95 protein-coding genes, 4 tRNA genes and 3 rRNA genes are annotated in these 110,025 nt (G+C 32.3%); 48 read left to right on the forward strand and 54 right to left on the reverse strand.

What is annotated here, in order from left to right; all coding sequences use genetic code 11:
* Positions 1–295 precede the first annotated feature (295 nt).
* The 3 genes from tsaD to HUW60_RS04445 form a co-directional block, all read right to left on the reverse strand.
* The gene (gene tsaD, locus HUW60_RS04435) at positions 296–1,321 is read right to left on the reverse strand and encodes a tRNA (adenosine(37)-N6)-threonylcarbamoyltransferase complex transferase subunit TsaD (RefSeq protein WP_190600328.1); all 1,026 of its coding nucleotides are present in this window, start codon (positions 1,319–1,321) and stop codon (positions 296–298) included.
* Positions 1,322–1,358: 37 nt separating this feature from the next.
* Positions 1,359–2,081, reverse strand: coding sequence for an LPS export ABC transporter ATP-binding protein (gene lptB / locus HUW60_RS04440; protein WP_190600329.1), 723 nt, complete (start codon positions 2,079–2,081; stop codon positions 1,359–1,361).
* Between the two features lie 438 nt (positions 2,082–2,519).
* Positions 2,520–3,278: a biotin--[acetyl-CoA-carboxylase] ligase gene (locus tag HUW60_RS04445; RefSeq protein WP_190600330.1), complete on the reverse strand. Its 759-nt coding sequence runs from the start codon at positions 3,276–3,278 to the stop codon at positions 2,520–2,522.
* Positions 3,279–3,799: 521 nt separating this feature from the next.
* Here HUW60_RS04445 and truA point away from each other — a divergent pair.
* From truA to HUW60_RS04460, 3 genes are all read left to right on the forward strand, one after another.
* Positions 3,800–4,543, forward strand: a complete 744-nt coding sequence (gene truA, locus HUW60_RS04450; protein ID WP_190600331.1) for a tRNA pseudouridine(38-40) synthase TruA — start codon at positions 3,800–3,802, stop codon at positions 4,541–4,543.
* Positions 4,544–4,802: 259 nt separating this feature from the next.
* Entirely contained in the window at positions 4,803–6,746 is a 1,944-nt protein-coding gene (locus tag HUW60_RS04455; RefSeq protein WP_190600332.1) for an SLC13 family permease, read from the forward strand.
* Positions 6,747–6,813: 67 nt separating this feature from the next.
* The gene (locus tag HUW60_RS04460; RefSeq protein WP_190600884.1) at positions 6,814–7,404 is read left to right on the forward strand and encodes a carbonic anhydrase; all 591 of its coding nucleotides are present in this window, start codon (positions 6,814–6,816) and stop codon (positions 7,402–7,404) included.
* 34 nt (positions 7,405–7,438) lie between these two features.
* Here the strand turns inward: HUW60_RS04460 and rimM are convergent, their stop codons facing one another.
* The 3 genes from rimM to purB form a co-directional block, all read right to left on the reverse strand.
* On the reverse strand, positions 7,439–7,963 hold the full coding sequence (gene rimM / locus HUW60_RS04465; RefSeq protein ID WP_190600885.1) for a ribosome maturation factor RimM: 525 nt from the start codon (positions 7,961–7,963) through the stop codon (positions 7,439–7,441).
* Positions 7,964–7,999: 36 nt separating this feature from the next.
* Positions 8,000–8,275 (reverse strand): 30S ribosomal protein S16, encoded by a 276-nt coding sequence (gene rpsP, locus HUW60_RS04470; protein ID WP_190600333.1) that lies wholly within the window; start codon positions 8,273–8,275, stop codon positions 8,000–8,002.
* Positions 8,276–8,338: 63 nt separating this feature from the next.
* Positions 8,339–9,715 (reverse strand): adenylosuccinate lyase, encoded by a 1,377-nt coding sequence (gene purB / locus HUW60_RS04475; RefSeq protein ID WP_190600334.1) that lies wholly within the window; start codon positions 9,713–9,715, stop codon positions 8,339–8,341.
* 121 nt (positions 9,716–9,836) lie between these two features.
* On the opposite strand from purB, the gene HUW60_RS04480 reads away from it, so the two are divergent.
* Entirely contained in the window at positions 9,837–12,422 is a 2,586-nt protein-coding gene (locus HUW60_RS04480) for a bifunctional aconitate hydratase 2/2-methylisocitrate dehydratase (protein ID WP_190600335.1), read from the forward strand.
* A 53-nt stretch (positions 12,423–12,475) separates the two neighbouring features.
* Here HUW60_RS04480 and rpmG read toward each other — a convergent pair whose 3' ends face one another.
* Together rpmG and rpmB are read right to left on the reverse strand one after the other, a co-directional pair.
* Positions 12,476–12,631 carry a 50S ribosomal protein L33 gene (rpmG, locus tag HUW60_RS04485; RefSeq protein ID WP_190600336.1) on the reverse strand — a complete coding sequence of 52 codons (156 nt, stop codon included), beginning with the start codon at positions 12,629–12,631 and terminating at the stop codon, positions 12,476–12,478.
* Complete coding sequence (gene rpmB / locus HUW60_RS04490) at positions 12,628–12,879, reverse strand: 50S ribosomal protein L28 (RefSeq protein WP_190600337.1); 252 nt, start codon at positions 12,877–12,879, stop codon at positions 12,628–12,630. The genes rpmG and rpmB overlap by 4 nt, the downstream gene beginning before the upstream one ends.
* A 121-nt stretch (positions 12,880–13,000) precedes the next feature.
* Here rpmB and HUW60_RS04495 point away from each other — a divergent pair.
* Positions 13,001–13,090 (forward strand) — tRNA-Ser (locus HUW60_RS04495).
* Between the two features lie 509 nt (positions 13,091–13,599).
* On the opposite strand, the gene pyrE is transcribed toward HUW60_RS04495, so the two are convergent.
* On the reverse strand, positions 13,600–14,223 hold the full coding sequence (gene pyrE / locus HUW60_RS04500) for an orotate phosphoribosyltransferase (protein WP_190600338.1): 624 nt from the start codon (positions 14,221–14,223) through the stop codon (positions 13,600–13,602).
* A gap of 28 nt (positions 14,224–14,251) precedes the next feature.
* On the opposite strand from pyrE, the gene HUW60_RS04505 reads away from it, so the two are divergent.
* From HUW60_RS04505 to fabB, 9 genes are all read left to right on the forward strand, one after another.
* Entirely contained in the window at positions 14,252–15,019 is a 768-nt protein-coding gene (locus HUW60_RS04505; protein WP_190600886.1) for an exodeoxyribonuclease III, read from the forward strand.
* Positions 15,020–15,843: 824 nt separating this feature from the next.
* The gene (trmB, locus tag HUW60_RS04510) at positions 15,844–16,527 is read left to right on the forward strand and encodes a tRNA (guanosine(46)-N7)-methyltransferase TrmB (protein WP_238924469.1); all 684 of its coding nucleotides are present in this window, start codon (positions 15,844–15,846) and stop codon (positions 16,525–16,527) included.
* 1 nt (position 16,528) lies between these two features.
* Complete coding sequence (locus HUW60_RS04515) at positions 16,529–16,981, forward strand: FxsA family protein (RefSeq protein ID WP_190600339.1); 453 nt, start codon at positions 16,529–16,531, stop codon at positions 16,979–16,981.
* Positions 16,969–18,180, forward strand: a complete 1,212-nt coding sequence (locus HUW60_RS04520) for a bifunctional folylpolyglutamate synthase/dihydrofolate synthase (protein ID WP_190600340.1) — start codon at positions 16,969–16,971, stop codon at positions 18,178–18,180. The genes HUW60_RS04515 and HUW60_RS04520 overlap by 13 nt, the downstream gene beginning before the upstream one ends.
* 51 nt (positions 18,181–18,231) lie before the next feature.
* A complete protein-coding gene (locus tag HUW60_RS04525; protein WP_190600341.1) occupies positions 18,232–19,080 on the forward strand; it encodes a CvpA family protein in 849 nt (282 codons plus the stop codon).
* 12 nt (positions 19,081–19,092) lie between these two features.
* A complete protein-coding gene (gene purF / locus HUW60_RS04530) occupies positions 19,093–20,610 on the forward strand; it encodes an amidophosphoribosyltransferase (protein WP_190600342.1) in 1,518 nt (505 codons plus the stop codon).
* 25 nt (positions 20,611–20,635) lie between these two features.
* Positions 20,636–21,802, forward strand: a complete 1,167-nt coding sequence (locus HUW60_RS04535; RefSeq protein WP_190600343.1) for an O-succinylhomoserine sulfhydrylase — start codon at positions 20,636–20,638, stop codon at positions 21,800–21,802.
* A 28-nt stretch (positions 21,803–21,830) separates the two neighbouring features.
* The gene (gene fabA / locus HUW60_RS04540) at positions 21,831–22,340 is read left to right on the forward strand and encodes a bifunctional 3-hydroxydecanoyl-ACP dehydratase/trans-2-decenoyl-ACP isomerase (protein WP_190600344.1); all 510 of its coding nucleotides are present in this window, start codon (positions 21,831–21,833) and stop codon (positions 22,338–22,340) included.
* Positions 22,340–23,554, forward strand: a complete 1,215-nt coding sequence (gene fabB / locus HUW60_RS04545) for a beta-ketoacyl-ACP synthase I (protein ID WP_190600345.1) — start codon at positions 22,340–22,342, stop codon at positions 23,552–23,554. Before fabA ends, fabB begins: the two co-directional genes overlap by 1 nt.
* A 499-nt stretch (positions 23,555–24,053) precedes the next feature.
* Here fabB and secF read toward each other — a convergent pair whose 3' ends face one another.
* The 4 genes from secF to serS are packed head-to-tail and all read right to left on the reverse strand — an operon-like array spanning position 24,054 to position 28,481.
* A complete protein-coding gene (gene secF, locus HUW60_RS04550) occupies positions 24,054–24,968 on the reverse strand; it encodes a protein translocase subunit SecF (protein ID WP_190600346.1) in 915 nt (304 codons plus the stop codon).
* Positions 24,965–26,812, reverse strand: coding sequence for a protein translocase subunit SecD (secD, locus tag HUW60_RS04555; RefSeq protein ID WP_190600347.1), 1,848 nt, complete (start codon positions 26,810–26,812; stop codon positions 24,965–24,967). The genes secF and secD overlap by 4 nt, the downstream gene beginning before the upstream one ends.
* Positions 26,813–26,827: 15 nt before the next feature.
* Complete coding sequence (gene yajC, locus HUW60_RS04560) at positions 26,828–27,169, reverse strand: preprotein translocase subunit YajC (RefSeq protein WP_190600348.1); 342 nt, start codon at positions 27,167–27,169, stop codon at positions 26,828–26,830.
* A gap of 22 nt (positions 27,170–27,191) precedes the next feature.
* Complete coding sequence (gene serS / locus HUW60_RS04565) at positions 27,192–28,481, reverse strand: serine--tRNA ligase (protein WP_190600349.1); 1,290 nt, start codon at positions 28,479–28,481, stop codon at positions 27,192–27,194.
* 83 nt (positions 28,482–28,564) lie between these two features.
* Between serS and HUW60_RS04570 the strand changes: the two genes are divergently transcribed.
* The 3 genes from HUW60_RS04570 to trxC are packed head-to-tail and all read left to right on the forward strand — an operon-like array spanning position 28,565 to position 29,982.
* The gene (locus HUW60_RS04570; RefSeq protein ID WP_238924471.1) at positions 28,565–28,852 is read left to right on the forward strand and encodes a rhodanese-like domain-containing protein; all 288 of its coding nucleotides are present in this window, start codon (positions 28,565–28,567) and stop codon (positions 28,850–28,852) included.
* A 33-nt stretch (positions 28,853–28,885) separates the two neighbouring features.
* Complete coding sequence (locus HUW60_RS04575; protein ID WP_190600351.1) at positions 28,886–29,515, forward strand: hypothetical protein; 630 nt, start codon at positions 28,886–28,888, stop codon at positions 29,513–29,515.
* Between the two features lie 44 nt (positions 29,516–29,559).
* Positions 29,560–29,982 carry a thioredoxin TrxC gene (trxC, locus tag HUW60_RS04580; RefSeq protein WP_190600352.1) on the forward strand — a complete coding sequence of 141 codons (423 nt, stop codon included), beginning with the start codon at positions 29,560–29,562 and terminating at the stop codon, positions 29,980–29,982.
* A 61-nt stretch (positions 29,983–30,043) separates the two neighbouring features.
* On the opposite strand, the gene rrf is transcribed toward trxC, so the two are convergent.
* From rrf to gshA, 10 genes are all read right to left on the reverse strand, one after another.
* Positions 30,044–30,159 (reverse strand): 5S ribosomal RNA (rrf, locus tag HUW60_RS04585).
* Between the two features lie 183 nt (positions 30,160–30,342).
* Positions 30,343–33,238: ribosomal RNA gene (locus HUW60_RS04590) — 23S ribosomal RNA — on the reverse strand.
* Positions 33,239–33,696: 458 nt separating this feature from the next.
* Positions 33,697–33,772 (reverse strand) — tRNA-Ala (locus HUW60_RS04595).
* A 107-nt stretch (positions 33,773–33,879) separates the two neighbouring features.
* Positions 33,880–33,956: transfer RNA gene (locus HUW60_RS04600), tRNA-Ile, on the reverse strand.
* 126 nt (positions 33,957–34,082) lie between these two features.
* Positions 34,083–35,629 (reverse strand): 16S ribosomal RNA (locus tag HUW60_RS04605).
* The 16S, 23S and 5S rRNA genes sit together here with 2 tRNA genes alongside, the layout of an rRNA operon.
* Positions 35,630–36,010: 381 nt before the next feature.
* Positions 36,011–36,460, reverse strand: a complete 450-nt coding sequence (locus HUW60_RS04610) for a rhodanese-like domain-containing protein (protein ID WP_190600353.1) — start codon at positions 36,458–36,460, stop codon at positions 36,011–36,013.
* Positions 36,461–36,465: 5 nt separating this feature from the next.
* Positions 36,466–37,095, reverse strand: a complete 630-nt coding sequence (locus tag HUW60_RS04615) for a response regulator (protein ID WP_190600354.1) — start codon at positions 37,093–37,095, stop codon at positions 36,466–36,468.
* On the reverse strand, positions 37,092–38,576 hold the full coding sequence (locus tag HUW60_RS04620) for a histidine kinase (RefSeq protein WP_190600355.1): 1,485 nt from the start codon (positions 38,574–38,576) through the stop codon (positions 37,092–37,094). Before HUW60_RS04620 ends, HUW60_RS04615 begins: the two co-directional genes overlap by 4 nt.
* Before the next feature lie 40 nt (positions 38,577–38,616).
* Positions 38,617–39,960: a tRNA uridine-5-carboxymethylaminomethyl(34) synthesis GTPase MnmE gene (gene mnmE / locus HUW60_RS04625; RefSeq protein WP_190600356.1), complete on the reverse strand. Its 1,344-nt coding sequence runs from the start codon at positions 39,958–39,960 to the stop codon at positions 38,617–38,619.
* On the reverse strand, positions 39,960–41,522 hold the full coding sequence (gene gshA, locus HUW60_RS04630) for a glutamate--cysteine ligase (protein ID WP_190600357.1): 1,563 nt from the start codon (positions 41,520–41,522) through the stop codon (positions 39,960–39,962). The genes mnmE and gshA overlap by 1 nt, the downstream gene beginning before the upstream one ends.
* Before the next feature lie 403 nt (positions 41,523–41,925).
* Between gshA and HUW60_RS04635 the strand changes: the two genes are divergently transcribed.
* A complete protein-coding gene (locus tag HUW60_RS04635; protein ID WP_190600358.1) occupies positions 41,926–42,495 on the forward strand; it encodes a thiamine phosphate synthase in 570 nt (189 codons plus the stop codon).
* Between the two features lie 1,150 nt (positions 42,496–43,645).
* Positions 43,646–48,160 carry a glutamate synthase large subunit gene (gene gltB, locus HUW60_RS04640; protein WP_190600359.1) on the forward strand — a complete coding sequence of 1,505 codons (4,515 nt, stop codon included), beginning with the start codon at positions 43,646–43,648 and terminating at the stop codon, positions 48,158–48,160.
* A 132-nt stretch (positions 48,161–48,292) separates the two neighbouring features.
* Here the strand turns inward: gltB and HUW60_RS04645 are convergent, their stop codons facing one another.
* Complete coding sequence (locus tag HUW60_RS04645; RefSeq protein ID WP_190600360.1) at positions 48,293–48,784, reverse strand: dihydrofolate reductase; 492 nt, start codon at positions 48,782–48,784, stop codon at positions 48,293–48,295.
* Between the two features lie 55 nt (positions 48,785–48,839).
* Between HUW60_RS04645 and HUW60_RS04650 the strand changes: the two genes are divergently transcribed.
* A complete protein-coding gene (locus HUW60_RS04650) occupies positions 48,840–49,445 on the forward strand; it encodes a Maf family protein (protein WP_190600361.1) in 606 nt (201 codons plus the stop codon).
* Between the two features lie 5 nt (positions 49,446–49,450).
* Positions 49,451–52,885, forward strand: coding sequence for a transcription-repair coupling factor (gene mfd / locus HUW60_RS04655; protein ID WP_190600362.1), 3,435 nt, complete (start codon positions 49,451–49,453; stop codon positions 52,883–52,885).
* Positions 52,886–52,890: 5 nt separating this feature from the next.
* Here mfd and HUW60_RS04660 read toward each other — a convergent pair whose 3' ends face one another.
* The 8 genes from HUW60_RS04660 to HUW60_RS04695 form a co-directional block, all read right to left on the reverse strand.
* Positions 52,891–53,829, reverse strand: coding sequence for a carbohydrate kinase family protein (locus HUW60_RS04660; RefSeq protein WP_190600363.1), 939 nt, complete (start codon positions 53,827–53,829; stop codon positions 52,891–52,893).
* A gap of 67 nt (positions 53,830–53,896) precedes the next feature.
* Positions 53,897–54,823, reverse strand: coding sequence for a 4-hydroxy-3-methylbut-2-enyl diphosphate reductase (ispH, locus tag HUW60_RS04665; protein ID WP_190600364.1), 927 nt, complete (start codon positions 54,821–54,823; stop codon positions 53,897–53,899).
* Positions 54,820–55,227: an FKBP-type peptidyl-prolyl cis-trans isomerase gene (locus tag HUW60_RS04670; RefSeq protein ID WP_190600365.1), complete on the reverse strand. Its 408-nt coding sequence runs from the start codon at positions 55,225–55,227 to the stop codon at positions 54,820–54,822. Before HUW60_RS04670 ends, ispH begins: the two co-directional genes overlap by 4 nt.
* Positions 55,220–56,068 carry an acetyl-CoA carboxylase, carboxyltransferase subunit beta gene (gene accD, locus HUW60_RS04675; protein ID WP_190600366.1) on the reverse strand — a complete coding sequence of 283 codons (849 nt, stop codon included), beginning with the start codon at positions 56,066–56,068 and terminating at the stop codon, positions 55,220–55,222. The genes HUW60_RS04670 and accD overlap by 8 nt, the downstream gene beginning before the upstream one ends.
* A gap of 19 nt (positions 56,069–56,087) precedes the next feature.
* On the reverse strand, positions 56,088–56,885 hold the full coding sequence (gene trpA, locus HUW60_RS04680; RefSeq protein ID WP_190600367.1) for a tryptophan synthase subunit alpha: 798 nt from the start codon (positions 56,883–56,885) through the stop codon (positions 56,088–56,090).
* 1 nt (position 56,886) lies between these two features.
* Entirely contained in the window at positions 56,887–57,924 is a 1,038-nt protein-coding gene (gene hemE / locus HUW60_RS04685) for a uroporphyrinogen decarboxylase (RefSeq protein WP_190600368.1), read from the reverse strand.
* 74 nt (positions 57,925–57,998) lie between these two features.
* Positions 57,999–58,211, reverse strand: coding sequence for a 50S ribosomal protein L31 (gene rpmE / locus HUW60_RS04690; RefSeq protein ID WP_190600369.1), 213 nt, complete (start codon positions 58,209–58,211; stop codon positions 57,999–58,001).
* 81 nt (positions 58,212–58,292) lie between these two features.
* The gene (locus tag HUW60_RS04695; RefSeq protein ID WP_190600370.1) at positions 58,293–60,698 is read right to left on the reverse strand and encodes a heavy metal translocating P-type ATPase; all 2,406 of its coding nucleotides are present in this window, start codon (positions 60,696–60,698) and stop codon (positions 58,293–58,295) included.
* Between the two features lie 210 nt (positions 60,699–60,908).
* Between HUW60_RS04695 and HUW60_RS04700 the strand changes: the two genes are divergently transcribed.
* Both HUW60_RS04700 and glmU read left to right on the forward strand, forming a co-directional pair.
* A complete protein-coding gene (locus HUW60_RS04700) occupies positions 60,909–61,577 on the forward strand; it encodes a hypothetical protein (RefSeq protein ID WP_190600371.1) in 669 nt (222 codons plus the stop codon).
* Positions 61,578–61,586: 9 nt separating this feature from the next.
* A complete protein-coding gene (gene glmU / locus HUW60_RS04705) occupies positions 61,587–62,936 on the forward strand; it encodes a bifunctional UDP-N-acetylglucosamine diphosphorylase/glucosamine-1-phosphate N-acetyltransferase GlmU (RefSeq protein WP_190600372.1) in 1,350 nt (449 codons plus the stop codon).
* A 781-nt stretch (positions 62,937–63,717) separates the two neighbouring features.
* Here glmU and trpB read toward each other — a convergent pair.
* From trpB to HUW60_RS04735, 6 genes are all read right to left on the reverse strand, one after another.
* Entirely contained in the window at positions 63,718–64,923 is a 1,206-nt protein-coding gene (gene trpB, locus HUW60_RS04710; RefSeq protein ID WP_190600373.1) for a tryptophan synthase subunit beta, read from the reverse strand.
* Complete coding sequence (locus tag HUW60_RS04715) at positions 64,920–65,528, reverse strand: phosphoribosylanthranilate isomerase (protein ID WP_190600374.1); 609 nt, start codon at positions 65,526–65,528, stop codon at positions 64,920–64,922. Before HUW60_RS04715 ends, trpB begins: the two co-directional genes overlap by 4 nt.
* Positions 65,529–66,236 carry a hypothetical protein gene (locus tag HUW60_RS04720; protein WP_190600375.1) on the reverse strand — a complete coding sequence of 236 codons (708 nt, stop codon included), beginning with the start codon at positions 66,234–66,236 and terminating at the stop codon, positions 65,529–65,531.
* 11 nt (positions 66,237–66,247) lie between these two features.
* The gene (locus HUW60_RS04725; RefSeq protein ID WP_190600376.1) at positions 66,248–66,430 is read right to left on the reverse strand and encodes a sulfur relay protein DsrC; all 183 of its coding nucleotides are present in this window, start codon (positions 66,428–66,430) and stop codon (positions 66,248–66,250) included.
* A gap of 631 nt (positions 66,431–67,061) precedes the next feature.
* A complete protein-coding gene (topA, locus tag HUW60_RS04730) occupies positions 67,062–69,395 on the reverse strand; it encodes a type I DNA topoisomerase (RefSeq protein WP_190600377.1) in 2,334 nt (777 codons plus the stop codon).
* On the reverse strand, positions 69,395–69,886 hold the full coding sequence (locus HUW60_RS04735) for a Smg family protein (protein WP_190600378.1): 492 nt from the start codon (positions 69,884–69,886) through the stop codon (positions 69,395–69,397). Before HUW60_RS04735 ends, topA begins: the two co-directional genes overlap by 1 nt.
* Positions 69,887–70,920: 1,034 nt before the next feature.
* On the opposite strand from HUW60_RS04735, the gene rpmH reads away from it, so the two are divergent.
* From rpmH to kdsC, 6 genes are all read left to right on the forward strand, one after another.
* On the forward strand, positions 70,921–71,061 hold the full coding sequence (rpmH, locus tag HUW60_RS04740) for a 50S ribosomal protein L34 (RefSeq protein ID WP_011930306.1): 141 nt from the start codon (positions 70,921–70,923) through the stop codon (positions 71,059–71,061).
* Between the two features lie 9 nt (positions 71,062–71,070).
* Complete coding sequence (gene rnpA, locus HUW60_RS04745) at positions 71,071–71,412, forward strand: ribonuclease P protein component (RefSeq protein WP_190600379.1); 342 nt, start codon at positions 71,071–71,073, stop codon at positions 71,410–71,412.
* Positions 71,412–71,627 carry a membrane protein insertion efficiency factor YidD gene (gene yidD, locus HUW60_RS04750; RefSeq protein WP_238924474.1) on the forward strand — a complete coding sequence of 72 codons (216 nt, stop codon included), beginning with the start codon at positions 71,412–71,414 and terminating at the stop codon, positions 71,625–71,627. The genes rnpA and yidD overlap by 1 nt, the downstream gene beginning before the upstream one ends.
* A 28-nt stretch (positions 71,628–71,655) precedes the next feature.
* A complete protein-coding gene (yidC, locus tag HUW60_RS04755; protein WP_190600380.1) occupies positions 71,656–73,281 on the forward strand; it encodes a membrane protein insertase YidC in 1,626 nt (541 codons plus the stop codon).
* An 8-nt stretch (positions 73,282–73,289) separates the two neighbouring features.
* Positions 73,290–74,150, forward strand: a complete 861-nt coding sequence (locus HUW60_RS04760) for a TauD/TfdA family dioxygenase (RefSeq protein WP_190600381.1) — start codon at positions 73,290–73,292, stop codon at positions 74,148–74,150.
* A 445-nt stretch (positions 74,151–74,595) separates the two neighbouring features.
* Positions 74,596–75,129 carry a 3-deoxy-manno-octulosonate-8-phosphatase KdsC gene (gene kdsC, locus HUW60_RS04765; protein ID WP_190600382.1) on the forward strand — a complete coding sequence of 178 codons (534 nt, stop codon included), beginning with the start codon at positions 74,596–74,598 and terminating at the stop codon, positions 75,127–75,129.
* A gap of 588 nt (positions 75,130–75,717) precedes the next feature.
* Here the strand turns inward: kdsC and HUW60_RS04770 are convergent.
* Genes HUW60_RS04770 through HUW60_RS04810 form a run of 9 tightly spaced genes read right to left on the reverse strand, consistent with a single transcriptional unit; the run spans position 75,718 to position 82,510 of the window.
* A complete protein-coding gene (locus tag HUW60_RS04770; protein WP_190600383.1) occupies positions 75,718–76,134 on the reverse strand; it encodes a F0F1 ATP synthase subunit epsilon in 417 nt (138 codons plus the stop codon).
* Positions 76,135–77,514, reverse strand: coding sequence for a F0F1 ATP synthase subunit beta (gene atpD / locus HUW60_RS04775; protein WP_190600384.1), 1,380 nt, complete (start codon positions 77,512–77,514; stop codon positions 76,135–76,137). It lies immediately after the preceding gene.
* Between the two features lie 22 nt (positions 77,515–77,536).
* Positions 77,537–78,400 carry a F0F1 ATP synthase subunit gamma gene (gene atpG, locus HUW60_RS04780; RefSeq protein ID WP_190600385.1) on the reverse strand — a complete coding sequence of 288 codons (864 nt, stop codon included), beginning with the start codon at positions 78,398–78,400 and terminating at the stop codon, positions 77,537–77,539.
* A 13-nt stretch (positions 78,401–78,413) separates the two neighbouring features.
* On the reverse strand, positions 78,414–79,961 hold the full coding sequence (gene atpA / locus HUW60_RS04785; RefSeq protein WP_190600386.1) for a F0F1 ATP synthase subunit alpha: 1,548 nt from the start codon (positions 79,959–79,961) through the stop codon (positions 78,414–78,416).
* A gap of 20 nt (positions 79,962–79,981) precedes the next feature.
* Positions 79,982–80,533, reverse strand: coding sequence for a F0F1 ATP synthase subunit delta (locus tag HUW60_RS04790; RefSeq protein ID WP_190600387.1), 552 nt, complete (start codon positions 80,531–80,533; stop codon positions 79,982–79,984).
* A 6-nt stretch (positions 80,534–80,539) separates the two neighbouring features.
* Complete coding sequence (locus tag HUW60_RS04795) at positions 80,540–81,013, reverse strand: F0F1 ATP synthase subunit B (protein WP_190600388.1); 474 nt, start codon at positions 81,011–81,013, stop codon at positions 80,540–80,542.
* A gap of 35 nt (positions 81,014–81,048) precedes the next feature.
* Positions 81,049–81,282 carry a F0F1 ATP synthase subunit C gene (atpE, locus tag HUW60_RS04800; protein WP_011930318.1) on the reverse strand — a complete coding sequence of 78 codons (234 nt, stop codon included), beginning with the start codon at positions 81,280–81,282 and terminating at the stop codon, positions 81,049–81,051.
* A 26-nt stretch (positions 81,283–81,308) separates the two neighbouring features.
* Positions 81,309–82,163 (reverse strand): F0F1 ATP synthase subunit A, encoded by an 855-nt coding sequence (gene atpB, locus HUW60_RS04805; protein ID WP_190600389.1) that lies wholly within the window; start codon positions 82,161–82,163, stop codon positions 81,309–81,311.
* Entirely contained in the window at positions 82,163–82,510 is a 348-nt protein-coding gene (locus HUW60_RS04810; protein ID WP_190600390.1) for an ATP synthase subunit I, read from the reverse strand. Before HUW60_RS04810 ends, atpB begins: the two co-directional genes overlap by 1 nt.
* 196 nt (positions 82,511–82,706) lie before the next feature.
* Between HUW60_RS04810 and HUW60_RS04815 the strand changes: the two genes are divergently transcribed.
* Together HUW60_RS04815 and HUW60_RS04820 are read left to right on the forward strand one after the other, a co-directional pair.
* Positions 82,707–83,996, forward strand: a complete 1,290-nt coding sequence (locus HUW60_RS04815; RefSeq protein ID WP_190600391.1) for an NAD(P)/FAD-dependent oxidoreductase — start codon at positions 82,707–82,709, stop codon at positions 83,994–83,996.
* Between the two features lie 329 nt (positions 83,997–84,325).
* The gene (locus HUW60_RS04820; RefSeq protein ID WP_190600392.1) at positions 84,326–85,627 is read left to right on the forward strand and encodes an NAD(P)/FAD-dependent oxidoreductase; all 1,302 of its coding nucleotides are present in this window, start codon (positions 84,326–84,328) and stop codon (positions 85,625–85,627) included.
* Between the two features lie 778 nt (positions 85,628–86,405).
* Here HUW60_RS04820 and HUW60_RS04825 read toward each other — a convergent pair.
* Positions 86,406–87,224 (reverse strand): NAD(+) kinase, encoded by an 819-nt coding sequence (locus HUW60_RS04825; RefSeq protein WP_190600393.1) that lies wholly within the window; start codon positions 87,222–87,224, stop codon positions 86,406–86,408.
* Between the two features lie 154 nt (positions 87,225–87,378).
* Here HUW60_RS04825 and grpE point away from each other — a divergent pair, with 154 nt between their 5' ends.
* The 17 genes from grpE (at position 87,379) to tsf (ending at position 105,561) form a co-directional block, all read left to right on the forward strand.
* Positions 87,379–87,942 carry a nucleotide exchange factor GrpE gene (gene grpE / locus HUW60_RS04830; RefSeq protein WP_190600394.1) on the forward strand — a complete coding sequence of 188 codons (564 nt, stop codon included), beginning with the start codon at positions 87,379–87,381 and terminating at the stop codon, positions 87,940–87,942.
* 723 nt (positions 87,943–88,665) lie between these two features.
* A complete protein-coding gene (gene dsbD, locus HUW60_RS04835; protein WP_190600395.1) occupies positions 88,666–90,897 on the forward strand; it encodes a protein-disulfide reductase DsbD in 2,232 nt (743 codons plus the stop codon).
* Between the two features lie 87 nt (positions 90,898–90,984).
* Complete coding sequence (aroQ, locus tag HUW60_RS04840) at positions 90,985–91,434, forward strand: type II 3-dehydroquinate dehydratase (RefSeq protein ID WP_190600396.1); 450 nt, start codon at positions 90,985–90,987, stop codon at positions 91,432–91,434.
* Complete coding sequence (accB, locus tag HUW60_RS04845) at positions 91,435–91,881, forward strand: acetyl-CoA carboxylase biotin carboxyl carrier protein (RefSeq protein WP_190600397.1); 447 nt, start codon at positions 91,435–91,437, stop codon at positions 91,879–91,881. It abuts the gene before it with no gap.
* Between the two features lie 5 nt (positions 91,882–91,886).
* The gene (accC, locus tag HUW60_RS04850; protein ID WP_190600889.1) at positions 91,887–93,242 is read left to right on the forward strand and encodes an acetyl-CoA carboxylase biotin carboxylase subunit; all 1,356 of its coding nucleotides are present in this window, start codon (positions 91,887–91,889) and stop codon (positions 93,240–93,242) included.
* A complete protein-coding gene (gene argC, locus HUW60_RS04855) occupies positions 93,239–94,261 on the forward strand; it encodes an N-acetyl-gamma-glutamyl-phosphate reductase (protein WP_190600398.1) in 1,023 nt (340 codons plus the stop codon). Before accC ends, argC begins: the two co-directional genes overlap by 4 nt.
* Before the next feature lie 9 nt (positions 94,262–94,270).
* A complete protein-coding gene (gene erpA / locus HUW60_RS04860) occupies positions 94,271–94,624 on the forward strand; it encodes an iron-sulfur cluster insertion protein ErpA (protein WP_190600399.1) in 354 nt (117 codons plus the stop codon).
* Positions 94,625–94,627: 3 nt separating this feature from the next.
* Positions 94,628–95,764: a citrate synthase gene (locus HUW60_RS04865; RefSeq protein ID WP_190600400.1), complete on the forward strand. Its 1,137-nt coding sequence runs from the start codon at positions 94,628–94,630 to the stop codon at positions 95,762–95,764.
* A gap of 2 nt (positions 95,765–95,766) precedes the next feature.
* Positions 95,767–96,507, forward strand: coding sequence for a bifunctional demethylmenaquinone methyltransferase/2-methoxy-6-polyprenyl-1,4-benzoquinol methylase UbiE (gene ubiE, locus HUW60_RS04870; protein WP_190600401.1), 741 nt, complete (start codon positions 95,767–95,769; stop codon positions 96,505–96,507).
* A gap of 545 nt (positions 96,508–97,052) precedes the next feature.
* Positions 97,053–98,657 carry a 2-polyprenylphenol 6-hydroxylase gene (gene ubiB / locus HUW60_RS04875; protein WP_190600402.1) on the forward strand — a complete coding sequence of 535 codons (1,605 nt, stop codon included), beginning with the start codon at positions 97,053–97,055 and terminating at the stop codon, positions 98,655–98,657.
* Positions 98,658–98,813: 156 nt separating this feature from the next.
* The gene (locus HUW60_RS04880; protein WP_190600403.1) at positions 98,814–99,491 is read left to right on the forward strand and encodes a 50S ribosomal protein L25/general stress protein Ctc; all 678 of its coding nucleotides are present in this window, start codon (positions 98,814–98,816) and stop codon (positions 99,489–99,491) included.
* 11 nt (positions 99,492–99,502) lie between these two features.
* The gene (gene pth / locus HUW60_RS04885; RefSeq protein ID WP_190600404.1) at positions 99,503–100,084 is read left to right on the forward strand and encodes an aminoacyl-tRNA hydrolase; all 582 of its coding nucleotides are present in this window, start codon (positions 99,503–99,505) and stop codon (positions 100,082–100,084) included.
* 12 nt (positions 100,085–100,096) lie between these two features.
* Positions 100,097–101,188, forward strand: a complete 1,092-nt coding sequence (ychF, locus tag HUW60_RS04890; protein ID WP_190600405.1) for a redox-regulated ATPase YchF — start codon at positions 100,097–100,099, stop codon at positions 101,186–101,188.
* Positions 101,189–101,208: 20 nt separating this feature from the next.
* Positions 101,209–102,747, forward strand: a complete 1,539-nt coding sequence (gpmI, locus tag HUW60_RS04895) for a 2,3-bisphosphoglycerate-independent phosphoglycerate mutase (RefSeq protein ID WP_190600406.1) — start codon at positions 101,209–101,211, stop codon at positions 102,745–102,747.
* A 30-nt stretch (positions 102,748–102,777) separates the two neighbouring features.
* Positions 102,778–103,449: a ribulose-phosphate 3-epimerase gene (gene rpe, locus HUW60_RS04900; protein WP_190600407.1), complete on the forward strand. Its 672-nt coding sequence runs from the start codon at positions 102,778–102,780 to the stop codon at positions 103,447–103,449.
* A gap of 257 nt (positions 103,450–103,706) precedes the next feature.
* Positions 103,707–104,525 carry a 30S ribosomal protein S2 gene (rpsB, locus tag HUW60_RS04905; RefSeq protein WP_190600408.1) on the forward strand — a complete coding sequence of 273 codons (819 nt, stop codon included), beginning with the start codon at positions 103,707–103,709 and terminating at the stop codon, positions 104,523–104,525.
* Between the two features lie 163 nt (positions 104,526–104,688).
* Positions 104,689–105,561 (forward strand): translation elongation factor Ts, encoded by an 873-nt coding sequence (gene tsf / locus HUW60_RS04910; protein WP_190600409.1) that lies wholly within the window; start codon positions 104,689–104,691, stop codon positions 105,559–105,561.
* Positions 105,562–106,001: 440 nt separating this feature from the next.
* Here tsf and HUW60_RS04915 read toward each other — a convergent pair whose 3' ends face one another.
* The 6 genes from HUW60_RS04915 to HUW60_RS04935 form a co-directional block, all read right to left on the reverse strand.
* Positions 106,002–106,481 carry a hypothetical protein gene (locus HUW60_RS04915; protein ID WP_190600410.1) on the reverse strand — a complete coding sequence of 160 codons (480 nt, stop codon included), beginning with the start codon at positions 106,479–106,481 and terminating at the stop codon, positions 106,002–106,004.
* Between the two features lie 513 nt (positions 106,482–106,994).
* Positions 106,995–107,117, reverse strand: coding sequence for a hypothetical protein (locus tag HUW60_RS05040; protein ID WP_255501576.1), 123 nt, complete (start codon positions 107,115–107,117; stop codon positions 106,995–106,997).
* A gap of 1,040 nt (positions 107,118–108,157) precedes the next feature.
* Positions 108,158–108,243, reverse strand: a tRNA-Leu gene (locus tag HUW60_RS04920).
* 19 nt (positions 108,244–108,262) lie between these two features.
* A complete protein-coding gene (secG, locus tag HUW60_RS04925) occupies positions 108,263–108,625 on the reverse strand; it encodes a preprotein translocase subunit SecG (protein ID WP_190600411.1) in 363 nt (120 codons plus the stop codon).
* Positions 108,626–108,627: 2 nt separating this feature from the next.
* Positions 108,628–109,374, reverse strand: a complete 747-nt coding sequence (gene tpiA, locus HUW60_RS04930) for a triose-phosphate isomerase (protein WP_190600412.1) — start codon at positions 109,372–109,374, stop codon at positions 108,628–108,630.
* Between the two features lie 67 nt (positions 109,375–109,441).
* Positions 109,442–109,960 (reverse strand): YqhA family protein, encoded by a 519-nt coding sequence (locus tag HUW60_RS04935; RefSeq protein WP_190600413.1) that lies wholly within the window; start codon positions 109,958–109,960, stop codon positions 109,442–109,444.
* Positions 109,961–110,025: the final 65 nt, after the last annotated feature.

Here is a 110,025-nt window from a genome sequence, read left to right on the forward strand (position 1 = left end):
ATTCATAAAATTTAAATAAGCTAAAGTCAACATCTTATTTAATTTATTCAAAATCCAGTAGCAATCCAGTAGTAATGTGAAAATTATATTATAGTAAACTTACAACAATCATCCATTTTGTAACAGATTTAAACTTTAAAGTCATAAATCTACTACACACATAATTTTTACTTCTACGTATCGCTCTTTCAGACAAACCAATTCTCGGAAACTCTAGCAAGTAAACCTCTTAGATATACACTTCAATGGTTACCAATGTGATATATCACGACTTAATCAACACACAGAAAACAATTTATTTAATTTGACTCAATTCTTCTACACTCCATCTAGGCTTAATATTAATTTCATAATTGATATCGCACTGTCCATGGCTTAAGCGAAAATGCCCAGCTAAAGCTATCATAGCACCATTGTCAGTACAAAACTCTTGCCTTGGATAAAAGATATTTACACCCACTTTTCTACCCATTTGGTTAAGTTCCTTACGCAAAGATAAATTTGCACTAACGCCACCTGCAACCACAAGTGTTATTCTTCCAGTCTTCTCTAATGCCCTTCTACACTTAATCATAAGTATTTGCGTAGTAGCAACTTCAAAAGATTTAGCAATATCTGATTTTTTATTAGGATGTTTAGTAAAGGTATTACGTGCAAACGTTTTTAAACCACTAAAACTAAAGTCAAGCCCAGGACGGTCAACCATTGGAAGTGGAAACTTAAAAGTATTAGTATTGCCTTGTTTAGCAAGCTTTTCTAAAGCAGGACCACCAGGATAACCTAAACCTAAAATTTTTGCTGTTTTATCAAAAGCCTCGCCTACTGCATCATCTAAGGACTTACCTAAAATCTTGTATTGGCCAATGGCCTTAACATCAATTAACATAGTGTGGCCACCTGAAACTAACAAAGCTACAAAAGGGAATTTAGGCTGAGACTCTTCTAATAAAGGTGCTAGTAAATGTCCTTCCATGTGATGTACAGCTAAAGACGGAACACCCAAACTCCAAGCTAAAGATTTAGCCAACGCACTTCCTACCAAAAGCGCACCTGCCAAACCTGGTCCAGCTGTATAAGCAATGCCATTTAAATCTTGTAAGGTAAACTTTGCATTTGTTAAAACTGTTTTAATTAAAGGTAATATTCTTTGAATATGATCACGCGATGCCAACTCAGGAACCACGCCACCATATTCGCTATGGATTTCAACAGATGAAAATAATTGATGACCAATAAGGCCAAACTCAGAATGGTATAATCCAACACCTGTTTCATCACAAGAACTTTCTATCCCTAACGTAATAAAGTTAAGTTTAGCCATTTATTAATCCTAATGAATGTACATTGTAAAGATAGGATCATACCCCTCCTAAATAAACTTCACGAACCCTTTCATTGTAAAGAATTTGTTCTTTACTACCCTCTGCAATAATAACCCCATTATGTAATACATAGGAGTTATTACAAGTATCTAGCATTTCACGATAATTATGATCCGTAATTAAGATGCCAATATCTTGATCTTTCAAATAGAAAATAATTTTTTGAATATCTACTACAGAAATTGGATCAACTCCTGAAAATGGCTCATCAAGCAATATAAATTTTGGATTCATTGCTAGCGCCCTAGCACTTTCTACTCTTCTCCTTTCACCGCCAGATAAACTAACGCCGTTAATATGGCGAATATGTTCAATACTAAACTCTCTTAATAATTTCTCCAATCTGTGTACTCTCTGTATTTTATCAAAATTAGAGTTTAGTTGTAACACCGCCATAATATTGTTTTCCACAGAAAGATTACGAAAAATAGAAGGCTCTTGAGGTAAATAACTAAGCCCTAAATCAGCACGCTTGTGCATTGGTAAATGATCAATTCTCTTATTGTTTAAGTATACCTTTCCTGAATTTGCCTTAATTAAGCCACAAGTAATATAAAAACAAGTAGTTTTTCCTGCGCCATTTGGACCTAACAATCCAACTACTTCACCACTTTTCACAAAAAATGACACATTATTAACTACAGTCCTACCTGAATAAGATTTACTAATATTTTGTATTATTAGAGCGTTACTAGTCATAATAACAAATATTAATTTTTTTAACAGTTCTAGTCATTAACCTCACCAAATAATAAACAAGAATACGTAAATATTAGAATACAAAACACTACTATTAATATTGAGTAAAACTTAATTTAAAACAAAATCTAAAGAGTAACACATTAAAAATAATATTTCTGGTTACAATAATATGAATATATTTAAAAACATCAAAAACATCAAAATCCTAAAAAGATAACTCGGTTACAAATGAAAAATTAACTAAAATTAAAATAGATTTTTTACTAAAATGATTAATAATTTTATCTAAAGTGAGTAAGAAAATTATCACACTCTATAGAAGTAACATTACTATAAGATATTAGTTAATCATAAATTATTCTAAAAGATTTTTTAATTAAAAAAATATTTCAATAATAGACACAATAATAAACTAAAAACCGCATTCAATCAACACTAACAAAGATGTAAAAATTCAGATGAATAAACCAGTTTAATGCCATATTGAGTTTCAACTAACAAAACTCCTTCGTGATTGATACCAAGACAAGTACCGCTAAACAACTGCATTTTATTTGTATGCTTAACCTGCTTACCTAATAAATAATCTATTTTAGACCATTGGTTATAAAACTCATCAAAACCACTTGATTCAAAAATATCCAGATATTCTAATATCTTGTTAATTAAATTTTTACTTAAATGGAACTTATTAATCGGTATTAAAATTATTTTTTTTAAATCTATCCAAGGTGTTTCACACTGAAAATCTTCATTAAAATCAACATTTAGTCCTAAACCAATAATGACTGAATGATAATCACCTTGAAGTGAATTCTCAATTAAAATACCTGCTAGTTTCTTACCCTTAAAATAAAGATCATTTGGCCATTTGAGTTTCAAATCAAAAACACCATATTTTTCTAACACATTGACTAATGCAAGACCAACCACTAAGCTCAATCCGCTTAATAAAATTCTACTAAGAAAAACACGACGTATTGATAAAATAATACTTGAATCTTTCTGACTCAACCATTTCCTATTATATTGGCCTTTTCCACGAGTTTGCTCAGAAGTAACGCAAACTTGCGTTTTCATACAAAAAGCTAACTGGGCTAGATAATCGTTAGTGCTAGATATTGAATCAAAAACAAAACATTGAATATCATCACTCAAACAACTTGATAGATTTGTATAATTATAGGTATTCAAGCAGAATAATAAATCTTAACTAAGTTATAATTTTTATAAATTTACGTTTAGCAACTCCAAAGGTTATTTTTAATAAATTTCTAAGTTATCAACTATTGTTATATGTCCATTTTCAAAAAAAAGTGGGTAGAAATGATATTTTGATGATTATATCCAATTTGCTTAATACAAAAACTAGTCATACCTATAATTAATAATAAATAGCATTAGTAATAAAAACACTCTATTACAGAGTCCATATTCTGTATCCATTTCATATCAACCAGCTTATAATCATGGGATTAATAGCAAACTCTATCCACTCCTGATTCAAATAATTAAACCAAAAAAAGTAACTTACTAAACAAAATTCTAAACTTAACCTACTAGTCTACTTCATATGGAATCTGTTTCAGGTTAAGCTAGAAGACTTTAGGTACTATCATACAAAAAACCAAAAACATTGATGAATGTTCATTCATGTTTCATACTAACCAATTTAATTGGTTTAAAATAAATATATTTATTTGACACATTATATCATGAAAATAGCATTAGGAGTTGAATACTTAGGCACACATTTCCACGGTTGGCAGTGTCAAAAATCTAACATTAGGACTGTACAACAAGTAATAGAACAAGCTTTATCAAGTGTTGCCAATCAACCTGTGAGAGTGTTTTGTTCTGGTAGAACCGATACTGGTGTACACGCCACCTGCCAAGTTATTCATTTTGAAACTAACATCAAGCGTAAAAATAAGGCTTGGCTATTTGGTGGCAATGTTAACCTGCCAAGTGATGTTAACTTCACTTGGATAAAGCCCGTTGATGATAATTTTCACGCACGATTTAGTGTTATCAGCAGACAATATAATTATAAAATACATAACACAAAAATCCGTTCTTCTATTATAGCAACTCATTCATTATGGGAACCAAGAAAATTGGATATAATAGCAATGAATAAAGCCGGGCAATATTTAACTGGAAAACATAACTTTTCAGCCTTTCGAGGAAGTTTATGCCAAGCAAAATCCCCCATTAAAACCATTGAATTTATAAAACTAACCAAGAATGATGATAATATTTTACTAAACATAAAAGCCAACGCCTTTTTACACCATATGGTACGCAATATCGTTGGTACACTGCTAAAAGTAGGTAAAGGAGAAAAACCCATTGAATGGGTGAGAGAGGTTTTGAATAGCAAACAACGAAAACAGGCCGGACCTACCGCACCACCACAAGGACTTTACTTTATTAAAGCTTTTTATAAAAATCTTTAATGCTAAGAAGGATAACGTTTAAACATCACATTTAATATATTAATAAAGCAATCAACAAATGAATTTATTAAAAATATATGTTAAATAAATTTGCACAAACAACAGGCTTACTCAAAAAATTACTTGTAAGAAGAAAATAACTATCACTAGGTTTAAAAACAGATATTTTTAATCAGTAACACTTATTAGCAGTGATTAGTAATGTTATGATTATGGTATAATTTTCTTATTATTTTGTACACTCTTTAAAATTAAAATCATGTTCAATAAAAAAAATATTTCAGCTATTATTTTTGCTATTTTTGCCGTATGGCTCTCAACAATTGCACCAACTACTTCTATTTCTTGGATGTTGGGTGTTCTCGTATTAACAATTTACTTATTTGCTTTTGAAGTGGTAGAGGTTGATGAAGCTGCTATTACCATTATGATTATTTTAGGGCTAAGTTCTTTACCATGGATTTATACTTTAATGGGACTAAAAGAAGGATTAGTTGACAATCAAAGACTATTTGATGGATTCTCTTCTAATGCAGTTATGTCAATTATTGCAGTTATGATTATTGGTGCAGGTTTAGATAAAACAGGATTAATGGGAAAGGTTGCTACTTTTATTCTTAAAATAGGTGGCACCTCTGAACCAAGAGTGATTCCAATTATATCTTCTACTGTTGGATTTATATCATCTTTTATGCAGAACGTTGGTGCGGCTGCATTATTTATCCCTGTTGTAAGTCGTATTTCATCACGTTCAGGCATTCCGATGTCACGATTATTAATGCCAATGGGATTTACAGCAATTTTAGGCGGCACAATAACCATGGTAGGTTCTAGCCCTTTAATCTTACTTAATGACCTAATTTTAACCACTAACCAAGGACTAGAAGTTGGACAGGAAATGAACACATGGGGTTTATTCTCTGTCACACCAATAGGTATTGCACTAGTCATAACAGGTATTATATATTTCGTTATTGCTGGAAAGTTTGTCTTACCTGTAACTAAAAAAGAACAGTCAGAATCTGTATCCGCCATTGAACACTTTCATAAAGTTTACAATATAGACTATGATTTATTTGAGGTTAATGTTCCTACAGATTCAAAATTAATCGGCATGATGCTTGATGATATTGAAACAACTGCTAAAATTAGAATCATCGCAATTCAGACCATTGAAGGAGAAACATTTATTGGGCATCATTCAGTTGAAAGGAGTACTGCAATTAAACCCCAAATGACCTTAGGTGTTTTAACAAAAAAAGAGCATTTAGATACTTTTGTCCAAGAATTTCATCTTAAACTATCAGACACAATTGAAAAATTCTCCAATTTACTATCCACACAAGAATGTGGCACAGCAGAAATTGTTATCCCACCTAATTCTTCTCTCATTAATCAAAGCGCTAGAGACGTATGGTTACGAAAAACTTATGGAATCGCCATGGTAGCCCTACATCGTGGCGGCAAAACCATGCAAGAAGGTGAAGGTATTCGTAATATACCATTTCAATCTGGTGATACGTTAATTGTCCATACACGTTGGATTGACCTTGATAGACTACAATCAAATCCTGATTTTATTGTTATTACTTCTGAGTATCCAAGACAGGAAGAATACCGACCTGAGAAAATCAAATGGGCAAGTATTTTCTTTGTCATTGCGCTTTTCTTAGTCTTATTTACAGATATTAAACTTTCTATCGCTCTTATGACTGGTGCTTTAGGTATGATTTTATCTGGTGTTATTAAAATAGAAGAAGCTTATCGCGTAGTTTCTTGGAAAACAGTATTCTTATTAGCCAGTCTTATTCCACTAGGCATGGCTGTGTCAAAAACTGGCACTGCCCTATGGATTGCACAAGAAACAGTTAAAGTAGTTGGAGATATGGCACCTTGGGTCATATTAACCTCAATTGTAATATTGGCAACTTTCTTTACATTAGTCATGTCTAATGTAGGTGCAACTATTCTCTTAGTACCTATTGCCGTTAATATTGCTATTCAAGTAGGCGAAAATCCTGCAGTTTATGCACTAGCAGTTGCTATTGCAACTTCAAACTCATTTTTAATTCCTACTCACCAAGTGAACGCCTTAATTATGGGTCCTGGTGGTTATAAAGTAGCAGATTTTATCAAAGCAGGCGGCCTTATGACAGTACTATTTATCATTGTGATGATGTCAATGATGAGCATCATCTTTTAATTAATTACTCTAACCCTTAACTTAAGTAGAGAGAAACGTTCTTAACGAGACAAAAAATTTAAATTCAATACAAGCAAAAAAAAGACTGATTGATGGTAATCAACGTTTTATTGATGGCACTACTGTATTGCATCATCAATTACCTCCACATAAACATATAAAGAATATACAAGATCAAGAACCTTTCGCAATTATATTAGGCTGTTCTGATTCACGAGTACCTATTGAGACTATCTTTGACCAAAATTTTGGAGATTTATTCATTATTCGTATTGCAGGCAACATAGTAGCACCATCACAAATGGGTAGCGTTGAGTTTGCAATATCAAAATTTAAAACAGTCTTAATCGTTATACTAGGACATTCTAACTGTGGTGCTATTAACGCAACCATTGATGAATGTATAAATAAAACACATTTATCAAGTAGTCTTCACTCTATTACTGATAGAATAAAACCATCAATCTTACCTTTAATTAACTTAGATTTACCCAATCATGAATTAATAAACAGAGCTGTTAAAGTTAATATTATTAATTCTGTCAAACAATTACAAAGCCAATCAACAGTGATTAAAGAATCTATTAAGAGTAATAAACTAAGGATTATAGGTGCCAACTATTCTTTAACATCAGGTATGGTTCAGTTCCTGACTTAATTTTCTTAAGATTTTGTGATTGAAACCAAGTTGTTTAAAAATTCTCATCCCAATCAACTAAAATAGTTTGATTATTTATATCCACTTGTATTAAAAATGGAGAAATATAAGGCACCCAGTGCTCTTTTACACCTCTAACTATAAGTACACTATTCGAACCAGTATCAACTAAATTAAGAACCTTACCAAGAACAATTTGTGTTTTATTAACTACTTCTAAACCAATTAAATCATTCCAGTAGTATTCACCTGCTTTTAGTCTTAATAATTGTGATTTTTCAATATACAAGTTAGTATCTATATAGACTCTAGCTTGTTCTTTATCAAAAATATCTTTGATTTGTGCTACAATAGTTTTAGCTTGCACACGACCTTGGGAAATATTTAAAGTTTGCCAATGACTATCGACATTTATATACCACGGTTGATAGGATAAAATATTCACCCTTGGATGAGTATGGGAGAAAACTTTAACCCAGCCATTAACACCAAAAAACCCATTAATCTTTCCGATTAATAGCTTTTGATTATTAGATATTAAAGACTCTGAATTACTCAGCGAGTTCTACTGATTATGCTATTAGTTTAGATAAAATCAAAGATTTTTTGCTAACTTGACAGCAATACCTTGGTCTTTAAACTCTTTGACAAGCCGCTTAACACGATCTGAAATTTGAGCACCTTTTGATGTCCAATATGCTAACCTAGCTTCTTCGATAATAAGCCTAACTTCTTGTCCATGGGTAACTGGATTAAAATATCCAAGTCGCTCAATATAAGAACTATCTCTACGTCTCCTAGAGTCTGTTGCTACAATTGAATAAAAAGGTTTTTTCTTGGCTCCACCACGAGCTAGTCTAATTTTAACCATGGTTTTATTCCTAATTTATATCATATAATAATATACTTATACATTACGGCATAAGATTAATTATTATATCAGTTTTTTTATTGCATTTGCTAATTTTTGTGCATCGCCTGTATAAGTCATAGGTGTTAACTCAAACAAGGTTATCTTAGCTTCATCTGGTATATCAAGATCTTTGACAAATTTTACCAACACTTGTGCATTAATTGTTTTGCCACGAGTTAGATCTTTAAGTTTCTCATATGGATTTTCAATGCCATAACGACGCATAACCGTTTGTATTGGCTCAGCCAATACCTCCCACGAATTATCTAAATCCTGAGTTAATTTAGCCTTATTACTCTGCAACTTGCCAATACCCTTAATAATAGCTGCATACGCTACCAAGCAATGTGCACAACTAACACCTAAATTCCTAAGTACAGTTGAATCTGATAAGTCTCTCTGCCAACGTGAAATCGCCAACTTATCTGCTAAATGCATATTAATCGCATTTGCAATACCTAAATTACCTTCACCATTTTCAAAATCAATCGGATTGACTTTATGTGGCATGGTAGATGAACCTATTTCTCCAGTAATAATTTTTTGTTTGAAATAACCAAGAGAAACATAACCCCAAATATCACGACAAAAGTCAATCAAAACTGTATTAAAACGATTAATAGAATGAAAATACTCTGCGATATAATCATGTGGTTCAATTTGCGTAGTATACATAGCATAATTAACACCAAAACTTTCAATAAAATTCTGAGAAATATACTGCCAATCTAAATCTGGATAAGCACAAATATGTGCATTAAAATTACCAACAGATCCATTAAATTTACCCATAATTTTCACACTTTCTAACTGCTCTATTTGTCTTTTTAAACGATAAGCAAAATTAGCCATCTCCTTACCTAAAGTGCTAGGAGCAGCTGTCTGTCCATGTGTGCGAGACAACATAGAAATTGAGACATTATTTTCTGCCAATTTAGCAATGAGTGATAATAATTCACGCATCTTAATTAGCATTACATTACGTCCTTCTAACAACATAAGCGCATATGACAGGTTGTTAATATCCTCAGATGTGCAAGCAAAATGAAGAAACTCACTAACCGCTTCAAGCTCGCTATTTTCTTTAATCTTATCTTTTAAAAAATATTCAACCGCTTTAACATCATGGTTAGTTGTATGTTCAATCATCTTAACCTTTTGAGCATCAATCAATGAAAAATTAGTAATAATATCATCTAAAAACTTAGTTGCTTCTTGACTAAAAGAAGATACTTCTTTTATATCAATATTATCTGCCATATCTTGTAGCCACTTCACCTCAATTAAAACACGATATTTAATTAAGGCGAACTCACTAAAAATAGAACTTAGTATTTCAGTTTTTTCAAAATAACGACCATCAATAGGGGATATTGCTGTTAATTCAGTGAGTTTCATAAGACTATTTGGTATAAAAATTAATTATTCATCATATAAAAAAATAAGATTATGATATGAAAAAAGATACAGAAATAAAATGATAAAATTATATACTTTATTATTTTATATGAGAACTCAGATGAAATCTGTATATCTTGAACATGTTAATAAACGCCAACAAAATAATTTACCGCCAATTGCCTTAAATACACAACAAACTGAATCAGTAATTAAGCATTTAATCAAAGGTGATCATTCACCTTTTTATCTTGATTTACTCACCCATCAGATACCACCTGGTGTTGATGAAGCTTCTTATATAAAGGCCAATTTTTTAAGTAGTGTTTCCAATGGAGATCAAACTTGTAATAGCATTTCTCAGGCGCATGCTACTTTTCTGTTAGGTACTATGATGGGTGGTTATAACATTAAGCCTTTAATTAAACTATTGGATATTGATACTACAAGAGAAAATGCACAAATAGCACTAGCAAGTACCTTATTGATTTATGAGGCATATCAGACTATTATGGATAAATCTAAAACTAATTTCTACGCTAAAAACGTTGTACAGAGTTGGGCAGATGCACAATGGTTTAACAAAAAAATACCCTTATCTGACAAAATTAAATTAACAGTTTTTCGTGTTGAAGGTGAAGTTAATACAGATGATTTATCACCTGCAACTCAAGCTTGGTCACGCCCAGATATTCCTTTACATGCGCAATCTATGTTAATTAAAAAAATGAATAACCCGCTTAAGACAATTAAAAAACTCAAACAAAAAGGCCTACCATTAGTCTTTGTTGGTGATATTGTTGGCACAGGATCTTCACGAAAATCTGCTATTAACTCAGTACTTTGGCACATTGGTCATGATATTAATTACATACCTAATAAACGAAGTGGTGGTATTATACTGGGTGGTAAGATTGCACCAATATTTTTTAATACCGCACAAGATTCTGGAGCCTTACCAATTGAGTGCGACGTTAGTAAAATGCGAATGGGTGATAAAATAACAATTTATCCATTTGAAGGAAAAATTACTAATAGCAAAGATGAGATTATTTCAACTTTTGTCATTTCACCAACTACACTGACTGATGAAGTACGTGCAGGTGGTCGAATCCCACTTATTATTGGCAGGGGTTTAACTGATAAAACTCGTAAAGACCTTGACTTACCTATCTCAACTACTTTTTTACGACCACAAACATTACGTAAAAGGACAGAAGAACAAAGTAGTAGTCAAAGTCATATTGGTTACACACTAGCACAAAAAATTGTTGGTAAAGCTTGTGGGGTAAATGGCATTTATCCAGGCACTTATTGTGAACCACGCATGTCTAGCGTAGGTTCACAAGACACTACAGGAGCAATGACACGTGATGAGCTAAAAGAATTGGCTTGTCTTGAATTTTCAGCAGATTTAGTCATGCAAAGTTTTTGTCATACAGCCGCTTATCCTAAACCTATTGATTTAGAATTGCAACACTCACTACCTGATTTTATGAACTCACGTGGTGGTGTATCACTAAAGCCAGGTGATGGAATTATCCACTCATGGCTTAATCGCATGCTATTGCCTGATACAGTAGGAACAGGTGGAGACTCTCATACACGCTTTCCTATTGGTATTAGTTTTCCAGCTGGATCTGGACTAGTTGCTTTTAGTGCTTCACTTGGCGTGTTACCGCTCAATATGCCTGAATCTATCTTGGTACGTTTTACCGGTAAAATACAATCAGGAATTACCTTAAGGGACCTAGTCAATGCAATCCCATACACAGCTATACAAAAAAACCTACTAAACATTGATAAATCTAACAAAAAAAATATTTTCTCAGGGCGTATTCTAGAAATTGAAGGGCTGAACAATTTAAAAGTAGAACAGGCATTCGAACTAGCCAATGCCTCAGCTGAGCGTTCTGCTAATGGTTGCACTATTAAACTAAATAAAGAACCTGTTATAGAATACTTAAGATCTAATATTGCTTTATTATCATCAATGATTAATAAAGGCTATGAAAATAAAAAAACTCTCGCTAGACGCATTCAAGCAATACAAAAATGGCTGGAAAAACCAGAACTACTAATAGCAGATTCAGATTGTGAATATACTTCCATTATTGAAATCAATCTTGATGAAATAAAAGAACCAATCTTGGCATGTCCAAATGACCCAGATGATGTCAAACCTCTATCAGAACTAGCTAACACCAAAATTGATGAAGTTTTTATTGGTTCTTGTATGACTAATATTGGTCATTTTAGAATGGCTGCACAATTATTAAAAAATGAATTAAATCTAGCAACTAAATTATGGATCGCACCACCCACCAGAATGGATAAAGCGCAACTCAAAGAAGAAGGTGTATATGATATATTTAATAAACTAACTAAACACGTCGAAATTCCCGGCTGTTCTTTATGTATGGGCAACCAAGCACAAGTTAAAAACAATGCCACAGTTGTATCTACCTCAACACGTAACTTCCCTAATCGCTTAGGAAATAATACAAACGTTTACTTATCTTCTGCTGAAGTGGCAACAATTACTGCAAAACTAGGATATATCCCAACAAACACAGAATATCAACTAGCAATAAAGAACATTAAACCAATAGAGGAACAAATTTATCAAAATCTAAATTTTGATAAATTAGAAGAATATAAAGAAGAGATAAATAATCTATCACTAAAAAATATCTTAAATGAATAATCAATAAAAAATTCCAAAGAAAAAATTATTCACTAATATTTGATTAAGAAAAGCTACTTAATCTTAACTTCCTTATACATCACATGTTTTCTAACAACTGGATCAAATTTTTTAACTTCTACCTTCTCCGGATGGAGGCGTTTATTTTTAGTGGCTGTATAAAAATGACCTGTTTTAGCTGATGACACTAATTTAATTTTCTCTCTCATAAACTTAACTCCTTAAACTTTCCGCGATGTGTACGAATCTCGGTTAATACAATATTGATACCTTTTTTATCAATAATACGAAATCCTTTAGCTGATAACTTCAACTTAACAAAACGATTCTCACTTTCTACCCAGAAACGATGTTTGTGAAGATTTGGATAAAAACGACGACGCGTTTTATTATTCGCATGAGATACATTATTACCACTAATTGGTCGCTTACCCGTAACCATACATACCTTTGCCATAACTCACCATCAAAAATCTAAAAGACATGAATTATATCTTAAAATTATTCAACTTTCAAAGGTAAATTATACAAAAATCTATTTACTATTAACCAAACAGACGGTATCATACACCAATGTCGGAGGGATGGCAGAGTGGCTGAATGCACCGGTCTTGAAAACCGGCAAGGGCTAATACCCTTCTAGGGTTCAAATCCCTATCCCTCTACCATGAATAACGCGAAATATACTACACTCACTAAATATTAAAACAACATTTATTTAGTCTTAATAAAATAACCTTTTATTAACTATTCTTACAAAAAGTTTACCACGTCCCGTATATTACCTGCTAAATACCAAAAAATTTACTTTTATGAAACAACTATTATTGTTTTGCACTAACATTAAAGATATGATTAAAGTAATAATTATTTTTATACTTTTAGATGATATTTATCATAAACTATTGGATTATCTTGTCTAGTAAGACAAATTTGCATACACTAAAAATAAAGACAAAAAACAAATATTTATCATCAAAGCAATATTTCTCTTATTACACCACAAATCATTTAAAATAAAAAAACTAAACAAAACTTAGTATTACAAAACAAATTAAACATTAATATACTTAATATCATAGCTTATATTAAGTTTAAATCAAAAAAAGAAACGATAGTCCTTAATCTAATAATAGAATTATAGCTGAAAAATAATAGTTAACATTTTAAACCATAATTATCTCTGCACTTCAATACGATCAATTAACGCATAATTATTGCTTTGTTTTAAATAATCCACCACATTCGATAAATTAATAATACTGAATACTGAAATACCAAAATTATGCTCAACTTCCTGAATAGCAGATTGTCCACTCTTACCTTTTTCTTGGCGATCAACTGCCACAATCACGCCTTTAACAGTAGCGCCATTTGCTTTAATAATATCCACCGCCTCATGAATAGCGGTACCTGCTGTGATTACGTCATCAATAATCAAAATATTACCTTCAAGTGGATGACCAATAATATCTCCGCCTTCTCCGTAAGTCTTTACTTCTTTACGATTAAAACTATAAGACACGTCTTTATTAAAAATATAATTAAATGCCACAGCTGTTGCCGTTACTAGTGGAATACCTTTGTAAGATGGACCAAATAAAACATCAAAATCTAAGCCACTATTCTCAATCGCTATAGCATAGAATTTTCCCAATTGAGAAAGATACTGCCCAGTATTAAACACTCCAACATTAAAAAAATAAGGGCTAATTCGACCAGATTTTAAGGTGAAATTACCAAACTTAAGCGCACCACTATTCAACATAAACTTTACAAAGTCTTCTTGATACTGTTCCATTTAATTTTCCTATAAAATAGTTCCAATGATAAGAATTATAACTACTAATGTCAATGGAATTCGTGCCGCCGAAAGAAAAGGTTTTTTAAATTGGATAAAAACTCAAAATGCAGACGTAGTTTGTCTGCAAGAAATCAAGGCAAAAGAAGATCAATTAGATGAGCGATTTTATCCAAAAGAATACCATTGCTATTATCAACCTGCCGAAAAGAAAGGCTATTCTGGCACGACAATTTTTACCAAACAAACACCCATTCAAGTCATTAAAGAAAGTCCATGGAAAGATATTAATTTTGAAGGACGATTTATTCAAGTTAACTTCAAAAAATTTTCAGTTATTTCAATTTATATACATTCAGGTAGTGCCAAACAAACACGCCAAGATTTAAAAATGGAATTTTTAAATGAACGATTTATGCCTTACTTACAAGATCTTAAGATAAGCGAACGTAAGGTAATTATTTGTGGTGATATGAATATTATACACCAAGAAAGAGATATCAAGAATTGGAAAGCCAATCAAAAAAATTCAGGCTGCTTACCAGAAGAACGCGCTTGGCTGGATAAGTTGTTTTTTAAAGTTGGCTTTATTGATGGATTTCGTGAAGTCAATCAAAAAGATAATCAATACACTTGGTGGAGCAATCGAGGACAAGCATGGGCGAATAATATCGGCTGGCGTATTGATTATCAAATTCTAACTCCAAATCTTAAAGGTAAAGTTAAAAATGCTAATATTTATAAAAATAAGCGTTTTTCAGACCATGCACCAATTATTATAGATTATCAACTATGACAAACGTCAATAATAACAAATCTGCATCAAATACATTATTTCTAATAGTTTAAATAAGATAAATAAACAAACAACGATAAAAGATAAGACACTCTAATTCAACACTATCTATATCTTGCTACATCTGAACTTTAAACATTTCTAAATACTAGATTACTTGGAAAAGTAACAGTATTAAATACTAGTTAATTACATTAATTTAATCAAAATTATCAACTCTTTTGATTAATTCAACATCGTTAAATTATTGCTTAAACGATCATTTATGACGTACTATTTCCATCTATTACAAATTTAAATAGCTTGTTCAAATTTAAATAGCTTGTTCAAATTTAAATATAACATAGGTCAATGATAGTTAAAGTCTACATAATTAAGTTATATACAAATAATCTAATTGGGACTACTTAACACTAATATTAATATAGAATAACTCTATATCTGTATTAATTGTATGTAACATTGAGATGTTTTGATTAATTAGACATAAAAAATTTATAAAGTAAGTATAACTTACCAAAGAAAAATGAACCTTATTAACCTAAGCCTAAATATTCTATTCATCCTACTATCATAAGAAATTTTATCCTATTTATTCTAGATACAAATAAAGTCATTATAATAACAGGTAAATAGAAAACCATTTTTTGGTTTAATACTTATAAATATACCATACATCACTTAACTTTCAAACGGTAAAATACAGATTATTATAACGAATAACTCTTATAAAATACTCGTTCCTTTAGATTTTTTAATACGTTTTTTGTTTTAATTTTATTGGCAACAATCCATTAAATACTATTTATATTTATGCTAATATTTTGATAAATCAAATAAGAAAAATTAAAAGTTTTGTACGTCGTCCTGGCAGATTAACTCTAGGTCAGGAAATGGGTCTGACTAAGTTTTGGGTAGATCATGGAGTAGATTTACCAAAAGGTAAAATTGATTTAAATGCTTTATTTGTTAAACAACAAAAAATTGTTTTAGAAATTGGTTTTGGCAATGGCGATAGTTTACTGAAAATGGCAATTAATACACCTGATAGAAATTTTTTGGGTATTGAAGTGTATGAAGCAGGTGTTGGTCAATTAATTAATAAGGCGCACAAGTACCAATTAAATAATCTTAAAATAATTAAAGAAGATGCTGTTAAAGTATTAACAAATCATATAGAAGATAATAGTTTTAATCTTTTTCAACTGTTTTTCCCTGATCCATGGCATAAAAAAAAGCATTTTAAACGTCGATTAGTACAAACTGATTTTTTAAATTTATTATCACATAAAATGATTAAAAGTGGAAAAATTCATATAATAACTGACTGGAAACATTATGCTATTCATATGATGACAATCTTAGAAAACCACCCTAACTTTAAAAACACACAGAATGCTCCTATCTATTCACCGAGACCTGAACATCAACCTATTACCAAGTTTGAACAACGAAGTCATAAACTTGGACATGATGTTTGGAATTTGATCTTTACAAACGAGAAATAATATGATTTTTCCAATATTTGTAGTCATGACTCTGCTTGAAATTTATGTACTCGCCTCAGTAGGTGCTGCTATTGGTGGTTTTTCAACAGTTTTATTAGTCATCATCACAGCATTTATTGGCTTCTTTTTATTAAAACAACAAGGTTATTCAACAATAGCTAAAGCACAAAATACAATCTCAAATAGTCAAACATCTACCTTTACAAGGCTTGAAGGTGTAATAATTGTATTATCTGGTGTGTTGTTATTAACCCCTGGGTTTATTACTGATATGATTGGTCTCTTAGGTCTATTACCCTTTTCTAGATCTTATTTTATTAACCGAATTTTAGAAAAAAATGCAAAAAAAATATTTAACAACAATCACTCTGGTTTTATTCATAAAACCCAAAACACTCAACCTCAACAACGTAATGAAAAGAACACCATTGAAGGTGAATTTTGGGAGGATTAAACACTCTTAATGACTGGTTAAATTACCAAAAAAACTTACATTTTAAGAAAATTGATTTAGGACTAGAACGTGTTACAGAAGTTTATAAAAAACTTTTTCCAAAAGGCGTACTTTTTCAAGTAATTACAGTTGCTGGTACGAATGGTAAGGGTTCCACCGTTGCTTTTATTGATAGTATTTACCAACAATCAAACTTTAAAGTGGGAAAATTTAGCTCGCCACACATTCTTAAATACAATGAACGCTTTGTGATTAACGGTATACAAGCTACTGATAGGAAGATTTGTTCAGCGTTTAATAAAATAGAGCAAGTTCGAGAAAAAACATCACTCACTTATTTTGAATTTTCAACACTAGCTGCTCTGATTATTTTTGATCTAGAAAAAGTTGATGTGGCTGTATTAGAAGTAGGAATGGGTGGTCGGCTTGATTCAGTTAATATTGTTGATAATAACGTTAGTGTTATCACCAATATTGACATTGATCATGTAGATTATTTAGGGAATACTCGTGAATTAATTGGGTTTGAGAAAGCAGGCATTATGCGAAAAAATACACCTTGTATTTGTGCTGATACTCATCCGCCCACTTCAATTAATCAACATGCACATCAAATCAATGCGCAACTAGAATTTGTAAAACAAAGATACACAGGTGATATTGGCCTAATTAGCAAGCATCAACAACAAAATGCAGCAACAGCAATACTTACTGTACAAAAATTGAATAAAACGTTACCAATAAATACTACTGAAATTAAAACAGGTATTAAATATGTAAAACTTAATGCCAGATTCCAAATAGAAACTATTCATAATAAAACCTTTATTTTTGATGTTGCACACAATGCAGCTGCAGTTAAAGTATTATCAGCAGAACTAGCAAAGCAAAAAAGTCCTACCATTGCAATATTTTCAGCTTTAAAAGATAAAAATATTGGTTTGATGATTAATAAAATTAGTATGATTATAAATCAATGGCTATTAGTACCACTTAATGTTAGCCGGGCAATAAGTATGCAAACACTTAGCAACCAGTTTAGTTTAGATCATAATATCCAAATTTGCAATGATATGCAAGACGCTATTAATCACAGCATTAATGACAAACAATATCAGCGCATTGTTATTTTTGGGTCATTTTATGTTGTGGCTAATGCATTGAAAATACTTACCCCATTTATGAAAAATAATAAATAATAAATCTTGTACAATTACAACTAATCACATAGTATCTCTAGGAGGGAATTAATGAACGAGTTCTTTATAACTATTTGGAGCATTATTGAACGCTTAGTTTGGTCAGATTGGATAATCATTGCTATTTTAGCTATATTCATAATACTAGGATTTAAGCGTGGACTAGCAAAAGAGCTAATTAACTTAAGTTTTTTATTACTAGCAATGTTAATTGCATTGTTGTTTTACCAAATATTAGCTACAAGTTCACTTATAATTTGGCTAACACCATCACATCAATCTCATTTAACTATCTCATTTGGAATAATTTTTATTTGTATTGTAATTATCAAAAAATTAAGTTACAAACTAACACAACTTTCTTTAACCATTGATAATCCTTGTGTACTAAACAAACTATTTGCACTAACGATTCTTTTCACGGCAATTACAATATTTAGCTGTCATCACCTAGATATTATAGGTGGATTAGATATTATAGAAATGCTTATTGGTAATAAATATATTCGTATAAGTTTATCATTTATTATTTTATTTAGTTCTATTTTTGGTATTTTTACTTTTATATCAAAAATATTAAACATTTCTATTGATAAAACAAAACCTTGTTTCTTATTATCTTTTTTCGAGAAAATACTTAAAATTTTACAAGCAATAGACATTAAACTTAATGCAAGAAATATTAACAGCATCCAAAACAGTGTATTAGGTTCAATGATGGGATTAATTAAAGCCAACTTAGTAATTTTAATCATAGTGTTAATGTTACAAAATATTAGTTGGGTTTCACAACAATATTATTGGATTGAAACAAATGGTGCTTTAAAAATATTTCAAGATATAGCCTCAAATATCAAACCTGAATTGTCGCAATACTTGCTGTTTATTAACAATAATTAAGGATTAAGTATTATGTGTGGTATTGTTGGTATTTTATCTACTACTAAAAAAGATATAGCTATTTATATTTATGATGCGTTAACTATTCTACAGCACCGTGGTCAAGATGCAGCAGGTATTGTAACTGCCTATAAAGGACGTTTTTATATGCGTAAATCAAACGGCCTAGTTAAAAACGTCTTTAGAACTAAACACATGACACAATTATTAGGTGATATGGGTATTGGACATGTGCGTTATCCTACTTCAGGAAGTTCCTCCAATGCAGAAGTGCAACCTTTCTATGTTAACTCTCCATATGGTATTACATTTGCACATAACGGTAACCTAACTAATACTAAACAATTATCTCAAGAATTATTTGAACAAGACCTTCGTCATATTAACACCAATTCTGATTCAGAAATTTTACTGAATGTATTTGCCAGTGAATTAGCTAAACTACAAAAACAACGTATTAACGAGTCTGATATTTTTAACTCTGTCTCACAAGTACACAAGCGTGTACGAGGTGCTTATGCAGCCATTGGTATGATTCCAGGATATGGTATTTTTGGCTTTAGAGACCCAAATGGCATTCGTCCACTTATTCTTGGTAAACGCATCACCAAAAGTGGCACTAAATATATGTTGGCTTCTGAAAGTGTAGCACTTAGAGCTCTAGGTTATAAAATTACTCAAGATATAAAACCGGGTGAAGCAGTAGTTATTGATAGAAAGGGTAATATATTTATTAAACAATGCACAAAAAAAGCCAAATACTCACTCTGTATATTTGAATTTGTATATTTTGCTCGTCCAGATTCAGTAATTGATAATATTTCAGTATATAAATCTCGTTTAAGAATGGGGGAAAAATTAGCCGAAAAAATTCATAAAGAATGGGACATTAATAACATTGACGTTGTTATCCCTATCCCTGACACTTCTAGAGTAGCTGCTTTACAACTAGCACATAAATTAGACGTTAAATACAGTGAAGGATTAATTAGAAATAGATATATTGCTCGTACATTTATCATGCCAGGACAAAAACTTCGCAAAAAATCAGTACGCCAAAAACTCAGTACAATTGAACTTGAGTTTAAAAACAAAAATGTATTATTGGTCGATGATTCCATTGTACGTGGCACAACCAGTGAGCAAATTGTACAAATGGCTCGTGACGCTGGCGCTAATAAGGTATTTTTTGCCTCAGCCGCACCTGCTGTACGTTATCCAAATGTATATGGTATTGATATGGCAAGTAATAAAGAACTTATTGCCCACAATAAAAATATCGATCAAATCTGCAAAGCTATCGGTGCAGACAAGCTAATCTATCAAGATTTAGACGATTTAATCTGGTGCGTACAACAAGGTAATAAGGAAATTAACACATTTGATTGCTCTTGTTTTAATGGTCAATATGTGACCAACGATATTGACCAAGACTATCTTGAACATATTGAATTTTTACGAGGAAACTCCACTAAAAAAAATAACAATACCTGTGAAGCTTCTGAATTAATTGGTAATGATGTAGAATAGAGTTATTTAACAATTTTAAAAATACATGAAAGACTTAAGCTTTAATACTAAAGCCATACGCACAGGTTATAGAACTACTACTGAAAAAGAACATTCTGAGGCTATATTTTTAACCTCCAGTTTTGTTTTTAGCTCAGCTGAACAAGCTGCCAATTGCTTTTCTAAAAAAGATCCAGGAAATATTTATGCACGTTTTACCAATCCTACAGTGGATGCCTTTGAAAAAAAATTAGCTATACTTGAAGGTGCACAAGCATGTGTTGCAACTTCATCTGGTATGGCAGCGATCTTTGCAACCATTATGGCATTATTTAAATCAGGTGATCATATTGTTGCTTCGCGCAATATGTTTGGCACCTCAATTATAATGCTAAATACAATTATTACTAAATTTAACATTGACATTAGTTTTGTCAATTTATCTGACTTATCAGCTTGGGAAAATGCACTCAAAAATAACACCAAGCTCTTTTTACTTGAAACCCCATCTAACCCGTTAGGTGAGGTTGTGAATATTGACGCACTTAGCAAAATATCAAAAGCCAATAGTATTCTGCTAGCAGTTGATAATACAATTCTAAGCCCTGCACTACAAACCCCTATTACTTTAGGTGCTGATATTGTCATACACTCAGCTACTAAATATATTGATGGTCAAGGTAGATGTTTAGCAGGTGTTATAGCTGGAAGTACTGATATTATTGAACAAATTCATAAATTTTTACGCACCACAGGTCCTAGTTTAAGTGCCTTTAATGCTTGGATTGTACTTAAAGGGTTAGACACCTTAAGTCTTAGAATGAAGGCACATTCGGACAATGCTCTCAAACTTGCTATTTGGCTTGAAGCCCAAGATCAAGTAGAAAAAGTCTATTATTTAGGTCTGCCCTCCCACCCTAATCACAATTTGGCAAAATCCCAGCAATCTGGCTTTGGTGGTATTGTATCGTTTAAAATTAAAGGTGGGAAAAAATCGGCCTTTAAAATAATTAACGCTACTAATATACTTTCTATTACCGCCAATTTAGGTGATACAAAATCTACCATTACTCATCCAGCAACAACAACACACGGGCGTTTAACAGATGAAGAAAGACTTAACGCTCATATAACAGATGGATTAATCAGAATATCTGTTGGGCTAGAAGACATTAAGGACATCATTGCTGATATTAAGCAGACACTGGTATAATCTAGATAATTGTTTTACATAGAACACAATGCAAAATTCTTTCTCTTATAATGAATTAATTAAATGTGGTGATGGCGAATTGTTTGGATTAGGTAATGCCCAACTGCCAAAGCCTCCTATGCTGATGTTTGATCGTATTAGTCATATTTCCAATGATGGAGGTGAATACGGCAAAGGTGAAATTATTGCTGAATTAGATATTAATCCTAATTTATGGTTTTTTAAATGTCATTTTAATGAAGACCCAGTTATGCCTGGTTGCTTAGGACTAGATGCAATGTGGCAATTAATTGGTTTTTATCTTGGATGGTTAGGAGGTACTGGCAGAGGTCGTGCACTCGGTGCTGGTAATATTAAATTTGTTGGACAAGTGCTACCAAGTGCAAAAAAATTAACCTACAAGATAGACTTATCACGCGTTATTGCACGCAAATTGTATATGGGTGTAGCCGACGCAACCATGGAAGTAGATAGCAAGGTAATTTACGATGCTACCAACCTTAAAGTTGGATTATTTACTGATACTAGCAAAATGTAATGCATAGAGTTGTTGTCACAGGAATGGGAGTTGTTTCCAGTTTAGGTGCAAATTGTGCAGAGGTTCTAAACTCTTTAAAAACCTCTAAATCAGGTATTAAATTTAATGAAACTCAGGAAAATATAGGGCTTCGTTCACACCTATCTGGAACAATTTCTGAGATAAATTCAGACGAAATTATTGATAGAAAGATGAAACGCTTTATGGCTGATGCCGCCATTTACAATGCAGTTGCACTAGACGAAGCAATTAAACAATCAGGCTTAACAAAAGTACAAATCTCAAATGAACGTACTGGACTTATTATGGGTTCTGGTGGAGCTAGTAACCAAAATATAGTTGAAGCTACCGATATATTACGAAAAAAAGGTATTAAACGCGTTGGTCCTTATCGTGTACCGCGTACAATGGGATCTACAACCTCAGCTTGTCTTTCAACTCTATTCAAAATTAAAGGCATTAACTATTCAATCAGTTCTGCCTGCTCAACATCCGCACACTGTATTGGAAATGCCATGGAACAAATACAAATGGGCAAACAAGATGTGGTATTTGCTGGTGGTGGTGAGGAACTAGATTGGTCATTAACCATGTTATTTGATGCAATGGGTGCTTTATCTTCTAAATATAATAAATCCCCTGAGCAAGCATCTCGTGCTTTTGACAAAGAACGAGATGGCTTTATAATTTCTGGTGGTGGTGGTGCTTTAGCGCTTGAATCACTAGAATACGCACAAGCTCGAGGCGCAACTATTCTTGCAGAATTAACAGGCTATGGCGCAACTTCCGATGGTTATGATATGGTTGTGCCATCTGGTGATGGTGCTAAACGTTGTATGGAAATTGCTATATCAACAGTAAATGGACCTATTAACTACATTAATGCTCACGGCACCTCAACGCCAGTTGGCGATGTAAAAGAACTAAATGCTATCAAAGAAGTCTTTGGCGATAATATTCCTAATATTAGCTCAACTAAATCACTTTCAGGCCATGCACTAGGTGCGGCTGGTGTGAATGAATCAATTTACTCATTACTAATGTTACAAAATAATTTTATGACAAAATCTGTAAATATCAATATACTAGATGAAGCAGCTAAAGGTATGCCAATTATACAAACAACAATCAAACAAACATTTAACCGAGTTATGTCGAATAGTTTTGGTTTTGGTGGTACAAATGCTTGTTTAGTCTTCGAAAAATTTAAATAATAAATATTAAAATATAACACAAGAATCCATTCTTGGATCATGTTGTAATAACTCAAAGAAAAATTATTTTAATTTTTCTCATAACAACAAAATATATAAGATTACTAACGACTATTTAATAAATAACCATATAATACATGTTTAGATTATCTTGTATATTATGGATTATTAGTTCAACATCTTAACTTTGAGTATTTATCCATTTAAAACAGCACGTACATTATATAACTCTATAAAAAAATTTAGTTTATTTAAATAATATTTTTCCTATCAGTCTTCATCCTTAACATTAATAACAAAAGTAAAAAACTGACGCACGCTAATTAATACTACCTTGTCTATATCAATCTAAAAAACATAATACGTTAATAAGACCTATCATAGTTAGGATAAAAATAAAAAACATAGTAATTTGATTATAATCTATACTAATATTGTTTTTCAAATAAAACTATATGAATTAATGTTAACTTACATGTTTTAATTAAATTTAATTAAATTAAGGTCTAGACTTTGATTTCTCAGATGAAAATAAATTTTCCTTTGTAATACCTAACTCAAGAATCATCAAACTTGCAACATAAATAGAAGAATAAGTGCCCACTACTACACCAATTAGTAATGCTAAAGAAAAACTATGAATAATCTCACCACCTAAAAAGAACAGTGCCAATAACACCAATAAGGTAGTCAAAGAGGTTGTTATTGTTCTAGATAGTGTTTGGTTAAGTGCATCATTAATAATCCTAGAGGATTCAATATGATGTGTTAACAAGAAATTCTCACGAATCCGATCAAACACCACAATAGTATCATTCAAGGAGTAACCAATAACTGCTAATATAGCAGCCAGTACCGTCAAATCAAACTCGATTTGGAATAATGAAAAAACACCCAAAATAATGATAACATCATGAATAAGAGCTGTAATTGAACCCAATGAAAAACGATATTCGAAACGAAATGAAACATAAATCAAAATACCAATCAGGGCATATAACATTGCTAGACCACTATCATTCGTAAGCTCTTCACCCACTTTAGGACCCACAAATTCAACCCGACGAATATCAACATCACCGCCCAATAAGTAAATAATTTTTGAACTTAACTTAGCATTAGAAATTGATTGAGATTCTAAACGAATTAAAATTTCATTAGTTGAACCAAAATATTGAACATTAGCCCTTTTAAAATTTGCATTCACCAAAACAGCTCTAATCTCAGCTAAATCAACACTTTGTTGATATCCTACTTCAATTAAAGTACCTCCTTTAAAATCAATGCCTAATTTAAGTCCATTTGTAGTTAATGAAAAAATACTAGCTGAAATTAATAACACTGAAAATATAATGGCATAAGTACGCTTACCCATGAAGTTAATCGTTGGAATATTTAATACTTTAAAACTCATATTGAAATATCTTCTAACTTCTTACCACTATATATCTTATTAATTATTGCACGTGAGACAATAATAGCTGTAAACATTGAAGTAATAATACCAATTGACAAGGTAATCGCAAAGCCTTTAATTGGGCCAGTACCAAAACTAAATAAAATCAATGCCACAATCAAAGTCGTAATATTAGCATCTAAAATAGTCAATAACGCCTTATCATAACCAATTGAAATAGCTTTCTGAAAATTTCTATTCATTCCCATTTCTTCTTTAATACGTTCAAAGATTAACACATTAGCATCAACTGCCATACCTACTGTTAACACAATACCTGCAATACCTGGCAGTGTAAGAGTGGCTTGCAATAAAGACAAAATAGATAAAATCATCACTAAATTAAGCGTCAAAGCCACATTTGCTACCATACCAAATAGTTGATAACGCATAGCCATAAACAATAACACTAAAATAAATCCAACCAATACTGATATAACTCCTTTAATTATATTATCTGAACCAAGACTTGGACCAATAGTACGTTCTTCAATAATTTCAATCGGCGCTGAAAGAGAGCCAGCTCTTAATAATAACGCTAAATTACGAGCCTCTTTAATATTATCAATACCTGTAATCTGAAACCGTGACGAAAATATACCTTGAATTGTAGCAGCATTAATAATATCTCTAGTAGTGGTACGCTTCTTAATGGTTTTACCATTTTTAACAAGTGTTTCAACTTTATTCTCAATAAAAACAACTGCCATACGATGGTGCAAGTATCTTTTAGTGGTATTAAACATTGCCCTACCACCAGTACTATCAAGTGTGATATTAACCATTGGTGTGTTATTTTCTTGATTAATACCAGACGTTGCACCCGTAATATTTTCACCCGTTGTAATCACATGACTTTTTAGCAAAAGTGGACGACCATCTTTAAAATAATAAAGTTTTGAGCCAATCGGTAACCGCCCTGACTGAATAGCTATTTGTGGGTCATTTTTTTCATCAACCAATCTAAATTCTAAAGTTGCTACCGCACCTAAAATTTCTTTTGCTCTGGCTGTATCTTGTACACCTGGTAGTTGGACAACAATACGTTCCAGACCTTGCTGTTGAATAATTGGCTCTGCTACGCCTAATTCATTCACTCGATTACGCAACGTTATAATATTTTGTTTAAGCGCACTTCTCTTAGCTTGTTTTTGTACACTCTCACTAATTCTAATATTTAGTAATAAATCATCTGTATTATTCAGCATAATTAAATCACTCAATTCTGATTTAATTAACTTAGATGCCTCGTCTTTTAATTCAGATCGCTTAAAATGAATAACAATACTATTACCTTCTTGCTTTATGCTATTATATAATCTATCTTTACGTAATAAAACACGAAGTTCATTGTATGCTATATCCATAGAAGCTGAAATTACCGCTTCCATATCAACTTCTAATAAAAAGTGAACACCGCCTCTCAGGTCTAATCCAAGTGACATAGCCTTACCACCGATACTTGCCAACCAAACTGGCACAGAAGGTGCCAAATTTAACGCCACCACATAACGCCGACTCAGCGCCTGATTAATAACATCTTTAGCCAAAAGCTGTTGTGTATTATCCTTAAAACGTACTAAGATCCTTTGATTAATTAATTCAATAGATTTAAACTCAATTTGTTGAATCTTTAATACATTTTTAATTTTAACCAAATCCTGATCAACAATCAAATTATTACCTGCACTGGACACTTGAAGAGCTAAATCAGAACCAAATATATTAGGTAATGCATACAATATTGAAAACAATAAAACAAATACAATTAATGCATTTTTATACCATGAATAATGATTCATAACAGTTATGTTTAATTAAATTTTAGCGCTCCCTTTTGGCATTTTTTGATTAATACCTTGCTTTTGCACCTTAACCACAACACCATTAGCAATTTCTAATATTGCAAAAGATTCATCTACAGAAACAACTTTACCAACTATACCGCCATTAGTAACAACCTCATCATCTTTTTTTAAGGCTACTAATAATATTTTATGCTCCTTGGCACGTTTTTGCTGAGGTCTAATCAGTAAAAAATACATCAATGCAAACATAACCAATAAAAATGGTAACCCACTCCATGAATCTATAATACTACTCTCTGATACTAAACCTTCTGCGAATGCTGGTACAATAATTAAATCTAATAAATTCATTTTATCTCCTTATATAAAAAAATTAATTCATAACTTCCAACCCACCCATATAACTCTGTAAAACAGAGGGGATTTTAATACTTCTATCAGCTTGCTGATAATTTTCCAATACTGCTACTAACGTTCTACCAACTGCTAATCCTGAGCCATTTAATGTGTGTAATAATTCTAATTTATTAGTTTCTTTATTCTTATATCTTAATTGCAAACGTCGTGCCTGGAAGTCTTCAAAACAAGAACAAGAAGAAATTTCACAAAAAACATTTTGTCCAGGTAGCCACACTTCTAAATCATAGGTTTTAGAAGCAGAGAAACCAAGGTCTCCAGCACATAAGCTAATTTTTCTATAAGGCAATTCTAATGCTTGTAAGATATCTTCAGCATGTGTAGTTAATACTTCTAAAGCTTGGTATGAATCTTGTGCTTTAACTACCTGCACTAACTCAACTTTCTCAAATTGGTGTTGACGAATAAGGCCGCGAGTATATCGTCCATAACTACCTGCCTCTGATCTAAAACTAGGTGTATGAGTCACAAACTTAAGAGGTAAATCATTCTCTTTAATAATCATATCACGCATCATATTAGTCACAGGCACTTCACCAGTTGGAATTAGATACAATGTCTTTGTTTCTCCCTTCTCACCATGCAAATATGTTTTAAATAAATCGGCTTCAAACTTTGGTAACTGACCTGTGCAAATCAAGGATTCTGTATTCACTAAATAAGGCACATAAGCCTCAGTATAGCCATTAACTTCACTATGTCGATCTAACATAAATTGTGTCAATGCGCGATGCAAACGTGCAATTTTTCCAGTCATAACAGAAAATCTAGCGCCAGAAATCTTAACTGCTATCTCAAAATCTAGCCCATACATCGCACCCAAATCAACATGGTCTTTTACATCAAAATCATACTTACCTAATTTACCCCATTTTGATACCTCAATATTATCCTCTTCAGTTTTACCATTAGGTACAGAATGATGAGGAATATTAGGCATCGATAAAACAATTACATCAATTTCAGATTGAATCAATTGTAAATTTGATTTTGACAAATTCAACTTAATGCTTAAATCTGAAACATTCTTTAATAAAGACTCAATATCTTCACCAGAAGATTTAGCTTTTCCAATCTCCTTAGACTGCATATTGCGTAGATTTTGCAAATTTTGAGTTTCAATTTGAATTTTTTTTCTACTACTTTCTAATTCAAAAAATTGATCAACATCAAAATAAAAATATCTCTTCTTTAAGGCATTAGCAACAGCTTTCATGTCTAATCTAAGTTGTTTTTTACTTAACATTGTTATATAATAATTTAATTATATACATTATATTCCTAATTACACCAGGTCTAACTTTAAAAACTAACTTTGGAAATTATACTATGTTTAATTCATTTTCAAGCAACGATGCTTGCCAGCTATTAGCTAATGGCGCTCAATTAGTTGATGTCCGTTCCAGTAATGAATTCGCTCAAGGTGCACTACCAAATGCAATAAACCTACCATTACAGTCTATTATGAGTGCTGATAGCATCATAGACCGTAATAAAGCTGTTATTCTTTATTGTGTTACAGGTGTTCGTTCATCAACTGCTAAAAATTATTTAATACAAATGGGTTATAAAAATGTTAACGATTTAGGCTCATTTAAAAATTACAACTGTGAATAACACAATACAATAATAATGGTATAAACTTATACAATGAGAGTTAAAAGCACTTGGCACAAAAATCAAGTGAAAACCATTGATGACATTGCTAGCACACTAGCATTTAATTCATGGCGTATTACTAAAAATCATCTAGAAGATTTAATTAACGAAGCATTCGTAATTGAGAAAGCACAAGTATTTGATGTAATATCTGAATACTTATACTTCTTAATTCAATGTATTGATAGATTGATTCTTGATAAATTAAATTACAATCAACGTCGAACATTGATTATCAAACTTGCCAAACAATCAGCTACTTGTTTTCATGAAAACAAACAAGAACGTATTGGTTCAGGAGAATATTGGAAGGACTTTATTCAAACTTATAACACCAGATCTCAAAACTACGCCAATTATGAATTTACAAATGGTGAGCCTAGTTATCATTTCTTAAGATACTTTGCAAAGAAAATCCAAGAAGCTATGACCAATGTTGATTCAAAATGGATTATACAACAAATTATTGAAATTCAAGCACTAAAAGCCTTTAAATCAATAAAAATAAGTATTACAAATTTGATAGCAGTTGAAAAAATAATATTTAAGGCAGAAAAATTAAAAAATAAAAACAAGATCCCTAGATCTAAACGAAAATCAATTCTCTCTAAATTACAATAAAAATTTCAACTCACTCATAATAATATCAAAAAATAGGAGCTAATATGATTGCAATATGCCTAAATTGTAATAAACTTAACAACATTCCAAAAAACAAATTAAAGAACAAACCTAATTGTGGTAAATGCAAAAATCCAATATATAGCGGTCATCCTATTGATATAAATGGTATACAACTTACTCGTGCAATAGAAAAAACTGATGAATTATTGGTAGTTGATTTTTGGGCAACCTGGTGTGGTCCCTGCAAAACATTTGCTCCTACTTTTAAACAAGTTACAACACAACTTGAACCTAACGCCAGATTTATCAAAATTGAAACTGAAAAAGAACAAGTAATTTCTACTAAACACAATATTCGCTCTATTCCAACATTAGCCATTTTTAAAGATGGTAAAGAAATAGAGCGCATTTCTGGTTCAATAAATACCCAAGATTTTATTAATTGGGTTAATCAATATACATAAAAAAAAAGAAGGAACAACAACCCCTTTAAACATAAATTTATCTAGGAGCTCTAAATTTAAAGCCTAGCAATGTCCTACTCTCACATGGGGAGTCCCCACACTACCATCGGCGCTAAGTGGTTTCACTTCTGAGTTCGGTATGGAATCAGGTGGGTCACACTCGCTATTGTCACTAAGCAAACTGGTTGTATAATTGTGTATAAATCACAATTATAATTAATTAAAAAGTTTTTATACCATAACTAATAGTTAGAAGTTATGACAATCAAATACATTTATAAAGTTTATATTCTTATCAGCGTATTACATGACACATCAAACACAAAAATTACAGATTCATTTAAATAATTTGGGTGTTATATGGTCAAGCCTCACGATCAATTAGTACAGGTTAGCTTCACACGTCACCGTGCTTCTACACCCTGCCTATCAACCTCGTAGTCTTCGAGGGATCTTTAGGAGTGTTTAAACACTCAGGGAGACCTAATCTTGGGAGAGGCTTCCCGCTTAGATGCTTTCAGCGGTTATCCTTTCCACACATAGCTACTCGGCAATGCGACTGGCGTCACAACCGAAACACCAGAGGTGTGTCCATTCCGGTCCTCTCGTACTAAGAACAGCTTCCCTCAAGTCTCCAACGCCCACGGTAGATAGGGACCGAACTGTCTCACGACGTTCTAAACCCAGCTCGCGTACCACTTTAAATGGCGAACAGCCATACCCTTGGGACCTACTTCAGCCCCAGGATGTGATGAGCCGACATCGAGGTGCCAAACACCGCCGTCGATGTGAACTCTTGGGCGGTATCAGCCTGTTATCCCCGGCGTACCTTTTATCCGTTGAGCGATGGTCCTTCCACTCAGAACCACCGGATCACTAAGACCTAGTTTCCTACCTGCTCGACGTGTCAGTCTCGCAGTCAAGCACCCTTTTACCTTTGCGCTCATTGCACGATGTCCGACCGTGCTGAGGGTACCTTTGCGCTCCTCCGTTACTCTTTAGGAGGAGACCGCCCCAGTCAAACTACCCACCATGCATTGTCCCTGATCCAGATAATGGATCTAGGTTAGAATTCCAACCATACTAGGGTGGTATTTCAAGGATGGCTCCACTCAAGACTAGCGTCTAAGTTTCAAAGCCTACCACCTATCCTACACAAATAGGATCAAAATTCAATGCAAAGCTGTAGTAAAGGTGCACGGGGTCTTTCCGTCTGGCCGCGGGTATACTGCATCTTAACAGCAATTTCAATTTCACTGAGTCTCGGGTAGAGACAGTGTAGCCCTCGTTACGCCATTCGTGCAGGTCGGAACTTACCCGACAAGGAATTTCGCTACCTTAGGACCGTTATAGTTACGGCCGCCGTTTACTTGGGCTTCGATCAAAAGCTTCGGATAAATCCTAACCTCATCAATTAACCTTCAAGCACCGGGCAGGCGTCACACCCTATACGTCCACTTACGTGTTTGCAGAGTGCTGTGTTTTTAATAAACAGTCGGAGCCACCTGGTATCTTCAACTCTTACCAGCTTCATTCAGCAAGTAAAATTACCGGCAAGAGCACACCTTCTCCCGAAGTTACGGTGTCATTTTGCCTAGTTCCTTCACCCGAGTTCTCTCAAGCGCCTTAGAATTCTCATCTCGTCCACCTGTGTCGGTTTGGGGTACGGTTTCATATAACCTGAAGCTTAGAGGATTTTCCTGGAAGCATGGTATTACGCACTTCTCCCAAAAGAGGGATCGTTATCACGCCTTAAAATATAGAGTTCCGGATTTTCCTAAAACTCATTTCTACACGCTTGAACTTGGACAACCATAGCCAAGCTGCGCTAACCTTCTCCGTCTTCCCATCGCAGTTATATGAAGTATAGGAATATTAACCTATTTCCCATCGACTACGCATTTCTGCCTCGCCTTAGGGGCCGACTAACCCTACGCCGATTAACGTTGCGTAGGAAACCTTGGACTTCTGGCGAGGGGGTTTTTCACCCCCTTTATCGTTACTCATGTCAGCATTCGCACTTCTGATACCTCCAGTAAACCTTACAGTTTACCTTCAACGGCTTACAGAACGCTCTCCTACCATTGCAATAAATTGCAATCCGTAGCTTCGGTATGTAGTTTTAGCCCCGTTAAATCTTCCGCGCAAACCGACTCGACCAGTGAGCTATTACGCACTCTTTAAAGGAATGGCTGCTTCTAAGCCAACTTCCTGGCTGTCTTGGCCTTTTCACATCGTTTCCCACTTAACTACAATTTTGGGACCTTAGCTGACGGTCTGGGTTGTTTCCCTTTCCACTACGGACGTTAGCACCCGCAGTGTGTCTCCCATGCTCATACTTGTCGGTATTCGGAGTTTGCAATGGCTTACTAAGCCTTGACGACCCGCTAACCATAACAGTGCTCTACCCCCGACAGTAATACATGAGGCTCTACCTAAATAGATTTCGGAGAGAACCAGCTATCTCCGGGTTTGTTTGGCCTTTCACCCCTATCCACAGCTCATCCCCTCATTTTTCAACATAAGTGGGTTCGGGCCTCCAGTTAGTTTTACCTAACCTTCACCCTGGCCATGGATAGATCACCCGGTTTCGGGTCTACTCCCAGCAACTAAACGCCCATTTAAGACTCGGTTTCCCTACGGCTCCCCTATTTGGTTAACCTTGCTACTGAGAAGTAAGTCGCTGACCCATTATACAAAAGGTACGCAGTCACAGAATAAATCTGCTCCTACTGTTTGTATGCATACGATTTCAGGTTCTATTTCACTCCCCTCCCGGGGTTCTTTTCGCCTTTCCCTCACGGTACTTGTTCACTATCGGTCATTAGAGAGTATTTAGCCTTGGAGGGTGGTCCCCCCATATTCAAACAGCGTTTCACGTGCGCCGCCTTACTCGATTTAACATAAATTAAACTTTCCTATACGGGATTATCACCCTGTATCATTGAACTTTCCAGAACATTCTAGTAATTTAAAATATGCTTAAGGGCTGGTCCCCGTTCGCTCGCTGCTACTAAGGGAATCTCGGTTGATTTCTTTTCCTCTAGGTACTTAGATGTTTCAGTTCCCTAGGTTCGCTTCCTTAACCTATTCTATTCAGTTAAGGATAATGGTCTGATGACCACTGGGTTTTCCCATTCGGAGATCTCCGGATTAAAGCTTATTTATCAGCTAACCGAAGCTTATCGCAGATTATCACGTCCTTCATCGCCTTCTAATGCCAAGGCATTCATCATATGCACTTATTCACTTGACCATATAACCCCAAATTATCTATTTATACTTTATCTATGTACTGTATAAATTTTTTGCTTAATTAACTATTTAGCAAAGCTAAACCTCTTAATCACTCAAAAAAATACTTTGCAAATAAATAAAATTCAAAACCTTATAATATTGGTGTTTATAGTTAGTATTTCACCTTGAAGTCACAAATTATGATAAATCACAATTGGTGAATTCTTTTTATTTCATTGAAAAATTAATTTCTCAATGAGAATCCATATTTTTTGAAATTGTTGTGTCAATGCAATACACCAATACAGACTATTATGATAATAATCTTCGCGTTGTTATATTGTATATTTACAAACTTTACTTCATGTATTAAATTGTTAAAGAGCTCTACACTCGAAGGCGCAGTATAAAAACTTAAACAAAACAACAATTAAAAATTTTTTTGTTTAAGTTTTCTTTGCACAATAAAAGAATACTTGGTGGAGCCAGGGAGGATCGAACTCCCGACCTCTTGCGTGCAAGGCAAGCGCTCTCCCAGCTGAGCTATGGCCCCTTTTTGCTTACAGTATAAACTATATAAACTATAAGTTTATTATAAAAGGGGACTTAATTAAACTTACGTAATAAACGATGGGCCTGAAGTAATCATAACGCAAAATTTGGTGGGTCTGGATGGATTTGAACCACCGACCTCACCCTTATCAGGGGTGCGCTCTAACCAACTGAGCTACAGACCCAAAATTATTTGTCTATTTTTATTATTTTATGCAATTATCATAAAAATTATCGCACAAATAGTGTGAGGTAATTTTTATTACCTTTATCATTATTAAACAACTTGTTGTGGACACTCATACTTTTCTTAAGGAGGTGATCCAGCCTCACCTTCCGGTAAGGCTACCTTGTTACGACTTTACCCCAGTCATGAATCACACCGTGGTAACCGTCCTCTATAAAATAGTTAAACTAGCTACTTCTGGTGCAACCCACTCCCATGGTATGACGGGCGGTGTGTACAAGACCCGGGAACGTATTCACCGTAGCATTCTGATCTACGATTACTAGCGATTCCGACTTCACGGAGTCGAGTTGCAGACTCCGATCCGGACTACGAAAAGATTTGTGAGATTAGCACCACCTCACGGCTTAGCGACCCTTTGTCCTTCCCATTGTAGCACGTGTGTAGCCCTGGTCGTAAGGGCCATGATGACTTGACGTCGTCCCCGCCTTCCTCCGGTTTATCACCGGCAGTCTCCTTATAGTTCCCACCGTTATGTACTGGCAAATAAGGATAAGGGTTGCGCTCGTTACGGGACTTAACCCAACATCTCACGACACGAGCTGACGACAGCCATGCAGCACCTGTATCCGCATTCCCGAAGGCACCAATCTATCTCTAGAAAGTTTGCGATATGTCAAGACCAGGTAAGGTTCTTCGCGTTGCATCGAATTAAACCACATGCTCCACCGCTTGTGCGGGTCCCCGTCAATTCCTTTGAGTTTTAACCTTGCGGCCGTACTCCCCAGGCGGATAACTTAACGCGTTAGCTTCGCCACTAAAGGGTACCCCCCCCAACGGCTAGTTATCATCGTTTACGGCATGGACTACCAGGGTATCTAATCCTGTTTGCTACCCACGCTTTCGTACCTCAGTGTCAGTATTAGTCCAGAAAGCTGCCTTCGCCATTGATGTTCCTTCTGATATCTACGCATTTCACCGCTACACCAGAAATTCCACTTTCCTCTCCTATACTCTAGTCTTCCAGTTTCAAATGCAGTTCCTAGGTTGAGCCCAGGGCTTTCACATCTGACTTAATAAACCACCTACGCACGCTTTACGCCCAGTAATTCCGATTAACGCTTGCACCCTCCGTATTACCGCGGCTGCTGGCACGGAGTTAGCCGGTGCTTCTTCTAAAAGTAACGTCAAAAATAATAGATATTAGCCATTATTTCTTCTTCCTAATTGAAAGTGCTTTACAACCCTCAGGCCTTCTTCACACACGCGGTATTGCTGGATCAGGCTTGCGCCCATTGTCCAATATTCCCCACTGCTGCCTCCCGTAGGAGTCTGGACCGTGTCTCAGTTCCAGTGTGGCTGATCATCCTCTCAGACCAGCTAAAGATCGTCACCTTGGTGAGCTTTTACCTCACCAACTAGCTAATCTTACGCAGGCTCATTTGATAGCGAAAGCATATATAATTAGAGGCCTTCTTTACTTTATCAAGATTATGCGGTATTAATCCGGATTTCTCCGGGCTATCCCCCACTATCAAGCAGATTCCTACGCGTTACTCACCCGTCCGCCACTCGACGCCTACTAGCAAGCTAGTATCGTTTCCGTTCGACTTGCATGTGTTAAGCATACCGCCAGCGTTCAATCTGAGCCAGGATCAAACTCTTCAGTTCAATTCTAACTATTTAGAACATCTAAAAACAATTCAAATAAATAAAATTTGCTTTATGTTCAATTTTTTTAAAAGCTTATTTGCTTTAGTTTTTAATGTGCACTTGCACAATTTTATTGTACGAGTGCCCACACAAGTTGTTTAATATATTTTTAAAGAGCAACTACAACATTAAATTGATAAAGCAATTTTTTTGCTACAGTTAAAAACAAAAAATTATACAGATAACAACTAATCTGTCAAGTATTATTTTTAACTTTATACTTTCCAGTCCTTATTTAATTAAAAATTAAGGACATTTTCATATAATATTACAAATTATAATAAAGAAAAATTAATTAAATTAAATATTAATTAACATTATCTTTACCAAGATGATAACTTAATCCTTTGAAATCACTCTATTAAGCCAATCATCAGCTTGATTAATATCAACAATTACATGATTGGAATTCACCATTTCAAGATCATTATCATTCCAACCTTTAATTCCCATTTTTAATGAACGAACCTTAGTAAAGCCCATTTGTTGCATAGTCAAAGTTGCAAGTACACTACGATTACCTGAGCGACAAATAACAACAATATCTTGGTTTATTGCTTGTACTAATTTTGGCACAGTGTTATCATAATTCCAAACACACGCACTCTCAAGTATACCTCTAGGAACATGAATTGAATTTTTAATATGCATCATATCAAATTCATCTTGCTCACGAATATCTAATAATATTAAATCTATATTTTTTTGAATCTCTTCTTCTAAGTCCCACGAAAATACCTCAATCACTGATGTTAATGCTTGTGCTACTAATTTTTGATATCTATCCATTGATTTTATTTACAATAACCTTTTTGTGTAACCATTACTGCTACTTCAACGCGTGAGCTTAGTGATAATTTTTTAAGAATTGACTTGACGTGTAGTTTAACTGTACCATCAGAAATACCCAATTCTCTAGCAATGACTTTATTACTATAACCACTAGACACCTGGCAAGCTACTTCTTTTTCTCGACTAGTTAAGGAGTCAAAAGAAGGCTCATTGTCGGTTAATTCATCCCGTAAAGCCTTTGCTAGTATATATCTCATATCTTGTGCAACAACAATTGAACCTTTGATAACTTCATCTAGAGCATCGACTAGTTCATCTGGATCCATGTCTTTTAATAAATAACCTTGGGCGCCATGTTTAAGACAACTACGTAAATCATATTCTTGGGTACTAGTAGTTAACATCACAATTGGTATTGTAATATTCTTTGTTTTGAGTATTTTTAACACTTCAAGTCCAGACATTTGAGGCATGCGTAAATCTAATAGAATAATATCTACTGATAAAGAAGGAATTTCTATCAAACCTTGCTTTGGCGAAGCAGCAGCACTGGCACTAATTTGTTTAGATTCCAATAAAGCAATGAGTCCATTACGAAACAAGGCGTGATCATCAATAATGTAGATTTTCACGATACCTTCTGGAAATTGACTATAACACGTGTACTTCCATCAACTCCTGATTCGATTTTAATACTAGCACCAATTCTTATTGCTCGTTCTTTCATAATATTCATACCAATATTATTTCCCATTACTTCACTTTCATTTTGGTCTTTTTCAAATCCAACACCATCATCTTCAATCAATAATTGACAATTAGGTTCTGCTAAAAGCAAAACACGTACATTACGAGCTTTAGCATGTTTACGTATATTAGACAATGCCTCTTGGGTGATACGCATAATTTGCATTTCTACTTCTGGAGATACTTGTAACTTCCCCTCAACCTGTAAATAGGTAGCAATACCTTCTTCTGACATAAATCGATTAAGTAAAGTTGTTAAAGAAGCCTTAATTCCTTTAGGATCTAACGGTATACGAAAATTATACATAAGTTCACGTAACTCTTGGTTTGCTTGAGTAATATTAGACTGTAGGCTTAGCACTTTATCGTTTGCATCAGATTTTTTACCTACTTTAAGTATGTTTCCAAGTGCTGTTACTTGTAATTTTAAACTATAAATAGTTTGTGCTAATGAGTCATGTATTTCTTGTGATAAAAATAAACGTTCTTGTGACAATTCCATACGTTTAGTTTGGATATCTAGCCAAGCTTTATCTAATGAAATAGCAATATTTTCAGCAATAGAACTAAGTAGTACACGCTCATCAAAAGCCAATGATGGCAATGTATCAAAAAACAAATTAAAGGTACCTAATGTTTTTCCATGATACCTAAGTGGTATAAATATCGTACCAACACTTGCTTTGGTTTGAGATTTCTTACCGACACATTGTGCACAGGTATGTACGCTAAATTGTACACAAGTATCACTTGCCATAGCCACTTCACCACAAAAACAGTCTGCACTTAATACATCTATTACTTGTCCTTGTTTATCAATTACACCCTGTGTTGCCATCAAGTGAAGCTGACTATCATCAGATAAACTACGTGCAGCACCTGATGAAGCACCAGTCATCTTAATAAGAATGTCTAAAAAGTGTGCAAATAATTCATCAATTGAATGTATTTTATTAAGTTTTGATGACACACTATATAACGTTTCTAAAGAGGCAGATTTTTTACTTAAACGCTGAACTTGTTTATTTAAAATACTCTCCATATCATCATATAAACATTGATTTTCATCAATTAGATGATTAATCGCTTTTGCAACAGGCTGAAACGTGGTTTTTTGATTATCACTTAAACGTACACTTTGACTAAACTTATAACCATCTACCCAACTTTGCAAGTCGCTAAATGGAGATAAGAAATCTTGACGAATAGACAAGTATAGGCCCAAGTAGACCAATAAAATTAGAATAACCAATAATATATCAACTACGCTAGTCATTGTATAAGAAAGCATCGCTTCATACATTAACAATGGTGAAAGCAAAATCGTGACTAAAAAGTAAATATAAAATTTAGTTTTAATATTCATTATTTTTTAGTTTAAAACCAAAAAACAGGCCTTTCTTATTTTATTTCCCAATACAAAAAGAAGAAAATATTTCATCAAGTAAATCATCCGATGAAAATTCACCAGTAATACTACCCATAAATTGACCAGCAAAACGTAAATCTTCAGCCATTAACTCTATTGCGCCATTTTCTAATTGCATAGTAGCATTTCCAATAGACACTAATGATGCTTCTAGAGCAATGATATGACGTCTTCTAGCAAGCACAATTCCTTCTGATAAATCTTCTAATCCTGAAATATTAAATAACTCTTTTCGTAATAATTTTATACCTTCTGAATACTTAGCTGAAACTGACAATTGCACAATATCATTAATCACTTCTCTTTTAATAACGCCATTCGTTAAATCCACCTTATTTTTAATCAACAATAAAGATTGATCATTAATATTTTTAGGTAGTATGGATAAATCTGGCTTATCATCTTGCGCGTCAAATACCATTAGCACTACATCAGCATGCTCAATCTCAAAATTCGCTCTCTTGATACCTTCTTTTTCTATCTTATCATGGCTATTACGTAGACCTGCTGTATCAATAATATTAAGTGGTACGCCATTTACATGAACAGTTTCTTTCAGAACATCGCGCGTTGTACCTGCAATATCAGTCACAATAGCGCTAGATTCTTGTGTAAGTGCATTAAGCAATGAAGACTTACCAGCATTGGGCTTCCCAGCAATAGCAACATTCAACCCTTCTCTTAAAATAACACCTTGTGTGGTAAATTTTAAAATAGTTTCAACTGTCTGTTTGATGTCTTTTATTTTACATTTAACTTGATCTGATTGCAAAAAATCAATTTCCTCATCCGAAAAATCTATAGTTGCTTCAACAAAAACTCTAAGCTCAATAATAGATTTAGTAAGTGCATTTATTTGATTAGAAAACTCACCCGATAAAGACCTAAATGCTGACTTAGAGGCTCGTTTTGAATTAGCATTAATCATATCTGCAATCGCTTCTGCTTGTACCAAGTCCATTTTTCCGTTTAAAAAAGAACGCTTTGAGAATTCACCTGACTCAGCTAGTTTAGCACCAATGGATATGGCAGATTCCAGTAAAGAGCGCATACCAATCATACCACCATGTCCTTGAAACTCTAATACATCTTCACCTGTAAATGAGTATGGCTTTGGGAAAAACAAAGCAATTCCTTTATCTATTTCAGTACTTTCTTGATCAAAAAATAAGCCATAATATGCATATCGTGGTTTGGGAATAAACCCAAGCATTTTTTTTGCAATAACTTTACATAATGGTCCTGATACACGCACTATGCCAATACCCCCTTTACCAACACTACTGGCTAATGCGCAAATTGTTGTTTTACCGCTATTCATTAATTTTTAAGATATTTTATAAAATACTCAGTTAGAAATGTATCAAAATCTACCAAATCAGAAGCTTCAATTTGGAGTTGTTTTTGACATGAAACCTTTGCTTGATGATCTAAATAATCGAAATGTTTCTTATTTATTGTATTAAATAAGAACTCACTCCTATATTTCTTAGATAATGAATTAGTGTAATCAAAAAAACCCTGATTACGGCTTTTCATCTGACTAAGAGCTATCGCAGAAGGTGTTAAATCTGGATTGTTAATACGACATGCTATATCTCGAATAGACACTTGATGGCTTTCACTTAATAACGCTGTACAATATTCCATCTTAGTGATAATATCAGTCCCCCACTTCTGGCGTGAAATCTGTTTACCTTTGTACATTAGCATTAATTTAGGCTTACGACCTTCATGGGCAACTAGCTGATCATTAGTGTCAATTCCAAACTGTTCTGAGGTAGAAATAGCACAAGATGGCTCAAGTAAACAAAACAACATAAACGCTTCTAAAAAATGAATTTGTGGCTTATCGATACCCAATGATAAAAGTGGATTAATATCTATCGACCTTAGCTCAACATAGCCAATACCGCTACTACTTAGCGTATTTAAAGAATTTTTATTTGACTCAAGAAACGGTTTCGGACGTACAGAAGCATAATACTCATTTTCAATCTGTAAAATATTAGTATTAAGCTGCTGATATTTCCCGTGACGTTTTACACCAATCATTTCATACTCAAAACAAGAAGTTTGCATCCCTACTTTAAGGCTGTTTATATAATGACTCAAACTGTTGTAATTAGCTTTAACACCTGCTTCATCCTCAGCTAAATTTTGATAACCAATATCTCCCATACGCAAAGAGGTAGCATAAGGCTCGTACAAAGTTGAATCATTAAATTCAACCAACGAATGGGCATGGTACCCTTTTAAGAATGACTTACATACAGCAGGTGATGCTCCAAATAAATAAGGAATTATCCAACCATAACGCACTATATTACGGATTAGACCCATATAGCCATTATCAATAAATGACCTTAACACTTCTGTAGGAGCAAATAATCTTTTATATTGTTTCCAAAATTTATTAGAAAATGAATAATTAAAATGAATTCCTGCAATAGTTTGCATAACACTACCGTAACGGTTTGCTAGTCCTTGACGATAAATTGTTTTCAACATTCCTTGGTTAGAAGTTCCATATTGAGCTATAGGAATGGTAGTTTCACCACGAATAACGCAAGGCATGCTAGTTGGCCAAAAATTTTGATCTTTAGGCAAATGATGATACAAATAATACTGCGTATTTTCTAAAAAAGATAACATCTCTACTGCCCCACTAAGCGGGGGTGTTACCAATTCTACTAAAGATTCAGAAAAATCTGTGGTAATATTGGGATGCGTTAAGGCACAGCCTAAAGCATAAGGATGCGGTACTTGAGAAATTCCACCTTTCCTTGACACTCGCAATCCTTCTTTTTCCAAACCCATTAAATTACCTTTCAATAGTATATCAAATGGTTTTAATCGTTGAATTTTTTCCTTTAATTGCAAAACAAATCCAGATATTAAAATAGTACTATTTTACATTAGGACAACTCATGAAAACAATCAAGGCAATTGTAGTTATTTTACACAACAAAAACCAAGTAATACTAAATACAAAACGTAAAAAAAGTTGATGAATAGTTTATTAAAGTTACATGATGACAGAATTATAAAATATTGAATCAAAATAACAGCCATAATTAGAGAACTAAATAAAGAGTTAGATAAATACAAATTAAGCAACTAACTCTTAATACAACTAAGATACATAAGTATAAAGGCAGAACTGTTTAGTTAAATATTCATAATATACATCTAACATACAAAGACATCTTTTGGTATTAAAGGTTAAACAATATATTAGATTGGTATTAAACAAGCATTAAATAATTGTAAACTACTACCTTCCATGAAAACATTTATCAATTCCATTGCTCTGCCAAATAAATATTGGATCACCCCATCAAACAACCATCAAAGTAATAAATGGATGAAAAACTTTAACCAAAAACTAACACAAAATATAAAACTCATCCAACTTAGAAGTAAAACCAAAATTAATAATAACTTTATACAACAACTTCACAATAAATGTAAACAACATAACGTCAAATTACTGCTTAATATCGTCAATAAAACTTTTAATGAGGCTTATTGCGATGGCTGGAATCTAACTACCGATGAGATGCTAAAATTTAACAAAAGACCTTGCGCTAATAATAAACTCTTAGGTATATCTACACACAACCTAACTGAAGCATTAAAAGCTCAAAAAATAGGCGCTGATTTTATTATTATCTCCCCCGTACAAGCTACAAGAACCCATCCTGAACTTCTGCCATTAGGCTGGGATAGTGCTAAAGAAATCGTGAATACACTCAACATTCCTGTCTACTTTTTAGGAGGTATGAAACTCCAAGATCTAAAAAAAACCCACCAACTTGGTGCACAAGGTATTGCAGGCGTCAGTACCTTTTAGAAGATTAAAATTGCTAAAAAATACATTTTAAATATTAAAAAACTCTCGTTGTTCAATAATGATCATAACATATAGATGCAAAATTAATAAAAAAAATCTTAAACATTTAAGCTAAAGACCTTGAATTAATAAAAACTAACAAACATAGATTATGTTCTTTGTGATACAAATATTAAAACTATGTGTGATCAGTATAGAACATATATAAATTGTATATGATATAATTTATCACTTAAAATAGTAAGCATTTTACTTACTGCATACGTGTTCTATTTTATACAATTTAAGCGCTATTGATGACTAATTACACGTTTCCTAAAAGTTCTTAATACCAACCCATAAAAATAAAATCAGTGATTTATCTAATAATAAAACTATCACTAATTTTATACACTAAAAACTGTTAATTTCATAGCTAAAATACGCTACGTAAGGTTGTTTGGAAACTAGTCCCTAGTAAAAACCATGTTGTATTATTAAATATATCGGCTCTAAATCAATAGTATTCTTTATCAGAACCTTTAAGTCACTCATTATAAATGAAGTTAATAATAATGCTAACTTCATTTTAATATGGTTAAAATTTTATTATCGAATTTATATAAATTTATTACCTTTGATGTTTTCAAGATGAACACCTATCCTACTAAATTAAGTTAAATGGGCGAATTACACTATGATAAACCTAACAACATATACAAAGTACCTTCTAAAATTCTAAATCCGACTCTTTTCATAAAAGAGGTATCAATACCGCTATAAACATCACAATCAAATACAAGTAGTGCTTGTTTAATATTTATTCGATTAAAAAGAGTTAAAAATATCTGAAAACATTCATAATTTATAAATTTCTAGTTTAATACTAATTGACATAATTTGTACTACCTAACAAATAATACTTTAGATTGTTTAATTTGGCATATTTGTGCGTATTTAATTAATACTAGTAGTGGGAAATTTTGATTTTTTGAAGGGGAAATAATGACTAACATTAAATAAAAATTTAAAGCAAAAATTAATCAATAATTCTGTCTTAATATAATTTCTAATGCACCACTTTTATGGTGCATTAGAAACATCAATAGAATATTTTTTACGTTATAATTAAAAGGTTTTTAAATTTATTTTATTTTATAGATTATAACCTATGAAAACCCAATTATTACACCTGCCTAAAGCTCGTGGTCTTTATCATCCAAATAATGAAAAAGAAAACTGTGGCATAGGATTTATCGCTCATATCAAAGGTAAACCTTCAAACCAAATTACCCTTGATGCCTTAGAAATGCTATCCAGAATGGAACACCGTGGGGGTTGCGGGTGTGAGACCAATACTGGTGATGGTGCTGGTATTTTAACCAATATTCCACACGAATTTTTCATTAAAGAAATTAAGCGTTTATTTGGTGTATTAGTTGAAAAAGGTACTTATAGCGTTGGTAATATTTTCTTGCCACAAGATAAAAAACAAAGAGTACATTGCATGGATTTATTAGAAAAATCTATTGTATGTGAGAATCAAACTTTTATTGGCTGGCGTAATGTGCCTATTAATACTAATAAGGCCAATATTGGTAATATTGCTAGAAAATCTCAACCTGTAATTAAACAACTCATTATTACTCGTGCTAAAGGGCTCGACACACCAGCTTTTGAGCGTGCATTATTTATTATTAGAAAACACACCTCAAACATCATTAGAACAGATAAGACCTTATCTCAAGCATTATTATTTTATATTTGCAGCATGTCAAGTAATATTATTATTTACAAAGGCATGTTGCTAGGATCACAAGTGCTTGATTTTTATCAGGATTTATCTGATATTAAGTATTCAACCTATCTAGCAATGGTACACTCACGTTTCTCAACCAATACATTTCCTTCATGGGATAGAGCACAACCTTGTCGCTATATGTCGCATAATGGTGAAATCAATACCAGACAAGGTAATTATAATTGGATGCATGCTAGAGAAGGTGTATTGAAAAGTAAACTTTTTAAGAATAATTTAAACAAAATCTTACCTGTAATAGAAACTGAAGTTTCTGATTCTGGTAGTTTTGATAATGTATTAGAATTTTTGATGATGAATGGTCGCACTTTACAAGAAGCAGCATTAATGATGGTACCTGAGGCCTGGCAGAATGACAACAATATGAGCGCTGAAAAAAAAGCATTTTATGAATATCTCTCTAACATTATGGAACCATGGGATGGTCCTGCTTCTATTGCTTTTACTGATGGTTTTTATATTGGTGCAATGCTTGATCGTAACGGTTTACGTCCTTCACGCTACTACATAACCCACGATGAGCGTGTTATCATGGCAAGTGAAGTAGGTGTAGTCGATGTAGCAACCAATAATATCAAAACTAAAGGAAGATTACGTCCAGGAAAAATGTTTTTGGTTGATTTTAGCAAAGGTAAGTTAGTTGATGATGAAACAATTAAATCTGAATTTGCAGCAAAAAATCCTTACCAAGCCTGGTTAAATATCCAGCAAATACATCTATCAGAATTTCACTGTCAAACTAAAGTACATAGCCTCCATACAGAATCATTAATTCATCGTCTAAAAACGTTTGGTTATAGCACAGAGACCTTACAATTTATGTTGTTACCACTAGTTAATGAGTTACGTGATCCAGTAGGATCTATGGGTAATGATTCAGCACTAGCTTGTTTATCTAGCCAATCTCGTATTATTTACGACTATTTTAAGCAATTATTTGCACAAGTCACCAACCCAGCAATTGACTCTATTCGCGAAGAAGTAGTAATGTCATTACGTTGTTCCATTGGACCAGAAGGAAATTTATTACATGATAAGGCTGAAAATGCTCACCGTTTAGTTATTGAACATCCAATTTTAACCAATAAAGAGGTTACCGCATTAAAACATTGCAACCATCGTAACTGGACGAGCAAAACTATCGACATCACTTATGATATTAATAAGGGTAAAAAAGTATCTGAATTACTAGATGATATTTGTACCCAAGGCTCTCAAGCCATTAAAAATAAAAACAATTTAATTATATTATCTGACCGTAATATTGATAAAAATCGTGTTGCAATATCTAGTCTATTAGCCTCTTCTGCCCTACATAGGCACTTAGTTGCCAGTACCGAACGAACCCAGGTTGGCATTATTGTTGAAACAGGTGAGGCTCGTGAAGTTCATCATTTCTGTTTAATGGTAGGATTTGGCGCAGATGCAATTAATCCATATCTTGCATTTGAAGCGTTATGGCAAGCACGTCGTGATGAAATAATTGATATTAAAAGTGATGATGCTATCATATCTTCCTATCGAAAAAGCATTGCTAAAGGCATGTTAAAAGTCATGGCAAAAATGGGCATTTCTACCTTAGAATCTTACAAAGGTGCACAAATTTTTGAAGCAGTAGGCCTAGCACCAGAAATAATGGATAAATGCTTTTTTGGCACAGCATCTCGCATTAACGGTGTTAATTTTGATATTTTGCAAACAGAAAGTGAAAAACGCCATCAAAATGCCTACCAAACCAATTCTTTAGACAATTTTGGTCAATACTATTGGCGTAGTGGTGGAGAAAAACACATGTGGGATCCACAAACAATTTCTAACTTACAAAATGCGGCACGCAATAATAACAAATCAGCTTATTTGGCATTTTCTAAACATGCCAATGAACAAGGCACACGAAACTCAACGTTACGTGGGCTTATGTCTTTCAAGAAAGGAAATCCAATTTCCATTGACAACGTTGAAAATATTAAAGAAATTGTTAAACGATTTGCTACAGGTGCTATGAGCTTTGGTTCTATTTCATCAGAATCACACGAATCACTAGCTATTGCTATGAACCGTTTAGGTGGAAAATCAAACACAGGTGAGGGTGGCGAAGACAAAAAACGCTGGACGCCAGATATTAATGGTGACTCACGCCGTAGCGCCATTAAACAAGTAGCCTCTGGTCGTTTTGGTGTAACCATTGACTATCTTAACAATGCAGATGAGATTCAAATTAAAATCTCACAAGGTGCAAAACCTGGCGAAGGCGGTGAATTACCTGGTGCTAAAGTAGATGAAAATATCGCTTCAATACGCCATTCTACACCGGGTGTAGGGCTTATTTCCCCACCACCTCATCATGACATATATTCAATTGAAGATTTATCGCAACTTATTTTTGATTTAAAACACTCCAATCCATCAGCACGCATTAGTGTGAAATTAGTCGCAGAGATAGGTGTGGGAACGATTGCTGCAGGTGTTGTTAAAGCAAAATCGGACCATATTGTTATCGCCGGTCATGACGGCGGGACAGGTGCTTCTCCACTAACCTCAATCAAACATGCAGGTTTGCCTTGGGAGTTGGGCTTAGCTGAAACTCATCAAACATTAGTAATGAATGGATTACGTTCACGAATAGTTATTCAAATAGACGGACAATTAAAAACAGGTAGAGATGTTGCTATTGGCATTCTTTTAGGTGCTGAAGAATTTGGATTTTCAACTGCACCCCTAATCACATTAGGATGTATTATGATGCGTAAATGTCATCTAAATACTTGTCCAGTTGGTATTGCTACACAAGATACAGAATTACGTAAAAAATTTACAGGCAAGCCTGAACACGTTGTTAACTACCTATTTATGGTAGCTCAAGAATTACGTTTAATAATGGCAGAACTTGGTTTCAAAACTATTAATGAGATGATTGGTCGTGTTGATATGTTACAAATGAATCAAATACTTAACAATTGGAAACAAGGAACTATTAACTTAGATGCATTATTAACACCAGCCAAAAAACCTAATAAACACACAGATACTTATCAAACTGTTACCCAAGACCATCAATTAGATCAACAAATTGACAATAAACTAATTACAAAATCAAAATTAGCTGTTAAAAATACCGAAAAGATTCATATCAATTCTATTATCACTAACGTTGATCGTGCCGTAGGCACAATGTTGTCCTCATATATTGTTAAAACAAGAGGGGCTAATAACTTACAAGACAACACTATTCATATTAGTTTTAAAGGCTCAGCAGGACAATCTCTTGGTGCATTCCTAGCAAAGGGCGTTACTTTAGAAGTTGAAGGGGATGCTAATGATTATGTTGGAAAAGGAATTTCAGGAGGTTGTATTATTGTTTACCCACCTAAGAATTCAACCTTTCACGCTGAAAATGAAATTATTGCTGGCAACGTTTGTGGTTATGGTGCAACTGCTGGTGAAATATATTTATCGGGCTGTGTATCTGAACGCTTCTGCGTACGTAATTCAGGAGCTATCGCTGTAGTAGAAGGAATTGGTGACCATGGTTGTGAATATATGACTGGTGGTCGAGCTATTATTCTAGGTGAAGTTGGTCGTAATTTTGGCGCTGGCATGAGTGGTGGTATTGCTTATATTTATAACCCACATCATACATTTGAATCTATGGCCAATCTAATCATGATTGACCTTGACCCCATGGATAATGAAACACAAATAGAATTGAAGCAATACATCAATAATCACGCTAAATATACTGAATCAAAAATAGCTATACATATTCTTGACAACTGGCACAGTGAAATCAAACATTTTATTAAAATCATGCCAAAAGATTTCAAACGTGTTTTATCCAAAAAAATTACATCAAACCAAATAACATAACACTACAAATTGAAAGTGAATAAAGTCTAAATACACTTATTAAATAACAAGATTAACACTGAATATTCACCAAACAAGAGCAAGAACTAAAATTACATTATAAACCATAATGACAAGATCACTTTGTAACTATTAGTACCTATTTCTTTGTAGAACAACAAAATTATAGGTATAAAAATTTTTCTCATCAGGTTGATGAGATTCACGACTAAGTTCGATAAATTTAGTACGGTCAAATTCTGGAAAGTACGCATCGCCATCAAACTTACCTTTAACTTCAGTGATATACAATCTATCAACTTTATCTATTATTTGGTCGTAAAAAGATGAACCGCCCACAATCATCAGTTCGTTATCATTATTAGCTAAACTTAATGCTACATCAATACTACTAACAACCTCACAATTATCAGCTTTAAATTTAGTATTTTGACTCACAATAATATTACGACGATTAGGTAATGACATACCAATAGATTCATAAGTCTTACGCCCCATCAAAATTGTTTTCCCTATTGTTGTCTTTTTAAAATAGGCCAAATCAGCTGGTAAATACCAAGGCAAAGAATTATCTTTACCAATCAAATAATTGTCATCCATCGCAACAATAATAGATAATTTCATAGAAAAGGTTTCGAATAAAGTAAAATACATTGTATTTTACAAACTATCAATCATAATGATCTCATTAATTCTAGCCTCAAATTCACCTTTTAGAAAAACATTGCTTGCCAAACTAGGTTTAGCCTTCGATATACATCCGCCAAAAATTGATGAATCAAGAAAAAAGGGTGAAACACCTGAGAAATTAGTTTACCGTCTAGCTCAGGAAAAAGCCAGAGAAATAGGAAAAACACACAGTGGTTTAATAATTGCTTCTGACCAAGTAGCGACAATTAATAATGGATTTAATACTGATGATAACATACTAACCAAACCAAAAAACCATGAGGAAGCCATTAAACAACTACAACAAAATTCTTGTAACACAGTAAATTTTCTTACAAGTTTATCACTTTTAAATACAAAAACCGACAATATACAAACTAAAGTTGAAATATTTAAGGTAATTTTTAAAAAATTAAATATTGATCAAATTAACCATTACCTTAAAAAAGAAACTCCTTATAACTGCGCAGGTAGTTTTAAATCTGAAAGCCTAGGTATTGGCTTATTTAAATGCATGATTGGCAATGATCCAAATAGTTTAATTGGTTTACCGCTCATTCAACTCATTACAATGCTAGAAAATGAAGGTATTGATATTCTAACTGACAATATTTAAATGTGATGCCATATCTCTATTCCAACAAAGTTAAATGCTTTGAATTAGGTCGAAAAATGTATTGGGGTTCACTGTATGGTAGTGCAGATGCATTGGCATTAATTGAATTAGCCAACCAACAACAAGTCATTTTAGTAATTGCTAATGATATTGTACATTTTGATAATCTTTACAAATCTTTAAAGTTTTATAACACTGACTTAGAAATTTTAAAATTTGATAATTGGGAAGTTCTCGCCTATGATTACTTCTCACCTCATCCTGATATTACATCAAGTAGATTAAAAACATTATCCAAACTTAAAAGTCTTAAACGTGGTATTGTTATCGCCACGTTAGAATCGTTATTTTCACACTTATGTCCACTAGAGTTTAGCGAAAAATATAGCTTAAATATTCGTATTAATGACAAAATTAATTCTGATACTTTTAGTAAAAAATTACTAAAAATTGGATACAAGAATGTAACCACAGTAATGGAGCATGGTGAGTTTAACATACGTAGTTCATTGATTGATCTATACCCGATGGGTACAAAAACAGCCTATCGAATTAATTTATTTGACCAAAAAGTAGAATCCATTCGCGCTTTTAGCACTTCAACTCAACGTTCTAAAACTAAAATACCTGAAATTATGCTATTGCCTGCTAGAGAGTTCGCGACAGATAATACCAGTATTGAATACTTTAAAACCAACTATAAAAAAACGTTTAATGATAATGGTTTTATTTATACTGAGGTTAGTGAAGGAAGATTACCAGGTGGTATTGAGTTCTATTTACCATTATTTTTTAACACAACAAATACCTTATTTGACTATCTAGCGGATAACACTATTATTGCCACGTCAAAAGAATTTTCAAGCTTAGTAGATAAAACTTATAGCGAAATACGTAACCGATTTAAATATGCTAAAAAATCATTAGACAGGATACCACTTGATATTCAACGAGTTTTCCTATCCAAAGAATTGCTCTTTAGTGAAGTCAAAAAAAAATCACAACTCATGCTTAGCACATCTAAAATAGAAAATAAAAATCAGTATTTTAATTTTAACTCAAGTCTACCACCTCCAGTACGCATTGAACTACAAACGAACAATCCGTTAAGTAAATTTTCAACATTTGTTAAAAGATTTACTAACAATCAAAACAAAAAAATATTAATTGTTTGTGAATCACTCGATAGACAAAATATACTCAGTGATTTACTCATCAACCATAATCTTGATACTTATAACGTTAAAAGCTGGCATGAATTTACTACTAGTAGTAAATCTCTTAACATCATCCATGAGAACCTTGTACATGGTTTACTTATCCATAATATTGCTATTATTACTGAAGAAGATTTGTTTGGACAAGAAGTAGTTCAACAACAAAGTCGTCATGCCAAACATAAAGATTTTGACGTGGCCATTAAAAGCTTAGTAGAGATTAAAATAGGCGATGCTATTGTGCATGAAAATTATGGAGTAGGTAGATATTTAGGGCTCAAAACCAAAATTTTTGATAGACAATCACAAGATTTTCTTGTCCTAAAATATGCTAATAACGCAAAATTAATGGTACCAATAATCTCATTTGATCTAATCTCTAGATATGCTGGACTTTCTCTAGAAAGTACACCATTACATAAACTAGGAACCAACCAATGGGCCAAGGCTAAGAAAAAAGCAAGTGAAGCTTTATTTGATGTAGCAGTTGAATTATTAAAAATTTCTGCCAAGCGAGCCTCCAAAACAGGCTTTTCTTTTCCTAAACCTAATGATGATTACTCTTCATTTGTTGCCAATTTTCCCTTTGAGGAAACTCAAGATCAGATAAAAACCATGAATGAAGTACTAGCAGATATGCAATCACAACAACCTATGGACAGATTGGTATGTGGAGATGTTGGTTTTGGAAAAACTGAGATTGCCATGCGTGCAGCTTTTTTAGCAGTTAAAGCAGGTAAACAAGTTGCAATTTTAGTGCCAACCACACTATTATCCAATCAACACTATCGATCTTTTATAGATCGTTTCACTAATGACCCTACAAAAATTGCAACATTATCAAGATTTCAAACCAGAAAAGAGCAAAAAATAATTATTGAACAACTAAAACAAGGAACTATTGATATCATTATCGGTACACACAAAATTATCCAAAATAATATTAAATACAAAAACCTTAGCTTAATTATTATTGATGAAGAACATCGCTTTGGAGTTAAACAAAAAGAAGCCTTGAAAAAACTACGAGGGCAGAGTGATATTCTAACCATGACTGCCACCCCTATTCCGCGTACATTAAATATGGCACTAGGTTCGTTAAGAGAATTATCCATTATTGCAACGCCACCCGCTAAGCGCAGTACTATCCAAACTTTTGTACAAGAATGGCATGACAATAATATCAAAGAGGCAATTACAAGAGAAATACACCGTGGTGGACAGGTTTTTGTACTACACAATGATATTAATTCAATTGACAATATGGCAGAAAATCTAAAACAAATTATACCAAAATTACAGATTCGTATCGCCCACGGAAAAATTCCAACACGTGAATTAGAACAAATTATGAGTGATTTTTACCACGCACGTTTCCACATTCTAGTTTGCACCACGATTATTGAAACAGGAATTGATATTCCTAACGCCAATACCATCATTATCAATAATGCACAAAATTTTGGTCTAGCACAATTACATCAACTTAGAGGTCGTGTTGGTCGTTCTCACCATAGGGCTTATGCTTATTTAATTGTTAAATCTCATCAATCTTTATCTAAAACAGCTAAAAATAGACTTGATGTAATTAAGTCTTTAACAAAACTTGGTTCTGGGTTTGTGTTGGCTAATCACGATCTTGAAATTCGTGGTGCAGGTGATTTACTCGGAGATAATCAATCTGGACAAATCAGAGAAATTGGTTTTAACCTTTACCATGATTTATTGAAACGCACCATTGATGCCATGCACTCTGGTAAAAAAATTAACCTTAATGATCCAATTAACCATGAAGTACAAATTGATTCTGGCTTACCATCAATTATTCCAGAAACTTATATTTTTGATGTTCATGAACGGCTTGTGCTTTATAAACGCATTGCTAATTGTCAAAACAACAATGAACTTAAAGCCTTGAAAATTGAGATGATTGATCGTTTTGGTCTATTGCCAGATTCAACTAAGAACTTACTTTACAATACCAAACTGAAACTCTTTTCACAAATAATTGGGATTAATAAAATAATCCTTTATGAAGATAAAGCTATCATTACCTTTAACAAAAAAAACACCATTGATCCTATAAAAATCACTAACCTTATCCAAAAACAATCAAAAAAATATCAGCTAAAAGATCAAAATCAATTAATTATCAAAGAACAAATGCCCAAAAATATTAGACGAATCAAATTAATAGAATATTTATTAAAAATGTTAAATTAATTTGATTATAATAACTCTCCATAGTTATCTTGATAATATTTTTCAATATAACCCATATCAAATTGGTGATTTTGAGCGCCTAAATGTGTAACTTTAATAGCACCAAGTAAACCTGCCAGTTGTCCTATAGTTTTCCAATCCATATTATTCATTAAACCATATAAAAGTCCTGCACGATAAGCATCTCCACAACCTGTTGGATCTTGAGAAACATCTACTTTAACAGGAGTAATATTGATTACTTTTCCTTCAGTATGAATCTCTGAACCTTGTATATCTTTAGTGATAAAGAGCGCCTTTACTTTTATAGCAATATTCTCCAAATTTAGTCCAGTTCTATCTTGTAACATTTGTGATTCATAGCTATTCACTACCACATAACTAGATTGTTCAATAAAATTGATTAACTCTTCACCTGAAAACATTGGCATACCCTGACCTGGATCAAAAATAAATGGGATATTTAACTGCTTAAATTGTTCCGCATGTTCAATCATTCCAGTACGTCCATCAGGGGACACAATACCAATATCAACCATACCAACATCAGATACCTTATTCTGGTGCGACTGATCCATCGCACCAGAATGAAAAATAGTAATTTGATTGTCGCTCATATCAGTGGTAATAAATGCCTGACCTGTATATTGATCTTCGATAATTTTAATATATGCGGTATTCATATGACACTTTTTCATCCATGCTAAATAAGGTGTAAAGTCAGTGCCAACTGTTGCCATTGGCACTGATTTAGCTCCTAATAAATGTAAGTTATAAGCAATATTACCAGCACAACCGCCAAACTCTTTACGCATAGTTGACACTAAAAATGATACATTTAGCATATGTACTCTATCTGGTAAAATATGGTTATTAAAATGATCATGAAACACCATGATACTATCAAAAGCATAAGAGCCACAAATTAATGCTATTTTTGTCATATTATTTTTTTCTTTCTATTTTTAAAATATTCAATTAACTTGATATGTCTATGATAAATAAAAGTTACTATCTTAATTCTTTTGGTACTGGAAAATGAATATTTTCCTTTACGCCACTCACTTCAATAACTTTAGTTACACCCTTATCTCGTAAAAAATCAACAACTTCTTGAACTATAACTTCTGGCGCAGAAGCACCTGCAGTTACGCCTATTGTATCAACACCTTTAAACCATAATTCATCAATATCATCAATACCATCAATTAGATAGGCAGGAATACCTATTTTTTCAGCAATTTCTCTAAGACGATTTGAATTGGATGAATTACTAGAACCTAATATCAACAATATACTAGAAAATTGCATCAAAATTTTAACTGCATCTTGACGATTTTGCGTTGCATAACAAATATCATCTTTCTTAGGCATGTCAATAGTAGGAATTCTTAATTTTAAACAATCTATAATAAGTTGAGTATCATCAATTGAAAGTGTAGTTTGTGTTGTATAAGAAAATGACATATTTTTTGATAAATTTAAACGCTCGACATCTTCAATTGTTTCCACTAATTGAATACAATTATTCTCACTAGATTGCCCTAACGTACCCTCAACCTCTGGATGACCTTTATGACCAATTAAAATCACCTGATAATTTTGTTTTTGTTTTCTAGCAACTTCTTTATGCACCTTAGTAACCAAAGGACAGGTAGCATCATAAATAATTGCGCCTATATTTTGTGCTTGCCTACGTACTGCAATTGATACACCATGTGCACTAAAAATAACTACTTGATTATTAGGCACATCAGCAATATTCTCAACAAAAACAGCACCTTTATTCTTTAGCCCATCAACTACAAATTTATTATGTACCACCTCATGACGAACATATACTGGTGCGCCATGCAACTTTAACGCACACTCCACAATTTCAATTGCACGGTCAACACCAGCACAGAATCCACGTGGATTTGCCAATAAAACTTTCATTGTTTTTGAAGTATTTTTACCTGAAAGGAGACATCATTACCAGCCAGTGGATGATTAAAATTAACGGTAATATCATCATTCTTAATTTTATCAATACAGCCTACATAAGAATCTCCTATAGGAGTTTTGAATTCAATAACAGAATCTAACTCAATCATCATAGTTTGTGGGAAATCTAAACGTTTCATAGTCTGAAAGGCCTCTTCTAGTTCATTACCAAATGCTTCTGATGCACTTAAAAGGAAAGTTTGCAGTTTTCCAACTTGAGCGTTAATAACACATAACTCTAAGCAAAAATCTAACTGACCATCACCCAGTTCAAATTCAAGTGGATCATCCCAAGACTCATCAATCAAAGTACCATTTGCATGACTAAATTTATAAAAGATTTTGTATTTAGTCATTATTAAACGTCATAGCGCTTAATATTCTATGTACTTGAGTACGTAACTCAGAACGATGCACAATCATGTCAATCGCACCTTTGTCTAACAAAAATTCACTACGCTGAAAACCTTCTGGCAATGCTTCACGTACTGTTTGTTTAACCACTCTAGGGCCAGCAAACCCAATCAATGCACTTGGTTCAGCAATATTAATATCTCCCAGCATAGCAAAACTAGCAGAAACACCACCCATAGTTGGATCAGTCAAAATCGAAATAAAAGGTACTTTTATATCACTTAGTAATTTAATTATTAAAGCTGTTTTACTCATCTGCATTAACGAAAAAAGACCTTCCTGCATACGCGCACCACCTGAGGCTGAAAAACAAATCAGTGGTATATTAGTTTTAATGCTTATTTTTGCAGCGCGAACAAACTTTTCACCGACAACAGAGCCCATAGAACCACCCATAAACTTAAATTCAAAAGCTACAACCACAACCTTTATACCGTTGAGTGTTCCTATTTTAACTACAAGCGCATCTTTTTCATGGGTAATCCTTTGCGCTTGTAAATAACGGTCTTTATATTTTTTTTGATCTTTAAACTTTAGAGGATCAACTGCACTCAAATTAGCAGCAACTTCTTCCTGTCCTTTCTTGTCTAAAAATCCATCAATACGAGCCCTAGCAGTAAGACGAATATGATAATCACACTTAGGGCAAACATAATTCAATGTTTTTAACTCTTCTGAATAAAGCGTGGTTTCACACTTAGGGCACTTACTCCACAAACCTTTGGGAATATCTTTTTTCACTACACTAGTAATAGAAGGTAAAATTTTTTCCAACCAACTCATACTCTTTTCCTTATTTTAACTATTTAATTATGGTAGAAATCTCATTTGCCAAATACCCAACACTTGTTAACATTTTAGTTCTATCATTCGCATATCTCTCAACCAATACAACTAATGACGAACCTACAATAACTGCATCAGCATATTCAGCCACCATCTTTGCACTTATTGCATCTTTAATACCAAATCCTACTCCAATAGGCAGATCAATTGCTTGACGAATTCTTAAAATATATGTTTTAACCAGATTAATATCCAAATATTCTGCACCCGTTACACCCTTAAGGGAAACAAAATAAATAAAGCCTGAGGCAATAGTAGCTAAAAATACCAAACGCTCATCCATTGTCGTTGGCGCAACCAAAAATATAAAATTAATTCCAACACCATCCAAGATTTGCTTTAAGCCATAGGCTTCTTCTGGTGGCATATCCACCACCAATACACCATCAACACCACTTTCACTAGCAGCATTGGCAAAAGATTGATAACCAAAAACTTCAATCGGATTTAAATAACCCATCAACACGATGGCTGTTGTATCATTGATTTGTCTAAATTTCTTAACCACAGTAAATACATCAAATAAACTAACGCCATCCTTTACCGCCCGCTCATATGACCTAGAAATAACAGGACCATCAGCCATCGGATCTGAAAATGGCACACCAAGTTCAATCACATCTGCACCATTTTTAACTAACACCTGCATCAACTCAAAGGTATTATCAAGTCCACTATCACCTGCAGTAATGAATGGGATAAATACCTTATGATTTTTAGATGAATTAAGAAATACTCTACTAAGACGCGACATATTATCTACATTCCTTACTAAATGTATGCACATAATCAACCAATACCTTTACATTTTCAGGATCAACATCAGGGGTAATGCCATGACCAAGATTAAAAATATAACCTGTATCTCCTTTAAATTGTGACAATACTTTTTGAACTTCACGTTCAATTACTTCAGGTGTAGCATACAAAACAGCTGGATCAAGATTACCCTGAATAGCAACTTTATTACCCACTTCTTGTTGCACTTGATAAAGTTCTACTGTCCAATCTATACCTACTCCATCACATCCTGTATCAGCAATATGCGTTAAATACTTACCACCATTTTTACTAAATAACGTAATGGGAATATTTGGATGTTGGGCTTTAACACCTTTAACTATTTTTGCCATATAATATAATGAAAAATCTAAATAATTGTGTGCAGATAATACACCCCCCCAAGTGTCAAAAACCATTACACTATCTACGCCTGATACGATCTGTTGATTAAGATAAGCAATCACACTTTGTGTCAACTTCATTAACAATAAGTGTAACGCTTCTGGATCATTAAATAGCATTTTTTTAGTACTAGCAAAGACTCTACCTCCACCATCAATCATATAAGTCGCCAAAGTCCATGGACTGCCACTAAATCCAATCAAAGGTATACGATTATTCAATGATTTTTTAATGGTTGAAACCCCGTCGAAAACATAACTTAAATCGTTATTAAGGTCAGTAGATATTTTTTTAATATCTTTCAGATTTTTAATTGGATTTCTGAATTTTGGCCCTTCACCTTCCATAAAATACAAACCTAAACCCATTGCATCAGGAATCGTTAAAATATCTGAGAATAAAATAGCTGCATCTAAGTCAAATCGATCAATAGGCTGCATCGTAACCTCACAAGCCAACTCTGGTGATTTACATAACGTTAGAAAATCTCCAGCTTTTGCACGTGTTGCACGATACTCTGGCAAATAACGCCCCGCTTGACGCATTATCCAAATAGGCGTACGTGAGGTGGGTTTTTTTAATAAGGCATTAATATAATCAAATGACATACGCTTTAAATATAAAAAAAGTAAACACTCATAAAAAAGGCCACTCTCGTGGCTTTTTATTGACTTTTGTCTTCTTATCTTTTAAAACTAGCATAGCGTGATTTAAATTTCTCAACACGTCCTGCACTATCCATAATTTTTTGCTTACCTGTATAAAAAGGATGACAACTAGAGCATACATCCAAATGCAACTCCTTCTTATCAATAGTTGAACGAGTCTTAAAGGTATTGCCACATGAACAAATAACCTGAACGTCATTATAATTAGGATGAATGCTTGTTTTCATATTAATATTAACTATTTTCTAAAATCGTAAAATTAATGGAGATTTATTATATACTGTTTGAAACTCATAAAAATACTATTTTTAATTGTTTCTTAGACGCGCTGCATTAACAATCACAATTAATGAACTAATAGGCATAACAATAGCTGCAAATAATGGCGTAACCTTTGCCATCATAGCCAATGGTATCATAAAAGTATTATACAATAATGCAAAAATAATATTTTGTCTAATAATACTATTAGTATGCTTTGCCAAGTTAATCAGATCAATGATTGGGTTAATTGTAGGTTCTAAGATAATCAAGTCTGCACTATTAACCGATACATCACTACCTGAACCAATAGCAATACTAACATCAGCCTGAACAAGAGCAGGAGCATCATTCACTCCATCACCTACCATAAGTACTATATGTCTTTGTTGTAATTGTTTTATATAATTAGCTTTATCTTTTGGTAAGGCTTGCGAAATTATATGTTCAATACCTAACTCTGAGGCAATCGATTGAGTCACTATTTTACTATCACCACTTAATATACTAACTTGCTTGCCTATAGATCTAAGCTGATTAACAACCTTAGCAGCATCTAATTTAATCTTATCCTGTAAAATAACAAACCCCAACACTTTAGATTCAGTGGCACACCAAATACAACTAGCGCCTTGTTCCTCTAATATAATAGATTTATTTAATAAATCAGTATTTACCTTATGATGAATATCCACATAAGATAGATTACCAATTGTATACCGTTGTTGATCAATAATACCACTAACTCCTTGCCCATAGTCAGCGTAAAATCCACTAACTTCTAAATATTTACTAACAAAATCAATATCAACAATTGCCTTAGCTAATGGATGTTCAGAATACCTTTCAATACTTCTCATGATATTGATAAAACTTGTTTTATCAATCACAGTTTCAATGTGGCTAATACTAAATTTACCTCTAGTAAGAGTTCCAGTTTTATCAAAAACTACCCAATCCACTTTATCTAATACTTCCAACGCATTGCTGTTTTTAATGAGTATTTTTTTTTTAATCGCTACACCACTTGCAACTGCAACACTCATTGGTGTAGCTAAACCAAATGCACAAGGACAAGTGATAATTAGTACACTAGTAGCACTTAATAATGCCAAATCAAAATCATATGGATACCAATAAATAAAGGTCACTATTGCCAATAAGATTGTCATGACAACAAAATAAGGAATAATTTTATCAAGCATACAAATAATTGAGCTTTTATTATATTTAGTAGTTTCAACTAAACTCACAATTTGTCCCAAAGCTGAGTTCCTTAAAGTTTTAGTTACTTTGATTATCAAACTCCCACTAGCATTAATTGAACCAGCAAACACCTTATCACCAGATTGTTTTCTAATCAATAAAGACTCGCCTGTTAATAGTGACTCATCTACTTCACTATTGCCTGACAAAACAATTCCATCTACAGCTATGCGCCCTGCAGGTTTAATTAAGACAGTATCACTTATTTTAATTAAACTTACTGGGGTAATTTGTTCCTCACCTTTACTAATTACATAAGCAACCTTAGGTTGCAACTGCTGCAATGTACTAGAGGCTGATAAGGTAGATTTTTTAACCGAACTTTCAAGATAACGTCCAATTAAAATCACAAATATAAAATTAACCACTGTGTCAAAATATACTTCATTCTTAGCAGATAATCCAAACAACACATATACAGAATAAAAATACGTACTTAAAGCACCGATACTAATTGGCACATCCATATTCATAAAATTATTTTTAAGTCCAAAATAAGCATTTTTAAGGAATGGCATACCCGCATAAAATAGAGTAGGAGTCGCTAATACAAAACTTAACCATTGAAAATAATGATGGTATTTACCGTCTGTTGCCCCTGTGTACAAAGCAATTGAAATCCATAATAAATTCATCATCGTAAACGCACTAAAACCAATACGATAAAGTATCAATCGATTGATTTTATTAGCAATAGATTCAGCTACATCTTGTTCATATGGTATTGCTGAATATCCAAGGTCTGCTAATTTTTGCATAATTACAGACAACTGAATATCAGTATCAGTCCAACTAAGACGAATACGCTTATCAGTTAAATTAACTCGTACTAAAAGTACTCCATTAAGCGCATTAACCGCTCTCTCAATTAACCACACACAAGCAGCACAATGAATGGTATTGCTAATTAAAGTGATAGTTTTAATACCACTTTCATAAGAAGACTCTAAAAAAGGTTGCTGAAAAGCCGGTGCATCATAAAACTCTATTGGATATTCCAAATCAATTGCAGGTAATAATGAATTAGTTTTCTGATGATAAAAAGAGCTTAGGCCGCTTAGATAGATAGTTTTACATACACTTGCACAACCAAAACAACAAAAGTCTTGCTGTTTACCCTCAATTGGTACTCTAACTTGATTACGTATAATAACTTCTAATCCACAATGATAACAGGTATTACTCATAGTAGTTGATTTTATTGTATTTATACCGTTAAACGTTTACAATATCAACCCAAACCTTTCATTAGCTTGATACAATTGATGCAATCCACAAAACAACAACTCTTTCACATAAAAACTCAGCAAATGATAACTAACTACGCCTATTATTTCTCACATAATAATATACGTTCTATATTTTTCGACGTGTAAATCACATTTTGTACTTAGTCTATGAATAAATTATCCATACAACTCGTACTACTTAATTTGTTATTCTTTAGCAATCAAAGCATCTCTGAACCTCCAGTTCATCTTTATAAACAATACTTAATTGGTACACCAAGAGCTTATTTACAAAAATCACACCCATTAGAAGATTGTTCTGATAAATACGAAAAAGGCACCATGTGTATGAAAAATCACTCATTAGCAGGTGAGAAAGCTGAAATTGCTTTCCGGTTTTTAAATGACAAACTTGTTTCTATTGTGCTGATAATGACACTAACTGACGTGAGTAAAATTAAGAAAATATTTTATGTATTAAAAACACAATTTGATTTAGTCTTAATTGAAGATGGCTACAATAAATTAGATATTATTCAAATTAATGCCAGCACTTTTAATAAACATGAATTTACTAAAATAATCGCTGATTTTGAGAATGAAGCCTACCAAAAGCAAAATATTAAATACACTTTTATCAGTAAGGATGAATTTATTACACAATCACGTAAATCACGTAATTTTTCTGATATTTTTAAAAATGCACCCATGCGAATGCGCGCTGCAATTTATAGTATAGGTCGAAAAGATGAACAAGTGATTGGCACTATAAGTTTTATTGTGCCTGGAGTTACCCAATCTTATCTCGATCAAAATCCAATTGTAGAGGATTTTTAAGTTGTCATTATGAATAATATTCACGCTATTATTCTAGCAGCAGGCAAAGGTACGCGCATGAATTCTACTAAACCAAAAGTCTTACAAATATTATCAAACAACACTTTATTGGAACATGTCCTGTCTCAAGTTAAAACCTTGTGTAATAAAATTCATATAGCTTACGGCTTTGAAGGCAAGCAAGTACAACAAAAAATTAATAATCCTAATATTAACTGGGTTAAACAAATTAAACAATTAGGTACTGGGCACGCCGTAGCACAAGTAATGCCGTATATTGAAAGTAATTCAATTTCACTCATACTATATGGTGATGTTCCACTAATTAAAAGATCCACATTATCCGATTTAATCAATAAGACGCAACAAGATGACATTGCCTTATTATCTGTTATTTTAGACAACCCAACTGGGTATGGACGTATTATTCGTAATAATAAACAGATACAAGCCATTGTTGAACAGAAAGATGCAAGTAATATGCAACTGAATATTAACGAAGTTAATACAGGAATCATGGCTGTAAATTCACAGTTATTAAAGCAATATTTAAACGAAATTGACTCAAAAAATACCCAAGGTGAGCTTTATCTAACTGATATTATTGCTTGTGCGGTTGCTGATGAAAAAACTATTTCATCCATTATTAGCAAAAATAAATTTGAGGTATTAGGTGTAAATGACAAAGTACAACTAGCAGAATTAGAACGTCTTTTCCAGAAAGATCAAGCAACACAATTTATGCAACAAGGGCTTGGCTTAAAAGATCCTGCTAGATTTGATTGCCGAGGTAACTTAACCTTTGGACAGAATTGCGAAATTGATATTAACACACTCATTGAAGGTGAAGTAGCACTTGGTAATAGCACTACAATTGAACCGAATTGTATTATAAAAAACACTATAATTGGTAATCATGTATCAATTTTTCCAAACTGCGTTATTGAAGATGCCGTTATTGGAGAAGGTGTCACTATCGGGCCATTTGTACATATTCGCCCACAAACCCATATCCAAACCCATGCTAAAATTGGTAATTTTGTTGAAATTAAAAAATCAACAATTGGTAAAAACACCAAGATTTCCCATCTTAGCTATGTGGGTGATGCTACCATTGGCAAAAACGTTAATATTGGCGCAGGTGTTATTACTTGCAATTTTGATGGTGTCAACAAACACCAAACTATGATTGCTGATGGTGCATTCATTGGTTCTGACTCTCAGCTAATTGCCCCCATCAAAATTGGTAAAAATGCCAAAATCGGTGCAGGCTCTACCATCACAAAATCAGTATCTGAAAATCAGTTAAGTTTAAGCCGTACTAAACAAAAAAACCTAAAATACAATTTTAAAAAATAAATACACTTCCTTGAAATGTTTGATGATTAATGGTTTCTATTATTCTTCTGGAAACTAATTAGCGCCATAATACCAATTTGTCAATCTACCAAAGGTAGTGATTATTTTAAGATTAGTAGAGAAGATATGCTGTCTTAGATATGTATATTTACACAATTGATAGCATTACACCTGCTATTCACAATATTAAAAATAAAATTTACTGTATTTACTCTACTTATCCACCTTTTTATTTAGTATTACTATAATACTATAAATCAATTTAAATTTACTTCCATTATAAAGTATTAACCAACTAAACATAACAGTAGTCTACCTAGTTATTATTTATACCATAACTACCTTATCGAGAAACATACATATTACTAATACACAATAAATTTTAGTGAAAATATCATGTTTAATAAAAAACAAATAAGAAAATATCTGCTTAATTATATGATTACTAATACAGTTAGTAACTTCACCAATTAAAAATTGGTGTTATGTTATACACATTAAAAAATACCTTATTTATGGAAAACATAGCGATACACCTTAAAAATATAAATACTTTCCAACTATAAAGTTATCCATGAAAGACTCATGAAAAATAATTATTATGATAATAAACACCTAGATTGATCTTTACACTACAATAACATCTCTGAAATAAATCTTCAGTAAAATAGTCTAATAATTTTAAATTAATTTTTTGATACATAATATAGTATTTACAAAAAAAGATATAAATTAATCCTATTCAAAAGAATTTTCTTATAAATCTTTTAACTCATATTTATTAACATTCAATACCTTCAATTTGTGCAATAGTGTGAATATCCTTATCACCACGACCAGAAAGGTTAATAATAATATTTTTATTTTTACCTAATTTTTTTGCAAGCTTGATACCATAAGCCACAGCATGGGAAGATTCTAATGCTGGTAAAATACCCTCAATTTTAGTAAGTATATGAAATGCTTCTAATGCTTCTTCATCAGTAATCGACATATATTGTGCACGACCACTATCTTTTAAATACGCATGTTCAGGCCCAACTCCTGGATAGTCAAGACCTGCTGAAATTGAATGCCCCTCAATAATTTGCCCATTCTCATCTTCCATTAAATAAGTGCGATTACCATGTAATACACCAACACTACCTGCGCAAAGTGGGGCGGCATGTGCACTTGGGCCTTTTTCCAATCCATATCCTGCTGCTTCAACACCATAAATCTCAACTGAAGCATTATCAATAAATGCATAGAATAAACCAATCGCATTAGAACCACCACCCACACAAGCCACCAAAGCATCTGGTAAACCACCTACTTGATTATGAAATTGTAATTTTGCTTCTTTGCCAATAATACTTTGAAAATCTCGCACCATCATTGGATAAGGATGTGGCCCTGCTACTGTACCAATAATATAAAACGTATTATCAATGTTCTTCACCCAATCACGCATCGCTTCATTAAGAGAGTCTTTAAGTGTTTTTGAACCTGAAGTAACTGGAATAACCTTAGCGCCTAATAACTTCATTCTAAATACATTCAGAGATTGTCGAGCTACATCCACCTCTCCCATATAAACCACACACTCCAAACCTAAACGCGCTGCAACAGTTGCCGTTGCTACCCCATGTTGACCAGCACCTGTTTCGGCAATAATACGTGTTTTCCCCATACGTTTAGCAAGTAATGCTTGGCCAATAGTATTATTAATTTTATGCGAACCTGTATGATTTAAATCTTCGCGTTTAAGATAGATTTGAGCTCCATCTAACTTCTTGCTTAAATTTTTCGCATAGTAAAGTGGTGTTTCACGACCAGCATAATGCTTTAAATCTTGCTCAAATTCACAAATAAATTTAGGATCATTTTTAAATCTAGTATAAGCATCTTTAAGTTCAAAAACAGCTGTAATAAGCGTTTCCGCAATAAAAATACCACCATACTTATCAAAATGACCATTATTATCTGGTAAATTATAATTACTCATAAGTTCGCTTTCTGAATAAATTGTTTAATCTTATTAATATCTTTAATTCCTTTTTCACTTTCAACGCCGCTTGACACATCAACCCCATAAGGATGTACTTGATTAATAGCATTAGCTACCGTATTAGAATTAAGCCCGCCTGCTAAAATAATAGGTAGATTAATATCAACCTGGGCCAAACGCCAATCAAAATTTTCACCTGTACCACCATAAATATCTTTGTTGAACACATCTAACAATAAACCACTAGCCTGATGATACTCATCTGCCATCTTTTTGACATTAGTCTGTACATTCATATGAAGCGCCTTAATAAATGGTATGGCATATTGAGCACATTCATGTGCTGGCTCATCTCCATGAAATTGTAAAGTATCCAAAGGTACTTTACATAACACCTTATCAATAAAATTAGAGTCAGAATTCACAAACAACCCCACACGATTCACAAATGGTGGCAATACATTAACAATATCAATCGCAGTTACAATATTCACATAACGTGGGGATTTGTCATAAAACACCAAGCCAATTGCATCAATATCAAGCATGGTAGCTTGATTAGCATTATCTACACTGGTAAATCCACAAACCTTAATTCTCATCTACTTACCATCAACATCTAATTTTATCTTAATCTTATCTTTATCAATCCACCAATCATCAACTACTAATTGATCAATAGCACCTGAAAGTTTTTTCAAAAACACCTTTGGTTTGTCTAACTGTAAAGTTTTATACCATAAATCAAAAGTTGACTGATCAGTCACATTAGAATGCTTATCTGCAACAGATGCCATCATCTGTGATGAGAAAAAAATTAAATCGTCATCCGCACCACAACGCATAGAAGTAATATAATGCGCTGTTGTAGCAGCTATAGCACAAGTATCTGTCTCTTTTGGCGATTCATCAACCAAATGTTGTAACATAGCAACGCTTAATTCTGGATTAATTGGAAAAGTAACACCCAACCACAACGCATGACCTAATGCCTTTAAAGCATTTGGTTCTTCGGATAAAAACATAACATCACAAGCCTCAACTGCTAATTCCCAAAGCTCATTATCCCTTGCAATGCCAAAGGCAATAAATGCTTTTTCCCAAGCATCTAAACTCTTATAACGCTCAACTTGAATTCTACCAATTTCTAATAAATTATTAATTTTCTCTTTAACAGGAGTGTCATCAGTTTGCAACTGAATTTTATTGTCAAAAAACTTAAGTCTAGACTTAAGTTGCTCCTCATTAGCGTATAAATCTTCACCATCTTCAGCATCAAAGATTTGCTGTTTATTTAAATACTTTCCCATCCAGGTACTTCTTAATAAAAAGAGGCTTCTAAGCGATCTTCCCAATTATTGGGAACATCAATATAATCAGGTTTCACGTCCATCCTAAAAAACAGTTCATCAGATCTTTTAGACACCTTTCCTAAAACAACAACCAATTCCTCAAAATTCTCCACATGTGGATTAGAAATAATAACTTCGCTTAATAATAACATAATCTTTCAGAGAAAAAATTTAATATTTTACACTTGTATGACTTGATTTATATTAACCTAATTTACAAGTCTTTTAATATCAAGTAAATATGTTCATCTTGCTCATAAACTCCGTATGCTATCTTTTTTTATCCTTCATTAATTAATGATATTATGTTATACCGCTAAAACCTATTTTTTGTTGACAATTACTAATTTAGTAACCCTTATTAAAACTTTTAGCACTCTTATATCAATAATCATGCCATTGGCTCCTATAATTTCTTATAAATACTTTTTAAATAAAATCTAACAACCTAATATCTCTTAATTTTTTTAGATATCTCACACTTCTAAATTAATGATATCTATGATATCTAGATTTTCTATACTTTCTGATTGCTCATTAATAGATTTTTATCCAATTCTTTAGAGAAAATATGTACTTCTCCATACAAGTTGTTAGATTTTAAAAAGTTTGTTTAATAAAACCTGTATCTTTGAAATATTCTTACTTTAATATATATTAGTAGTTTATATTACTGTAATAATTTAGAAAAAAAATTTTCTATTTCTGTTTTATTTCTATCTATTTGTTGAAAAAAATTGAATATCAAAACTCAATAATTAAATTGATAAGTGTTTTATTGCACTAACTATTTTTAGTAACCTCTTTCTTAACTATCTTCTTTTTTAGTTTCAGTTTGCCGGAAATAGCTTTTTTACATTCTTCAAGGGTTAAATTTGCTATAGGTTTATCGCCAAAAACTTTCTTAATAGTAATATTTTTTTGGCCCTTACCTTTCTTTTTTCCATTCCAGATATAAGGGCCAAAACGACCGTTAAGGAGCTGTATATCAGAACCATCGAATATTTTAATAATACGTTCAGAATCAAATTTTTCTTTAATTTGAATGAGTTCCAGTGCTTTTTCTAGGCTGACTTCTTCTGGGATATCTTCTTTAAGCGAAACGTATTTTTTGCCATATTGAATATAGGGACCGAAACGGCCGTAATTAGCTTTAATAGTGCCAAAATTATCAGTTTTACCAAGGTTACGAGGCATATTAAATAATTCTAAAGCTTCATTAAGGGTGATGCTTTCAATATCTAATAAACCTCTAAAGGGGGCAAAGGTTGGTTTATCTTTATCGTCTGTATGTCCAATCTGGACAAAAGCACCATACCTGCCAACACGAACGCTAACGGGTTTGTCACTTTTTGGATCCACTCCAAGCTTACGCATGCCGTGGATTTCTTCTCTAGAAATATTTGCAGCATCTTCTATTTTTTGATGAAAAGGGATATAAAAATCCTTAACCACACCTTTCCATGAAATATTTTGTGTAGCTATAATATCAAAATCACTTTCAAGTTTAGCAGTAAATTTATAATCAATAATATTATTAAAATATTTGACTAAAAAATCAGTAAGTAAATAAGCAATATTAGTTGGAAATAGTTTATTCTTTTCACCTCTTATTACTTCACTTGATTGTGACTGAATGACTTGATTATTTTTAATTTCAATCAGTTGATACTCACGTTCCACACCTCTTACAATTTTTTTTGTGACATAATTTCTATCTTGCACTGTGGATACCATAGTAGCAAATGTTGAAGGTCTACCAATGCCCATTTCTTCAATTTTTTTTACCAATGAAGCTTCAGTATAACGTGGCTTAGCACGAGAAAAGCTCTCTCTAGCTTTAAAATTAACTAAATTTAACGTATTACCTTTGTTTAACCTTGGTAATAATTTATCTTCTGACAAGAGGTAATCATAAATCCTTAAAAAGCCTGAAAATACCAACAATTCTCCATTCGCTATAAATATCTCATCAAGTCCTTCAATGTTAATTTTTATTTTAGTTTTTTGTAACTGAGCATCGCTCATTTGACAAGACAAAGTACGTTTGTAAATAAGGCTATATAATTTAGCAGCTTGCTCTTCAATATCAAAAATATTAGGCCTCGTTAAATCAGTTGGACGAATCGCTTCATGTGCTTCCTGTGCTCCGGAGTCTTTAGACTTATATCGTCTTCTGTTATAATATTCACTGCCCAATTCTCTTACAATAATTTTGTGAATTGCCTCAATTGCAGTTTCTGATAAAATAAATGAGTCAGTTCGCATATAAGTAATAAAACCCTTACGATATAAATTTTGTGCCAAGATCATGGTTTGTTTAACTGAAAATCCTAATTTTTGAAAGGCTTCTTGTTGTAAAGTTGAAGTAATAAAAGGGGGTTTAGGAAAGCGTTTAAAGGCTTTTTTTTCAATTGATATAATGCTTAAGTTAGCCGATAAAAGTGTATTAGTAAAGGCTAATACTTTCTGTTTAGATTTAAACTCTTTATTCAATTTAACCTTAAATATCTCACCACCTTCGTTCGATAACTCTGCTTTAACTTTGTAAGTAGAATTATCAATATGATTACTAATTTCTCGTTCTCTTTCTACCACAAGACGTACCACTGGAGATTGCACCCTACCAGCAGAACGAGCACCAGAAATCTTTCGCCATAAAATAGGGGATATTTCAAAACCCACTAATCTATCAATAATACGACGTGCTTGTTGAGCATCTACTAGTTTACAATTAACTATTCTAGGCTCTGCAATAGCATTAATAATTGCATTTTTAGTAATTTCATGAAAAACAATTCTTGGAGTATCTTTAGGCAAATTAAGTGTTTCTAATAAATGCCAAGCAATAGCTTCACCCTCACGATCTTCATCTGTTGCAAGATAAACTTTTTCTGCTACCTTTACAGCCTTACGTAAATCGGCAACCACCTTTTTCTTGTCTGGGATGATTTCATAGGTAGGGGTAAAATTATTCTCAATATCTATACCCATATTTTTCTTAGGCATATCACGAATATGACCAATACTAGATTTAACGCTAAAGTCTTTACCTAAAAAATTTTCAATAGTTTTGGCTTTGGTAGGAGACTCGACAATAACAAGATTTTTTACCATTATTGAATAGTGCGATTTTCATCAAGAAACACGATTGATTCTAACCATTGTGTTGACGTTTCACCATCAATACTATTACCTAATACCATCATCACTACCCACTTAAGGTCTTCTAAAGAGATACTAGCATCACCCAATAACATGATCTGATCAATAATCATTTCACGCTGATTACCATTTAATTGGCCAATATTTTCCATAAACAACAAAAATCCTCTAGATTTAGCATTGAGTTTTATTTTTTCAGTCTTAGTATAAATACGTATACTACCTTGATAAGTCGTTTTAAACGGCTTAATCTTACCATCTTGAATGGTAGCTATTTTTTCTAGCCAGCTAAGTGCTTTATCAATACGCATTGTGTCAAATCCGATATCTGAAAGATGTGCTTTTAACTCAGTGTTATCAATTTCATGAGTAGCATCTTGCTCTGCCTCTTCAAAAAGATAATCAAACATGTAAGTTAGAACATCAAGAATATTATTTGTCATAAAAATCTCATTTAGTTAATTACACAACCTAAATCCGTTGATTTAAGCTACCTTATTTTCAGGCTTAAAATAAGCTACTAGCTAAGGTTACTATTTATCAACCCTCACTACATAATAACTCAGACATTTTAATAGCATAGAGTCTATTTTGTCTACACTTTTTACATAAGTAAACTCAAGCCTTTAATATAATTAGATAGTTTAGCACCTTTCTTAATAGATTGATGATAGCCTTTTGATAATAGGTTATTGATCTGTATATTTTAAAATACCTCTTTATCTTATGTTAATAAATAATTTTTCAGTAACTATGGTACTACTTTTCATATTCATAAATACCAAAACTCAATTTACTGATATCATAATATGATTACTAAGTAACGGGGTTACTCGCTATAAATTAAAATATCAATGAACAGTTCTTACAAATAAGCACGTTACATATTAAAATTTTAAATGCTAAAGATTTATACTTTGCTGAATAAATTCTATCAAAACAAATCACAAACTACAATCGTTCATCTATATCACAATCATAAATTTTGTTTATTAATAAAAACTAATATAGTTGATTTAGTATCAATACACTTATTATATCTGGATATAATAACCATACCAAATTCGAACTATTCAAAAATAAGTACACAAGTATTTTAACTACCAACAATAACCAATATATAATATTAACTATACATTCAATATTAGAGAATTTGAAATAGTTTTTAGTTATTTGGAACATCTTTTCATCATTAAGATGAAGGTATAATACATTTTTCATATAATTCATGTATCTTAATTAGTTATTTACCAACTTATTGCAAATATATTTAGAACAACATTAACCAATAAGGAATAAACAATACCACTTAAAACTTTTACCACAATCCACAAATTAGCTATTAGGGCATTCTTAGATAAGAATATATTAACAATAAAATATTAGAATACTAAAGCTCTAACAAGACAACAAATATAAGGTTAGAGAATTAAATTATGGTAGAATTGCAAGATTTTATCTTATAAGATATTTCATTATGAAGCAAAAGAGAACCTTTCAACCAAGTGTTATTAAACGTAAACGTACACACGGTTTCAGATTAAGAATGAGGACAAAATCAGGTCGCGCTATTATTAACGCGCGTAGAAAAAAAAAGCGTAAGCGTCTAGCAGCTTAACTAATTTAAGTGTCCTTTAGACTAACACGCAATTTAAGAGTTTTAAAACCATTTGATTATAAAACCATTTTTAAACATGGCAAAATAATTAAAGGGCAATACTGGCAAGTTTTAGCACGAAAAATTGATACTCCGGAGCCTCGCCTCGGGCTTGCCATTTCAAAAAAAATTCATCGTCTAGCCATTGATAGAAATAAAACCAAAAGAATTGCACGCGAAACTTTCAGGATACATCAAAATGATTTAAATCATTGGGAATTTGTAGTAATGGCAGAACATTCAAAACCCGCTAAAAACTCTATAATGACTAATGATCTGCTACATTTATTCAAAAAAATAATCACCTATTAATGCATTATTTACTCTTAATTATAATTAAATTTTATCAACTGTTTATCAGTCCTTTGTTAAACTCTAATTGTCGTTTTCAACCTACTTGTTCACAATATTCCTATGATGCAATCCAAACACATGGCTTTTTTAAGGGGTTAGGCCTGAGTTTAAAACGTATTAGTAAGTGCCATCCATGGCATGATAGTGGATTTGACCCCGTACCAAAAAAATAATCCCACTCTTTAATTAATAAATAACATTATGAACAATCAAAAATTCTTTCTCATTATTGCTATTTTTTTAAGTATTTTCCTCTTGTGGGACAAGTGGGAAATAACACATAAAATAGATGAAAACGATACTCTTATTAGCCAAACCAAGATTAAAGATACTAGCACGATAAATAACTCATTAACAAATCAAAACCTAGATATACCAAGTGTTACAAATCACAATAATAAATTAGACTTTACTAATACTGATACAAAAAATCAGATCCAATTTACAACAGTCAAAACCGATTTACTTACTCTAGAAATTAGCCACAAGGGTGGTACTATCCAAAATGCATGGTTAAACGATTATCCAATAGAAATTGATTCTGAACAAAAATTCCAACTACTTAGTGATAAAACTGGCAAAATATTCCAAGCACAAAGTGGCTTATTGCCACAAGAAAAAATGCCCACTCACCATTCAATATTTAGTTCGAAAAATATATATTATCAAATGGATGGCAAAAATTTAATTGTACCCTTTACTTGGAAAAGTGAAAATGGGATTATAGTTAATAAAAGATATCACTTCAAAAAAAATAGCTACGTAGTTGGCATTGATTACCAAGTAACTAACACCACTGATAGCACATTACACATAACTAGCTACACACAATTAATTCGTAATATGCCTGATAAAGATAACATGATAATGCCAACCTATACAGGTGGAGCAAGATTTAATAACCAAGATGTATATGAAAAAATAGAGTTTGAGGACTTTGACGATCAACCAAAAGTCAGCTACAAAGGCGGATGGATGGCAATGATTGAACATTACTTCTTTGTAGCCGTAATTCCAAATTTAAACCAAATACATACTTATTCTTCAAAGATTATCAATGATAAGTATTTGTTAACTGTTGTAAACCCAGAACTATCAATTGCGCCTGGTGCAACAAAAACCATAACAAATAGTAATCTTTACATCGGTCCTAAAGAACAATCTCATATTGACAATGTTGCACCAGGTTTAGATAAAACTGTTGATTATGGCATATTGTTTATTATTGCCAAGCCATTATCTGAATTACTTAATTGGATTTATTCAATAATTAATTCTTGGGGTTATTCTATTATCATCCTTACTTTACTAATAAAATTAGCATTTTATAAACTCAGCGAAAAATCATACCGCTCAATGGCAGGTATGCGACAGCTTGCTCCAAGATTGAAAAAACTTAAAGAGACCTATGGTGATAACAAACAAAAACTAGGTAAAAAAACCATGGAATTATACAAAAAAGAAAAGATCAACCCTGCATCTGGTTGTTTACCTATCTTAGTACAAATTCCTGTATTTATCTCACTCTACTGGGTACTATTAGAAATGGTTGAATTACGCCAAGCCACATTTTGGTATTTAACTGATTTATCAGCACCAGATCCATATTATATATTACCTCTTATCATGGGTATTTCTATGTTTATTCAACAAAAACTAAACCCCCCTCCACCTGACCCAATACAGGCAAAAATTATGATGGCATTGCCTTTTGTGTTCACAATCTTCTTTTTATGGTTCCCTTCTGGATTAGTGCTTTATTGGATGATCAACAATATCTTATCAATTACTCAACAATGGGTGATTAATAAACGCATTAATAGCTAAAAATTATTATGTCCATTCTTAATAATTTAGATGAATATAAATATTGGAGAGATGATAAATTAGCCAACTCTAACACTAATATTGAAACCTGTTTGATTGAAATTAACAATCCTTTCAAGATTATAAAATCAGAAAAAGATAAAATTAAGCTTTTATGCCAAAAAAATAATTTTGCCTTATTTCATATTAAACAACAAAAAAACTATCCAAGGGCTATCATCGCTATTAACAAACAGCTTGGATTGATAGATTATGATTCACATTTATACGTTCTAAATCAAGGTTTAACGAATATTACTAAGAACGTTAAAAAAGACCAAGCTAAATTTATTCCATACACCGATAAATCCATCGGCTGGCACACAGACGGTTATTACAACAAAATAGCTAAACGCATACGAGCATTTTCTTTGTTTTGTGTTACGCCTGCAAGTTATGGTGGAGAAAATAAGTGGATTAACCAACAAATAGTGTATTTACAACTAAGAGAATCTAATCCAGATGTTGCCATGGCTCTCACTCATGACCAAACCATAACTATACCAGAACACGTTATAAACAACATTGTTAAACGTAGAACTTCTATAGGTGCAATTTTTTTTATTGATCAACCCACCTCACAACTGTATATGCGTTATACGCAAAGAAAAAAAAATATTATTTATTCAACTTCCCAAGAAGTTAGACAAGCTATTACCGTTTTAGACAAATATTTAAAAACTACCACTAAATATCACTTCAGCCATACCTTGACTGCTAATCAAGGTATATTGTGTAATAATATCTTACATAAACGTTCTGCATTTACTGACAACCCAACTAATCCAAGATTACTACTAAGAGGTCGTTACTTTAATCGATTAAATTAGAATTATAATTTATATATTAATTAATAATCACCTACTGGAAAAAACTAAAACAATTAGTTTACCAAATTTTAATTAACGACCCAATGAAATCATCTCTTTAATTGTTATTCATAGTATTTCATTACTACCTGGAAAGTTTGACAATCACTATATTAAAAATTTTTAAACAATCAACTAGAGGATAATCAACAAACTTATTGATTAAAACACAACGGCATGATAATTCAGTTTGCACCTTTAATCAAATTTAGCATGCAAACTATAAGATAAAGCATAATTAGAAGGAAACAACAATATACTATATGAATCGGTACAATAACATCTTAAATAAGATGAGTAAAATTACTAAAATATAATTATCTAATAAGTGCCATTAAAGATCATATTGATATTTCTCCAGAAATAAAAACCGATCCTGGCCCTTATTTCAAATGGAATAAACTATATGCAATTATCTAATAAATTCCATTTAAAGGCCAAAAACATAAAACTGATTATTTTTGATGTAGACGGTGTACTAACAGATGGTGGCTTATATTTCTCTGACAAAGGCATAGAACTGAAACGCTTTAACTCTCTTGATGGGTTAGGCATTAAACTGTTAAACCAAAACGGGATTGAAACCGCTATTATTAGTGCTAGAAGTTCCAAAAATGTAATGTACCGAATGAAAAATTTAAACATTAAACATTTCTACCAAGGACAAGATAACAAAATTGTTGCTTTTAATAATCTCATAAAGAAACTATCACTTAAAACTGAGCAAGTTGCTTACATAGGTGATGACATAATTGATTTACCCGTTATGAGAAAAATTGGTCTGCCAATCGCTGTTTCGAATGCTCATGAACTAATTAAAAAAAATGCTTACTTTGTAACTGAAAAAATAGGTGGTCACGGAGCAGTAAGAGAAGTTTGTGATTTATTACTAAAATCTCAGAATACTTATAATAAAACTATGGAAAAATACCTAACATAATACCATTTTAACAGAAATACTACCAAACCAGTTTTTACTAAAAAAATCATTAATAGCCCTACTAATACTCCAATACTTATAGAACAAAAGATTTTTTTGCCATCGTGTAATTAAGTAAAATAAAGATGTAGACAGATTCTACAGAAGACAATCTACCAAAGAAGGTATTATAATAACAAAAAAATTTTCATAAAAATATTAATACGTAAACCACACATTACACCAATCATTCTACCTTTATTTGAGGAAAAATTTACAACAAACTAAAACCTTATATAACTCACAGTATTAATATATTTTTTACATTTTATATTTATTCAAATTCGAAAATCATCCAATTTTGTTAGACAACTTCTAAAACAACAAAATAAATTACCTATAAGTTCTTCCTTAAATAAAGATTCAATAAATAGAGTTTTACAGACTGTTACAAACAACAATAATTATAATAAGAAATCCTCTTTAGATATCTACTGGTAATAAATAATCATTTTATTTTTACTTAGTTACTGTTGTATTGCAATCTTCATTAATAGAAAAATCAAAACATAAACACTAAAAATAATATTTTTTCACGTATCATCATTTTCAACACTTTTTACCGCGTATTTTACTAATCATTTGCAATTGTGCCATAGACTCAGAAAGTGCTGCTTGTGTTGCTGAAATATCTTGAGTATCGGTTGAATTATCCATTTCATCTTGCGCACGTTGTTTGGCCTCTAATGCCTTAAATTCATCTAAGTCATTTGCTCTAATTGCAGTATCAGAAAAAATAGTAACAACATCTGGCTGAACTTCTATGATTCCGCCAGAAACATAAATTGACTCTATATCTTTATCGGTTTCTATTCTAACTTCACCTGGTTTTAATATTGATAAAAGTGCCGTATGTTTTGGGTAAATACCAAGTTCTCCTGTAGATGCAGGAGCAAATACACACAATACCTCACCCGAATAAAGAGATTCTGTTGCACTAACAACATCAACATGAATGGTCAACATTTATACCTTCTCCTTAGATTTTCCACGAACCTCATCAATTGAGCCTGTCATATAAAATACTTGTTCTGGAAAATCATCCATTTCACCATCAAGAATAGCTTTAAATCCAGCAATTGTATCTTTGAGAGATACATATTTTCCTGGTGCTCCCGTGAATACTTCTGCTACAAAAAATGGCTGAGATAAAAAACGTTGAACTTTACGAGCACGAGATACTAAACGCTTATCTTCTTCAGATAGCTCATCCATTCCTAAAATTGCAATAATATCTTTTAATTCTTTATAACGTTGCAAAACTCCTTGCACACCACGAGCTACATTATAATGTTCTCCTCCTACAATTAACGGGTCTAGTTGGCGTGAAGTAGAATCCAGTGGATCTACCGCAGGATAAATACCTAATTCTGCTACTTGACGTGATAATACAACTGTTGCATCTAAATGAGCAAATGTAGTTGCTGGTGATGGGTCTGTTAAATCATCTGCAGGTACGTATACTGCCTGGATTGAGGTAATTGAGCCTTTTTTAGTTGAAGTAATACGCTCTTGTAATGCACCCATTTCACTTGCCAATGTTGGCTGATACCCTACTGCTGATGGCATACGACCTAATAATGCCGATACTTCCGTACCTGCAAGTGTATAACGATAAATATTATCAATAAACAACAATACATCACGACCTTCATCACGAAAGTATTCTGCCATGGTGAGTCCTGTCAAGGCAACACGCAATCTGTTTCCCGGCGGCTCATTCATTTGACCATATACCAAAGATACTTTATTAAGTACATTTGACTCTTTCATTTCGTGATAAAAATCATTGCCTTCACGAGTACGTTCACCAACACCAGCAAACACTGAATAACCAGAATGCGCAATAGCAATATTACGAATTAACTCCATCATATTAACAGTTTTACCAACACCAGCACCCCCAAATAAACCAACCTTACCTCCTTTAGCAAATGGACAAATTAGATCAATCACCTTAATACCTGTTTCTAATAATTCTGTTGTAGGTGCTAATTCATCATAATCAGGAGCGCTTCGGTGTATAGCCCAATCAACCTCTTGACCGATTTCACCAGCATTATCAATTGGTTCACCAAGCACATTCATAATCCGCCCTAATGTCTTGACACCAACAGGCACTTTAATAGGCTCACCAGTATTAGTGACTTCTAGTCCTCTTTTTAGGCCTTCAGAGCCACCCATAGCAATTGCACGTACTATATGATCTCCCAATTGCTGCTGAACTTCTAAGGTTAAGCCTGTTTCTAAAACTTTTAAGGCATCATAAATTTTTGGCATATTATCTGCTGAAAATTCAACATCGATAACCGCTCCAATAATTTGTATAATTTTTCCTATACTCATTTTGCTTTTCCTTTTTTAAACTTTAAACAGCTTTAGCACCGCTAACAATCTCAGAAATTTCTTGCGTAATTGCTGCTTGCCTTGCTTTGTTATAAATCAATTCCAATTCCTTAACCATATCACCTGCGTTGTCGGTCGCACTTTTCATTGCAATCATACGTGAAGATTGTTCACAAGAAATATTCTCAACCAAACCTTGATAAACCAAAGCTTCAATATAACGAACTAATAACGCTCTTATAACTTCTTGTGCATTAGGTTCATAAATATAATCCCAATAATGGTTTATATTGTCTGATTTAATTGATACTATTGGTACTAATTGCATAATTGTTGGTATCTGAATCATAGTATTTTCAAATTTGTTATAGGCAACTGATAATTGCTGTATTTCACCTAAATCAAACCCATCAAGCATGATCTTAATCGTTCCTAATAAGTCATCAAAGTGGGGTGAATCACCTAAATCTGTCAATACAGATTTAATATTTAAACCAAAATTTTTAAAAAATAAAGTTGCTTTCTTACCAATTGTGCAAACGTTAACTTTAATACCTTTAGCTTGATATTCAACAACTTTCCTTAAAATATATCTAAATAAGTTAGTATTCAAACCACCACACAAACCTCTATCACTTGAAATAATAATAATGCCAATACTCTGAAGTTTTTTAGAGCTATTCATATAAGGATGTTGAAATTCTGAATGCGCATAAGCTAAATGACTAATAATATTAGAAATTTTCTCACAATAAGGGCGTGATTCTAACATTCTATCTTGTGCTTTTTTCATCTTAGAAGCTGCCACCATTTCCATAGCTGAAGTAATCTTCTGGGTATTTTTAATACTTGAAATTTGCGTTCTAATTCCTTTTCCAGCTGCCATTATCTATCCTATCCTACCAAGTATAGTTTGTTTTAAAATCATCAATTGCTATTTGCAATTCATTTGCAATTTTATCATTATAATTACCTATTTCATTAATCCTATTCATTAATGATACTTGGTTTACCTTTATATAAGCAATTAGTGACACTTCAAAATCAACTATTTTATTTACCTCAATATCGTCTAATAAACCTGAATTAGCAGAAAACAATAAAGTCGCAATTTCAGCAATTGATAAAGGTGAATATTGATTTTGCTTCATTAACTCAGTAACACGCTGACCACGATCAATTTGAGCTTTAGTTTCTACATCAAGGTCAGAAGAAAATTGTGCAAAAGCTACTAATTCTCGATATTGTGCTAAATCAAGACGAATACCACCCCCTAATTTTTTAATAATATTGGTTTGTGCTGCACCGCCCACACGTGATACTGATAAACCCACATTAATCGCTGGACGAATTCCTGCATTAAACAAATCTGTTTCTAAAAAAATTTGACCATCTGTAATTGAAATAACATTAGTAGGCACAAATGCTGACACATCACCACCTTGGGTTTCAATAATTGGTAATGCTGTTAAAGAACCTGTTTGTCCTTTAACTTTACCATTCGTCATTTTTTCTACATAGTCTTCATTAACACGTGAAGCACGCTCAAGTAGGCGTGAATGTAAATAAAATACATCACCCGGATAAGCTTCTCGTCCTGGAGGACGTTTAAGCAATAAAGAAACCTCACGATAAGCCCAAGCTTGTTTAGTTAAATCATCATAAACAATCAGCGCGTCTTCACCTCGATCACGAAAATACTCAGCCATAGCACATCCTGCATAAGGTGCAATATATTGTAACGCTGGAGAAACTGCAGCACCTGCAACAACAATAATAGTATTTGCCAATGCACCATATTCTTCCAATTTACGTACAACTGTAGCTACTGATGAGTCTTTTTGACCAATAGCAACATATACACAACGAATACCACTGTCTCTTTGGTTAATAATTGCATCAATTGCTACCGATGTTTTACCTGTTTGACGGTCACCAATAATTAACTCTCGCTGACCACGACCAACTGGCACCATTGCATCAATCGCTTTAATACCAGTTTGAATAGGCTGGTCTACTGATTTACGATCAATCACACCAGGCGCCATTATTTCTAAGGGGCGTACACCTTGAGCATAAATATCACCCTTACCGTCAATAGCCTTACCTAGAGGATTAACTACTCGACCTAACATAGCCTCACCAACAGGAACTTCAACTAAGCGATTAGTACATTTAACAATATCACCTTCTAAAATATGTAAATAATCGCCTAGAATAACTGCACCAACACTATCTTGTTCTAAGTTAAGCGCCATACCAAAGGTGTTATTTGAAAATTCAATCATCTCACCAAATTGTACATCGCCCAAACCGTGAATACGGACAATACCATCACTCACACTAACTACACTACCTTCTGTACGTGCCTCAGCAGTAAAATCAAACCCTTCTATTTGCTTTTTAATTAAATCACTGATTTCATGAGCGTTTAATTGCATAGTCATTCCTCTTTAAATTTTAATAATTAATGTGTTTTTGACAAACGTAAACCTAGCTCATCCACCCTAGCTTTGATTGAGATATCAATAACTTTATCACCATCTTTAATAATAACACCACCTACTAAATCTTTATCTACAATAATATTAATACTTACTGCTTTATTATATTGATTCATTAAATCACTCACAATTTGTTCTTTTTCAGATTTGCTTAACTGATAAGAACTAATGATAGTAAATATTTTAGTATTATTTGTTATATTAATCAAACTTGTAAACAAGATTGCGATACTTGGCAAAATGTTAATACGGTTATTATCTAACAACACGCTAATAAACATCGCTTCATGCGCTCTTAATTCTCTGTCTAATATTGACCTAAGCAATATTTTAATAGTACTTAATTTATCTTGTTCTAGAATGTTAGGAGAAACAATAAATCTACGCATCTTCTTATCAAGAAGTAAATGTGCTCCTACATCTAAAACCATCTTCCACTGTAAATACGAAATATCCTGCTGTGCTAATTCAAAAATTGCATTAGCATAAGGTTTGGCGATAACAGCTAATTTCATAGCTAATTACGACAGTGATTCTGACAATTTACCTAACATTTGTTGATGTAATCTAACATCAACCTCCTTATCAAGGACCGCACTAACGCCTTGTATAACCAAATCAGACACTTGATTCTTTAGCTCATTACGAACACAAATTGTATCTTGTTCGAGCTGAGCTTGAGTTTGCTCCTTTACCTTACCTGCTTCTTTTAAAGCGTTATATTTTGCATCTTCAACCATATTTGAAGCCTGACGAGTAGCATTTGTAATAATCTCAGTCGCTAGACTTTTAGATTGATTAATAATTTCCTTGGCTTTAATTTGCGCCTCTGCTTCCTCAAAACGACCACGCTCTGCCGCTAATAAACCATCTTCAATATGTTTTTGACGTTCTTCCATAGCCATTACAATAGGCGGCCAAATAAACTTCATACAAAACCAAGTAAACATAGCAAACATGATTAATTGCCCAAACATTGTCAAATTAATATTCATAACTCAGTCCTTGTATTTCAAATCATTTTTTTATTTTACCCTGCAACTGCAAATAAAATATACATTGAAATACCAACAGCAATCATTGGTACTGCATCCACCAAACCCATCACAATAAACATTTGCGTTCTAAGCATTGGTATTAACTCCGGTTGGCGCGCAGCGCCTTCTAAAAATTTTGCACCTAAAATACCAATACCAACTGCTGCACCTAATGCACCTAAACCCATTAAAATTGAACCTGCTAAAAATAAAATACTTTGTTCCATTTTTTACTCCTATTTATAAAATATAATTAATGTTCCTTTTGATGGGCCATATCCATATACACAATGACCAGAGTCATAAAAATAAATGCTTGTAATAATACAATCAAAATATGGAAAATTGCCCACGGTAAAGACAAACTCCACTGAATCCAAAATGGCAATAAAGCAATAAGAATAAAAATCATCTCCCCTGCATACATATTACCAAATAAACGTAATGCTAATGAAATAGGCTTGGCAATTAAATTCACTCCTTCTAAAAACAAATTAAACGGCAACATCATTTTACCAAATGGGTGAAAAGTTAATTCTACTGCAAAACCGCTTATTCCTTTCTCCTTAATGCTATAATAAATTATCAGTATAAAAATACCAATTGACATACCAAGAGTTGCATTTGGATCTGTAGTTGGCACCACTTTAAAGAAAACATGATGTAGATCAGCACCAAACCAAACTCCGATTTTCTGTGCAATGTATGGCAACCAATCAACTGGCACCAAATCCATAGTATTCATCAATACAATCCAAATAAAAGTAGTAAGCGCTAATGGTGCAACCATAGGATTTTGACCATTAAACGAACCACGAACATTTTCGTTAACATAACTAACTACACTTTCAATAAAATTTTGTGTCCCTGAAGGGGCATCATAGGTCATTTTTTTACCAATTCGATAAAAAAAGCTTAAAAATAAAATACCTAACACAAAAGATACGCCCAATGTATCCAAATGAACAGCCAAAAAACCCATTTCTTTTGCTTGTTCAGAAGTATGTGCAAAACCCCAATAACCATCTGGAAATTGACCATACGTCAAATTTTGTAAATGGTGCTTAATATAGCTACCAGAAGTTATGACTTCATTTGTCGATGACATTACCTATTTATAACCCTGTCTATTAAAAAACCAATCTGCCCCAAAACCAAACCAATAATTAATGCCTCTGGTGCTAACCCTACAATTAATAAGCCAAAAAAAGTCATTAACACTAATAAAATCATACGCATAATGACACTAACTGACATCATTATAACAACAGTACCTGGACTAATATTTAATTTCCCTTTTTGTTTATTTATATACCTATTAATCAAACTAGTATTTAATAGACCAATTATGCCACCATAAATTGCTGCTATAGCCACATTACTCATAGAAAAATAAATACTCACTACTAATAATATACTTAATTGTACCTTTGGCCATTCACTTCTTGTTGCCAAAATATCTATTCGCCTAATCGAATTTACCAATATAAAGTATAAATTATACAGTCTAGCTTATAAAAAAATCGCTTTTTTATGACTTCCAATCAATTAAATTAATCCTTAATTAAATATGATTATATAATCATATTGTGATACATTTGACAAGTATACATATTATCAGAATAATTAACTTATTTTTAGGAGTGATATTATGTCTCATGTTGTTGTTATTGGCGCAAGTACAGGCGGACTACCTTTTGCCTACGATATTAAAAAAACATTAGGAAAAAATCATAAAGTAACGGTTATTTCCAATAATCCAAACTTTAACTTTATCCCTTCAAACCCTTGGTTAGCTGTTGGTTGGCGTAGTGAAGAGAATATTAGTTTTTTACTTGAACCTTATTTAAAACGCAAAAATATTGAGCTTATTATTGGTGAGGCTAATGAAATCAAACCTAATGATAACCAAGTTATGGTTGGTAACCAGGTTATAAACTATGATTATTTAGTGCTAGCTACAGGTCCTAAACTTGCTTTTGACGAGATTGAAGGTTTAGGTCCTGAAGGTCATAGTGTTTCAATTTGCACTACTGCCCACGCTGAATCAGCACGCCAAGAATGGAAAAAGTTTTGTACAAGTGGTGGTGGGCCAATTGTTGTAGGTGCTGTACAGGGTGCCTCATGTTTTGGTCCAGCTTATGAATTCGCTACTATTATGGATACTGATCTTAAAAAACAAGGTATTCGTGATAAATGTCCTATCACTTTTATTACGGCAGAGCCATATATTGGCCATCTAGGATTGGGTGGTGTAGGTGATTCAAAAGGTTTATTAGAATCAGAATTTAGACAACGTCATATCAAGTGGATTACTAACGCTAAAGTTACTAATATTGCAGCTAATAAAGTTACGGTAGATCAAGTTAATGATGAAGGAGAGGTAGTTAAAACAATTGAAACAGCCACTCAGTATACTATGATGTTACCAGCCTTTAAGGGTGTTGATACAGTTGCGAAATTAGCAGATATAGATGCAGGTTTTGTTAATCCACGTGGATTTGTTATAGTAAATGATTATCAACAATCTCCTGTTAAAGATAATATCTTTTCAATCGGTGTGAATATTGCCATTCCCCCTGTTGAAAAAACACCTGTAATGTGCGGCACACCAAAAACAGGCTATATGATTGAATCCATGGTCACTGCTGTTGTACATAATATTGAAGAAATGATTGCTAATAAAACACCTACTCATATCCCAACTTGGAATGCTGTTTGTATTGCTGACATGGGTGACACAGGTGTTACCTTTGTCGCTATGCCCCAAATTCCTCCCAGAAACGTTACCTGGGCCAAAAAAGGTAAAATGATGCATCTTGCTAAAATCGCCTTTGAGAAATTTTTTATTCGTAATATGAAAACTGGCAATTCTGAACCCGCTTACCAAAAGTACATTTTTAAAATATTAGGAATTGAACGTTTAAAAAAAAGTAGATAATCAATTTATAGAATCACTATGAAATTCACAATCACATACTTTCTTAAAGTGTTAAATTACTTTTCTAAAAGTTCTATCGCTGGTGGTTACCCCGCTCGGTTAACTAAATTTTAAAAAGGTGTGTCGGATAAAGTTTATACAAAGATTTGTAATTAATAGCTTGAACATATAGCATTGGATACACAAACACAACTCATAAGATGACTAAAATATGACTTCCAATCAATTAAATTAATCTTTAATTAAATATGATTATATAATCATATTGTGATACATTTGACAAGTATACGTATTATCAGAATAATTAACTTATTTTTAGGAGTGATATTATGTCTCATGTTGTTGTTATTGGCGCAAGTACAGGCGGACTACCTTTTGCCTACGATATTAAAAAAACATTAGGAAAAAATCATAAGGTAACGGTTATTTCCAATAATCCAAACTTTAACTTTATCCCTTCAAACCCTTGGTTAGCTGTTGGTTGGCGTAGTGAAGAGAATATTAGTTTTTTACTTGAACCTTATTTAAAACGCAAAAATATTGAGCTTATTATTGGTGAGGCTAATGAAATCAAACCTAATGATAACCAAGTTATGGTTGGTAACCAGGTTATAAACTATGATTATTTAGTGCTAGCTACAGGTCCTAAACTTGCTTTTGACGAGATTGAAGGTTTAGGTCCTGAAGGTCATAGTGTTTCAATTTGCACTACTGCCCACGCTGAATCAGCACGCCAAGAATGGAAAAAGTTTTGTACAAGTGGTGGTGGGCCAATTGTTGTAGGTGCTGTACAGGGTGCCTCATGTTTTGGTCCAGCTTATGAATTCGCTACTATTATGGATACTGATCTTAAAAAACAAGGTATTCGTGATAAATGTCCTATCACTTTTATTACGGCAGAGCCATATATTGGCCATCTAGGATTGGGTGGTGTAGGTGATTCAAAAGGTTTATTAGAATCAGAATTTAGACAACGTCATATCAAGTGGATTACTAACGCTAAAGTTACTAATATTGCAGCTAATAAAGTTACGGTAGATCAAGTTAATGATGAAGGAGAGGTAGTTAAAACAATTGAAACAGCCACTCAGTATACTATGATGTTACCAGCCTTTAAGGGTGTTGATACAGTTGCGAAATTAGCAGATATAGATGCAGGTTTTGTTAATCCACGTGGATTTGTTATAGTAAATGATTATCAACAATCTCCTGTTAAAGATAATATCTTTTCAATCGGTGTGAATATTGCCATTCCCCCTGTTGAAAAAACACCTGTAATGTGCGGCACACCAAAAACAGGCTATATGATTGAATCCATGGTCACTGCTGTTGTACATAATATTGAAGAAATGATTGCTAATAAAGCACCTACTCATATCCCAACTTGGAATGCTGTTTGTATTGCTGACATGGGTGACACAGGTGTTACCTTTGTCGCTATGCCCCAAATTCCTCCCAGAAACGTTACCTGGGCCAAAAAAGGTAAAATGATGCATCTTGCTAAAATCGCCTTTGAGAAATTTTTTATTCGTAATATGAAAACTGGCAATTCTGAACCCGCTTACCAAAAGTACATTTTTAAAATATTAGGAATTGAACGTTTAAAAAAAAATAAATTTTTAAAAAAGTAGCTAACCAGCTTATAGAATCACTATGAAATTCACAATCACATACTTTCTTAAAGTGTTAAAATGTTAAAGTGTTAAATTATTTTTTCTAAAAGTTCTATCGCTGGTGGTTACCCGCTCGGTTAACTAAATTTTAAAAAGGTATGTCGGATAAAGTTTATGCAAAGATTTGTAATTAATAGCTTGAACATATAGCATTGGATACACAAAACATAACTTATAATGAAAAATTACCTCAAAAAGAACTATTTTAGAAAACTACTAACGCATCAAAATTCAAATGTTAAATAATCATTTTTGAAACAATATTTAAAATTATACTACTATAACTTCATCCATATAATTCATTATTGTATGTATTAACTACTAAACTAAAAAAGACATAAAATATGCTTGTATATATAACATATACATCTGGTAATTACTGTTGATAATTGAAGATAAATAAAAGTTAGATCTCATTTTTATCGTACATTTCAATCAATCATTCATACACATTAAAATAATGATAGTAATAAATACTCTTGATAAGTTATCATCGTTCAACGCCGCTATTTTACAATAATTATACTTGTAAAGGATTTTACATTATTAGATCTTGAACCGCACTATTAACTTTAACTTCATATTTATCTACACCAAAGTAGTATAATAGTTTTTAACTAAAATCAAATTAAAAGCTAGGCTTTCCCAACCTATTTCATTTGTAACAACAAAAACCTAAGAAAATTCTAATCATTTCAACAACGTACAAATTTTTAACACTTAACTAAAACATTGACTATAGTTTGTGACCCCAATGTAATTTAGATCGAATAATCTCAAAATAATTATAACCCTTTGGGTGTAATAAATTAATAAAACTACTGTGCTGACGCACACAAATATCTTGACCAACTTTAATAACAATTGAGGTTTGCCCATCAAAGCTAACAATCGTACCATCATCTGAATCTTTCACTTGAATCATTACTTCACTATCGCCTGGAATCAATAAAGGTCGATGACTCATAGTATGTGGACAAATTGACACTAAACCAATAGCATTAACACCTGGATGCATAATAGGTCCACCACTTGATAATGCATAAGCGGTTGATCCTGTTGGTGTTGTAATAATTAAACCATCAGCGCGCTGATTATTAACAAGTTTATCATTAATATAAACATCAAACTCAACCATTTTTAAATGTTCTTTTCGATGAATAATCACATCATTTAATGCTAAAAAATTATCTAATGTTTTATTATTTTGTTTTATTTGACAAGACAGCAAACAACGTTCTTCTTTAATATATTTACCATTTAAAACTTCTGAAACAATATCAAACATACCTTTTAACGGTACATCAGCCAAAAAACCCAACCGACCAAGATTAATACCTAAAATTGGAATGTTGTTGTCAACAAAACTACGTGCAGTACTAAGTATCGAACCATCGCCACCCACAACAATAATCAAGTCTGCTTGTTGAATAATACTTTTATTCCCAGATACTACATCTACGCTATGGATTAATAAAAATTCACTTAACCTAATAGCCGTGTCCTCACTCACAGAATCATTGGGTTTAGTAATAATACCAATTGTGTTAAACATATTTGTTGATCATTAAGATTAAATTCTTTAAAATAGCCATTATAATAAATAATATATTAAGTTAATTTATAGATAATTTCATTTATTACATATAAATCAATACTTTTAACATAAATCAATATTTTTAACAAATATACATGAATTGAACAACAAAATGACAAAAAAGAAATCAGAAAAAAAGAATCAGAAAAAACCTTCAGTAGAAAAAAAAGATATTGAAGCCACTACTAAAGTTGACTTGCAACCACCTCAAGATAATGATTTACAAGAACAACTAGCCCAAGCTCAGCAATCTGCTAAGGATAATTGGGATCAACTTTTAAGGTCTCGAGCAGAAATGGAAAACCTTAAACGCCGGAATACTAAAGATATCGAAAATGCACACAAATTTGCATTAGATAGTTTCGTCAGAGCATTACTTGAAGTAAAAGACTCACTAAGCATGAGTATTAAAACTGCACAAGAAGAAAAAGCAACTGTTAACCATATTGTGGAAGGATTAGAAATGACTGATAAAGTTTTTTTATCAACTCTAAAAAAATTTGGTGTAGAAATGATTAATCCTGAAGGCGAAACCTTTAATCCACAATTGCACGAAGCTGTTACCATGATACCCATGACAGACAAAGACCCTAATTCTGTTTTAGAAGTCGTACAATTTGGATTTACTTTAAATGAACGCTTAGTTCGCCCAGCAATGGTAGTTGTTGTTCAATAAACAATAACCTCCTAACTTTACAAAAATTAGGAGGTACTTAAATGGATACTAACTATTCAAAAAATTTATAGCATATATGTATGATCATTTATTTTTAATAATGATTGAAACAAAAAGACAGAACAATAAACATATCTTGTTATTTTTATTATGAGTCAAATGGTAAAAATCTTATTCAATAAAATTTCAACGTAATTTCTATTAAATTGGAAGTAATAAAAAGTTATAATTAACAAAAACTAGTCTTTTAAGTTAAAAGTGAATAATAACATAAATCAAAATACAACATAAACTAACACTGGTTTCTTTAAATCAACAAAAAATAGTAGAATAGATAAAAGACTATTAAAAATCTGAAAAAAAATTACTATTTCTATATTTTTATAACTTGATTAACCATAACTATAGAAATAAAAGTTACAATTTTATACTTATTTTTTAACACCAAATCCAAAAAACAAGTCTATCGTCAATTAATTTAACGCTTTCTAGTATGGTACCTTATGATACCTATCTATAAATAATCTATTATTAAAAATAACCAAATCACATCTGAAAATGGAGTAAAAAACTCAAACTTAACTATCGACCTGGAATTGTTTTATTTAAAAAAGATTATAAAACTTCCATTTTCAATAAATATTGATATTCGTAAATAATATTTACTTGTTATAATTAAGCGTTAATAATTAATAATTATAATAGATTTTTTATAAAAGAAACATGAAACGTTTACTACTATCCTTAATTTTAATATTATCCACATTTTTATTAGCACAAGTAGAAAATGATTTATTGCCAGTAAACAAAGCATTCATCTTTAAAGCTGAAGTAGTTAATAACAAAATATTACTTAATTGGAAAATTAAGAAAAATTATTTTCTTTATAAAGAAAAAATTAAGATTTCTGCTAATTTTTCAGCACAACTAGGCAAAGCTAAGTTTCCAAAAACAAAGATTAGAAATGATGAATTTTTTGGAAAAATTGGGATTTATCGTGATAATACCATAGTGGTTGTGCCTATCCTTAAAGGTAGGGCTAAATCTATTTTATTAACCGTTAACTATCAAGGTTGTTCTGATTTGGGTGTGTGTTACCCTCCTATTACTAAATCAGTTGTACTTGACATTAGTTCAATACATTCGACTTCCTTAGATAATAATTCATTTAATCTCTTATCACAAGTAACTAACAAAATACAATCACTTGTTAAAAGCAGCATACCAACTTCTGATAAGCCTTTGTCTGTAAATAATGCATTTAAGTTTTCAGTGATAGCAATTAATGACAATACACTACTAGCTAAATGGGATATTCATCAAGAATATTATTTATATCATAATAAATTTTTATTTGACATTAAAGGAGCAAAATTTGGCAATATTGTAATCTCAAAAGGTAAAATTAAAAACGACAAGTTTCTTGGTAAAACTGAGGTCCACAAAGATGTATTAGAAATTGAAATTCCACTCACTGATATTAATACTAAATTAATTACTCTTATCATTAAATATCAAGGATGCTGGGAAGGTGGTGTTTGTTTTTCTCCACAAGAAAAAACCGTCAATATTATGTTGCCTTCTCAAACAAACAATCCTAAAATTAATTCTTTATCTGAAAAAAAATCAATATACACACCTAATATTATTCAGATTGAATTGAACAAAACTGATCAAATTACTGCATTATTTCAACAAGAAAACATATTGTTAATATTAACAAGTTTCTTTAGTTTTGGCTTATTGTTATCATTAACTCCTTGCGTATTTCCAATGATTCCAATCCTATCAGGCATTATTGTTGGTCAAAAAGAAAAAGTCAGTACTAAAAAAGCGTTAATTATGTCCATTGTATTTGTATTATCCATGAGCATCGCCTACTCAATCGTGGGTGTATTTGCAGGTTATTTTGGTGAAAATTTACAAGTATTATTCCAAGCTCCTTGGGTTCTGTCTATTTTTAGTGTGATCTTTGTTACTTTAGCATTTTCTATGTTCGGCTATTATGAAATTCAATTACCTACCAGTTTACAAGAAAAAATTACAAAAATTAATAATAACCAAGAAGGAGGGCATCTAATTAGTGTAGCTATTATGGGTTTTTTATCAGCACTTATTATTGGGCCTTGTGTTACACCACCGCTAGCAGGTGCATTAATTTATATTGGACAAACTGGTGATGCATTATTAGGTGGGATATCACTGTTTATAATGAGTTTAGGCATGGGTTCACTACTCATTGTAGTTGGTACAGGCGTAAGCAAGTTACCTAAAGCAGATGGTTGGATGGAAAATGTTAAGTACGTCTTTGGTATTTTAATGTTAGCTGCAGCAATTTATCTACTCGATAGAATTATCTCACCCCTTACTTCACTTATCTTATGGGCAATGCTTATTACAATATCACCAATTGCAATGGGTACATTAAACACACAAACAAATACCTCAAAACCTTGGCAACGTATTTTTAAAGCTTTAGGATTAATTATACTAGGCTATGGTATTTTACTTTGGATATTAGTAGCACGTGGAGGTGGTGATATGTTACAACCACTATCTAGCTGGGGAGCATCAAATGTAGGAGCTGAATCAGACCATTTAAAATTTAAGCAAATTAAATCTATAAGCGACTTAGAACAAGTTTTAGCACAAGCTAAAAACAATAACCAAATTGTTATGTTAGATTTTTATGCTAATTGGTGTATCTCTTGTAAAGAACTTGAACTCTTTATATTTTCCAATGCCAATATAGTCAATAAGATGTCTAACGTTATTGCACTCCAAGCTGATGTGACTGAAAATAATATCAATGATAAAGCCTTAATGAAACGATTCAACATTGTTGGACCCCCTGCTATTTTATTTTTCAAAAATGGTATTGAAAATCGTTCACAAAGAATTATTGGAGAAATCAACGCACAAAACTTTCTTAGTCATCTTAAAAAAATTAAATAAAACAAGCGAAAACGCTGTCAGAACTTACAATATTACATAATATTGATGGTAAAATTATCTTTATTTTTATCTTGCTTATCTGAATAAATGGATGTTCTTTTATTAAACGGACCTAACCTTAATCTGCTTGGCTCTCGTGAACCTGACTATTACGGCACACAAACATTGGATGACATTACCAGTAATCTTACAAAAATAGCAAATAATGTTGGTCTCACATTTGAACACCATCAAAATAATTCAGAAGCAAGGCTGATTAAATATATTCACAATGCTGCCGATAACGGAGTTCAATATATAATTATCAATCCTGCAGCTTTTACACACACATCAATTGCTTTACGTGATGCTATACTTGCTGTAGGTATTGAATTTAGTGAAGTTCACTTATCTAATATATATAAGCGTGAAAATTTTCGCAAACAATCTTATTTTTCAGATATCGCACAAGGAATTATTTCAGGCTTTGGCCCAAAAGGCTATGAATTCGCACTACAAGCTGCAATTCAACATATTCAACAATTAGAGAGGTTGTAAATGGACATTCGTAAAGTAAAAAAATTAATGGAATTACTAGAACAATCTAGCATGAGTGAAATTGAAATTGTTGAGGGCGAAGAATCTCTGCGTATCTCACGCTATAGAAATTCTACAATAGCACCTCCAGTAGCAATTACAACTCCAGTAGTTACTCCAATAGAAACTACTGGAGTAACTCCGTCTGAAAATAATATATCCACAACAATAGATGGCCATCCAATTACCTCACCTATGGTTGGTACTTTCTATAGCGCAGCATCACCTAATTCTGATGCTTTTGTTAAAATTGGTCAACATGTCAACCAAGGTGATACAATCTGTATTGTTGAAGCAATGAAAATTATGAACCAAATCGAAGCAGATCAATCTGGAACAGTAACTGAAATATTATGCACAGATGGTGATGCAGTTGAATTCAGTCAAACACTAGTAATCATTCAATGACATCAATGAACAAAATTAATAAGGTTCTAATCGCTAATCGGGGTGAAATTGCGCTTAGAATTTTAAGAACTTGTAAAGAGCTAGGCATTAAGACTGTCGCTGTTTATTCAACAGCAGATAAAGATCTTAAGCATGTTCGCTTATCTGACGAGGCTGTATGTATTGGTCCGCATCCATCAAAAGACAGCTATTTAAACATCCCAGCACTGATTGCTGCAGCAGAAGTTACTCATGCTGATGCAATTCATCCTGGTTATGGCTTCTTATCTGAAAACGCAGATTTTGCACAACGTGTTGAAGAAAGTGGGTTTATTTTTATCGGACCGCGTGCTGATAATATCCGCACAATGGGCGATAAAGTTGCTGCCATTAATGCCATGCAAAGATCTGGAATGCCTTGTATTCCTGGATCAAATGGAAGTTTGACTGAAGACGACACTCAAAACACCAAACTTGCACGTGATATTGGCTTTCCAATTATAATCAAAGCCTCTAACGGAGGCGGAGGACGTGGTATGCGTGTGGTTGAAAAAGAAGCTGACCTAATTGAATCAATTGAAGTAACCAAAACAGAAGCGCTTAACTTTTTTGGCAACTGCAAAGTATACATAGAGAAATTTTTAACTAAACCTAGACATATTGAAATTCAAATATTAGCTGACGAATACGGTAACGCCATTCATTTAGGTGAACGTGACTGCTCAATGCAAAGACGCCACCAAAAAGTCGTAGAAGAAGCACCAGCACCTGACATCACACCAAGATTACGAGATAGAATTACTAGTGCTTGTACAGATGCTTGTAAAGCCATTAGTTATCGTGGTGCTGGTACATTTGAGTTTTTATTTGAAAATAATGAATTCTATTTTATTGAAATGAATACCCGAATCCAGGTAGAGCATCCTGTTACCGAAATGATTACTGGTATTGACATTGTGCGTGAACAAATACGCATTGCTGACGGGCAAATACTATCATTCAAACAAAATGAAGTGCACATTAAAGGTCATGCTATTGAATGTCGTATTAACGCCGAAGACCCTAATAATTTCATGCCCTCACCAGGAAAGATCACCCAATACCATATAGCTGGGGGATTGGGTGTACGTGTTGACTCTCATGTATATAACGGTTATGTTGTGCCTCCATATTACGACTCTATGATTGGTAAACTAATTACTTTTTCTGATACTAGACTAAGTGCTATTATTAAAATGCAAAATGCACTTGATGAAATGGTAATTGATGGTATTAAAACCAATATTGCCTTACAAAAAAGAATCATAAATGATAAAATCTTTCAAAAGGGTAGTATAAACATCCACTATCTTGAGAAAATGCTGGAAAATTCTTTAATATGATCAAAGTAGGCATTATTGGTTCTACTGGATACACAGGACTAGAGCTTATACGTCTTCTACACAACCACCCAAATGCAAAGATTATCGCACTATGTTCAAGAATAAATGCTAGTAAATCCGTTATTAAAGAATTTCCTAGTCTAATAAGCTACATTGATCTTGACTTTATCAATCCAAATGAAAAAAAATTATTTGAATGTGACATTATTTTCTTTGCCACCCCACATGGAGTAGCCATGAATAGCGTTAGTAAATTCTTAAACAAAGACATTAAAATAATTGACTTAGGTGCTGATTTTCGCATTAAAAATAGCACTGAATGGAGTAAATGGTATGGCATAACACATACACAAGATGATTTATTAAAAGATGCTGTTTATGGCTTACCTGAAGTTTATAACTCACAAATCAAAAACGCCACCTTAATTGCCAATCCTGGGTGCTATCCAACCGCAATTATTCTAGCGCTCAAGCCTTTGCTTGAAACAAATGTAATTGACACAAAAAGTATTATTGCTGATTGCAAATCAGGTGTTAGCGGCGCAGGAAGAAGTGCTAATATTTCCACACTTTTTTGCGAAATAAACGAATCTTTAAAACCTTATAATGTTAATCAACATCGTCATAAACCTGAAACGCAACAAGTGTTAACCGACATCGCTGGCAAAGAAGTAAATTTTTTCTTTACCCCACATTTAGTACCTATGACTAGAGGTATGCTTGCTAGCATTTACGTTGATTTAACAAAGGATGTCAACATACAAAAATTATTTGAAAAACACTACCAAAACAACAGATTTATTCATATATTACCAACTAATGTTTATCCACAAACAAAATCAGTTAAGGGTACAAATAATTGCCATATTGGTATTCAAAAATCGAATAATAAACTTATCATTATGTCAGTTATTGATAATATCATTAAGGGTGCCTCAGGACAAGCTATACAAAACATGAATCTTATGTTTGGACTTGATGAAGGATTAGGATTGGAACAGATTGGCTTACTACCATAAGGAAATAACATGGAAATAAAACAAGTTTTAGAAAAAGCAGATATCATTTTTAGTGATAATGCAGCTACAAAAGTATCAACACTAATTAAAGAAGAACAAAATAATAACCTGTATTTACGTGTTTACATCACAGGTGGAGGCTGTTCTGGATTTTCCTATGGTTTTACTTTTGATGAAAAACGTAAAGAAGGTGACTCAGGTGTTACAAATAATGGCGTGCAATTAGTGGTTGATCCTATGAGCTATCAATACTTAATTGGCGCAACTGTTGATTACTTGGAAGACTTACAAGGCGCACGTTTTATTATTCACAACCCAAATGCTAGAACTACTTGTGGTTGTGGCTCATCTTTCTCTGTATAAATTATGATTAAATATATCCCCGGCTTAGCAGGAGTTCCTGCAACAGAATCCTCCATCTCTTCCATTGATGGGAAAAATGGTATTTTAACTTATCGTGGCTACTCAATTGAGGATTTAGTCAAACACGCTTCTTTTGAAGAAGTTTCTATGCTACTCCGAGATGGAGAATTACCAGACAAAAACAGATTAGACAACTTTAAAGATGTTTTACATAAACGCTATGAAGTAAAACGTAATATCCACTCTATGATGTGGTCTTTACCATCCACTGGACATCCAATGAATGTTTTACAAACCGCCATTGCCGCTATGGCAACATTCTATCCTGATGCAGATGCACAAAATCCCGATTCTATTTGCACACAAAGTGCGCTAACTAAAATTATTTCTAACATGAGTACTCTGGTGGCAATGTGGACACGTATTAGTGCTGGTTATAATCCTATTCCACCTAGTAAAGGAATGTCATATGCAAAAAACTTTTTATATATGTCGTCTGGAGAAGAACCTGATAATAATATTGTTAAGCTTTTTGATGCTTGCTTAATTTTACATGCAGAACATACGATTAACGCCTCAACTTTTTCCGCCATGGTAACCGCCTCTACACTTGCCAATCCATTTGCCTCAATTTCAGCTGCAGTTGGAACTTTAGCAGGTTCTTTACATGGTGGTGCAAATGAAGATGTGCTTAAAATGTTAGACGAGATTGGCGATGCCAAAAATGCACGTATTTATATTGAGAATCGCCTAAAAAATAAACAAATCATTTGGGGTATGGGACATAGAGAATACAGCGTTAAAGACCCTCGCGCAAATATTTTACAAAACATGATTGAATCCTATATCAAAAAATCTAATATGCATTTTTCTAAACGCTTTGAGACCGCACTAGAGGTAGAAATAGTTTGTGAAGAGTTGCTATCAAATAAAGGTATTTATCCAAATGTAGATTTTTACTCAGGAATTGTATATGCCGAAATTTTCAAAATTCCACAAACACACTTCACACCTATATTTGCTATGGCTCGCTCGAGTGGATGGACAGCTCATTGGCACGAACAAGTTAGACACAACCGTATTTTTAGACCCACACAAATCTATACAGGGGCTGATTTTAGAAATTATCCTAAAAAATAATCATGGAAAATACTACACATTTTGGATTTAGGCAGGTGGCTACAAATGACAAACAAAGTTTAGTAAAAGATGTCTTTAACTCTGTTGCAGGCAAGTATGATTTAATGAATGATATATTATCTTTTGGTACACACAGACTTTGGAAGCATTATGCAATCTCTTCAGGTAATATTAAAATGGGTGACAAAGTACTTGATATTGCTGGTGGTACAGGTGATTTAACCATGGAATTTAAACGACAAGTTGGCAATAATGGACAAGTTATACTCAGCGATATTAACACTACCATGCTGCACGAGGGTCGAAAAAAATTAACTAATAAAGGTATCTTTGGTGTTGAGTTTATACAACTAAACGCGCAATACCTACCTTTTAAAAATAACACGTTTGATTGTGTCAGCATTGCCTTTGGCCTTAGAAACGTAACTAATAAAGACCAGGCGCTTGAAGAAATGTATCGTATTTTAAAACCTAACGGTTGTTTGTTAATTTTAGAATTTTCTACAACAAATTCTGTATTAATAAAAAAAATATACGACTTTTATTCATTCAAAATTATACCAAAACTTGGTAATATTATTGCTAACGATAAAACCTCATACCAGTACTTATCTGAATCAATCCGCAAACATCCAAACCAAAAAACTCTTAAGAACATGGTACTAAATGCTGGATTTGACTTTTGCGAATATCACAATCTATCAAGTGGTATTGTTGCCTTGCATAAAGGCATCAAAGCATAAAAGACAATGCAACTTTTTTGGCATAAAAAAACTGCCATAATTAAAAGAACATTAAATCGCTTAATTACTAACAATGAAGTTAATATTCATATCCTCAACAAAAAAATAATTGATTTTTCTTTACAAAATTTACCGTTGAACTTACATTTTATATACACCAACAATCAAATATTTATCTTATCTGCTACTAACAAGCCCATAAATGTCAATATTAAACTAAAATCTATAATGTTAATATCATTACTTAAATGTGAATGTTTAACACAATTAAGTAAACAAGTTAAAATTAACATTCATAGTGATGTTAAAACTACTAAACTATTGATTAATCTATTAAAAGATGTTAATATTAACTTTAGAGAAATGATCTCAAAACACACAAGATACATAGTTTCTCATAAACTAGCAAAACTAACGATAAAAACCCAAAAAGTTAATATACAACAAATAAATTCGCTTGAAATAATTAAGAATAAACTATCTACTCTGTCGATCAATAAAATCAAAACAAAACGACACAAACGTAAAACAGTTGGCCCTATACTATGTATAGCTTTCTAAGATTTATTAAGATTTCTCGTGTTTTAATGCGCTATCGTCTTGATTCTTTAGTTCTATCAACACCACTACTAAAAAGTTTTAAGCCCTTAATATATCTAATTCCTTGGCATTACTTTCCCGTTAAAAAATACACACGAGGTCAAAGAATTCGATTAGCGTTAGAAGAATTAGGACCTATATTTATCAAATTTGGACAAACTCTTTCCACTAGACGTGACTTGATACCAAAAGATATTGGAGATGAATTAGCAAAACTACAAAATAACTGTCCTTCGTTTGACCCAATAAAAGCTAAAAAAATTATTGAACAATCACTCGGCGCATCCACTGAAAATTTATTTAAACGTTTTGATATTAAACCTCTAGCCTCAGCATCAATTGCACAAATACATACTGCGCTAACAAATGATGATAATGAAGTGGTAATTAAAGTTGTCAGACCAGGTATCAACAAGGTCATCCAACATGATATTAAATTAATGTACACCTTAGCAATGTTATTTAACAAACATCAACTTAGTAAAAAACTACGTCCTATAGAAGTAGTAGCAGAGTTTGAAAACATTATTCTAAATGAATTAGATATGCGTATTGAGGCCAATAACTGTTTAACAATTGGCAAGAATTTTAAAAACTCCAGCCTACTTTACATTCCAAAAATTTACCCGAACTTATGTAATAAGAATATTCTAACAATCGAACGAATTCATGGTATTCCAGTTAATGACATTGAACAACTAAAAGCCAATAATATTGACATGAAACAACTAGCAGAAGAAGGTGTGATTATTTTCTTTACTCAAGTTTTTAAACACAATTTTTTCCATGCTGATATGCATCCTGGTAATATTTTTGTTAATACTAATGGGCAATATATGGGAGTTGATTTTGGTATCATGGGTACGCTAACTAAGGCCGATAAAGATTTCTTGGCAGATATTTTCATAGCGTTTTTCAACCAAGATTATAAAAAAGTAGCACAAATATATATTGATTCTGGCTGGATAAGTTCAACAACAAACATACTTTCCTTTGAAACTGCAGTTCAAAGAATTTGTGAACCAATGTTTGAAAAACCCTTAGGTGAAATATCTTTTGGTCAAGTATTGCTTGAACTTATTCAAGAAGCCAAAAATTTTGACATCACTATTCAGCCACAACTGTTATTATTAGATAAAACTTTACTAAACATTGAAGGACTTGGTAGACAACTATATCCCAAACTCAACTTATGGACAACCGCAAAACCATTTTTAGAAGATTTAGTTAAAGAAAAATATAGTATAAAACACACCTTTGAAAGAATAAAAGATCAAACTCCTCAACTACTAAAAGACATCCCAGAACTACCATCCATGACTATTAATGCAATTAAACAATTAAACCATATAAAAGATATAAAACATCTTTATGTACAACAAACCAATATTATTGTTAACCAACTTAAAGACAACGAAAACAAACAAACTTCAGCTATTTTAGCTGGCTCTATGACCATCCTTAGCGGTATTTTAGCAGTTAATACATTTTGGCTTCCAAGTTTATTTAGTAGTATCATTGCTTTAATATTTTGGTTCCAAAGTATATAAGAAATTCCTACAACTCAACATAAAAATTTGTTATTTTACTTTTAGTAAGATTTTCAGGTAAAATATTTTCTTGATATAAATATATTTGATCACAAAATATATCTTTTTATATGACTTCGCCAATTACGGTGTTTTTTTATTTTTTGGAGTATCAATATGAATCTAACAATTAACGCTTTAACAAGAAATTACCAAGGTAAAAGTGCGAGCCGTCGTCTACGTAGAAATAATAAAATTCCTGCTATTGTTTATGGTACTGGCAAACCACCAAGCAAGATAACCTTAGATATTTTTGAAATTACTCACCTATTAGAAAATGAGGAATCTTATACTTCAGTACTTAACCTAATAGTTAACAAAAAAAAAGAAGCAGTAATTATTAAAAATTTACAACGCCACCCCGCTAAAAATAGCATCACTCATATTGACTTCTTACGTATTAATTTAAAACAATCTATTATCGCCAGTATCCCTATACAATTTAACGGCGAGGAAAATAATAAGGCAATGCGTCTAGGTGCAGTTCTTAATCAATTTATGACTTCCATTGAAATTTCTTGCTTACCAACAAACTTACCTCACAGCGTCAATGTAGATATCAGTCATCTTGCAATAGGTGAACATATTAACTTGACAGATATTAATATACCAAAAGGTGTAGTTATTACCGCATTAACACACGGTGATATTGAAACTAACAACCAAAGTATTGCTATAATTCAAGAGCCTAGAAAGATGGCTGAAATTGAAGAAAATATCATTGTTAAAGCTGAAGATAGTAAAAATAAAATTACTAAAGATAGTGAAACCAACAAAGATAAATCAAATTCATAATTTATCAAAACATGACGATAAAACTAATTGTTGGCCTTGGTAACCCAGGCAAAAACTATAAATATCATCGTCATAATGTTGGATTTTGGTTTTGTGACGCTTTAGCTAAACTATACGCTGGAAATTTTAAAAAAAGAGCTAAATTCTTTGGTGAAGTCACCCAGATTAATATATTTAATCACAAAATTCAATTACTCAAACCTACTACATTTATGAATTGTTCTGGTCAATCAATTCAAAGTATTGCTAATTTTTATCAAATTAATGCTAATGAAATATTAATCGTACACGATGAACTAAACATCAAACCTGGTATTGCCAAAATTAAATCAGGTGGTGGTCATGGTGGGCATAACGGCTTAAGAAACACTATTAAAATATTAGAAACTAAAGAATTTCACAGGCTAAGAATTGGCATAGGTCATCCAGGTAATAAATTACAAATAGTTGATTTTGTGCTAAACACACCAAATAAGGACGAATTAGAAAAAATACAAAATGCTTTGAATGATTCGTTACAAGTGATTGAAGATGTAATTAAAAATAACTTGGATAAAGTCATAAAAATTTTACAAAAAAAAGAAATAATCTAGAGGAGTCATAAAATGGGATTTAAATGTGGCATAATTGGTCTACCAAATATTGGAAAGTCAACCTTATTCAACGCATTAACTCAATCTAATATTGAATCTATCAACTATCCTTTTTGTACAATTGAACCAAATATTCGTATTGTGCCTATTAATGATACACGCTTAGATAAATTAGCAAAAATTATTAACCCTAAAAAAATTATACCTGCTACAATAGAATTTGTTGATATTGCTGGATTAGTTAAAGGTGCTTCAAAAGGTGAGGGACTGGGCAATCAATTTTTAACCAATATACGTGAAACAGATGCCATTATCCACGTTGTTCGTGCTTTTGATAATGATGATATTATTCACGTATCAGGAAAAGTTTCACCGCTTGATGATATTGAAATTATCAACACCGAACTTATTTTAGCTGATTTGAATGTAGTTGAAAAACTATATAAAAAATCCATCAAAAACACCAAATCTGGTCAAAAAGATGATATCCCTCTTAAAAATATATTGACAAAAATCTTATCTGTGCTTAACAATGGCAATAGTATACGTACGCTCTCATTTGATAAAGAAGAATTAAAATTACTAAAAGGCTTTCAATTACTTACCATTAAACCAAATTTATACGTTGCTAATGTAAGCGAAGTAGGTTTTACTGATAATCCTTATTTAAAGATAATAGAAAAATTATCTAACAAAGAAAATACACAAGTTGTCACAATTTGTGCTAAAACAGAAGATGAAATTTCAGAATTAGACAAAAATGAAAAACAAGAATTTCTATCTGAAATGGGACAAAGTAAATCAGGACTAGATAAATTAATTAAAGCAGGATATAAATTATTAGGATTACAAACATATTTTACTGCTGGTGCTCAAGAAGTACGAGCTTGGACAATTAACATTGGTGATAAAGCTCCACAAGCTGCTAGCAAAATTCATAGTGATCTTGAAAAAGGCTTTATTCGCGCACAAACCATCGCATTTTCTGATTTTATTGAATTTAACGGTGAAAAAGGTGCAAAAGAAGCTGGAAATTTACGTTCAGAAGGAAAAGAATATATCGTTCAAGATGGTGATATTATACACTTTCTGTATAATATATAAACTTATTTAATATTAAACTAATGAAATCTAAAAAACAAACAAAACTATTGTTAATTCTAGATGGCTGGGGTTATTCTAAAACAACCAAAAATAATGCTATTGCACTAGCAAATACATCGGTTTGGGATAAATTAAATCAAACCTTCCCACATTCTTTAATTCATACCAGTGGCAAAGATGTTGGCCTACCTGGAAAACAAATGGGAAATTCAGAAGTTGGGCATCTTAACCTAGGTGCAGGACGTATTGTAAAACAAGATTTTACTCGAATTTATAACGAACTTCAAAATGGAGATTTCTTTAGAAATCCAATTCTAAGAAACTCGTTAGAATACGCAAATGATAACAATAAAGCTATTCACATTATGGGACTCTTATCTGATGGTGGCGTACACTCACACGAAGAACAAATCCACGCCATGTTAGAAATGACACATAGACAAGGTTGTAAAAACGTTTATTTACATATATTTACAGACGGTAGAGATTGTGCACAAAAAAGTGCAAAAAAATACATTAAAAAACTTGAAAATAAAATAAAAGAGCTTAATACGGGAGAAATTGTTAGTCTTATTGGTCGATACTTTTCAATGGACCGAGACAATCGTTGGTCACGTATACGTTGCGCTTATGAGCTTATAGCAAAAGGTAAAGCAAAGTTTTTAGCTAAGTCTGCTTTAAACGCTATAGAATTAGCATACGCACGTGGTGAAACTGATGAGTTTATCCAATCAACCTCAATTAAAGCACCAACCTCAATAAAAAAAGGTGATGTGTTAATTCTTATGAATTACCGTGCAGATCGTGCTAGACAAATTACATGTGCTTTTACTGATGAAGCTTTTCAAGGGTTTTCACGTGGAACATTCGTCCCGACACAATTTGTTTGTCTAACTGAGTACAAAAAAGACTTTAACCTACCAATAGCTTATCCGTCTTCTAAACTAAATAATGTTCTAGGAAAATATTTATCAAATTTAGGTATGACCCAACTTAGAATTGCCGAAACTGAAAAATATGCACATGTAACCTTTTTTCTCAACGGTGGCATAGAACAAGCTTTTAACGGTGAAGAACGTGTGTTAATTCCTTCACCTGATGTAGCTACTTATGACTTACAACCTGAAATGAGTGCATTTGAGCTCACTGATGCATTGGTTGAAAATATTGAAAGCCAAAAATATGATCTAATTATTTGCAATTTTGCTAACACTGATATGGTAGGGCATTCTGGCAAACTAGACGCCACTATTAAAGCTGTTGAAGCCGTTGATACTTGCTTAGGTATTATTTACAAAGCTATGTTTGCTATTGGTGGTGAAATGCTAATCACTGCTGATCATGGCAATGCAGAACAAATGATTAACCCACAAACAAATGAAATACATACAGCACACACCAATAATCCAGTACCTTTAATTTTTGTTAGCAATCGAAAAGCAGATATTGTGAAACCAGGGAAAGGTGCATTGTCAGACATTGCACCAACATTATTGGCAATGATGGATATTGAAAAACCAGATGAAATGACTGGAAATAGTTTATTAACATTTAAGTAAAATAACAAGATTAATCTCTCAAGGAGACTCATGAAACAAGCTAATTTTATTGCCCCTTCAATTCTTTCAGCAGACTTTTCCAGGCTAGGTGAAGAAGTTGATAATGTACTTAAAGATGGTGCTGATATCATCCACTTTGACGTAATGGACAATCACTATGTACCAAATTTAACCATCGGTCCTTTGGTATGTGAAGCACTTAAAAATCATGGCGTTAATGCACCAATTGATATCCACTTAATGGTTAAACCAGTTGATAACATTATCCCTAATTTCATAAAAGCTGGTGCGTCATATATTACTTTTCACCCAGAAGCATCAGAACATATTGATAGAACATTAGGTATGATCCAGGAAGGAGGTTGTAAAGCTGGCCTAGTATTCAATCCTGCAACACCAATACACGTACTAGAAAACGTCATGAGTAAACTAGACATAATTTTATTGATGTCTGTCAATCCTGGCTTTGGTGGACAATCCTTTATTCCTCATACATTAGAAAAATGTCGTAAAGTCAGAAAACTAATTGATGCAAGTGGTAGAAACATTCGTTTAGAGGTTGATGGCGGTATAAAAATTAATAACATTCATGAAGTATCCAAAGCTGGTGCAGACACATTTGTTGCTGGCTCTGCAATCTTTAAAACCGATAATTACAAAGTAACCATAGATGCAATGCGCATGAAACTTGTTGAAGTTTAATTAACTTGAAGAGTTAACCTAACCTTGGTATAATACATTTTTAGATTAAATCTATTTATACCTACAAATACCAATAGATTTAAAAGTTTAGTTTATGGTTATATGACTCTAAGCTCAAAAGTAAAGACACCAAATTTATTTTAATGTACCACATAACTGACATTCAGGAGTCTTGTAAAAAAATTGACTAGTAGAAGTTTTAAAAGAAGGTGTCAATAAGCGCTTTACTAACTCTAACCTCTCTTGGAGAAAATATAATGGCAAAAACCTCAATGAAAAAAATGCTAGAAACTGGTGTACACTTTGGACACCGTGCTCGTTTCTGGCACCCCAAAATGAAGCGCTTTATTTATGGTACTCGTAATGGTATACATATTATCAACCTAGAAAAAACACTTCCTATGTTTAATGATGTGCTTAACTTTATAAGCAAAACTGTAAAAGCTGGTAGATCTATCTTGTTTGTAGGTACAAAAAGAGCAGCAAGCAACATTATCAAACAAGAAGCTATACGTTGTGGCATGCCATACGTCAATCACCGTTGGTTAGGCGGTATGATGACTAACTATAAAACCATAAAAGCCTCTATTAAACGCCTAAAAGATCTAGAATTTTTAGCAGAAGAAAACTTTAATCAATTTGGCAAAAAAGAAGCACTCATAATGAGGCGTGAAATGAAAAAATTAGAACGTAGCCTGGGAGGTATTAAAGATTTAGGAAGTATTCCAGATGTTGTCTTTGTAATTGATACTGGAATTGAAAAAAATGCAGTAGCAGAGGCTAAGAAACTACACTTACCAATTATTGGTATTGTAGATACCAACCATAACCCTGAAGGTATTGATTATGTTATCCCTGGTAATGATGACTCCATCAGAGCAATTGGTTTCTATGCAAGAGAAATTGCAAACACTATTTTAGAAACCAAGGCTACTTACAGCTTGCCTATGGATAAAAAAGTTTCAATTAAAAAATCAGAAACTCAAAAACCAAACATTAAAAAAGTATCTGTTGAACAAATACTAGTAAAAAAAGCTACTAACACACCTATGAAAAATACAAATCTAAGAAGATAAATTTAACAACTCTTAAATAAAATAAAAGACTAATTTAATTGTTTCTACTAAAACAAAGAAAAATACAACTATTAACAGTTCAAACAAATACTAAGACTAAACAACAAATTATACCAATATATTGTTATATCTTAAAAGATACAGCAAAAACAGGAGATTAATTATGAAAATTACAGCCTCTTTAGTTAAAAAATTAAGACAAAGAATAGGAGCAGGCATGATGGATTGTAAAAAAGCCTTAAACGCAACCAATGGTAATATAGAAAAAGCTATTGATTTAATGCGCACTTCAAGTACTACCAAAGCCGCTAAAAAATCAGATCGTATTACAATTGAAGGCTTAGTCAAGATTAACATTAGCGCTAATAAAAAGACAGTTACTATTTTAGAAGTTAATTCTGAAACTGATTTTGTTACCAAAAGTGATGCTTTTATTGGCTTTGTTAATATGTTAGGAATGTTAGCACTGAAAACAACACCTGCTAATATTGAAGAATTTTTATCTCAACCACTAAACAACGGAGACTCAATAAAAAAAGCACGTGAAGAAATTATTGCAAAAGTAGGTGAAAATATTACAATCAGACGTGTACAAACAATCAAAACGGATAATAGTATTATTGGTACATATAAACATAGGGATCGTATTGCTGTAGTTACAATTTTAAAAAATGGAGATGAAACACTTGCAAAAGACATTGCAATGCATATTGCTGCTACCAAACCAAAATGTATTACTGAAGCAGAATTATCATCAGATCTCTTAGAAAGAGAGAAAACAATTTTTATTGAACAAAGCAAAAAATCTGGAAAACCAAATAACATTATTGAAAAAATGATTATTGGTCGTATGAAAAAATTTGTTAACGAGGTAACACTTTATGGTCAACCTTTTATAAAAGACCATGACATAACAATAGGAAAACTTATGCAATTAAACAATACACAAGTGGAGTTTTTTGTACGATTTGAAGTTGGTGAAGGCATTGAAAAAAAAGAAAAAAACTTTGTTGATGAGGTTGTAGCACTAGTTTAAAATCAGTACTTATTAACCTTATTTACCAAAATATTAATTTCTGTTTTTTTCAAAAAAATAGTACTTACCTGATCAAAATATTTACGATTACGATTAATTTATTTTAAACAAATAAAGATGAATAAATATTCTTTATCTTAACTTTAACAAAATCATTTTTTCAATAATGTTATTTATTAGTAAATAACAAATCATAAAATATCTTTAATAGACATTAATATAATCATATTAGTAACACTAATATTACTAATTTATTAGTTATCCATAAATATAATCCATTAACTTAGAAACTCTTTTAATCAATCTTCTATGTCTACTATTTATTAAACAAATTTCCTCCATATGTAAATACAAAAGAATACTATTTATAGTATTCTTTTGTATTCCTTAAACACTAAACTTAACCAAGAAGCACAAACCCCAACAAGGAAAAAATAATTTTACTTAGAAATCACTTGATCACGACTATCAGCAGTTGCATTAGCTTTAGCATCTGCATACCCCTTAGCATATGCATCTACTTGTGCTTTAGCATATACATCTACTTGTGCTTCAACGTTAGCATTGGTAATACCTTCATATTTTCCATCAACACTTGCATTAGAGACATTTTTAATTTTATTATTATTATTATAATGGAACCCCCAATCAGAATCATTGTTCATGTTTTTATTATTCGAAAAAGGTCCCCAATTATTAACACCGTTAAAAGGTCCCAAATTAGAACTACCATCAAAAGGTCCCCAATTATTAGCGCCGTTAAAAGGACCTATATTTGAACCACTATTCACTGGACCCCAATTATTTAAATCACTACCACTACCATAACCGTAACCATTATTATTTGAGCTATTATTAAAAAAACTAGCTGATACTGATGTAACAGCTACCAAAGTAAAAATAACAATTATCTTTCTCATATTAATCTCCAAATTTAAAAGTATTAACTCTCTTATTTTTTAAGAGGGGTTTAAGTATCAAACCTCATAGTCTTGATGGAAATATTATACGATAAATATATTATAAGTCAATAATATTCTAATATATATTTTTAAAAAAGCAACTAGAAAACTAAATTGATATAGAATTAACAAAATAATCCCTTAGTTAATCACATTAAGTACTGTAAAAAAATTCTAAGTATCATAATCTTAAAACATCAAATTAACAATAATCTCATATACTCTATAAAAGAGTAATATTTTACATTAAAAATAAAATTATAAAAAAACTAATTACAAATCAGTAAGCTTAGTCTTTTTAAGAACTAACCACCTAAAAATATTCTTAAGTAACTTTTTAACAAAATAACCAACTCATGCAAGTATCTAAAATTTTAACTATTTCTCCAATATCTTTCTGAATTAATAATAGCTCTTAACAATAAATAACTAAATTTATAAATAATAAAACAAAATAAGATTGTATTAATCCTATTGATTCTCAATCTTTAAGGTAGAGACTGCTGCAGGAAACAACATATAACTTAAATCATTATAGGTTGTATTCATTGATTCGAAAAAATTTTTCTGATATTCACTAGTGTTATTATTCATAATAAAATTAGATTGTGAAATTTTATTTTTTTTAAAAGTAAAAGAAAAATCAGTTAATACCAACCAATTACTAGGCTTAACACTATTTTTAATTCTAAAATTTATACTATTTAACCAAATATTTTGGTTTCTTACAATATTATAATATTTCACAAAACTTAAAGAATTCCAATAAGGATATTTTACTTTATTATTATAATTTGAGATCCCATAATTACCACCCAAAAATGCAAATGATTCATTAAATATTATTAATAGAAAAAATAATAACCAGTTAAATTTCTTCATAAAAATACCTAATCAATCATCGTATACTTAAAAAGAATTATATCATTGTGTTTAATATCTACAAATATTATCAAATATACACTTATGTAATCAATCAATACCCTTTATCGATACACCTGCTTACATAAATTTTATAAAATTACTAATAATAACTTTAAAATCTAAAGATTGATTAAAGTAAAATATCCTTATTGGAATTCTTTTTTAGCCGTAAACTATTAAAATAAGATATTAACCATATTCACTCATACTATTGTAGTTGATTCAATCAATCACTTAATTATAAAATTTTCAAAAAAAATCTAACCAAATTATTAAAATTAACAATTTTAATATATACTATCTTATTAGATATATTTTATCAATATAAATTTTGATAAAATATAGGCTTAAATCATAAGCTTTAAAATTTCTTATATACTTAATAAGTACTGAATTATATTATTCAACATTTATATTAGTAGTCTTAATCTGTATTAATATTAAAATCAACAAATAGGATTACTACTTTTAAACTTCTAATATAATTACTCAAATTAACTAATAATTTAAACAATGATACATCGTTAAAAAACAATATTTCATCAATTAATAATAGATTTTTAATCTTATAAGTACTAAACGTAAAATTATTAATACTTTTTTCACCTTAACATTAAAATTTATCTACATTATTTTTACAATATATTATTATCTTATCTAATATTTATCTTAATTACTATTACTAAAATAGTATATTGCTATATTAAACATGGTGCCGATGGCCGGACTCGAACCGGCACAAGCATAGCTTACTACCCCCTCAAGGTAGCACGTCTACCAATTCCGCCACACCGGCCATATGAAAATCAATTATATTAATAATTTGGAATATCAATAGTATCTAACTTATTTAAAATAGGAATAACCGTAGGAATATCAGGCGCTACCAGTTTTCCTGTTGTTATTTGTTCCATAATACTTATTGACTTATTACCAACACTACTATCATGAGTCGCCAAATAAGCTAACGTCAAACTAGTTAAAAAAAAGCCCAAAGATAAACCAGTAATTAACTTATAAAGAAATGAATTTGCACCTCGTACACCAAAAACCGAACCAGAAACACCCGAACCAAAAGCAGCACCTGCATCAGCACCTTTACCATGTTGCATTAAAATTAAAACAATTAAACTTAGTGCTAAAAACATATGAATAATCAAAATAAATTGAAAAGACATCATTAACTAGCCTTACAAATTTGTAAGAAATCTTGAGCTTTAAGTGAAGCACCCCCAATTAAACCTCCATCAATATCTCTACAATCCATTAATTCAGCTGCATTTCTAGGATTCATACTACCGCCATAAATAATCGGAGTAATTTGTGAAATATTATCATCATGTTTGGCAAGCATTGAACGAATAAAAGCATGTATATCTTGTGCTTGATGAGGTGTTGCAGTAATACCGGTACCAATTGCCCAAACTGGTTCATAAGCAATAATAATATTTTTAAACGCATTAATACCAACCAAATCAATTACAGCTTGAATTTGTTCTGAAACTACTTCCTGAGTCTTGCCAGAATCTCTATCTTCTAATAGTTCCCCAATACACAAAAGCGGAGTTAAATTGCTATTCAATGCAACTTGCACTTTTTGTGCAACAATCTCATTATTTTCAAAATAAAGACTTCTGCGTTCTGAATGACCCACAATAACATATCGAGCACCAAAATCTTTAATCATATCAACACTAACTTCACCTGTAAAAGCGCCTGATTTATTAAGATTTAAATCTTGTGCTCCTAAATTTAGTTGCGAACAACCAACTAATGCTTCAACCTGTGCCATATAAGGAAAAGGCACACAAACAATTACCTTAGATTTAACATCTACCATACCAGATAAAATCTCCATTACTAATATATTAGTTGCTTCTTTAGAAGCATTCATTTTCCAGTTACCTACTATGATTACTTGACGCATAATTAATTTTCTTTTAAAAAAGAAATAATGTTACGCCATTTAATTATAAAAATCAATTTTATAAAAATTAATGTGAAGATTTAGAACCAAAATACAAAGCCAATGAAACCATTAAAATCCCTAAAGAAAAATAAACCAAATCTAACGATGAATCAAATGACATTAACAAAGAAACTTCAAAAAAAGTAACCACTAAAATCATAAGTATTACTTTAGCAAGCTTAGATTTTAAATCATCTAACGAATTAATCACCAAAACCTTAGATGATTGATCGCTATCCTTAGCCTCATCAATATCACTAATAAAAAGTTCATACAAACCTAACGAAAAAATTAATAAAATAGTTGCTAACAAAAACCCATCAATCGAACCTACTGTATGTGCAACCAATTCAATCTTTAACACCTTTCTAATCTCTGGTGTGGCTATTATATAATCAAAAATATGAACCAATAAAGCAAATACATCAACTGCAGTAATCACAAAAAGTAATAATGACAATAATAATGAAGAAATAACAGCTACTAAAACCATATAACGAGAACCCCATAATAATTTTTCAAAATACTTTTCTAAACCATTCATTGAATAACCTCACATACATAATATTAATACTTTAGTATATCATTACTTAATTTTAATTCAATTTT

Source organism: Candidatus Vesicomyosocius sp. SY067_SCS001 (assembly GCF_014706615.1).
Lineage (GTDB): Bacteria > Pseudomonadota > Gammaproteobacteria > PS1 > Pseudothioglobaceae > Ruthia.

What these genes read in the sequence shown, in the direction of transcription:
- tsaD (WP_190600328.1), bottom strand. Translation starts at nt 1,321, where the DNA reads ATGGCTAAACTTAACTTTATTACGTTAGGGATAGAAAGTTCTTGTGAT.
- lptB (WP_190600329.1), bottom strand. Translation starts at nt 2,081, where the DNA reads ATGACTAGTAACGCTCTAATAATACAAAATATTAGTAAATCTTATTCA.
- truA (WP_190600331.1), top strand. Translation starts at nt 3,800, where the DNA reads ATGAAAATAGCATTAGGAGTTGAATACTTAGGCACACATTTCCACGGT.
- HUW60_RS04455 (WP_190600332.1), top strand. Translation starts at nt 4,803, where the DNA reads ATGTTCAATAAAAAAAATATTTCAGCTATTATTTTTGCTATTTTTGCC.
- rpsP (WP_190600333.1), bottom strand. Translation starts at nt 8,275, where the DNA reads ATGGTTAAAATTAGACTAGCTCGTGGTGGAGCCAAGAAAAAACCTTTT.
- purB (WP_190600334.1), bottom strand. Translation starts at nt 9,715, where the DNA reads ATGAAACTCACTGAATTAACAGCAATATCCCCTATTGATGGTCGTTAT.
- HUW60_RS04480 (WP_190600335.1), top strand. Translation starts at nt 9,837, where the DNA reads ATGAAATCTGTATATCTTGAACATGTTAATAAACGCCAACAAAATAAT.
- rpmG (WP_190600336.1), bottom strand. Translation starts at nt 12,631, where the DNA reads ATGAGAGAGAAAATTAAATTAGTGTCATCAGCTAAAACAGGTCATTTT.
- rpmB (WP_190600337.1), bottom strand. Translation starts at nt 12,879, where the DNA reads ATGGCAAAGGTATGTATGGTTACGGGTAAGCGACCAATTAGTGGTAAT.
- pyrE (WP_190600338.1), bottom strand. Translation starts at nt 14,223, where the DNA reads ATGGAACAGTATCAAGAAGACTTTGTAAAGTTTATGTTGAATAGTGGT.
- HUW60_RS04515 (WP_190600339.1), top strand. Translation starts at nt 16,529, where the DNA reads ATGATTTTTCCAATATTTGTAGTCATGACTCTGCTTGAAATTTATGTA.
- HUW60_RS04525 (WP_190600341.1), top strand. Translation starts at nt 18,232, where the DNA reads ATGAACGAGTTCTTTATAACTATTTGGAGCATTATTGAACGCTTAGTT.
- purF (WP_190600342.1), top strand. Translation starts at nt 19,093, where the DNA reads ATGTGTGGTATTGTTGGTATTTTATCTACTACTAAAAAAGATATAGCT.
- HUW60_RS04535 (WP_190600343.1), top strand. Translation starts at nt 20,636, where the DNA reads ATGAAAGACTTAAGCTTTAATACTAAAGCCATACGCACAGGTTATAGA.
- fabA (WP_190600344.1), top strand. Translation starts at nt 21,831, where the DNA reads ATGCAAAATTCTTTCTCTTATAATGAATTAATTAAATGTGGTGATGGC.
- fabB (WP_190600345.1), top strand. Translation starts at nt 22,340, where the DNA reads ATGCATAGAGTTGTTGTCACAGGAATGGGAGTTGTTTCCAGTTTAGGT.
- secF (WP_190600346.1), bottom strand. Translation starts at nt 24,968, where the DNA reads ATGAGTTTTAAAGTATTAAATATTCCAACGATTAACTTCATGGGTAAG.
- secD (WP_190600347.1), bottom strand. Translation starts at nt 26,812, where the DNA reads ATGAATCATTATTCATGGTATAAAAATGCATTAATTGTATTTGTTTTA.
- yajC (WP_190600348.1), bottom strand. Translation starts at nt 27,169, where the DNA reads ATGAATTTATTAGATTTAATTATTGTACCAGCATTCGCAGAAGGTTTA.
- serS (WP_190600349.1), bottom strand. Translation starts at nt 28,481, where the DNA reads ATGTTAAGTAAAAAACAACTTAGATTAGACATGAAAGCTGTTGCTAAT.
- HUW60_RS04570 (WP_238924471.1), top strand. Translation starts at nt 28,565, where the DNA reads ATGTTTAATTCATTTTCAAGCAACGATGCTTGCCAGCTATTAGCTAAT.
- HUW60_RS04575 (WP_190600351.1), top strand. Translation starts at nt 28,886, where the DNA reads ATGAGAGTTAAAAGCACTTGGCACAAAAATCAAGTGAAAACCATTGAT.
- trxC (WP_190600352.1), top strand. Translation starts at nt 29,560, where the DNA reads ATGATTGCAATATGCCTAAATTGTAATAAACTTAACAACATTCCAAAA.
- HUW60_RS04610 (WP_190600353.1), bottom strand. Translation starts at nt 36,460, where the DNA reads ATGGATAGATATCAAAAATTAGTAGCACAAGCATTAACATCAGTGATT.
- HUW60_RS04620 (WP_190600355.1), bottom strand. Translation starts at nt 38,576, where the DNA reads ATGAATATTAAAACTAAATTTTATATTTACTTTTTAGTCACGATTTTG.
- mnmE (WP_190600356.1), bottom strand. Translation starts at nt 39,960, where the DNA reads ATGAATAGCGGTAAAACAACAATTTGCGCATTAGCCAGTAGTGTTGGT.
- HUW60_RS04635 (WP_190600358.1), top strand. Translation starts at nt 41,926, where the DNA reads ATGAAAACATTTATCAATTCCATTGCTCTGCCAAATAAATATTGGATC.
- gltB (WP_190600359.1), top strand. Translation starts at nt 43,646, where the DNA reads ATGAAAACCCAATTATTACACCTGCCTAAAGCTCGTGGTCTTTATCAT.
- HUW60_RS04645 (WP_190600360.1), bottom strand. Translation starts at nt 48,784, where the DNA reads ATGAAATTATCTATTATTGTTGCGATGGATGACAATTATTTGATTGGT.
- HUW60_RS04650 (WP_190600361.1), top strand. Translation starts at nt 48,840, where the DNA reads ATGATCTCATTAATTCTAGCCTCAAATTCACCTTTTAGAAAAACATTG.
- mfd (WP_190600362.1), top strand. Translation starts at nt 49,451, where the DNA reads ATGCCATATCTCTATTCCAACAAAGTTAAATGCTTTGAATTAGGTCGA.
- HUW60_RS04660 (WP_190600363.1), bottom strand. Translation starts at nt 53,829, where the DNA reads ATGACAAAAATAGCATTAATTTGTGGCTCTTATGCTTTTGATAGTATC.
- ispH (WP_190600364.1), bottom strand. Translation starts at nt 54,823, where the DNA reads ATGAAAGTTTTATTGGCAAATCCACGTGGATTCTGTGCTGGTGTTGAC.
- HUW60_RS04670 (WP_190600365.1), bottom strand. Translation starts at nt 55,227, where the DNA reads ATGACTAAATACAAAATCTTTTATAAATTTAGTCATGCAAATGGTACT.
- accD (WP_190600366.1), bottom strand. Translation starts at nt 56,068, where the DNA reads ATGAGTTGGTTGGAAAAAATTTTACCTTCTATTACTAGTGTAGTGAAA.
- trpA (WP_190600367.1), bottom strand. Translation starts at nt 56,885, where the DNA reads ATGTCGCGTCTTAGTAGAGTATTTCTTAATTCATCTAAAAATCATAAG.
- hemE (WP_190600368.1), bottom strand. Translation starts at nt 57,924, where the DNA reads ATGTCATTTGATTATATTAATGCCTTATTAAAAAAACCCACCTCACGT.
- rpmE (WP_190600369.1), bottom strand. Translation starts at nt 58,211, where the DNA reads ATGAAAACAAGCATTCATCCTAATTATAATGACGTTCAGGTTATTTGT.
- HUW60_RS04695 (WP_190600370.1), bottom strand. Translation starts at nt 60,698, where the DNA reads ATGAGTAATACCTGTTATCATTGTGGATTAGAAGTTATTATACGTAAT.
- HUW60_RS04700 (WP_190600371.1), top strand. Translation starts at nt 60,909, where the DNA reads ATGAATAAATTATCCATACAACTCGTACTACTTAATTTGTTATTCTTT.
- glmU (WP_190600372.1), top strand. Translation starts at nt 61,587, where the DNA reads ATGAATAATATTCACGCTATTATTCTAGCAGCAGGCAAAGGTACGCGC.
- trpB (WP_190600373.1), bottom strand. Translation starts at nt 64,923, where the DNA reads ATGAGTAATTATAATTTACCAGATAATAATGGTCATTTTGATAAGTAT.
- HUW60_RS04715 (WP_190600374.1), bottom strand. Translation starts at nt 65,528, where the DNA reads ATGAGAATTAAGGTTTGTGGATTTACCAGTGTAGATAATGCTAATCAA.
- HUW60_RS04720 (WP_190600375.1), bottom strand. Translation starts at nt 66,236, where the DNA reads ATGGGAAAGTATTTAAATAAACAGCAAATCTTTGATGCTGAAGATGGT.
- HUW60_RS04725 (WP_190600376.1), bottom strand. Translation starts at nt 66,430, where the DNA reads ATGTTATTATTAAGCGAAGTTATTATTTCTAATCCACATGTGGAGAAT.
- topA (WP_190600377.1), bottom strand. Translation starts at nt 69,395, where the DNA reads ATGGTAAAAAATCTTGTTATTGTCGAGTCTCCTACCAAAGCCAAAACT.
- HUW60_RS04735 (WP_190600378.1), bottom strand. Translation starts at nt 69,886, where the DNA reads ATGACAAATAATATTCTTGATGTTCTAACTTACATGTTTGATTATCTT.
- rpmH (WP_011930306.1), top strand. Translation starts at nt 70,921, where the DNA reads ATGAAGCAAAAGAGAACCTTTCAACCAAGTGTTATTAAACGTAAACGT.
- yidD (WP_238924474.1), top strand. Translation starts at nt 71,412, where the DNA reads ATGCATTATTTACTCTTAATTATAATTAAATTTTATCAACTGTTTATC.
- yidC (WP_190600380.1), top strand. Translation starts at nt 71,656, where the DNA reads ATGAACAATCAAAAATTCTTTCTCATTATTGCTATTTTTTTAAGTATT.
- HUW60_RS04760 (WP_190600381.1), top strand. Translation starts at nt 73,290, where the DNA reads ATGTCCATTCTTAATAATTTAGATGAATATAAATATTGGAGAGATGAT.
- kdsC (WP_190600382.1), top strand. Translation starts at nt 74,596, where the DNA reads ATGCAATTATCTAATAAATTCCATTTAAAGGCCAAAAACATAAAACTG.
- HUW60_RS04770 (WP_190600383.1), bottom strand. Translation starts at nt 76,134, where the DNA reads ATGTTGACCATTCATGTTGATGTTGTTAGTGCAACAGAATCTCTTTAT.
- atpD (WP_190600384.1), bottom strand. Translation starts at nt 77,514, where the DNA reads ATGAGTATAGGAAAAATTATACAAATTATTGGAGCGGTTATCGATGTT.
- atpG (WP_190600385.1), bottom strand. Translation starts at nt 78,400, where the DNA reads ATGGCAGCTGGAAAAGGAATTAGAACGCAAATTTCAAGTATTAAAAAT.
- atpA (WP_190600386.1), bottom strand. Translation starts at nt 79,961, where the DNA reads ATGACTATGCAATTAAACGCTCATGAAATCAGTGATTTAATTAAAAAG.
- HUW60_RS04790 (WP_190600387.1), bottom strand. Translation starts at nt 80,533, where the DNA reads ATGAAATTAGCTGTTATCGCCAAACCTTATGCTAATGCAATTTTTGAA.
- HUW60_RS04795 (WP_190600388.1), bottom strand. Translation starts at nt 81,013, where the DNA reads ATGAATATTAATTTGACAATGTTTGGGCAATTAATCATGTTTGCTATG.
- atpE (WP_011930318.1), bottom strand. Translation starts at nt 81,282, where the DNA reads ATGGAACAAAGTATTTTATTTTTAGCAGGTTCAATTTTAATGGGTTTA.
- atpB (WP_190600389.1), bottom strand. Translation starts at nt 82,163, where the DNA reads ATGTCATCGACAAATGAAGTCATAACTTCTGGTAGCTATATTAAGCAC.
- HUW60_RS04815 (WP_190600391.1), top strand. Translation starts at nt 82,707, where the DNA reads ATGTCTCATGTTGTTGTTATTGGCGCAAGTACAGGCGGACTACCTTTT.
- HUW60_RS04820 (WP_190600392.1), top strand. Translation starts at nt 84,326, where the DNA reads ATGTCTCATGTTGTTGTTATTGGCGCAAGTACAGGCGGACTACCTTTT.
- HUW60_RS04825 (WP_190600393.1), bottom strand. Translation starts at nt 87,224, where the DNA reads ATGTTTAACACAATTGGTATTATTACTAAACCCAATGATTCTGTGAGT.
- grpE (WP_190600394.1), top strand. Translation starts at nt 87,379, where the DNA reads ATGACAAAAAAGAAATCAGAAAAAAAGAATCAGAAAAAACCTTCAGTA.
- dsbD (WP_190600395.1), top strand. Translation starts at nt 88,666, where the DNA reads ATGAAACGTTTACTACTATCCTTAATTTTAATATTATCCACATTTTTA.
- aroQ (WP_190600396.1), top strand. Translation starts at nt 90,985, where the DNA reads ATGGATGTTCTTTTATTAAACGGACCTAACCTTAATCTGCTTGGCTCT.
- accB (WP_190600397.1), top strand. Translation starts at nt 91,435, where the DNA reads ATGGACATTCGTAAAGTAAAAAAATTAATGGAATTACTAGAACAATCT.
- accC (WP_190600889.1), top strand. Translation starts at nt 91,887, where the DNA reads ATGAACAAAATTAATAAGGTTCTAATCGCTAATCGGGGTGAAATTGCG.
- argC (WP_190600398.1), top strand. Translation starts at nt 93,239, where the DNA reads ATGATCAAAGTAGGCATTATTGGTTCTACTGGATACACAGGACTAGAG.
- erpA (WP_190600399.1), top strand. Translation starts at nt 94,271, where the DNA reads ATGGAAATAAAACAAGTTTTAGAAAAAGCAGATATCATTTTTAGTGAT.
- HUW60_RS04865 (WP_190600400.1), top strand. Translation starts at nt 94,628, where the DNA reads ATGATTAAATATATCCCCGGCTTAGCAGGAGTTCCTGCAACAGAATCC.
- ubiE (WP_190600401.1), top strand. Translation starts at nt 95,767, where the DNA reads ATGGAAAATACTACACATTTTGGATTTAGGCAGGTGGCTACAAATGAC.
- ubiB (WP_190600402.1), top strand. Translation starts at nt 97,053, where the DNA reads ATGTATAGCTTTCTAAGATTTATTAAGATTTCTCGTGTTTTAATGCGC.
- HUW60_RS04880 (WP_190600403.1), top strand. Translation starts at nt 98,814, where the DNA reads ATGAATCTAACAATTAACGCTTTAACAAGAAATTACCAAGGTAAAAGT.
- pth (WP_190600404.1), top strand. Translation starts at nt 99,503, where the DNA reads ATGACGATAAAACTAATTGTTGGCCTTGGTAACCCAGGCAAAAACTAT.
- ychF (WP_190600405.1), top strand. Translation starts at nt 100,097, where the DNA reads ATGGGATTTAAATGTGGCATAATTGGTCTACCAAATATTGGAAAGTCA.
- gpmI (WP_190600406.1), top strand. Translation starts at nt 101,209, where the DNA reads ATGAAATCTAAAAAACAAACAAAACTATTGTTAATTCTAGATGGCTGG.
- rpe (WP_190600407.1), top strand. Translation starts at nt 102,778, where the DNA reads ATGAAACAAGCTAATTTTATTGCCCCTTCAATTCTTTCAGCAGACTTT.
- rpsB (WP_190600408.1), top strand. Translation starts at nt 103,707, where the DNA reads ATGGCAAAAACCTCAATGAAAAAAATGCTAGAAACTGGTGTACACTTT.
- tsf (WP_190600409.1), top strand. Translation starts at nt 104,689, where the DNA reads ATGAAAATTACAGCCTCTTTAGTTAAAAAATTAAGACAAAGAATAGGA.
- HUW60_RS04915 (WP_190600410.1), bottom strand. Translation starts at nt 106,481, where the DNA reads ATGAGAAAGATAATTGTTATTTTTACTTTGGTAGCTGTTACATCAGTA.
- HUW60_RS05040 (WP_255501576.1), bottom strand. Translation starts at nt 107,117, where the DNA reads ATGAATAATAACACTAGTGAATATCAGAAAAATTTTTTCGAATCAATG.
- secG (WP_190600411.1), bottom strand. Translation starts at nt 108,625, where the DNA reads ATGTCTTTTCAATTTATTTTGATTATTCATATGTTTTTAGCACTAAGT.
- tpiA (WP_190600412.1), bottom strand. Translation starts at nt 109,374, where the DNA reads ATGCGTCAAGTAATCATAGTAGGTAACTGGAAAATGAATGCTTCTAAA.
- HUW60_RS04935 (WP_190600413.1), bottom strand. Translation starts at nt 109,960, where the DNA reads ATGAATGGTTTAGAAAAGTATTTTGAAAAATTATTATGGGGTTCTCGT.